This is a genomic window from Imperialibacter sp. (genome assembly GCF_040222815.1).
Taxonomy (GTDB): Bacteria; Bacteroidota; Bacteroidia; order Cytophagales; family Cyclobacteriaceae; genus Imperialibacter.
Genome location: NZ_JAVKCH010000022.1, coordinates 57672 through 173014, shown reverse-complemented (window position 1 = coordinate 173014; position 115343 = coordinate 57672). Strand labels below are relative to the sequence as shown.

Annotated in this window: 98 protein-coding genes and 1 tRNA gene (2 of these 99 cut by a window edge); 60 read left to right on the top strand and 39 right to left on the bottom strand. The window is 46.9% G+C overall.

Annotation, left to right across the window (positions count from 1 at the left end; translation table 11 throughout):
- Both RIF36_RS10575 and RIF36_RS10570 read left to right on the top strand, forming a co-directional pair.
- Positions 1 to 1584 carry the 3' portion of a TonB-dependent receptor domain-containing protein gene (locus RIF36_RS10575; protein ID WP_350128825.1) on the top strand. Its footprint begins 1365 nt before the window's first position, so 1584 of the gene's 2949 nt are visible here — the last part of the coding sequence; its start codon lies beyond the left edge, outside the window; it ends in the stop codon at positions 1582 to 1584.
- A 67-nt stretch (positions 1585 to 1651) separates the two neighbouring features.
- Positions 1652 to 2857: an alpha/beta hydrolase family protein gene (locus RIF36_RS10570; protein ID WP_350128828.1), complete on the top strand. Its 1206-nt coding sequence runs from the start codon at positions 1652 to 1654 to the stop codon at positions 2855 to 2857.
- A 62-nt stretch (positions 2858 to 2919) separates the two neighbouring features.
- Here RIF36_RS10570 and RIF36_RS10565 read toward each other — a convergent pair whose 3' ends face one another.
- On the bottom strand, positions 2920 to 4035 hold the full coding sequence (locus RIF36_RS10565; RefSeq protein WP_152000203.1) for a fasciclin domain-containing protein: 1116 nt from the start codon (positions 4033 to 4035) through the stop codon (positions 2920 to 2922).
- Between the two features lie 267 nt (positions 4036 to 4302).
- Here RIF36_RS10565 and RIF36_RS10560 point away from each other — a divergent pair, with 267 nt between their 5' ends.
- Complete coding sequence (locus RIF36_RS10560) at positions 4303 to 4926, top strand: hypothetical protein (RefSeq protein WP_350128831.1); 624 nt, start codon at positions 4303 to 4305, stop codon at positions 4924 to 4926.
- A 12-nt stretch (positions 4927 to 4938) separates the two neighbouring features.
- Here the strand turns inward: RIF36_RS10560 and RIF36_RS10555 are convergent, their stop codons facing one another.
- The gene (locus RIF36_RS10555; RefSeq protein ID WP_350128834.1) at positions 4939 to 7794 is read right to left on the bottom strand and encodes a CHAT domain-containing protein; all 2856 of its coding nucleotides are present in this window, start codon (positions 7792 to 7794) and stop codon (positions 4939 to 4941) included.
- 175 nt (positions 7795 to 7969) lie between these two features.
- Here RIF36_RS10555 and RIF36_RS10550 point away from each other — a divergent pair, with 175 nt between their 5' ends.
- The 3 genes from RIF36_RS10550 to RIF36_RS10540 are packed head-to-tail and all read left to right on the top strand — an operon-like array spanning position 7970 to position 9811.
- Positions 7970 to 9007 (top strand): dienelactone hydrolase family protein, encoded by a 1038-nt coding sequence (locus RIF36_RS10550; RefSeq protein ID WP_350128837.1) that lies wholly within the window; start codon positions 7970 to 7972, stop codon positions 9005 to 9007.
- 47 nt (positions 9008 to 9054) lie between these two features.
- Positions 9055 to 9387 carry a type II toxin-antitoxin system HigB family toxin gene (locus tag RIF36_RS10545; protein ID WP_350128840.1) on the top strand — a complete coding sequence of 111 codons (333 nt, stop codon included), beginning with the start codon at positions 9055 to 9057 and terminating at the stop codon, positions 9385 to 9387.
- Positions 9388 to 9391: 4 nt separating this feature from the next.
- The gene (locus RIF36_RS10540; protein WP_350128843.1) at positions 9392 to 9811 is read left to right on the top strand and encodes a helix-turn-helix domain-containing protein; all 420 of its coding nucleotides are present in this window, start codon (positions 9392 to 9394) and stop codon (positions 9809 to 9811) included.
- Here RIF36_RS10540 and RIF36_RS10535 read toward each other — a convergent pair.
- The 4 genes from RIF36_RS10535 to RIF36_RS10520 form a co-directional block, all read right to left on the bottom strand.
- Positions 9808 to 10017 (bottom strand): helix-turn-helix domain-containing protein, encoded by a 210-nt coding sequence (locus tag RIF36_RS10535; protein WP_350097874.1) that lies wholly within the window; start codon positions 10015 to 10017, stop codon positions 9808 to 9810. The genes RIF36_RS10540 and RIF36_RS10535 overlap by 4 nt on opposite strands.
- Positions 10017 to 10625 carry a DUF2975 domain-containing protein gene (locus tag RIF36_RS10530; protein WP_350128845.1) on the bottom strand — a complete coding sequence of 203 codons (609 nt, stop codon included), beginning with the start codon at positions 10623 to 10625 and terminating at the stop codon, positions 10017 to 10019. Before RIF36_RS10530 ends, RIF36_RS10535 begins: the two co-directional genes overlap by 1 nt.
- Before the next feature lie 64 nt (positions 10626 to 10689).
- Entirely contained in the window at positions 10690 to 11295 is a 606-nt protein-coding gene (locus tag RIF36_RS10525; protein ID WP_350075287.1) for a DUF2975 domain-containing protein, read from the bottom strand.
- Between the two features lie 191 nt (positions 11296 to 11486).
- Positions 11487 to 12674 (bottom strand): esterase, encoded by a 1188-nt coding sequence (locus RIF36_RS10520; RefSeq protein WP_350128848.1) that lies wholly within the window; start codon positions 12672 to 12674, stop codon positions 11487 to 11489.
- Between the two features lie 218 nt (positions 12675 to 12892).
- On the opposite strand from RIF36_RS10520, the gene RIF36_RS10515 reads away from it, so the two are divergent.
- Positions 12893 to 13108, top strand: coding sequence for a hypothetical protein (locus tag RIF36_RS10515; RefSeq protein WP_350128851.1), 216 nt, complete (start codon positions 12893 to 12895; stop codon positions 13106 to 13108).
- A 45-nt stretch (positions 13109 to 13153) separates the two neighbouring features.
- On the opposite strand, the gene RIF36_RS10510 is transcribed toward RIF36_RS10515, so the two are convergent.
- Together RIF36_RS10510 and RIF36_RS10505 are read right to left on the bottom strand one after the other, a co-directional pair.
- Positions 13154 to 13903, bottom strand: coding sequence for a tetratricopeptide repeat protein (locus tag RIF36_RS10510; protein WP_350128854.1), 750 nt, complete (start codon positions 13901 to 13903; stop codon positions 13154 to 13156).
- Positions 13904 to 14163: 260 nt separating this feature from the next.
- A complete protein-coding gene (locus RIF36_RS10505) occupies positions 14164 to 14382 on the bottom strand; it encodes a DUF4926 domain-containing protein (protein WP_350128856.1) in 219 nt (72 codons plus the stop codon).
- 273 nt (positions 14383 to 14655) lie between these two features.
- On the opposite strand from RIF36_RS10505, the gene RIF36_RS10500 reads away from it, so the two are divergent.
- The 3 genes from RIF36_RS10500 to RIF36_RS10490 all read left to right on the top strand — a co-directional run bounded on the left by RIF36_RS10500 (position 14656) and on the right by RIF36_RS10490 (position 17671).
- Entirely contained in the window at positions 14656 to 15375 is a 720-nt protein-coding gene (locus tag RIF36_RS10500; protein ID WP_350128859.1) for a hypothetical protein, read from the top strand.
- A gap of 242 nt (positions 15376 to 15617) precedes the next feature.
- Positions 15618 to 16538 carry a sugar phosphate isomerase/epimerase family protein gene (locus tag RIF36_RS10495; RefSeq protein ID WP_350128862.1) on the top strand — a complete coding sequence of 307 codons (921 nt, stop codon included), beginning with the start codon at positions 15618 to 15620 and terminating at the stop codon, positions 16536 to 16538.
- Positions 16539 to 16663: 125 nt separating this feature from the next.
- Positions 16664 to 17671 carry a DHH family phosphoesterase gene (locus RIF36_RS10490; RefSeq protein ID WP_350128865.1) on the top strand — a complete coding sequence of 336 codons (1008 nt, stop codon included), beginning with the start codon at positions 16664 to 16666 and terminating at the stop codon, positions 17669 to 17671.
- A 58-nt stretch (positions 17672 to 17729) separates the two neighbouring features.
- Here the strand turns inward: RIF36_RS10490 and RIF36_RS10485 are convergent, their stop codons facing one another.
- From RIF36_RS10485 to RIF36_RS10460, 6 genes are all read right to left on the bottom strand, one after another.
- Positions 17730 to 20774 carry a DUF6797 domain-containing protein gene (locus RIF36_RS10485; RefSeq protein WP_350128868.1) on the bottom strand — a complete coding sequence of 1015 codons (3045 nt, stop codon included), beginning with the start codon at positions 20772 to 20774 and terminating at the stop codon, positions 17730 to 17732.
- 88 nt (positions 20775 to 20862) lie between these two features.
- Positions 20863 to 21990 carry a ThuA domain-containing protein gene (locus RIF36_RS10480; protein WP_350128871.1) on the bottom strand — a complete coding sequence of 376 codons (1128 nt, stop codon included), beginning with the start codon at positions 21988 to 21990 and terminating at the stop codon, positions 20863 to 20865.
- Positions 21991 to 22141: 151 nt separating this feature from the next.
- Complete coding sequence (gene purT / locus RIF36_RS10475; protein WP_350128874.1) at positions 22142 to 23287, bottom strand: formate-dependent phosphoribosylglycinamide formyltransferase; 1146 nt, start codon at positions 23285 to 23287, stop codon at positions 22142 to 22144.
- Between the two features lie 9 nt (positions 23288 to 23296).
- Positions 23297 to 23467, bottom strand: coding sequence for a hypothetical protein (locus RIF36_RS10470; RefSeq protein ID WP_350075307.1), 171 nt, complete (start codon positions 23465 to 23467; stop codon positions 23297 to 23299).
- Positions 23464 to 23658 (bottom strand): hypothetical protein, encoded by a 195-nt coding sequence (locus RIF36_RS10465; protein WP_350075309.1) that lies wholly within the window; start codon positions 23656 to 23658, stop codon positions 23464 to 23466. The genes RIF36_RS10470 and RIF36_RS10465 overlap by 4 nt, the downstream gene beginning before the upstream one ends.
- Positions 23659 to 23844: 186 nt before the next feature.
- A complete protein-coding gene (locus RIF36_RS10460) occupies positions 23845 to 24144 on the bottom strand; it encodes a HigA family addiction module antitoxin (protein WP_350128878.1) in 300 nt (99 codons plus the stop codon).
- 122 nt (positions 24145 to 24266) lie between these two features.
- Here RIF36_RS10460 and RIF36_RS10455 point away from each other — a divergent pair, with 122 nt between their 5' ends.
- The 6 genes from RIF36_RS10455 (at position 24267) to RIF36_RS10430 (ending at position 31217) form a co-directional block, all read left to right on the top strand.
- The gene (locus RIF36_RS10455) at positions 24267 to 24752 is read left to right on the top strand and encodes a DinB family protein (protein ID WP_350128881.1); all 486 of its coding nucleotides are present in this window, start codon (positions 24267 to 24269) and stop codon (positions 24750 to 24752) included.
- Positions 24753 to 24834: 82 nt separating this feature from the next.
- On the top strand, positions 24835 to 25062 hold the full coding sequence (locus tag RIF36_RS10450; protein ID WP_350070855.1) for a UPF0175 family protein: 228 nt from the start codon (positions 24835 to 24837) through the stop codon (positions 25060 to 25062).
- Positions 25055 to 25513, top strand: a complete 459-nt coding sequence (locus tag RIF36_RS10445) for a PIN domain-containing protein (RefSeq protein ID WP_350128884.1) — start codon at positions 25055 to 25057, stop codon at positions 25511 to 25513. Before RIF36_RS10450 ends, RIF36_RS10445 begins: the two co-directional genes overlap by 8 nt.
- A 136-nt stretch (positions 25514 to 25649) precedes the next feature.
- On the top strand, positions 25650 to 26381 hold the full coding sequence (locus RIF36_RS10440; RefSeq protein WP_350128887.1) for an ImuA family protein: 732 nt from the start codon (positions 25650 to 25652) through the stop codon (positions 26379 to 26381).
- 2 nt (positions 26382 to 26383) lie between these two features.
- Positions 26384 to 27883, top strand: coding sequence for a Y-family DNA polymerase (locus tag RIF36_RS10435; protein ID WP_350128890.1), 1500 nt, complete (start codon positions 26384 to 26386; stop codon positions 27881 to 27883).
- Between the two features lie 112 nt (positions 27884 to 27995).
- Positions 27996 to 31217 (top strand): error-prone DNA polymerase, encoded by a 3222-nt coding sequence (locus RIF36_RS10430; protein WP_350128893.1) that lies wholly within the window; start codon positions 27996 to 27998, stop codon positions 31215 to 31217.
- 83 nt (positions 31218 to 31300) lie between these two features.
- Here RIF36_RS10430 and RIF36_RS10425 read toward each other — a convergent pair whose 3' ends face one another.
- Both RIF36_RS10425 and RIF36_RS10420 read right to left on the bottom strand, forming a co-directional pair.
- Positions 31301 to 31648 (bottom strand): type II toxin-antitoxin system RelE/ParE family toxin, encoded by a 348-nt coding sequence (locus RIF36_RS10425; RefSeq protein ID WP_350128895.1) that lies wholly within the window; start codon positions 31646 to 31648, stop codon positions 31301 to 31303.
- Positions 31621 to 31836, bottom strand: coding sequence for a hypothetical protein (locus RIF36_RS10420; RefSeq protein WP_350128898.1), 216 nt, complete (start codon positions 31834 to 31836; stop codon positions 31621 to 31623). Before RIF36_RS10420 ends, RIF36_RS10425 begins: the two co-directional genes overlap by 28 nt.
- 351 nt (positions 31837 to 32187) lie before the next feature.
- Here RIF36_RS10420 and RIF36_RS10415 point away from each other — a divergent pair, with 351 nt between their 5' ends.
- Positions 32188 to 32391: a hypothetical protein gene (locus RIF36_RS10415; protein WP_350128901.1), complete on the top strand. Its 204-nt coding sequence runs from the start codon at positions 32188 to 32190 to the stop codon at positions 32389 to 32391.
- 454 nt (positions 32392 to 32845) lie between these two features.
- Here the strand turns inward: RIF36_RS10415 and RIF36_RS10410 are convergent, their stop codons facing one another.
- Positions 32846 to 33622 (bottom strand): NUDIX hydrolase, encoded by a 777-nt coding sequence (locus tag RIF36_RS10410; protein ID WP_350128904.1) that lies wholly within the window; start codon positions 33620 to 33622, stop codon positions 32846 to 32848.
- Between the two features lie 146 nt (positions 33623 to 33768).
- Between RIF36_RS10410 and RIF36_RS10405 the strand changes: the two genes are divergently transcribed.
- Both RIF36_RS10405 and RIF36_RS10400 read left to right on the top strand, forming a co-directional pair.
- On the top strand, positions 33769 to 37152 hold the full coding sequence (locus tag RIF36_RS10405; RefSeq protein WP_350128907.1) for a ThuA domain-containing protein: 3384 nt from the start codon (positions 33769 to 33771) through the stop codon (positions 37150 to 37152).
- 24 nt (positions 37153 to 37176) lie between these two features.
- Complete coding sequence (locus RIF36_RS10400) at positions 37177 to 38022, top strand: ThuA domain-containing protein (protein ID WP_350128910.1); 846 nt, start codon at positions 37177 to 37179, stop codon at positions 38020 to 38022.
- 67 nt (positions 38023 to 38089) lie between these two features.
- Here the strand turns inward: RIF36_RS10400 and RIF36_RS10395 are convergent.
- Positions 38090 to 38161: transfer RNA gene (locus tag RIF36_RS10395), tRNA-Glu, on the bottom strand.
- A 220-nt stretch (positions 38162 to 38381) separates the two neighbouring features.
- Here RIF36_RS10395 and gap point away from each other — a divergent pair.
- Positions 38382 to 39389, top strand: coding sequence for a type I glyceraldehyde-3-phosphate dehydrogenase (gap, locus tag RIF36_RS10390; protein WP_350128913.1), 1008 nt, complete (start codon positions 38382 to 38384; stop codon positions 39387 to 39389).
- A 53-nt stretch (positions 39390 to 39442) separates the two neighbouring features.
- On the opposite strand, the gene pncA is transcribed toward gap, so the two are convergent.
- The 6 genes from pncA to RIF36_RS10360 all read right to left on the bottom strand — a co-directional run bounded on the left by pncA (position 39443) and on the right by RIF36_RS10360 (position 44489).
- Complete coding sequence (pncA, locus tag RIF36_RS10385) at positions 39443 to 40057, bottom strand: bifunctional nicotinamidase/pyrazinamidase (RefSeq protein WP_350128916.1); 615 nt, start codon at positions 40055 to 40057, stop codon at positions 39443 to 39445.
- A complete protein-coding gene (locus RIF36_RS10380) occupies positions 40050 to 41528 on the bottom strand; it encodes a nicotinate phosphoribosyltransferase (protein WP_350128919.1) in 1479 nt (492 codons plus the stop codon). The genes pncA and RIF36_RS10380 overlap by 8 nt, the downstream gene beginning before the upstream one ends.
- Before the next feature lie 60 nt (positions 41529 to 41588).
- Complete coding sequence (locus RIF36_RS10375) at positions 41589 to 42332, bottom strand: YebC/PmpR family DNA-binding transcriptional regulator (protein WP_350128922.1); 744 nt, start codon at positions 42330 to 42332, stop codon at positions 41589 to 41591.
- A 59-nt stretch (positions 42333 to 42391) separates the two neighbouring features.
- Positions 42392 to 42802 (bottom strand): four helix bundle protein, encoded by a 411-nt coding sequence (locus RIF36_RS10370; RefSeq protein WP_350128925.1) that lies wholly within the window; start codon positions 42800 to 42802, stop codon positions 42392 to 42394.
- A 134-nt stretch (positions 42803 to 42936) separates the two neighbouring features.
- Positions 42937 to 43827, bottom strand: coding sequence for a DMT family transporter (locus RIF36_RS10365; protein WP_350097813.1), 891 nt, complete (start codon positions 43825 to 43827; stop codon positions 42937 to 42939).
- Complete coding sequence (locus tag RIF36_RS10360) at positions 43824 to 44489, bottom strand: ABC transporter ATP-binding protein (RefSeq protein WP_350097811.1); 666 nt, start codon at positions 44487 to 44489, stop codon at positions 43824 to 43826. The genes RIF36_RS10365 and RIF36_RS10360 overlap by 4 nt, the downstream gene beginning before the upstream one ends.
- 136 nt (positions 44490 to 44625) lie before the next feature.
- Between RIF36_RS10360 and sucC the strand changes: the two genes are divergently transcribed.
- Positions 44626 to 45837: an ADP-forming succinate--CoA ligase subunit beta gene (gene sucC / locus RIF36_RS10355; protein ID WP_350070901.1), complete on the top strand. Its 1212-nt coding sequence runs from the start codon at positions 44626 to 44628 to the stop codon at positions 45835 to 45837.
- 71 nt (positions 45838 to 45908) lie between these two features.
- On the opposite strand, the gene RIF36_RS10350 is transcribed toward sucC, so the two are convergent.
- Positions 45909 to 46280, bottom strand: a complete 372-nt coding sequence (locus RIF36_RS10350; RefSeq protein ID WP_151998570.1) for a DUF7793 family protein — start codon at positions 46278 to 46280, stop codon at positions 45909 to 45911.
- A 129-nt stretch (positions 46281 to 46409) separates the two neighbouring features.
- Here RIF36_RS10350 and RIF36_RS10345 point away from each other — a divergent pair, with 129 nt between their 5' ends.
- Positions 46410 to 48842 carry an aminotransferase class I/II-fold pyridoxal phosphate-dependent enzyme gene (locus tag RIF36_RS10345; RefSeq protein ID WP_350128928.1) on the top strand — a complete coding sequence of 811 codons (2433 nt, stop codon included), beginning with the start codon at positions 46410 to 46412 and terminating at the stop codon, positions 48840 to 48842.
- Between the two features lie 4 nt (positions 48843 to 48846).
- Here the strand turns inward: RIF36_RS10345 and RIF36_RS10340 are convergent, their stop codons facing one another.
- A complete protein-coding gene (locus RIF36_RS10340) occupies positions 48847 to 50544 on the bottom strand; it encodes a response regulator (protein WP_350128931.1) in 1698 nt (565 codons plus the stop codon).
- 134 nt (positions 50545 to 50678) lie between these two features.
- Between RIF36_RS10340 and RIF36_RS10335 the strand changes: the two genes are divergently transcribed.
- Entirely contained in the window at positions 50679 to 50873 is a 195-nt protein-coding gene (locus tag RIF36_RS10335) for a hypothetical protein (RefSeq protein ID WP_350070910.1), read from the top strand.
- A 1-nt stretch (position 50874) separates the two neighbouring features.
- Here the strand turns inward: RIF36_RS10335 and RIF36_RS10330 are convergent, their stop codons facing one another.
- Together RIF36_RS10330 and RIF36_RS10325 are read right to left on the bottom strand one after the other, a co-directional pair.
- The gene (locus tag RIF36_RS10330) at positions 50875 to 52590 is read right to left on the bottom strand and encodes a PAS domain-containing hybrid sensor histidine kinase/response regulator (RefSeq protein ID WP_350070913.1); all 1716 of its coding nucleotides are present in this window, start codon (positions 52588 to 52590) and stop codon (positions 50875 to 50877) included.
- Between the two features lie 36 nt (positions 52591 to 52626).
- Entirely contained in the window at positions 52627 to 55053 is a 2427-nt protein-coding gene (locus tag RIF36_RS10325; protein ID WP_350070916.1) for an aminotransferase class I/II-fold pyridoxal phosphate-dependent enzyme, read from the bottom strand.
- 132 nt (positions 55054 to 55185) lie between these two features.
- On the opposite strand from RIF36_RS10325, the gene RIF36_RS10320 reads away from it, so the two are divergent.
- The 5 genes from RIF36_RS10320 to RIF36_RS10300 all read left to right on the top strand — a co-directional run bounded on the left by RIF36_RS10320 (position 55186) and on the right by RIF36_RS10300 (position 60009).
- On the top strand, positions 55186 to 55566 hold the full coding sequence (locus tag RIF36_RS10320; RefSeq protein WP_350070919.1) for a DUF7793 family protein: 381 nt from the start codon (positions 55186 to 55188) through the stop codon (positions 55564 to 55566).
- Between the two features lie 24 nt (positions 55567 to 55590).
- Entirely contained in the window at positions 55591 to 56073 is a 483-nt protein-coding gene (locus RIF36_RS10315) for a YkgJ family cysteine cluster protein (RefSeq protein WP_350070922.1), read from the top strand.
- A gap of 114 nt (positions 56074 to 56187) precedes the next feature.
- Entirely contained in the window at positions 56188 to 57042 is an 855-nt protein-coding gene (locus RIF36_RS10310; protein ID WP_350070925.1) for a DUF6089 family protein, read from the top strand.
- A gap of 172 nt (positions 57043 to 57214) precedes the next feature.
- A complete protein-coding gene (locus RIF36_RS10305) occupies positions 57215 to 59641 on the top strand; it encodes a penicillin acylase family protein (RefSeq protein ID WP_350070927.1) in 2427 nt (808 codons plus the stop codon).
- Positions 59638 to 60009: a hypothetical protein gene (locus RIF36_RS10300; protein WP_350070930.1), complete on the top strand. Its 372-nt coding sequence runs from the start codon at positions 59638 to 59640 to the stop codon at positions 60007 to 60009. The genes RIF36_RS10305 and RIF36_RS10300 overlap by 4 nt, the downstream gene beginning before the upstream one ends.
- Before the next feature lie 54 nt (positions 60010 to 60063).
- On the opposite strand, the gene RIF36_RS10295 is transcribed toward RIF36_RS10300, so the two are convergent.
- Positions 60064 to 60744: an ABC transporter ATP-binding protein gene (locus tag RIF36_RS10295; protein WP_151998560.1), complete on the bottom strand. Its 681-nt coding sequence runs from the start codon at positions 60742 to 60744 to the stop codon at positions 60064 to 60066.
- A gap of 78 nt (positions 60745 to 60822) precedes the next feature.
- Positions 60823 to 62805 carry a CocE/NonD family hydrolase gene (locus tag RIF36_RS10290; protein ID WP_350070933.1) on the bottom strand — a complete coding sequence of 661 codons (1983 nt, stop codon included), beginning with the start codon at positions 62803 to 62805 and terminating at the stop codon, positions 60823 to 60825.
- Between the two features lie 150 nt (positions 62806 to 62955).
- Here RIF36_RS10290 and RIF36_RS10285 point away from each other — a divergent pair, with 150 nt between their 5' ends.
- The 8 genes from RIF36_RS10285 (at position 62956) to RIF36_RS10250 (ending at position 77155) form a co-directional block, all read left to right on the top strand.
- Positions 62956 to 65397 carry an ABC transporter permease gene (locus RIF36_RS10285; RefSeq protein WP_350128934.1) on the top strand — a complete coding sequence of 814 codons (2442 nt, stop codon included), beginning with the start codon at positions 62956 to 62958 and terminating at the stop codon, positions 65395 to 65397.
- Between the two features lie 263 nt (positions 65398 to 65660).
- On the top strand, positions 65661 to 66158 hold the full coding sequence (gene msrB / locus RIF36_RS10280) for a peptide-methionine (R)-S-oxide reductase MsrB (RefSeq protein ID WP_350128937.1): 498 nt from the start codon (positions 65661 to 65663) through the stop codon (positions 66156 to 66158).
- 203 nt (positions 66159 to 66361) lie between these two features.
- On the top strand, positions 66362 to 67237 hold the full coding sequence (locus RIF36_RS10275) for an alpha/beta hydrolase (RefSeq protein WP_350128940.1): 876 nt from the start codon (positions 66362 to 66364) through the stop codon (positions 67235 to 67237).
- 265 nt (positions 67238 to 67502) lie between these two features.
- A complete protein-coding gene (locus RIF36_RS10270) occupies positions 67503 to 69797 on the top strand; it encodes an aminotransferase class III-fold pyridoxal phosphate-dependent enzyme (protein WP_350128943.1) in 2295 nt (764 codons plus the stop codon).
- Positions 69798 to 69941: 144 nt separating this feature from the next.
- Entirely contained in the window at positions 69942 to 70289 is a 348-nt protein-coding gene (locus RIF36_RS10265; protein WP_350070948.1) for a PadR family transcriptional regulator, read from the top strand.
- Complete coding sequence (locus RIF36_RS10260) at positions 70282 to 72909, top strand: ABC transporter permease (RefSeq protein WP_350128946.1); 2628 nt, start codon at positions 70282 to 70284, stop codon at positions 72907 to 72909. Before RIF36_RS10265 ends, RIF36_RS10260 begins: the two co-directional genes overlap by 8 nt.
- A gap of 191 nt (positions 72910 to 73100) precedes the next feature.
- Positions 73101 to 74237 carry a hypothetical protein gene (locus RIF36_RS10255; RefSeq protein ID WP_350070954.1) on the top strand — a complete coding sequence of 379 codons (1137 nt, stop codon included), beginning with the start codon at positions 73101 to 73103 and terminating at the stop codon, positions 74235 to 74237.
- 203 nt (positions 74238 to 74440) lie between these two features.
- Positions 74441 to 77155 (top strand): glycosyl hydrolase, encoded by a 2715-nt coding sequence (locus RIF36_RS10250; RefSeq protein ID WP_350070957.1) that lies wholly within the window; start codon positions 74441 to 74443, stop codon positions 77153 to 77155.
- Between the two features lie 11 nt (positions 77156 to 77166).
- On the opposite strand, the gene RIF36_RS10245 is transcribed toward RIF36_RS10250, so the two are convergent.
- The 4 genes from RIF36_RS10245 to RIF36_RS10230 all read right to left on the bottom strand — a co-directional run bounded on the left by RIF36_RS10245 (position 77167) and on the right by RIF36_RS10230 (position 81157).
- On the bottom strand, positions 77167 to 77577 hold the full coding sequence (locus RIF36_RS10245) for a hypothetical protein (protein WP_350070959.1): 411 nt from the start codon (positions 77575 to 77577) through the stop codon (positions 77167 to 77169).
- Positions 77578 to 77731: 154 nt separating this feature from the next.
- Positions 77732 to 79090 (bottom strand): hypothetical protein, encoded by a 1359-nt coding sequence (locus RIF36_RS10240; protein WP_350070962.1) that lies wholly within the window; start codon positions 79088 to 79090, stop codon positions 77732 to 77734.
- 72 nt (positions 79091 to 79162) lie between these two features.
- On the bottom strand, positions 79163 to 80026 hold the full coding sequence (locus tag RIF36_RS10235) for a sulfurtransferase (protein ID WP_350070965.1): 864 nt from the start codon (positions 80024 to 80026) through the stop codon (positions 79163 to 79165).
- A 114-nt stretch (positions 80027 to 80140) separates the two neighbouring features.
- Positions 80141 to 81157, bottom strand: a complete 1017-nt coding sequence (locus RIF36_RS10230; protein ID WP_151998546.1) for a LacI family DNA-binding transcriptional regulator — start codon at positions 81155 to 81157, stop codon at positions 80141 to 80143.
- 153 nt (positions 81158 to 81310) lie between these two features.
- Here RIF36_RS10230 and RIF36_RS10225 point away from each other — a divergent pair, with 153 nt between their 5' ends.
- The 6 genes from RIF36_RS10225 (at position 81311) to RIF36_RS10200 (ending at position 93515) form a co-directional block, all read left to right on the top strand.
- A complete protein-coding gene (locus RIF36_RS10225) occupies positions 81311 to 81901 on the top strand; it encodes an RNA polymerase sigma-70 factor (protein ID WP_350070968.1) in 591 nt (196 codons plus the stop codon).
- A gap of 176 nt (positions 81902 to 82077) precedes the next feature.
- A complete protein-coding gene (locus RIF36_RS10220; protein WP_350128949.1) occupies positions 82078 to 85143 on the top strand; it encodes a SusC/RagA family TonB-linked outer membrane protein in 3066 nt (1021 codons plus the stop codon).
- A 22-nt stretch (positions 85144 to 85165) separates the two neighbouring features.
- Positions 85166 to 86935, top strand: a complete 1770-nt coding sequence (locus RIF36_RS10215) for a RagB/SusD family nutrient uptake outer membrane protein (protein ID WP_350070974.1) — start codon at positions 85166 to 85168, stop codon at positions 86933 to 86935.
- Between the two features lie 272 nt (positions 86936 to 87207).
- On the top strand, positions 87208 to 90585 hold the full coding sequence (locus RIF36_RS10210) for a VCBS repeat-containing protein (RefSeq protein ID WP_350128953.1): 3378 nt from the start codon (positions 87208 to 87210) through the stop codon (positions 90583 to 90585).
- A 53-nt stretch (positions 90586 to 90638) separates the two neighbouring features.
- The gene (locus RIF36_RS10205; protein ID WP_350128956.1) at positions 90639 to 92744 is read left to right on the top strand and encodes a thioredoxin domain-containing protein; all 2106 of its coding nucleotides are present in this window, start codon (positions 90639 to 90641) and stop codon (positions 92742 to 92744) included.
- A gap of 216 nt (positions 92745 to 92960) precedes the next feature.
- Complete coding sequence (locus RIF36_RS10200; protein ID WP_151998540.1) at positions 92961 to 93515, top strand: FKBP-type peptidyl-prolyl cis-trans isomerase; 555 nt, start codon at positions 92961 to 92963, stop codon at positions 93513 to 93515.
- 43 nt (positions 93516 to 93558) lie between these two features.
- On the opposite strand, the gene RIF36_RS10195 is transcribed toward RIF36_RS10200, so the two are convergent.
- The gene (locus RIF36_RS10195; RefSeq protein WP_350128960.1) at positions 93559 to 94863 is read right to left on the bottom strand and encodes a Gfo/Idh/MocA family protein; all 1305 of its coding nucleotides are present in this window, start codon (positions 94861 to 94863) and stop codon (positions 93559 to 93561) included.
- A gap of 273 nt (positions 94864 to 95136) precedes the next feature.
- Here RIF36_RS10195 and RIF36_RS10190 point away from each other — a divergent pair, with 273 nt between their 5' ends.
- From RIF36_RS10190 to RIF36_RS10175, 4 genes are all read left to right on the top strand, one after another.
- Positions 95137 to 96189, top strand: coding sequence for a DUF6807 domain-containing protein (locus RIF36_RS10190; protein ID WP_350128963.1), 1053 nt, complete (start codon positions 95137 to 95139; stop codon positions 96187 to 96189).
- A gap of 7 nt (positions 96190 to 96196) precedes the next feature.
- Complete coding sequence (locus tag RIF36_RS10185) at positions 96197 to 97024, top strand: SDR family oxidoreductase (protein WP_350128966.1); 828 nt, start codon at positions 96197 to 96199, stop codon at positions 97022 to 97024.
- Positions 97025 to 97105: 81 nt separating this feature from the next.
- Positions 97106 to 98506: a glucuronate isomerase gene (gene uxaC, locus RIF36_RS10180; RefSeq protein ID WP_350128969.1), complete on the top strand. Its 1401-nt coding sequence runs from the start codon at positions 97106 to 97108 to the stop codon at positions 98504 to 98506.
- A gap of 53 nt (positions 98507 to 98559) precedes the next feature.
- Positions 98560 to 99867, top strand: coding sequence for an MFS transporter (locus RIF36_RS10175; protein ID WP_350128972.1), 1308 nt, complete (start codon positions 98560 to 98562; stop codon positions 99865 to 99867).
- An 11-nt stretch (positions 99868 to 99878) separates the two neighbouring features.
- Here the strand turns inward: RIF36_RS10175 and RIF36_RS10170 are convergent, their stop codons facing one another.
- Together RIF36_RS10170 and RIF36_RS10165 are read right to left on the bottom strand one after the other, a co-directional pair.
- Positions 99879 to 100904, bottom strand: a complete 1026-nt coding sequence (locus tag RIF36_RS10170; protein WP_350128975.1) for an LLM class flavin-dependent oxidoreductase — start codon at positions 100902 to 100904, stop codon at positions 99879 to 99881.
- 145 nt (positions 100905 to 101049) lie between these two features.
- On the bottom strand, positions 101050 to 102141 hold the full coding sequence (locus RIF36_RS10165; protein WP_350128978.1) for a DUF1573 domain-containing protein: 1092 nt from the start codon (positions 102139 to 102141) through the stop codon (positions 101050 to 101052).
- A gap of 126 nt (positions 102142 to 102267) precedes the next feature.
- Between RIF36_RS10165 and trpS the strand changes: the two genes are divergently transcribed.
- The 6 genes from trpS to trxA all read left to right on the top strand — a co-directional run bounded on the left by trpS (position 102268) and on the right by trxA (position 104819).
- Positions 102268 to 103239 carry a tryptophan--tRNA ligase gene (trpS, locus tag RIF36_RS10160; RefSeq protein ID WP_350128982.1) on the top strand — a complete coding sequence of 324 codons (972 nt, stop codon included), beginning with the start codon at positions 102268 to 102270 and terminating at the stop codon, positions 103237 to 103239.
- A 122-nt stretch (positions 103240 to 103361) separates the two neighbouring features.
- Entirely contained in the window at positions 103362 to 103562 is a 201-nt protein-coding gene (locus RIF36_RS10155) for a YgaP family membrane protein (protein ID WP_350128985.1), read from the top strand.
- 27 nt (positions 103563 to 103589) lie between these two features.
- The gene (locus tag RIF36_RS10150; protein ID WP_350126227.1) at positions 103590 to 103850 is read left to right on the top strand and encodes a rhodanese-like domain-containing protein; all 261 of its coding nucleotides are present in this window, start codon (positions 103590 to 103592) and stop codon (positions 103848 to 103850) included.
- 4 nt (positions 103851 to 103854) lie between these two features.
- Complete coding sequence (locus RIF36_RS10145; RefSeq protein ID WP_151998529.1) at positions 103855 to 104166, top strand: rhodanese-like domain-containing protein; 312 nt, start codon at positions 103855 to 103857, stop codon at positions 104164 to 104166.
- 94 nt (positions 104167 to 104260) lie between these two features.
- Complete coding sequence (locus RIF36_RS10140) at positions 104261 to 104512, top strand: hypothetical protein (RefSeq protein ID WP_350128988.1); 252 nt, start codon at positions 104261 to 104263, stop codon at positions 104510 to 104512.
- Positions 104513 to 104516: 4 nt separating this feature from the next.
- Positions 104517 to 104819, top strand: coding sequence for a thioredoxin (gene trxA, locus RIF36_RS10135; protein ID WP_350071015.1), 303 nt, complete (start codon positions 104517 to 104519; stop codon positions 104817 to 104819).
- Positions 104820 to 104878: 59 nt separating this feature from the next.
- Here the strand turns inward: trxA and RIF36_RS10130 are convergent, their stop codons facing one another.
- Both RIF36_RS10130 and RIF36_RS10125 read right to left on the bottom strand, forming a co-directional pair.
- Positions 104879 to 105742 carry an alpha/beta hydrolase gene (locus RIF36_RS10130; protein WP_350128991.1) on the bottom strand — a complete coding sequence of 288 codons (864 nt, stop codon included), beginning with the start codon at positions 105740 to 105742 and terminating at the stop codon, positions 104879 to 104881.
- Between the two features lie 163 nt (positions 105743 to 105905).
- Entirely contained in the window at positions 105906 to 106322 is a 417-nt protein-coding gene (locus tag RIF36_RS10125; RefSeq protein WP_350098028.1) for a hypothetical protein, read from the bottom strand.
- Between the two features lie 186 nt (positions 106323 to 106508).
- On the opposite strand from RIF36_RS10125, the gene RIF36_RS10120 reads away from it, so the two are divergent.
- From RIF36_RS10120 to RIF36_RS10085, 8 genes are all read left to right on the top strand, one after another.
- Entirely contained in the window at positions 106509 to 108242 is a 1734-nt protein-coding gene (locus tag RIF36_RS10120; RefSeq protein WP_350128994.1) for a phospho-sugar mutase, read from the top strand.
- Positions 108243 to 108420: 178 nt separating this feature from the next.
- On the top strand, positions 108421 to 109401 hold the full coding sequence (locus RIF36_RS10115) for a calcium/sodium antiporter (RefSeq protein WP_350071022.1): 981 nt from the start codon (positions 108421 to 108423) through the stop codon (positions 109399 to 109401).
- Between the two features lie 78 nt (positions 109402 to 109479).
- Positions 109480 to 110202, top strand: coding sequence for a carboxypeptidase-like regulatory domain-containing protein (locus RIF36_RS10110; protein ID WP_350128997.1), 723 nt, complete (start codon positions 109480 to 109482; stop codon positions 110200 to 110202).
- Between the two features lie 167 nt (positions 110203 to 110369).
- Positions 110370 to 112808, top strand: coding sequence for an ABC transporter permease (locus RIF36_RS10105; RefSeq protein ID WP_350129000.1), 2439 nt, complete (start codon positions 110370 to 110372; stop codon positions 112806 to 112808).
- A 244-nt stretch (positions 112809 to 113052) separates the two neighbouring features.
- Positions 113053 to 113874 (top strand): aldo/keto reductase, encoded by an 822-nt coding sequence (locus RIF36_RS10100; RefSeq protein WP_350149344.1) that lies wholly within the window; start codon positions 113053 to 113055, stop codon positions 113872 to 113874.
- Positions 113871 to 114962 carry a Gfo/Idh/MocA family protein gene (locus tag RIF36_RS10095; protein WP_350129006.1) on the top strand — a complete coding sequence of 364 codons (1092 nt, stop codon included), beginning with the start codon at positions 113871 to 113873 and terminating at the stop codon, positions 114960 to 114962. The genes RIF36_RS10100 and RIF36_RS10095 overlap by 4 nt, the downstream gene beginning before the upstream one ends.
- Position 114963: 1 nt before the next feature.
- Complete coding sequence (locus tag RIF36_RS10090; RefSeq protein ID WP_350129009.1) at positions 114964 to 115194, top strand: DUF4177 domain-containing protein; 231 nt, start codon at positions 114964 to 114966, stop codon at positions 115192 to 115194.
- A gap of 67 nt (positions 115195 to 115261) precedes the next feature.
- Positions 115262 to 115343: the 5' end (the start) of an RNA polymerase alpha subunit C-terminal domain-containing protein gene (locus RIF36_RS10085; RefSeq protein WP_350129012.1), read on the top strand. It continues 212 nt past the right edge of the window; the window shows 82 of its 294 coding nt (coding positions 1–82); it begins with the start codon at positions 115262 to 115264; its stop codon lies off the right edge, out of view.

Here is a 115343-nt window from a genome sequence, read left to right as displayed (position 1 = left end):
GGAGATTCATATATCACGGAGTTTTTGGCCAAAAGGGTCAACGACCTGGCTGCCGCAAGGGTCAACCCCAATTTTGATGTTTCAAGTGCTTTAGGCAATTACGGCATCGAATACCTCAGGTATCTGTACAATTCAGGATACGCTCCGGGCGACGTCAATGCGTTATCTGATGCTGAAAGAATTCAGGTACAGCAGGCTGGTCATGCTTACGCAAGGGGTGTTTTCAATGACCTGTTCGTACTTGACCCCAAGTCAAAGGAATTTCAGGACATAAAGAAAAGGGCTTTGGTCGGTGTGGTTCCAAAAGGGCCGGGATTCAACGACCGCACCAACCTGTATCATGCAGAAGCTCAGTACGACTTCAAAAACGAGATCGATTTCATGGAACTACAGGTCGGTGCCAGCTACAGGTTGTATGAGCTCAATTCTGGCGGAACCATTTTTGATGATGCAGATGCGCCTATTACCATTGCAGAGCAGGGCATTTACACGCAGTTTGGCAAGTGGATAGGTGAACGCAAAGTGAAACTATCAGGCTCTGTTCGCTACGACAAAAACCAGAACTTTAAAGGGCGGGTTAACCCAAGGCTTTCTGCGGTTTGGAAAGTAAAAGAGAATCATAATCTGAGAGCTTCCTTCCAGACTGGGTTTAGAATTCCTACAACCCAGGGGCAGCATATCGACCTTAGCATCATTAGTGCCAGGTTATTGGGAGGACTTCCACAGTACGCCGAGAAGTACAATCTTACCGAACTGTCAAGTACTGGTGTTCCACTGGGTTATGAAGGCTTTTCTGTTCAAAACTACGGGACAGCGGTATTCAATCAGGGGGCGACTTCAGCAGCGATCTTCAACCCTGCCAACATTGCCCTGTTAACGCCGGTAACAACATTCAACCCTGTAAAGCCAGAGCAGGTAAAGTCGTTTGAGATTGGCTACAAAACCCTGATTCAGAATAAGCTGATGATTGATGCGGGCTTCTACTACAATATTTACGATGATTTTATTTCTCAAATACGAGTAAGAAAGGCCACGGCATTTACTGAGGCAACAGCACCTAGTCCAGACCTTGTGGGCACACCCAATTATGCTACAATTCTAAACGGGACTGACCTGAACACTTTCCAGATTTATACCAATATTGATCAAACCGTAACGTCCCAGGGCACTGCTATTGGGCTTACTTACAATCTGAGCCGTGGATACACCATTTCGGCCAATCATAGCTGGAATGTACTGAACGACGTGCCGGAAAATTTTCTGGCGGAGTACAACACGCCAGAGCACAAAGTGAACGTGTCGTTTGCCAACCGCAAGCTTACTGACGTAATTGGCTTCAACGTGGCCATGAGATGGCAAACTGAGTTCGAATGGCAGTCCTCTTTCGTAGCGCCAGCGTTTGGAATGGTGCCTGCTTACACAACAGTAGATGCCCAAATGAGCTTTAAATTGCCCAATATCAAATCAATGCTTAAGGTGGGCGGTTCCAACATTCTCAACACCTACTATATCCAGAGCTTAGGCGGCCCCAATATTGGCGCCATCTACTATGTATCGCTCACTTTTGATGAACTAATGAATTAACGTAACAACAATTTGCCCATGAAGGCTGTCTTTAATTTGACAGCCTTTTTTATTTAAGCCCACGACTATGAAAAAGAATTACCTACTCAGTTTCCTGTTTATTCTGTTGCTCGGCATCACCTCTTGCCAAAAAGACGACGACGGAGGGCCATCGGTAAAGTATACCAATCTAAAGGAGGCAACCCCCTTCTTAAGCAGATCCGCTGGAGAGTTGAAGACTTTTGTTGCCGCCGCTGGTATTGACATCCCAACTGACCGGTTTATTTACAGTGTAGACATCTACAAGATCACATACGAAACAACTTATAAGGGGCAAACGATTACCGCTTCAGGAGTGGTCATTTTGCCTGACACCGAGGAGCAAGTTAGTATGATAAGCTTTCAGCATGGCACCATAGCCTCCAATGCCGAAGCCCCTTCTTCTTCATCTCTTCAAAGCACCTCTCTCATTCTTTACGCCGCCATGGCGAGTCCAGGATTCATTACGGTCGTTCCTGATTTCATTGGCTTCGGAGCATCGAAGGAGGTTCTACACCCATATTATGTAAAAGAAACAACGGCAACGGCGGTTGTAGATGCGCTGAAAGCGGCTCACCAGCTGGCACAACAGGAAGGTATTAAGTTCGACACCCAACTTTTTCTTGCAGGTTACTCTCAGGGAGGATATGCAACTATGGCAGCGCAACAGTCCATTGAAAATAATCCCCTCGACGGATTCGATCTACTGGCATCGTTCCCTTCGTCGGGTGGCTACGACGTCAAAGGCATGCAGGAATATTTCTTCGGTCTTGAAACCTACGACAACCCGTTTTTCCTGGCTTATGTGGCGCTGGCTTACCAAACCTACTACGACTGGACAGAACCTTTGTCCAACTTCTTCAACGAGCCTTATGCTGCCAAAATTCCGGCGGTATTCGATGGAAGCAAAAGCGGCGGACAAATCAACGAAGAATTAAGCTATACTATTTCTGAATTGGTACAGCCTGATTTACTTGAAAACATTGATACCAACCCAGATTACCAATACCTGGTGGATGGCTTTAACGACAATGGTCTCACCGACTGGATACCAACTGTTAAAACTTACATGTTTCACGGCACAGCTGATGTAACCGTACCTTATCAAAACTCCGTGGATAGCTATAATAAGCTGATAGAAAATGGAACGCCAACGTCTGTACTCACTCTGACTCCATTAGAAGGATTTACCCATTACACAGGCGTGGTTCCTTATGTAGAAGCTTTTGTCCCCTTGTTACTGGAATATCAATAAGAGAAAAATAAAAAGGCCGGATGATCCGGCCTTTTCTTTTTGTGCTAATGTTGTTTCCAAAATTATTGCGGTGGAGAAAGTACCCCGGCAATCACATGTACTCGGCCGTTTGAGTTTGTAGCAGCATCCGGTACAACAATCTCAGCATTGAAGCCACTTCCAGTAGCAGGATTGAAATCACTGTTGCTGTCGATGAAAATACCAACTCCTACCTGCTTGTTAGCTGAATTGTAGTAAAAATACAATGGGTTATAATTGACTCCGTCCTTGGTCAAAGCACTATTATATTTTTTCCCTGTCGTAGAAGCAGTTGCATCTGTCAATGCCGCTGGAGTCACATCTGAAAGAACCACATGATTAGCAATAATTCCATACCATTGTTGGCCTGTAAACGTATTGGCAGTAATCTGTCCTGCAGTAAAAGTTTCATTGGTTGGCGCAAAAACTGTGTGAACAGTGCCTCCAGCCAGAATAGATGTAAGAGTAGGTAATTCATTTGCAGCTGCATACACATCAGCAAGGGTAATTCCTGCCGCCAAAGTGCTGAAAGGAGCACCGAGCAGCAAAGTTCCGGCGTTAGTACCCAAAATTGGTGTCAGCGAAGCACCCACAGAAGGTGGAATCAGCACTGTAGCTACCAAATGCACGACACCATTGGTCGCCTTCAGATCCGCCGATACGATCTCAATAGCCTGATTAGTCGAGCCCGTTTTCAGCGTACCATCGGCATTCACAACAATTGCCTCTGTTTCTGCTGTTGTTACTGAGGTTCCCGCAGTCAAATCGGCTTTCAGCTTGGTGCCGGACACAACATGGTAAGACAATACACCTTTTACAATTTCAGGGTTAATGTCTGTGATGTCTTTTGGGAACCCTGGCGTAGCAAGAAGGCTTTTGAAAGCGGTGTTACTTGGCGCAAAAAGCGTGTACTCAGTAGAGCCGCCCAGCAACTCAATCAGATCAGGATATACGCCTAAATATTTGACAAGGGAGTCAAGTGACTCTTCTTCATCGGCTCCAGAGGCCTGCTTGTATTTATCAGAGCTAATCAGCTCTACAATGTCCATTGTTGGCTTCGCTTCTTCATCATCGCCACCGCAACCGGTGAAAACAAGGAGACCAAGCGCCATGGCTGGCAGGCTAAATATCTTCGCCCATTTAAGAATGTTCATTTTCATAACGTGTAGTTTTTTGGTTCAAATCGAGATCGAAATATAGCAAGATTATTCAAACAAACGTTTGAAATGTGATAAAATAGTATGCATGACGAGTAGTTGACTAATGCATTTAGTGTATAACCTCCGTTACAACCATTTGTTTACGGACAAGGTGACTTGAGGGTGTAAAAACGGATCGGCAGGAAGGCCAATCCAATTTCCTCAAAAGTAAGTATTCCGCTGGGGCCGCTAATTCCCTATCTTGAGCAGAAACTAACACTAATCATTATGTCAACTATCAAGCTTTACGCCAAAAAGGATGACTTCACATCGCTGCCCCCCAAGTCAACTGCTATCTCTGTTACGGAAACTGCGGCAGTAATCCCAGCTTACGACATCCATGAGTACAACCTGGCCGGGCTGTCCATTTACGGCTTTTCTTATCAGGTAAACTGTGTCGATTCCAACTTAGCCCTCGCTTCAATGACCATCCCTGCCTACTTTGAAGAGGCTCGTGTTGTCAACGGAAAACGAGTGGACATGCACGGTCTCTTCCTTGTGAACATGGGGGACAGCGCCGGTTACCTGAAAGAATTTTTCGAAGATAAGCGAATATTTGGGCCGTTTGGTTGCCCAAAACGAGTGCTGGCAAAAGCAGGCAATGGGACGGGTGTATCCAAAGAATACTTTACTTTTAATAACATGCGCTTCTATCCATTCATACTACCCGACTTCACAGTTGGCTACTACGTATGCGACGGTGCTGTACCTCCCCGGGGTGGGGAACCAAGGGGTGCCTGGCGCCCCTACTCACCGGATGAAGACGGCGTGGCGCTTGATGCCCCCGTTACTTACGACCCTACGCTTGGACTATACATCACCAGAGCTGCACATATAGAACCACGGCTCTGAGACCTTGCTCAGCTATTGCCCCTGACAAACAAGCCCTGACCAAAAATGCGGATGAGCCATAAGCTCGTCCGCCTCTTTCAGGTATTTTCGTTTGGCAAGTGAAAGGCTTGAAGCGGCACTTTTCCCCTGACTTAGCCCTTCATAAAAACTCCCAACCAAAGTGGAAGTAGTGCCATCGGAAAGGTTCCACAAAGACGCTACGACGTTGGCTACACCAGCCTGTTTAAATGCCCTGGCCAGGCTGTACGTGCCTTCTCCTTCCACCACGGGCCCAAAGGCCGACTGACAGGCCGTGAGCACTACCGTATGTGCTTTCACAGGCAAGGGTGCAATCTCGTAGCCATACAGGGCATCCTGATCAAGGCCTGTGGGAGAATAGCAGTCAATCTTATTCTCCAATTTATCAGCCAAACTGGACGATGCATGTAAACCCAGGTGGAGAATATCGCCTCCCGAAACCAAATCCTCCAGCAATCTTTCCCTGGTCACTTCCTCATTTGTTCTCAACTGAACATCACTCCCTGAAAACACTTTACCGAGCAATGCGACTTCCCGCTTTGTGCCGGGCAGTGCATCAAGCTCACCCAGTGGTTTTGTAAACGAATAGGCAACAACCTCATCTGTAGGAAGTCCTTTTTTACCTTGATTAAGAGCATAAATTTGCAAGCTCGGCGCATAATTCACCTCACAGGTCTTGATCAGATAGGGTGCATCCCGAAATGAAACCGCCACCTCCTTTGCGAGCACTTCAAATGGAAGATAAGCCAACGCACCGTCGGGAATGACCAGAAGAGACTTTTGGATATTGCCCAGCGGCCTTAATAACTTGTTGTACAACAGTGCCGAGGATTCCATAAAGGCTTCTTTTGCTGCCCCACCCTGTCGATTGGGCAGCTTCGCCAGTTGCGTTTCCAACACATTAAGAGCTGTCGTAAAAGGCGCATCCACCTCAACTCGCTCAAATCGGCCCTCGCCGCCGTAACTTAAGGCATACACATAGTCGTCATTCACAAAATACTGCACAAAGGTGGCTTCACGGGCGTCGGCCATGTCGGCATAATGAGTGTAAGAATCCGGGTTTATCTGATATTTGGCTTTGTAGTAGTTCGGGTATTTGTCCTGCATGTCGGCATAGTAGTCGTCGGCCTTTCTTAGCAGTGCAGTCATTTCCCTTGAATCGTAAGCGTAGCTCCTCTTCATGGCGGCTATCTGGGCTTTCAGTTGAAGCTCCGTTGTCCTGAATTCCTCCGGTACTTCCGAAAAATATTCCTGGTTCCTGGCAAGCAAGTCCTGGTAGGTAATCAGTCCTTTGCTCCTTTCCATGTACATATGTGCCTGGTTCAGGTAAGCTGTGTCTTGCGTAAGCTGGTGCAAATGAAAGCTCGCCTCAATAGCCCCGGAATAAACCATCCGGCCAATGCGCAAAAACATCAGCAGCGCATCCTCTTCAACAGCCCTGATTTGTTGGAACATCAGCGAATCGATCAACTGATATATTTCAAATGATCGCCTTAGGCTCTCCTGATCAGAAGACCTGTCTTTATAGCGTTTCAACTCGATTTCCGCCAGTTGCTGATAGTTCACGAAATTAAAACCCCGGTTGGAGACTTCGGGCGATATCACAACCTCCCAGGAGAAAGGGGCATTTTTGTAGGGTGAAAAGTAGACGATGCCTGCAAAAATATTCTTCTCCGCTTTGTCATACTGTCCTAATTGCCGGTACAAGTATGACAGCACCCAAAACGCCTCTGTTGTTTGAACAATATCAGGAAGCTTTTGTCTGGAAAAATGTGCCACAGCCCTCTCATAGGCATCGATACTTGCCTGAGCATCTCCCCTTAGAAAGTGATAAAAGCCGTACAAACGGTCGGTGCTAATCCAGGCATTGCTTGCAAAGTGCGCAGGCAAACTTTCCAGACGCATCATTTGGAGGAGGAACAAAGAGTCGTTATTCACGATCATTTCATGAAGCGCTCTTTCCCTCAAAAGCTTGGCCAGGCTAGCGGTGTCTGCTTGCAATTGGACTTTTTCGTCCGCCAACTGATAGTAGTAAGTGGCCGAATCGAATTTCTCCATTCGTCGCATCAGTGTTGCCTTCAGAATCAGCAACTCATGAAGATCTTTGTTGTGAGGCTTTTGTCTTAAGCCATCTTCTGTGTAGCCAAGGGCTGCTACAAAATCCCTATTGGTAATGGCCACTTCCGAAAGTTGCACGAGAAGTCGTGGAATATGGGGCGACAGCACTTCAAAATCGCCAGCCATATCCAGCGCTCTTTTGTAATAGAAATAAGATGAATCAGTTTCGCCGTGCACCATCTGATGACACCAGGCAAGCTGCTCCAACATGGCAAAATACTCGAAAGTCTCCTTTTTATCGTCAGACCGAAGTAATGCACCGGCTTGGTAAAAGCTCTTGAGGCCAGAGCGGCCATTTCTGGTTTCAAAAATGCCTTGGAGGAGGCTTTCTGATACTCTTTGACTTACAGTGATGGCAAGTGGCAAACGCCCCGGGGAAAGTACGCTAAGCGTGTCATTCCACAAGAAACGGCATAGTTCCCCGTTGATGGAAGCATACACTTTTTCTTCCGGCCCTAATACTTTTGCCAGGCTATCGTACAGTTCATAAGCTTGCTGGTATTCTCCTGCATTTCTTTCTTGATCTGCTAACGAAACGGATGGCGACAAACTGTGGGTTGCCGATAGATTATGGTCAAGATCTCTGTTTTCCTTAGGGCCGCAAGCTGCCATAAGAGTAAAGACCAGCACCGCCAAAGCTTGCTTGCAAAGCAGGCTCAACAAGCTCTTTTTTGCCAAAAAAATAAATACATTGAGCACACCTGTAATGGGCCTGCCGCCGGTGTCCTTCATAGAACCGATCCTCTGAGTTGTTTAGTTGGGTATAATAGCGCAGTTGCTACCGGAAAGTAAAGTTTACTCATCGTGAAAGCAAAAGGTGCCATTGGAAATTGTGAAACAACACCGTTTGCCGCAGATAAAAACGTGTTTAAAAAATGCTTACCTTCCAATAGCAAAAAACAAGCGTATGCTTCATGCCCGAAGAACATTCATTAAGAAATCTGTAGCTGCTTCGTTGGCCGGAATGCTGCCGCTTGATCAATTCGTTCTATCTATGCCCCTTCAAAACACATCTTACGCCGACTACCAGGCTTCTCAGCGCAAAAAACTACTCGGGCTGTTGGGAGACTTGCCCACCCGGCATGCGCCCAAGCCTCCACAACTAATTCGAAAAGAAAAGCACAACGGCTTTACGCTGGAACACCTGGAGTTCGATTTCAATGGACAGGAAAAAGTGCCTGGCATCCTACTTGTGCCGGACAACCTGAAAGGCAAGGCGCCCTGTATGCTCTACTGCCATGCCCACTTTGGCACTTATGAAGTAGGGAAAGAGGAATTGCTTAACGGCCGAACTGTGATGCCGGCCTATGCAGAAGTATATGCACAAAAGGGCATCATGACCCTGGCCGTCGACAGTTGGTGCTTTGGCGAAAGGAACCGATTGAAAAATGGAGCGTTTGGCGAAGCCGACACTTTCAAGGAAATGCTATGGAAAGGGCAAACACTTTTTGGTATGATGCTGTGGGACGAAATGAAAGCCCTCGACTACCTGCTGGCCCGGCCGGAAGCCGACACCAGCCGGGTGGGCGTGTTCGGGCTCTCGATGGGGGCCACCAAAGCCTGGTGGCTGGCGGCGCTCGATACCCGCATCACTACCTGCCTCGACCTTTGCTGCCTCACCGACTTTGACGAGCTGATGAAAATCGGCAATCTCAGTGGCCATGGTATCTACTATTATGTGCCTTCAATACTCAAACATTTTTCTGCCAGCACCATTAACGAGCTGATAGTTCCCCGGCCCCACCTCAGCTTGAATGGACGGTTGGATTTGCTGACGCCGCCTGCCGGTGTGGAGAAAATCAGAGACTATCTGCTGGCGCTGTACAAGCAACATGGCCGGGAAGAAGATTGCCTCATCGAGCTGTTCGACTGCCCGCATGAAGAGCTGCCTGAGATGCGAAAGCTGGTGGTAGGATGGCTGGATAAGTATTTGGTGAAGGGGTGAAAGTTCACAAAATGTGAACTATTTCATTTATCTTTACTGTTGCAGATATGAGGGTTCACCTAATCAAGAAACGGACAATTGAAAACTACGCAGCTGTTCACTCGCAGTTCAGATCTAGTTTTACAAATTGGCTGGAAAAGTTAAAGTTTGCCGATTGGAATGAACCAGGAGACATTAAGAGCACATTCAATACAGCAGATTTGTTAGGCAATGGCAGTTGCAGAGTAATATTTGATATAGTCGGCAACAATTGCAGGATGATATGCAAATATGCTTTTGGAAGTAGCACAACCCACCTGTTTGTATGCTGGATTGGCACTCATGCCGAATATGACAAGCTCTGCAAAAGCAATTTACAATACACTGTTAGCAGCTTTTAACGATATGGAAACTTTAAAATACACGGTAATCAAGAGTGACGGCCAGTACAATAAATACTGTGCACAACTAGAAGATCTTCTGGATTCAAATCAAAATGCCAATGTTGCCGACGAGATAGATTTACTCACACTGTTGATAGAAAAGTATGACGAAGAGAACAACACCTTTGATGATAGTGACCCGGTAAGCCTCCTTCGCTCCTTCATGGAAGAACACGAAATGAAATCAAAAGACCTTGTTGATCTTTTGGGTATAAGTAAAGGCTATGTCTCTGATATTTTAAACTATAAAAAAGGGATGTCGAAAGAAGTGATCCGCAAGCTCTCTACTCATTTCAAAGTAATGCAAGAGGCTTTTAACCGGCCCTATCCTTTGTTCGACGCAAAGGCAAGTGTGCAAAAGCGTGCCAGCCTCGCCAACTAATCCTCCTCCCTGAATTCCAAAATATCCCCCGGCTGGCATTCCAGTATTTTACAAATAGCTTCCAGCGTAGAAAATCGCACTGCTTTGGCCTTCCCTGTCTTCAGTATCGACAGGTTGGCTTCGGTGATGCCCAGCCTGTCGGCCAGGTCTTTGGAACGGATCTTCCGCTTCGCCATCATTACATCAAGGTTGACTATAATCGGCATCAGATAGTGAGTTCGTTTTCCTGCTGAATTTCCTGCCCCTGTTCAAAGGCTACGCCCAGCACCATGATGATGAGGCCCATTAGAAACACGGTAAAGTCAAAAGACGAGTCTGAAACAACCTTTAGCCCATCAAACAGGTAATTGTATTCAAGCCACCATACCATGGCCTTCGCCACCAGCCAATTGGCAAATGGGCCAATAACAATCAGCAAACCGAGCAATTTCACTCTTTGTATATTCTCCTTATTGAACGAGTTGCTTCTTCTCACGTCGTTGATAATGCTTTTGAAAACAAAGAGCACATAGGTCAGGTATCCAACAGACAAATACACAATCGAAAGTAGTAGTGCTTTCAAGCCTCCGTCAATGGGTTGGCTTAATTTCATAGTGTCTACCCTGATTTTGAACGATTCGGGAATGCTGTTTGCCAGGGTTTCGCCAAGGCTTTTGTGTAATACGTCCGACTGCACCCTGAGATGGGGTTCGCTCATCTCGTAATACCTGCCTTCCTTCATAGTCACGAGAGAAACAGTGCCTACAGCCACGCCCAGCCACAGCGACAATATAAGGAAGGTGATGACACCCTGAGCGATATTGAGTTTTTTCATATCATCAATTTTACAACTACAAGCTATTTAAGAATTGAACAGAACCGTCTCGAAAGTGCTCTTCCTAAATTGTCAGTTCGTTTTCCTCCTGTATTTTTTGGCCCTGCTCGAAGGCTACGCCCAGCACCACAATCAACAACCCAAGTATGAACACCGGCCAGCCCAGACTGGCGTCTGTTTCCAGGGTCATTCCTTCGAAATGAAATCGATTATCGATCCAAAACGAGAAAAAGACATTGAGTATCCACTCGCCCAAAGGAGCCAGCACAACCAGCGTGCCGATAAGCTTCACTCTCTTGCTACTGCTCAGGTTGAACGGTGTGCCCTTCATCACATCATGAATGATTGTTGCTATGAGCCAGAGTATCCAGAGCATATAGCCCGACACCATGAACATCATTGCGATCACAATCAACCTTAGATTGAGATGTACCGGTAGTCGCATTTCCAGTGTTTCCACAGAAAGTAACATGGGTTTATCCGGAACAGGCAACTGTGTTCTCAACACTTCCTGTAATTGATCCGATTTGATTACCCAATGCGGCTGTTCGATCTCGATAAACACACCTTCCTTCATCGACGCAAAGAAGATGGTAACGAACACCATCCCTAAAATCAGCAAGCCCATACTGGCTTTAATAATGATGCGAATGATACGAAGCTTATTCATGTTATGCGGAAAATAATTATTGATAAACAATAATAATATACCTTTTATTAATATCAAAAAATATTGAAGAAATTCATTCTTCGCCAAATGTGGTGTAAGGGATTCAAATGAACAACTGCATTCCGGGGAAACAAAAAAAGGCCTGCCCCAAAGAGCAGACCTGAAACCATAAATCGAGTAAAAACCAGTTTCTACTTAAACAGCACCGGCGCAAACTGCGACAGGTAAATACGCCAGTTGGTCCAGGTGTGGCCTCCAGTGCTTTCTACATACTTGTATTTGAAACCATGCTCGTCGAGCGTGTTTCTTAGGTTGACTACGCTGTCGTACAGAAAGTCGTCTTTACCGCAGGCAATCCAGTATACTTTCGGATTGGCCTTTTTCAGTGCGTCAATGTCTTTGCCCCTGCCTTCACCGTTGTTGGGCAGTCCGAAAGGGCTATCCTTCACAAAGCCCATGCTCATCACGCAGATGTAATCGAACATGTCAGGATTGTCGAACGTGGTGTTGAGGGTTTGCCAGCCACCCATACTGAGGCCAGACAAAGCACGGTTTTCTTTACCTTTTTTCACCCTGTAATGGCTTTCGATGTACGGAACCACATCTTTCACCAGGCTCTCCTCAAATTTCTTATTGGCCATACCGAAAGGCCCCGGAACCTCCTGGCCCGGAAGTTTGGCTGGTGCTTCAATGCTGGCCGCTGTTTGATCGGGGTTGCCATTGGTCATTACCACAATCATGGGCTTGGCCTGGCCGGAGTTGATCAGGTTGTCCATGATCGCCGGAGTCAGACCCAGCTCTGTCCAGGCATCCTCGTCGCCACCGCCGCCATGCAGCAGGTAGAAGACAGGATAGGTCTCTTTGCTGTTGTTCTCGTATCCCGGTGGGGTATACACATACATGCGGCGGGTGAGGCCAAGTGTTGGCGACTCGTACCACACCTTGCTCACCATGCCTTTGGCACCGTGCTTGGGTTCGTACAGGTCGGATCCTTTGCCCCTGATCATAAAGAAGCTGATGTTGCGCACGCCGTCCCGCTTTACGAGGGCATTGGAGGCATCGAGGGTGTACACGCCATCGACCGTGAAGCTGTAGCCATACAGCTCAGCCTCCAGCGGGCCGACAGTAACCGCCCACAGTCCGGTATCTCCTTTGACAAGGGGCTCGGTTTTGCCCTGCCCCATCCAATCACCCGACAGGGTAATCTCGTTGGCATTGGGTGCATACACCCTGAAAGTTATTTTATTGTCGGCATGTATTTCCGGCGACACCACCGGATTGCGGCGAAATTGCGCTGAGGCAGTATTGGCCAGGCTCACCGTGACCCCAAGCACCAGCAGAAAGCCAAGGGCCCTCCTATTCAGTAAGTGTTTCTTCATTGGTATGTAGTTTAAGTGTGGGAGGGTTGCTCCCGTTACTTAAAGGTAGTGGTTTCATTGTGTCGATACAACACAATTTGTTTACGGAGTTGCAAATAATTAATTGTGATCAACACTGGCAGCTTTTGGAGCAATTTGCCGAGATTATGTTGCAAAAGTGTTACAGGTCCTGTGATGCTAGTTCCTGGCAAGAATAATCATTGATAAACAACCAGATTATGCCTCAAAAGGCTCGCAGTGAATTCGCTATCTATTATGGATTGGGCTGTATCCTGATAGCCATTGGAGGCATCGGAGTTAGTGGCTATTGGGGCTATCAAATCGCCACTAACCAGGCCGACTTTTCCTGGGGCATCCTGGCCATGCTGCTTGCGATGATCGCTACGACCGAATCTTTGGGCTGGGTACTTATTCGGAGGGGAGATGGTGGGTAATTTGTGCTGTGATAAACTCGGGGATAAAATCGAAATAATTACCATTCAATTACAATACTCGGAAATAAATCCATAAGCTCCATCTGCACCGAGTTCTCCAGCCCTGCTCAAATCTAAACAACCCTCATTGTCCTGCCCGATCTTTACTTTCGCATACCCCCTAATGTGGTAGGCGTGTGCATATTTGTCTGACAAAAGAATAGCATCATCGCAATCTCGAATCGCTCCTTGATAGTCCGACAAACTAGTTTTTGCAAGCGCTCTCGACACTAGCGATTCGGGCAAGGATTTTCCAAAAAACGGATAAACAGAGTTATGTTTTTGTAAGAAGCTAATATATTTTGAATAGTCGATAATTGCACCTCTATTGTCTTTCAAAATCATTTTTGCTTCCGCTCTTTCTATATAATAGAAAATCCGAGTCGAGTCTAATTCAATCGCACGTGTAAAATCCTGTATCGCTCCAATTGCGTCGTTTAGTGCCTCTCTTAATACTCCTCGCTGAAAAAATAAATCTGCGTCAGAATCAATCTCAATAATCTTTTCATAATTTATTAAAACCTCGTCAAAATCCTCCAATTGTCGATAAACTCCGGCCTTACCGTAGTAGGCACGAAGACCAGTTGGATTCAAAGCAATTGCACTGTCATAATAAAGAATTGCCTGGCTAAAATTATCCTCTAAGTTATGATTACTTGCTAACTCACAGTAATTGTCATAGCGTGTTAATTCTTGCCCCACTGCTTGGACGGCACACAAGAGCAAAATGGTCAAAATCTTTAGTTTTCCTTTCATTCAAAAATTTGGTTTTCTGCTTTTTATGTCAAAAAAGTAAATTATCCCCAACCCACTTAAAGAGACTATTAGGCTTAAGAAAAAGGTCTTTCCTTCCTCCAATCTACAATTTTAGGTGTTATATTCATTTTATTCCCAACTCCCGCAAGTTTAGCTCTTGTGTAACTTTTGGGTTGTTGAGTTAAGCTTTCAGCTTACAATCTCAAATTATTGAATAAAAATTATAGGCAAAAGCCACTCGAACCGGCGCAAGCTTACTCCTATTCTATACTATTTGCCACCTCATTGGCTTTAACAGCCTTTACTTGACTTGTGTTGAGGGTTTCAACACTTCGGGTTTTGCCCATCAGCGTGAAAAATTCAACTTCATACCCTTTCTTGTTATCATGAATCATTACGACCGTACCAATATCACCTTTCACCAGGCCACGCTCCGGCAAATCTTCGGTCAAAACTACTCTGTCAAAATTCTCTATCATCGCTAAAAAGGATATGCAGTGACTAATTTAAGAAAATCAGTTTCCTTTTCCTTGAACCAAACACTTGATTCCTCTCCCTGGTCTGTCCCCCGACAGACCTGCACCTGCATTCGTTTCTTTTACACCCCTTCAGAGAACAGGACATGGGCGCCGATGTAACCGTTGTCGCAGAGAAAAAATGTTACCCCTCACCTATCAATAATTCCCCAACTATCTACCATATTCACACCGAAATTTGATCAACTGTTCCTCACTTCTAACCTGAACCTTGTCATGAGAACTTTTCTCACTAAAATCGCAGCAGCGGCCATTACATCAATTGTCTCGCTTTCAGCAGTCAATGCCCAAATGATCATGGAAATTGATCCTTCCCTGAGTGCCAAAGCACAGCCTCAGCAAGTCAAGTATAAAGGAATGAAAGCAGTCCCCTATTACTACTTCGATGAATACAAAATCGTCTATGCCAAGGCTGGCTGGCTTACCACCAACAGCAGAAGCAATATACAGGGCACGATTTCTTCTTCAAGCCAACAGCTAGCTTTCACCATGATCAACGGGGTCGGTGACACGGCCATCGTTAACATGTCGAAAGACGGACTGGTACAAAGCTCACAAAACTCCTGGTTCCCGAACATTACCATGTCGCAGGGTTCGCAGAATGTAACAGCACTCATCACCTCCAGTGCTGACACGCTCACCTGGGGACTGGCGGCTTCGGTAGCCAATGGTGTTTTTACCGGCGCTATCAAAACCGATACGGAGGAATACAAGCTGGTGCCTGTGAAGCGAATGGACAATGGCAGAGTAGCTCCTTTCACCCTCTGGGTAGGCTTCGCTATCTACAGGGGAGACGTTGAAATTGGTGCCGTGCAGGCTACTCCCAAGCGAAATATCTGGATATCGTCTGATTTGCCAGCTGATCAAAAGCTTAAGATGGCTGCATTCTGCCTTGCCATGATCATTGAGGAGCAGAATGAATGGCTGGTGAACTAGCAGTAACAATGAGAGGCTCCCGGGCTGAAATTCTCCTATTTAAATAGTGGCTTTTAGTCGAGGCCACTCCCTCCGCAGATTCCTGCCAATTTGCGGTGTAGTGTTGGGCTGTCTGGGGACAGCCCAAGGGGGTAGAAGATACTGATATTGTCTCCAATCATACTGTGTACAGACTATCCCCTTATTATTCAAAATTTTCCCTGAACTTGCGTAACTTTGACGCATTAAACACTAAACATAGTATGAAACGTTATTTCACCTTAGGCTTTGTCATTTTACTGGCGCTGGTCATCGGCTTTACGGCCTGTAGCACCAAAACCAGCTCAACTGAAGAAACTGCCGACTCAATCGCCACTGTACAGGCTGAGCCCACCTCTTTCGGAGGCCTGGCACTCTACACCGTGCGTGATTCTATGGCCACCGACCCCAAGGCCACTCTGCAAGCCGTCGCCGATGCCGGTTACGCCTATGTAGAAGCTGCCAATTATGAAGAAGGCAAGTTCTACGGCATGGCACCAGCCGATTTCAAAGCTTACCTTGCCAACCTTGGTTTGACAGCAAAAAGCGCTCACATGGGCATGGTGACGATGGAAAATGCAGACCAGCTGATCGCCGACTGCAAAGCCGCTGGCATTGAATACTTCGTGATTCCTGTTCCGCCTATGGGTATGTTTACTTTCAACAGAGAAACCATGACAATGGGTATGAAAGGCACACCTGCTGACATAGCAGAGATCCTGAATACCCTTGGAGAAAAATGTAAGGCAGCAGGCCTGAAGCTGTTGTACCACAACCACAACTTTGAGTTTATGCCAGGAGAAGATGGCACTGTGCTGATCGACTACCTGCTGGAAAATTGCAACGCCGACGTTGTGAACTTCCAAATGGACCTGTTCTGGGTAGCCAAAGCAGGTGCTGACCCGCTTGCTTACTTCGAGAAGTATCCAGGGCGTTTCAAAGCATGGCACGTAAAGGACATGAATGCTGAAGGCAATTTTGCTCCTGTAGGCACAGGAAGCATCGACTTTAAGAAAATACTGGCCGCCAAAGCTCAGTCAGGTATGGAGTTCTACATGGTGGAGCAAGATGCCACCTTCGGTCTGCCTCCCTTTGAGGCTATTAACATCAGCCACAAAGGCCTGGCTGAAATCGGATTCAAATAAAACATGACCAGCTCAGCGTCCTCTTCGAGAGACGCTGAGTGAAAGCCAAATATCAGAAGCGAAAAGCCAGCCGCAAGGTTGGCTTTTCTATTTACCCGAATGCATCCTTAAAAGAGCCTTACCCAATGAACATCTACAAACAAATTGAAGCCGAAATACTTGCCTCTTCTTCTATCGTTATCACCTCCCACAAATCTGCCGATGGCGACTCAGTAGGCTGTTCGCTGGGGCTATTGCACTTTATAGAAAAGCTGGGCAAAAAGGCTACGATTTGCCATCCTGATGCGGCGCCCGACTTTTTATATTGGCTGGACACCTCTCCTATTGTGCTCATGAGCGACGAGCCGGAGAAGGTAACAAATGCCTTTGAAAAATCTGATCTAATCTTTTGTTTAGACTACAATAGCACTGATCGGGTAGGCTCTGACATGCAAATACTGCTGGAGTCCGCTAATTGCCAAAAGATCATGATTGATCACCATCTAAACCCGCAAGGGTTTCCTACAATTACTGTATCGGAGACCTCTGCTTCTTCTACCTCACAATTGATCGTGGAACTGATCGAGCAATCAGGACATGGCGACTTACTCGATGAAAAAATAGGCACTCCGATGTACCTCGGCATTCTGACAGATACGGGAAGTTTTCGGTTTTCGTCCGTACAGCCCCGCACCCATGAAATACTGGCAAAACTATTGGCCGCAGGCGTGCAACATCACCTGGTACATGAGATGCTCAGCGACAACAATACAGCGAGCCGGTTGCGCCTGCAAGGATATGCCATGGCTGAAAAACTGGAAATCATGGAAGACTATCAAGTCTCTGTCATTTCTTTATCAAAAGAAGAGCTTGAGAAATACCATTATAAAAAAGGAGACACAGACAGCCTGGCCAACCTTGCCTTATCTATCAAAGGCATGAAAGCCGCTATTGTATTTACCGAGCGTGATGGGATCATGAAGATATCGTTTCGGTCTAAAGGGAAGGAAAACCCTGTCAACGTAATGGCTTCCGAGCATTTCAATGGCGGTGGCCATGCCAACGCCGCCGGCGGAATGAGTGAGTTGTCGGTTGATGAAACGCTGGCTAAAATCAAAGATTTGATTCCCGGGTATTTCTCACTGGCTCATTAGGTCAACCACAATGGATTCGGAGAGGTTGGCTATTCTGCTGGGCTAATAATCCTCATTGTTACTCCAGCAACAATCCATCGGCTTTTGCTTTTTGCACGGGCTTCAGATGATGGATGGTGTTTTGAAGCTTGCCTTTGAGTTCGTTGCCCTGCACGTCAGTCACCGCATAGGTAATAGTCATGATGTCGACCGGCTTGATCTCCTCCAGGAAAAGTTTGACCGTCTTGCCATCCCTACTTAGCTGCACACCCTGAATAGGCAAGGTTTGCATGTTGTATCGTTTTGAACCGTACTTTCTGCTTCTGACGATGTCCCAGGTTTGCACTTCATAATTGGTCGGCTGCATCGCCTTGTTGCGGTCCATTTCGCTGGCAAAGCTGAGCCTTACTCCATCGTCTTCCACTGCCAGCGCCACAGGAACCGATAGCGGTGCTCCGGTGTAGCGAACCCTGTAGAATTCCCCTCCTCTCATCATCTGCGAAGTGCCCCACGCCGACATGCCACAAGCATACAACTGTCCATCTTCAGAATTAAAGCGCCCTCTCATCACTCCACTCAAAAACTTTACACCCGGCAGGTCGATCACCCCCGCCTGTCGCTGCCCATCCACCTTTTCGGTTAGCACAAGCTGAATTTTCCCATAACCATAAGAAAAGCTGAGCAGGCTGCCGTCGAGCGCCCCCCACTTCTTGCTATCTACCCATAGTAGCTCCGACGGCGACCGGTCAAATTCCATATCTATCCAAACCATTGGAGGCTCCATACCTGCACGACTACTATCTTTTGGGGGATTATAGCCCCACATATTGCCATAGAATTTACCTTTTCCTTCAATCCAGTTCACCCGGTTCATCGGATTCCAATACCCCTGTTGATCGGTGACAATAAAGCTGCCATCGGGATTGATACATACGCCGTTAGCAGCCCTAAACCCTGTGGCAATGATCTCAGTTTTGGATCCATCTTTACTCACTTTCAGTAAGGTGCCATGCTGGGGAATAAGTGATTCCCGGGCATGGCGACCACTCTTGGCATAGTATAAATTCCCTTCCTTATCAGCCTGAAGCCCCATGGCAAACTCATGGAAGTGATCAGTGACCTGATGGTCATGATTAAAGCTTTCATAAAAGTCGGTTTCTTCGTCGCCATTCAAATCCCTAAGCAGAACAAGCTGGTCACGGCAGGTAACGTAAATCTTCTCCTCCAGCACTTTGATGCCAAGCGGCTGAAACAGTCCTGATGCGATCCTTTTCCAAACAAGGGCCCCCTTCTTATCCAGAAGGCCAGTGACTTTCCACACGTCGCCATCGGTAGTACACAAAACGGCCACGTCAGGGTCCCGCATAAAATCAATGCCGCTAAACTTCATTCTCGACTTCCAGAGATTGTCGAAAGGAGGTGTCATATTATCTACCGCAAATTGGCCCTCCTCTCTGCCTTTTGTTACGGTTGTGCGTATCACTTGCGAATAGTGCGCCGGACCTCCGTGGGTGTATTGATCCAATGATTCCGGTGGGCTAGCACTGGCTACATAATCGCCAAGTGCTTTGCTTCCAGTGCCTGCAATAAAAAGCTTGATTTTAGACAGAGTGCCAGGAGCCACGTTGAGGATCACATAACCATCTTCCTCCGCCAGTGAAGCGCCGTTTCCCGACATGGCAACAGCAGTTCCGGCTACGGCCACCCTCAGCTTAAGTGCCTGTTTGGAAGGACTCATGTTCAAGGTTCTGATAAAGATCGTCTGCTCGTCATGCTGTTCCACACCAAGGCTTTCCAGAATATCCGCATTACCAACCGAATAGGAGATCACCACTTTGTCTTCAAAATAATAGAGCCCCTTGTAGTTGGCCCATTTTTTCGGTAGCGGCCCAAATTGCCTCCCATCCCTCGCTGTAAAACGGGGATCTTCAAAAGAGCCAGTCGCCGGATTCGCCCAACCCGGCCCAACCGGTGTTTCAAAGTGGAGTTTCCCAATGGTTCTGGGATAGGTCTCGTGTCGGTCATTCAACAGGATGCCATTCCAGTCAATGAACTCTTCACCTGTCCATCCGCCTGCAACACGCATCACATCGTGGTCAAAAATCATCCAACTGTTGCCCTTCGACACTCCCCCAGCTCCTTCGTCGAGCCTGATCGCAATGCCCTTGTAGGCAAAATTGTTTTTGCTGTAGTCTTCATCGGGAAACGGCGACGGTCCCGGCGAGTGATACCTGGGAACAGCGGTTTTTTCATCTGCCAATTCATAGGTGTTGATGAAAAAATTACCATAATCCATATCGGACCAGGGATGATAAGGCATAGCGGCCGGCCCTCTCGATGTACCCTTTGGTAGACCGGCCAGGTAGCCAGGAGTCACCTTGAAGTACTGATCAGTATTGTTATTTTTTACGAACTCCTCCCTGATGTATGAAATGACATCATACTTTTCCTGTGGTGTGAGTATGAGCTGTGCTGGCATCGCCCCATAGCCCCTGGTGATCGTTTGATACATGGAAAAAGGATCAAACCCTGCCTTAAAAGGCTGCGCCCAAAACTGCAGCGACATAGGGATTGATCCCTCCACATCCTTGTTACCGTGACAATTGATACAATTCGCATTATAGACCCTTCCTCCACGGACATATCCCTCCCTGCTGAAGTCTTCTATTAACCCGGCATGATCGATATTGGACTCCGCATCTGCCACATCGCTTTCAGATAACACGTAGTCTACTTTGGCAGGTTCGTAAGCCCTGGTAGGTTCGGACTGCCTTGTTGCAGTAATCGGGTATTCTTTCTGGTCGAGTGTAACGACGCCTGAAAAACGATCTCCCTCAAATTCCCCGGTTACGGTCGCCTGATCTTCCTGCCACATCAGGATGTTACCCGTTATTCGTTGCCCATCTACCTGCAAATTCCCGATGTCCATCGTGCCGAGATCAAAAGACCTCATCACTCCCTTGTAAGTATCGCCTGCCTGATTCAACTGCAACGTTCCTGTAAGTTCCTCGTCCCCAAACGAAATAGTGAAATCCCATGTACCTGTAAGGGGGTGAGTGCTGCAACTGACAAAACACATCGCTGCTATCACCAGCAGCATCAAATGGGAACGAATCTGTTTCATGACTAAAGTATTGAGGTCAAATGGAAGGATTAATGATCAAACACTGTTGCCCGAACCGACAGATCCCGCTGCGCATGTGTAACCAGACCTATTGTAAAGATTTCACACTCAAGTTTTTGTCCAGCCAATACTGGTCGTCGTGAAAACCGAACTGACTGGGTTGATAAACTCCTACCGTGTCTACATTGGCTTTTTCAGGAACCGGGAGGTCAAGGCTCCAAAAAACACTGTTGACCATCATCCGGCGTGTGCCCTCGGTCAAAAGGTCGGTGGCAGCCCCCATAGTAGTGGCAAATACTTTTCCTGTCCGCCCTCCCGGAATCTGGTAGCTTTTCACCCATGCTACAGGCATCATTGGGGCGTTTTTGGTGATTGTCTTTTCGTTCCCCTCTTTGTCTTTTTCCACCTCAACGCCAGCTACTTCATTGTCGGTAAAGCGCATCCCGTACAGGACATCATCTTCTGCATACTCACCTGCCCTATTGACCACCTGCCCCAGCACAATAGGTTGTGAATCACCCGGCAGAGGCAACCGCACGCCATATACATCGGTTGGCCCCCATACTTCTCCTTCCCCGATGTCACTGAGAATGGGATGCCCCACGGTATCCGAGGCTACCACCCCACGGGTACTTTGATGTTTGTGGTTGCCATGGTGTGAAATCCATTTTTCTCCCAGCACCAGGCGACCAAAGCCACCCTGCCATTCACCTTCGGCATCGTAGTAATTTCCGTAATGCTTCCAGTTCGAGGCAGAATCTGCCGCCGTAAAATTGAATGCATGGGTAGCCGTTCTCATGCCAATCACCGGCTTTCCACTTTTTAAATAGTTGTCGATGTACTGCATTTGCTGATCTGGCAAAGCACGAAAGCGGGTGAAAATGACCATCAGATCGGCGGTATCAAGGGCCGCCATCCCTGGTATGTTGCGCACATAGTTGGGGTTAACTATTCCAGGCATGGCTGGATCCTGTGCGAACAGAACTGTACAGTTGAATCCATGGCGTGAAGAAAGAATTTTCGCCAGTTGAGACAAAGCCTCCTCCGAACGGTACTCTTCATCACCAGAAATTAGCACCACCTTTGGCATGTCGGTTCGGCCTTCATAGGTCAACCACTCTTTCGTTTGTTCAGCCTGGTCAGGCTCGGTATTGGTTTTGCATTTAGCACATAGGAAAAGGATAACAAGCGCAAAAGCATAACGGGAAAATTTCATCTTCAAACAGTTTAGGTATTGCAACAAAGAAAACAGAACGTTCAAAGTAGCACTTTTCTCCGAACACTTCACTGCCGTTCATAGCAGTTTTTGAGATAAAAACCGACCGCATCAAATCACAGGAGGGAGACTACTACCCGGCTTGATACAATCAAATCTCTTTTATAACCACCTTGATCTTTGCGGCAGCTACCCTCGCCCTTCCCACAGCATCTTTGCCAGTAGCCAGCACCACCGCCATGCGTCGATAAGGTCTGGTAGTGGGCTTGCCGAAAATGCGCACATCGATGTCAGGCTCGGCCATGGCTACCTCCACACCTGTATACGTCGGTGCCACTCCATCTTTCGAGGCTAGCACCACCGCACTGGCACCCTCTGTCACTTTGATGTTGGGGATGGGCAAACCCAGAATTGCCCTGGCATGTAAGTCAAACTCACTGAGGTTTTGACTGATGAGCGTTACCATGCCTGTGTCGTGAGGCCTGGGACTGAGCTCACTGAAGATCACCTCGTCTTTGGTAACGAAAAACTCCACGCCAAAGATGCCCACTCCACCCAGGTCGTCGGTCACTGCTTTGGCCATGGCTTCAGCGTCTTTTCGGAATTTATCTGTCATGGGCTGAGGCTGCCAGCTATACTGATAGTCGCCCCGCTCCTGCACATGGCCGATAGGGTCGCAGAATAACGTCGGGCCATTCTTCTGCTTTACCGTAAGCAATGTTATCTCGTAGTCGAACTTGATAAACTCCTCCACAATCACCCGCTGGCGGTCGCCTCGCATGCCAGCGCAGGCATAGTCCCAGCTGTTTTGGATGTCATCAGCGGTTTGAGCTACACTCTGCCCCTTGCCACTGCTGCTCATCACCGGCTTGATCACCACTGGAAATCCAATTGTTTTAGCTTCTTCCATCAGTTGCTCAGCAGACTCCGCATAGGCGAAGTGAGCGGTGCGAATGCCGAGACCTGCTGCCAGGTCACGGATGCGGTCACGGTTCATGGTCATGTTCACTGCACGGGCACTTGGCACAATGTTTCTGCCCTCTTTTTCCATTTCCACCAGCACCTCCGTGCGGATGGCTTCAATTTCCGGCACGATCAGGTCCGGTTGATGACGTTCAACGGCTTCTCTGAGTTTGTCAGCATCCAGCATGCTGAATACTTCGTTTTCATCGGCCACCTGCATGGCTGGCGCTCCTGCATAGCTATCGCAGGCCACCACGTAGCAGCCCAGCCTTTTAGCGCTGATGACGAATTCTTTACCGAGCTCTCCAGAGCCGAGAAGGAGTATTTTTTTCATGGGTTCAGACTAATCAAGATCAGGCTTATATTCCAAAATGTCATATTCAGCAACACCTGAGAGCTTTTGGCAACCATGGAAACCACCCACAATTCCGCCAATCAGCATGTATTCAACACCATGTTTGTTTAGAGCAGAGCAAGTGTGCTGGAGTGACTCTCTGATTTCATTAGAAATCATTTGGCTTCTTTTAGTTCAATCCATAGGATGTCTGAGGAGTCATCTTTCAAGTCTTTATTGGCGGCCTTTAAAGCAGCATAAAAATCCATCAGATCAAGTACTCTTGCCATGGCTTCATCGTCTGATAGAGACTCTAATTTTGATTGAGCCTTCTTCCTGGTAATGTCCCTGTATGTTATCACCTCATCCATATTCAAATATACTGAGAATTCTCTTATACAAGACTTTGGTACTTTCCCCTACCCACTGTTGCAAAATCTTTTTTGATCAGCATCCCAGCCTTTTGGCACTGATCACAAATTCTTTTCCGAGTTCTCCAGAGCCGAGAAGGAGTATTTTTTTCATGAGGGGTGTAGTGTTTATTTGTCCGTGTCTCTCTAAACTTCGTGGAATTCGAACTTCTGAATCTTATCAAACTCCGACTGTTTCTCGGCATGCTCCTTCCTTAAATCATACTCTCGCTGCAAATTCATCCAGAACTCTTCTGTGGTGCCAAAAAATCTACTTAGACGAATGGCAGTGTCTGCGGTAATTGACCTCTTACCACCCATAATCTGGCTAATTCTCGTTTGCTGAACACCTATTTCTTTCGCCAGGCGGTAAGCCGTGAGCCCCATTGGCTCAAGAAATTCCAGTTGCAAGATTTCACCTGGGTGAATATTGTTAATTGTTTTCATACCTGACACTTCTTTGTCAATCAGTTTCAAATTTATTAATAATCTTGAGGCTCCGAACTTTTCACCCCCTCTTCTTCCTTATCATTCATCAACTTTTACTCCGTACAAAACCATACATCCCCATGAACCAACAAGAACTTTTTATCAAAATGGCCCTGGACGCCTGGAATATTCAAATTGAACGCACTAACAAACTTTTTGATAGCCTGAGCGACGAACAAATTGCCTCAGAAGTAGCTCCAGGCAGAAATACCGGCACTTACCTGCTTGGCCACCTCGCAGCCGTGCATGACAATATGCTTCCACTGTTAAGTATCGGAGAAAAGCTCTATCCCGAACTCTATGAGCCCTATGTAAGAACCCCGGATAAGTCAGGTCAGAAGACACCTATTCCAGAATTAAGAGCAGCCTGGAATAAAATAAACTCAGCGCTTTCCACAGCATTTGAAAAGTTTTCAGCCGACGATTGGTTTACCAGACATACGGCTGTGACTGAAGAAGATTTTGCCAAAGAACCACACAGAAACAAGCTAAACCTGGTGATGAACCGGACAGCTCACTTAGCCAACCATTTAGGGCAGCTGGCATTTTTGAAACCGAGAGGATAATCCTTCAACTATTCCTGAGCCCCCCTTGGGAGGCTCTTGGATCAGTCATTGGAAAAGGTGAGGAAAAGATTAAATTTGATATATGAAACAGCTGGTGATCAACATCCCTGACTTTGTTAACCTCGATGAAAAGGAGGTAGCAATGACTCTTGCCTCTAAATTGTACGAAGAAGGAAAGCTTTCTCTAGGTCAAGCAGCTGAATTGGTTGGTATATCAAAAAGAGCTTTTGCCGAAATGTTGGGCAAGTACAATGTTTCTCTTTTCAACTACCCTCCCTCTGACCTGTCAAGGGATGTGAAAAATGCCTAAAGTAGTCGTATCTGATACAAGTTGTTTTATTGCTCTATCAAATATTGGTAAGTTAGAAATCCTCCAAAAGCTTTACGGGCAAATTTATTCCTCTGAAGAAGTAGAAGCTGAGTTTGGCGAGAAGCTTCCTCCCTGGATCAATATATTAGCTGTGTCTGACAAACAAAAGCAACAAATGCTTGAGTTTCAGGTAGACAAGGGTGAAGCCAGCGCTATTACGCTGGCATTAGAAATAGATGCAAACCTTATAATCCTGGATGACTACAAAGGCAGGCTTGCGGCGGAAAAACTAGGACTGGAGATAACGGGAACTCTTGGAGTGATTATTAAAGCAAAGAAAAAAGGCATCATTTCAACTATTAAGCCTTTGTTGGAATTATTGAAAAAGAGTGCCTTTCGGCTTTCTGACAGCCTCATTGAAGAAGCTTTAAAGGAAGCTGGAGAACAGTAACAAAACTCACTTCACTAGCTCTGCAAAACTCCAAACATTAATATACATGGAAACGCATTAGCTAATTGCTAATTATATTGGTTTTTAGTATGTTTGAAAACTAAAATAATTAGCTTTTATAAGCAAATGAGACTCCATGCAACAGAGCAGGGCTGACATACTTTCCTCTTTACAATCCGACATTCTCCGGCTACAGGGGTTCAAGTCGCCGGGGAATACCACCGCCCGACTGAACCTGGGGCTAATGGATGCGGCATTCCCTCATGGTGTCTTCCCTTTGGGAGCTATCCACGAATTTCTTCCTGCAGGTGAAGAAGACATTGCAGCGACCAGCGGTTTTGTAGCTTCTCTCCTGAGCAATGTTACAGGTGCTAATGGAATAGCTTTATGGATTAGCACTTCCCGAGCACTCTTCCCGCCTGCCCTGAAGACCTTCGGAATCTCTCCTGAAAGGTTCATCTTTATTGACCTGAAGAAAGAAAAGGATGTGTGGTGGGCGGTGGAAGAAGGTTTGAAATGTACTTCCGTTGCCGCTGTCGTAGGTGAAATGCCCACCCTTGACTTCACCTCCTCCCGCAGGTTGCAGCTCGCAGTAGAAGAAAGCTGCGTCACTGGTTTTGTGATCCGGCCTTATAGTCAAAAATTAACAACAACAGCTTGTGTATCCCGCTGGAAAATAGCCTCTCTGCCCGGCGAGGTTGTTGACGACCTTCCCGGTGTGGGATACCCACAATGGAGAGTGGAGTTGCAGCGGGTGCGAAATGGCAAGCCGGGTGCCTGGGATGTAAAATGGATGGAAGGCCAGCTAAAAACAGTAACTGAGAAAGTGCTACACCGTTTTGAACTGGAAGAACGAAAAGCAGGGTGACCATGGGCAAGAGATTTGTTTCTATATGGTTCCGTTACCTTTCCACGGACTGGTTCTCCCTCCGTCGGCCAGAGCTGAGAAAGATGCCGTTCGTTTTGCGCACACCTTCCCATGGGAGAATGGTGATTTCAGCTTCGAATCCGATGGCCAGGGCCAAAGGCATCAGTGATGGCATGGTGCTTGCCGATGCCAGAGCCGCAGTACCTTCTGTGGTAGCACTGGATGACCGACCGGAACTTACACTCAAACTACTCAGGCGCCTGGGCGAATGGAGCATTCGCTATGCTCCCATTGTGGCTATTGACCCACCCGACGGGCTTCTGCTTGATGCCTCAGGATGCTCCCATCTTTGGGGAGGTGACGCAAATTATCTAACTGACATTGAGCAGAAGCTTGAAACCCATGGCTACCGGGTGCGGGCGGCCATGGCTGACACCATCGGAGCAGCATGGGGTATCGCCAGGTACAGTCGTGGGCCGGGTATCATAGAAAGTGGGGAACACCATGGAGTACTTATGGACTTACCTCCTGAGGCTCTCCGGCTGGAGCCTGAAGCCCTTGAAAGACTACACAAGCTGGGTTTACATCAGCTGCATCAATTCATAAGCATGCCACGTGCCACTCTGCGAAGGCGTTTTGGGGCACAAATGCTGCTGCGTATCGACCAGGCAACCGGTGCCATAGAGGAAAAGATGGAGCCTATACAGCCTGTAGAGCCCTACCAGGAACGACTGCCATGTATGGAGCCTATCGTTACTGCTAAAGGCATAGAGATCGCACTGGAGCGACTATTGGAAACCCTCTGCCACCGGCTAAGACAGGAGCAGAAAGGGCTAAGAACGGCAGTATTCAAAGGCTACCGGGTAGATGGTAAGGTGGTGCAACTAGATATTGGCACCAGCAGGCCAACCCATCATGTCGATCATCTTTTTAAGCTCTTTGAGGTGAAAATATCGACGCTGGAGCCAGCATTGGGCATTGAGCTATTCATTCTGGAAGCTCCTAAGGTAGAAGAACTTCTGCCTGAACAAGAACAGTTGTGGGAAGAAACTGGTGGGCTGGACGATATGCGGCTGTCGGAGCTGGTGGATAAGCTGGCCGGCAAATTTGGTTCTGCTGCGGTGCGCCGTTATTTACCCGACGAGCATTACTGGCCCGAAAGGTCATTCAGGCCTGCTATCTCCTTGCAGGAAAAAGTCAGCACACTTTGGCGGGTGGATAAGTTACGGCCTCTCCAGCTATTGAGCAGACCGGAAAAAATTGAGGTCAGTGCGCCAATTCCTGATTATCCTCCCATGCTTTTCCGCTATAAAGGCAAAGTGCATGAAGTAGCCCGGGCCGATGGTCCGGAACGCATTGAGCAAGAATGGTGGCTTCAGCAAGGTCAACACCGAGACTACTATAGGGTAGAGGACAAAGAAGGGCACAGGTTTTGGCTGTTTCGATCCGGGCACTATGATGACGAAAGTTTTCAGTGGTATGTGCATGGCTTTTTTGCTTGAAATGAGAGCTGCTGAATCCTCTGTTTAACCCCGATCCTAAAGGGAGCCAGAGGGTTCGGAAGCTTCCCTTAAGATCACGAAAAGTGTTTTGAAAAATATGTAAAATCTTAACGTGCCCTACACCGAGCTACAAGTCACCTCCAATTTCAGTTTTCTACGGGGAGCCTCGCACCCGGAAGAGCTGGTGACACAGGCAGCAGCCTATGGCTATTCTGCTATTGCCATCACCGACCGCAACACCCTGGCTGGCATCGTTCGGGCCCACACCGCCACCAGAGGTCTTGCTATTCGCATCATCCCTGCATGCCGTCTCGACTTAAAGGATGGCCCCAGCTTGCTGGCTTTCCCCACTGATATCGATGCCTATGCCCGCTTGTCAGGCCTGCTTACCAAAGGCAACCTCCGCACAGAAAAGGGTAAGTGCGAGCTGTACAAGGCCGATGTTTACGAACATGCTGATGGAATTGAATTAGTGGCCATCCCTCCTTTACAATTGAACGAGTCGTTTGATTTTGACTCGGTTTTTAAATCACAACTAGAGGAATACAGGGAAATCTTTGGTGCCCGGCTCCACCTTGCCGCCAGCAGGCCCTACGATGGCAACGATCTCAAACTGCTTCACCGCCTCAATCAGCTTTCACAAAGACTTGGCATCTCATTAGTTGCCACTAACGATGTGCATTACCACCACCCCACCAGAAGGGAATTGCAGGATGTGGTGACCTGCACCCGAGAAAAATGCACCATTCAGGAGGCTGGCTTTCGCCTTCACCCCAATGCCGAACGTTACCTGAAACCAGCGGATGAAATGCAGCGGCTGTTCCGGGCCTACCCGGAAGCCATTCAGCAAAGCCAGGCGATTGCCGGGAAGTGTCAGTTTTCCCTGGATCAACTAAAATACAGGTATCCAAAAGAAATCACCAGCGAAGGACGCACTCCCCAGGAAGAGCTTATTTATCTGACATGGAAAGGAGCGCAAAACAGGTACCCCGAGGGTGTACCTGCTGAGGTAAAAGGCAATATTGACTATGAGCTGAAATTCATTGACCAGATGAATTACGCAGAGTATTTCCTCACAGTTTACGATATCGTGCGCTATGCCAGAGAGCAACACATCCTCTGCCAGGGAAGAGGGTCTGCCGCCAACTCCACCGTCTGCTACTGCCTGGGCATTACTTCGGTAGATCCCTCCAAGTTCAACCTGCTTTTCGAGCGATTCATCTCCGCCGCCCGCAATGAGCCGCCAGATATCGATGTAGACTTTGAACACGAACGACGGGAGGAAGTGATGCAGTATATTTACAATAAATACGGCCGGGACAGAGCTGCCGTCGTGGCTACGGTTACCCAGTTGCACCACAAAGGAGCCATTCGTGATGTAGGCAAGGTGATGGGGCTTTCTGTGGACACCATCACACGCCTTTCCAGCCTGATTTGGGACTTCAAAGACGAAGGCTTCGACAAAAACCGCATCATCAGTCAGGGTATCAACCCCGATGACCCGACTATTAGAAAAGTACTCGAGCTTACCCAGCAATATATCAGCTTCCCAAGGCAGCTGGGGCAGCATACGGGTGGATTTGTGATCACGGAAGGCAGACTATCTGACCTTTGTCCGGTGCTTAATGCCCGTATGGAAGACCGCACCAATATTGAGTGGAACAAAGACGATATTGAGGCACTTGGCTTTCTTAAAATCGACGTACTGGCCCTTGGTATGCTTACCTGTATCCGTAAAGCTTTCGACCTGGCAAAAAGACATTATGACAAAGACTTTACCCTGGCCAATATCCCGCAGGATGACCCTAAAGTGTATGATATGATTTGCCATGCCGATACAATCGGTGTGTTTCAGATCGAAAGTCGTGCACAGATGTCGATGTTACCCAGACTCAAACCCAGGTGCTTTTATGACCTGGTGATAGAAGTGGCTATCGTTCGTCCTGGGCCTATTCAGGGTGATATGGTGCACCCTTATCTGCGCAGGCGCAACGGTGAGGAGAAAGTGGACTACCCATCCGAAGAGCTCAAAGAAATCCTTGGACGAACGCTTGGAGTACCCCTCTTTCAGGAGCAGGCAATGAGCATTGCCATTGTAGCCGCTGGCTTTACCCCTGCCGAAGCGGATGAGCTACGGAGAAGTATGGCTACGTTTAAAGCAAAGGGCAAAGTGTCGTATTTCCACGACAAGCTGGTCAATGGAATGACAGCTAAAGGGTATACGAAAGAATATGCTGAACGTGTATTCAAGCAGCTCGAGGGCTTCGGCAGCTATGGCTTCCCTGAAAGTCACGCAGTGAGCTTTGCATTACTGGTTTATGTTTCTTCATGGCTCAAATGCTACTACCCCGATGTGTTTGCCTGCGCCATTCTCAATAGCTTGCCAATGGGGTTTTACCAACCTGCGCAATTAGTCACCGATGCGAGAAATCATGGCGTTAAAGTGAAGCCGCTCGATATTAATCATTCGGAATGGGACTATGCACTGGAAGAAAAAGAAGGTAAATTTTGTGCTTTAAGGCTTGGTTTTCGACAGGTAAAAGGGCTGAAAGAGGAAGACATCCAGCTCCTGGCGGCTGGCCGGGAACAAGCTTACACCAGCGTGCACGAACTACGGGAGCTAGGCCTCTCAGAAAGCGCCCTGGAACGGCTGGCCGATGCCGATGCTTTCCGATCCATTGGGCTGAACCGGCGACACGCATTGTGGGAAGTTTCTACCAAAGATCACCTACACAAAGCTTTGTTCTCCGCACAACAACAAAATGAGCACGAGCAAAAGGTTGACCTTCCTGAAATGCAACTGTCCGAACATGTAATACAGGACTACGCCTCCACTTCTCTTTCCATTAAAGCTCACCCAGTCAGCTTTCTACGGGAACAACTCAAACGATTGGGCATTACCCCCAACCGTGACCTCTCCGGCGCAAAGGACCGTGATTTGGTAAAAGTAGCAGGGTTGGTATTGGTACGTCAGCGACCCGGCACGGCCAGCGGCATTTGCTTTATTACCATTGAGGACGAAACTGGCATAGCCAATCTGGTGGTATTCAAAAAGCTTTTCGATAAGTATAGAAAAGAAATCATTCAATCGAAGTTGCTAATGGTGGAAGGCCAGCTACAGAAAGAAGGTGAAGTAATTCATGTGATTGCCAAACGACTTTTCAATCTTTCAGGAATACTACAGCAGCTAACGGCAAGACAAAAGCAAGAATTGTCGTTGAAGCCGATGTCCCGTTCTGATGAAACGACGGTTCCGTATTCGCAAATAAAGCCAGCGCCAAAGCAAGAAGTGGTGCAGGGGAAAATCTTTCCTGAGGGGAGGAATTTTAGATAGTGGAGAAAGAATAGGCTTGCCTCAGAGTTCCTTTCAGGAGACCATGAGAAAATCAAATTCAAATGCCTGTCAGACAAGTTTACTTATTGATTGTCGATTATCCGCTGTGGATCCATCCTGGTTGGGAAAAAGTCCGTGACATAAACTGTCGACTCTTTCTCTTTGATGTAGTAGATGATCTTTATCTCGAAATACCTGGTTTCCTTATAAAGTATAAATCTAAAATCTTCTTCAGCCCCAAGGAGGTATTTCTCTCTTCGGCCTCTGGCGGGTTTACTGGATAATGTACTGGCAGTCTTTATGATATTTTCATCAATTCTACTAGCCCGCTCAAAAGTAAAGTTATCGTACAAGTAGGATAAAACATGCTCCTGATAACGGATAGTGGCAGGTCTGGCGATGACTATTTTGTATAGTTTTCCTTCGCCCATTCCTTATTTTTCTGGCTAAACTCATCTAAAGACAATACATTTCCTTTGCTTATTGCTTCAAGAGATTCTTGCGCCCTGGTCTCCATCTCTGCTTGTGTGATCAACTGATCCATGCGCTCCAAAGTAGATTTTTTTTGCACTTGCATCACACGTTCAATAAGACCTAATTTAAGCGTTTCTGCTTTCATGATGTGTGGTTCTCTTATGACCTATTGTAAAACTACCATTTTGCATTCAGTTTATCATCGCCATAACCAATAGAACTGTGAATTTCTGAAAAAAGAATGTTGGTGACTCCATTTCGTCATGTCTGGGGATATTTAAAAATCTGATTCTCAGAAACAAAAGCGAGAAATGGTACAAGGGAAGATTTTTCCGGAGGGGAGAAATTTTAAGTGATGGAGAAAGAATAAGGCTCATAATCCGTCTATGGAAGTGACACTTCAACTATTCAGTAAACTTACCCTGTTATACGCCAGTCTGACACATCAATTGAAGCAAGAAGAACCGACCTGATCAATTTTTGGCATTTTTACACTATGCGACACTTTATAGAAATAAACGATTCTTTACCCGGTGCAAGGCAGCTTTTAGAACTCATAAAGACCCTCAAAATTGAGGGGATTTCCTTTATTGACCTGGAAGAACAGGAAGACAAAGTGTTACTTTCAATGATGGAAGAAGACAAGCAAAGTGGACTTGCTGACAAAACCAAAGTTCTTAACAAACTTGGGTTGGAGTGAATCTGGAGTTTAGCAAATCATTTGAAAAGCAGCTTAAAGGAATTCCTGACAATATATCAAAAAAGGAGTTGCTGGTGCCATCAAAGAAATAATGGAAGCAAAGACTATCAGCCAGATACCCAGCGCTAAAAAAATGAAGGGGCATTAAAGCGCTTATAGGATTAGAATAGGTGATTATAGGCTAGGGTTTTCTATTGACAAGAGAGTAGCTCTTATAACAACAATCGCTCATCGAAAGGATATCTACAAAAAGTTTCCATAAAGTGATTTAAAAGCTTTTAAGACGTTTAACCTGATACCTGGTTGTTCCGGATTTGCAACCCAGAACCTCTATCGTAGGATCTATGATCCGGCAAAAAATGTGATGCTTAGTCAGCAGAAATTGAACGCACCAAAGTCAACACTTACCCTCAACTGCATCTGCTCAGCGTCAGAGCATAGAAGTTTTTCTTACCTACACCAACACCACCCCCTCCTCCAGCGCCTTTTCATACACCTCGTCGTTGAAGGTGTAGAAGGTGGGTGAGCGATGAGCCCCGATCTTTAGCTTTTCATCGGTCTTTTTGATCAGGCCGATAGAAATCAGCTTGTTGGGGAAATTGGACGCATTGAGGGTCTTGCCCGACATTACCTCATAAAAAAGCCTGATCTCCTTCAGGGTAAACATTTGCTGCAAAAGGTTTTTTCCTATCGGGAAATGATACAGGTGTATCCGCATGTTGAAGAGCGCCTCCCGCACGATCTCGTTGTGGTCGAAAGCCATGCGGGGCAACTCGTCGATAGAAAACCATTGGCTTTCACTCGAAAATATGTCGGCTTTGGGCTGGGCATGAACAATGTCGGTAATGGCATAAAATCCGATGGTGACAGCCTGTCCAGCCAGCCAGCTGTCTTCGTTCAGCCGGACGCCCGTCATCTCATAGAGCTTCTCTGGGTCAAAACCGTCCAGCCTGTTTCTGTCAGGGTTTCCGAACGCCTTGAACTGCTTCAAAAAAAGATTTTGGATGCCGGTTCTTTCTGCCGTTACCCTGGCGGCAGCTTCATCCAGGTTTTCGGCATGCTTCACATAGCCGCCCGGAAGGCTCCATTGAGACAACAGCTTGTTTTTAAGCAGCAGCACCTGAAGCTTGCCTTCGTGGTAACCGAAAATAGTGCAATCCACCGACACATTAGACCGGTAGTCCTGGTACCCCTTCTCCAAAAAATGTCTTATTTCCTGCAAGCCGTCCATAGTTTTTAGCAGAGCAAAATTTATTTATTAAATTTTAATAAATGTTAACAATAAAGCAGTTATCTTTATTTATTAGATTTTAACAAATGTAACAAAAAAGCTGATCGGGTCTTCATACCTATCGGCTTTAATTATTAGTTTTCATTATGAAAAAACGCTACATCATCCTAATCGCACTGGTCGTGCTTGCCGCCGCCGCTTACTTTTATTTTACCCGGGATACCCGAGACATCAAAGTACTGGTGTTTTCCAAAACCGCCGAGTTTCGACATGAATCCATACCCGCCGGCAAGGCTGCAATAATGGCCCTCGGTAAGGAGCACGGCTTCCTGGTCGACACCACTGAAAACAGCGAAGACTTCAATGAAGCCAACCTGCAGCATTACAATGTGATCGTGTTTTTGCACACCACAGGCGACGTGCTCAACGACGCCCAGCAGCTGGAAATGAACCGCTGGATACAGGCGGGTGGCGGATTTGTAGGCATCCATGCCGCAGCCGACACTGAATATGACTGGCCCTGGTATGGCGAGCTGGTTGGAGCTTATTTCAACGGCCACCCTAACAATCCAAATGTGAGAGATGCAGTGGTAAAGGTGGTGAACAAAACGCACCTTTCCATACAGCACCTGCCCGAAAGCTGGCCCCGCACCGATGAGTGGTATAATTACAAAGAGATCAAGTCAGATATCAACATATTGTTGAACCTCGATGAACTGTCGTACGAAGGAGGCACCAACGGAGAAAGCCACCCCATCACCTGGTACCGTGACTTCGACGGGGGCCGGTCGTGGTACACAGGCCTGGGACATACTGATGAGGCGTGGATCGACAAGGACTTCATTCAAATGCTTTGGGGCGGCATCCAGTATGCAGCCGGCCCAGGCACACCTGTTGATTACAATAATTCGAGAGTAGCTCCGGAGGAAAACAGGTTCCAGAAAAATGTGTTTGCTTTCAACTTAAATGAGCCAATGGAACTCGATATTTTCCCCAATAAAGATATCCTCTTCATAGAGCGAAAAGGGGCTATTAAGCTATTCAAAAAAGGAGCAGATAGTGTGAAGCTTGTCACCATTTTCCCGGTACATAGTGAGCTGGAAGATGGCCTTTTAGGATTTGCCATCGACCCTGACTACGCCAGCAACCATTGGATCTACCTGTTCTACTCTCCGGTGGGTGACGAACCGAAGCAGCACCTTTCCCGCTTTACTTTTGAAGGTGACTCTTTGCATTATGCGTCCGAAAAAGTGCTACTGACAGTTCCTACTCAACGGCAGGAATGTTGCCACTCGGCCGGTTCGGTGGAATTTGGCCCCGACAGGTTGCTTTATGTGTCGCTGGGTGACAATACCAGCCCCCGTGCCACGGGTTACGGCCCAATTGACGAAGGCGAAGGCCGGTCACCATGGGACGCACAGAAGTCGTCGGCCAACACCAACGATCTGAGAGGAAAAATACTACGCATTAAACCTGAAGACGACGGCACCTACTCAATTCCTGATGGCAATCTTTTCACTGATTCTGCAAAAGGAAGACCCGAGATTTATGTAATGGGATTACGGAACCCGTTCAGAATATCAATTGACCCTAAAAATGGCTACCTCTATTGGGGTGACGTGGGGCCCGACGCAGCAAAAGACAGCGCTGGTTTCGGCTCAAGGGGTTATGACGAGCTCAATCAGGCCAAAAAGGCAGGCAACTTTGGCTGGCCCTATTTTGTTGGTAACAACTTTCCTTATAATCACTACGACTACACCAACAACAAGACCGGCCCGCTGTTTGATCCAAAAAAGCCTGCCAACACCTCCCCCAACAATACCGGAGCGAAGGATTTACCGCCTGCCACTCCTCCGTTGTATTACTACCCTTATGCGGAATCCACCGAGTACCCGTTGGTAGGTGAAGGTGGCAGGAACGCCATGGCAGGCCCTGTTTTCTACAAAGACCGATACCCTGAGTCAGACCAGCGACTGCCTGAGTACTACGACAAAAAGCTGTTCACCTACGATTGGATGCGTGGCTGGGTGATGGCGGTAACACTGGATGACAATGGAGACTTTGTGAGAATGGAGCGTTTTCTACCCAATATGTTGTTCAACAACATGGTCGACCTGGTGATTAGTCCCACGGGTGATTTCTACGCCCTGGAGTATGGCACCAACTGGTTCACGCAAAATATGGACGCCAGGTTGATCCACATCACTTACTCATCGGGCAACAGGGTGCCCCTTGCGGTTATTGAAGCTGACAAAATGATAGGGTCTATTCCCTTGACAGTGACGTTCAATGGAGACGCTTCAAAAGACTTCGACGGTGACCAGCTGACCTACTCGTGGGCCTTTGGTGACGGTGGCATGTCAGCAGAAAAGAATCCAAAATACGAATACAAAACACCGGGAGAATACAAGGTACGTCTTGTGGTGACTGACCCTTCGGGTGAAAGTGCCAGTGCCGAAGAGGCAGTGCTTGCAGGTAATGACCTGCCACAAATTGCCATTAACTTCACGGGCAATCAGTCGTTTTACTGGAGCAACTCGACATTCAATTATGAGGTATCCCTTACCGATGCAGAAGACGGCTCCATCAACAAGGGCATCGATCCATCGTCGGTTACGTTCACGGCTGATTACCTCGAAAGAGGTCACGACCTGACAGAAGTGATGCAGGGCCATCAGGCCAATATGGAAGCGTCGGCTCACCTCGTAGGCCAGGCGCTGGTAGAAGCTTCAGACTGCAAGGCCTGCCACCAACTGAAGGACAAGTCAGTGGGCCCAACTTTCACTGACATTGCCAATAAATATGAAGGACAGCAGGGAGCTGTAGAAAACCTCGTGGAGAAGGTAATCAAAGGTGGCTCCGGCGTTTGGGGCGACTTGATGATGTCGCCACACCCACAGTTAAGCAATGCCGACACAGAGAAAATGATTGCCTATATCCTGTCGCTGAACGGAAAATCTGTTAAGGGAGGCCTCCCCTACAAAGGCTCCTATCCACTCAACAAGCATAAGCCGACTGAAAAAGAAGGCACCTATATCTTCACTGCCTCCTATACCGATAAAGGTGCCAACGGCATGAAGCCACTGACGGCTACTAAGGTGCTGTCACTCTCCTATCCCATGATAGGAGGTGATAAGTTCAGCCGCAAAAAGAATGTGATGACTTTCAATGTGACCGCAGGCATGATGCCTGGGATTGAAAAAGATATGACCATGACTTTACCCAGCGATAATGCTGTTCTCCAGTATGATGACGTCGACCTGACGGGCGTAGGCAAGCTGAGGCTAAACCTGGTGGTCGCCCCAACCTATTTCTCAGGCGGCTCAATGAATGTGTTGATTGACGGCGTTGATGGACAAAAGATAGGCTCAGGTACCTTCGAGACAGGTCTGACTGACCTTGGCTTCAAAGAGATGGTGGTAGATATCGACCAGGTTGACGGCTCACACACGCTCGTTTTTACATTCAAATGTGCGGACGCCACGAAGATATTTGCCGGCCTGGCCAGCATAGAATTTATTCAAAAATAAAAGAAAGATCCTAACCCTACACCCATGAAAAAGTTTTTAAAAATAGCCGTTTTGTCGGTGCTTGGAGTAGTTGTCGTGCTATGTGGGCTCATGGCGGGCTTTATATACAAAATAAAGAATGGCTTTCCGGTGTCGTACGAAACTGAAGCACCAAACATCAACATTCCGTCAGACAAAACTACTGTGCTTCTCTTCTCCAAGGCCACTGGCTTCAGGCATGGAGAATCTATTGAAGCTGGCAAGAAGGTGTTCGCTGGATTAGCAATCAAGAACAACTGGTTTGTCTACGACACAGAGGAGGGTGGCGTCTTTAACCCAGACCAGCTAGCACAGTTCGATGCAGTTATCTTCAACAATTCCACAGGCCGTGTGCTGAACGACGAACAGCAGCAGCATTTAGAAGACTATGTTACCAATGGCGGCAGCCTGATAGGCATCCATGGTGCTGGCGACAATTCGCATCACTGGGATTGGTATACTGAAAACCTGATGGGAGCTACTTTCTCCCACCACTCGCTTGACCCTCACTTGCAGGAAACAAAGGTGATACTGGAGGGCGGTGCTGACAGCCTGCTCGCTGCCGGTCTGGCACCTGAGTTTACTCACACAGATGAGTGGTATGTGTTCCTTGATAACCCACGAAAGAAAGGCTTCAATATACTTTACTCCATTGATGGTGAATCGATCAGTCCAAGCGGCAATATGCTATGGATGACCGACAAAGACTTTGGCATGGGACAAGATCACCCCGTGGCCTGGTGGCGTGCCAGTGGCAATGGCCGAACCTTCTATACCTCTATGGGTCACGATGCCACTGCCTGGCAGCAGCCGACGTTTGTGAAGATGCTGGAGAATACGGTTGGGAGATGACATTGCGAACCCATTGTTGACGCAAGTTGTCACAAACGACAAAAGCCGCTTTTCAGCGGCTTTTTTGTAGTCCGTAGGGGAATCGAACCCCTGTTACCAGGATGAAAACCTGGCGTCCTAACCCCTAGACGAACGGACCATTTTGGGGACAATTAAAGAAGAATTAAGCGTGATTCGCTACCCCTTTCCTGAATTGTGGTGCAAAGATATATGGCCTCATTTTAATTGCAAAGCATTGCGGAAAAATTTTCTAAAAATGATTAAAAAACTACTGAACCTTAACGGCTAACTTCTTTGTTTTTAGTGGGTACGGGTGTTAGATTTGCACTCTCTCGTAATAACCATAAACTTTTTTGAAAATGACAAAAGTAAAAGTAGGTATCAATGGTTTCGGTCGTATAGGTCGCCTGGTGTTCAGGGCGGCAATCAACAACCCCTCGATCGAAATCGTAGGAATCAATGACCTGATCGAACCAGATTATATGGCATATATGCTCAAGTACGACTCTACTCATGGCCTGTTCAAGGGTGAGGTGTCGGTAAAGGGCGGTAACCTGGTTGTGAATGGTCAAACGATCCGGGTAACTGCAGAAAGGGATCCTGCCAATTTGAAATGGAATGAAGTAAGCGCTGAGTATGTAGTTGAGTCTACTGGTCTCTTCCTTACCAAAGAAACTGCTGAGAAGCACATTGCTGCAGGTGCCAAGAAGGTGGTAATGTCTGCTCCTTCTAAAGATGATACCCCTATGTTTGTTATGGGTGTAAATCACACTGAATACAAGAGCAATATCAATATCGTTTCAAACGCTTCATGTACCACTAACTGTCTGGCTCCACTTGCTAAAGTGCTTCACGACAAGTTTGGTATCGTGGAAGGTCTGATGACCACAGTACACGCTACCACTGCAACACAGAAAACTGTCGACGGTCCTTCTATGAAAGACTGGAGAGGCGGACGTGGCGCTGGACAGAACATCATCCCATCATCTACTGGCGCTGCAAAAGCCGTAGGCAAAGTAATCCCATCATTGAATGGTAAATTGACCGGTATGTCTTTCCGTGTTCCTACACCTGACGTATCTGTAGTCGACCTTACCTGCCGTCTTGAAAAAGGTGCTTCTTATGAAGACATCAAGAAGGCGATGAAAGATGCTGCTGATGGACCAATGAAAGGCATCATGGGCTACACTGAAGATGCAGTAGTAAGTACTGACTTCGTTGGTGACGCTCGTTCATCTATCTTCGATGCTGACGCAGGTATCATGCTGAACGCTAACTTCGTGAAGGTTGTATCATGGTACGACAACGAGTGGGGCTATAGCAACCGGGTGGTTGATTTGGTGCTTCACATGGCGTCGGTTAAGTAATCAGTGAGTAGTAAATGGTAATCAGTTACTTTTTACTGATTACCATTTACTGATTACTTCTTACCTCCTCTCACCTCCACCCCTGCCCTCTCCAATTCCTCCAGGGCCTTTTCAAAATCATCTTGCTGTAAGTTAACAGCCCTGGTACCTGCCTTTGGTAGCACTACCTCAAAGCCAAACTCCTTCGCATCCAAAGCGGTGAACTTCACGCAGTAGTCGGCGGCAAGACCAACCACCGTGACTTTTTCTACTCCTTCCGCTTTCAGGTATTCGCCAAGACCAGTTGACTTCCTTTTTCCGTTATCAAACAAGCCGCTATAGCTGTCGATGGTGGCGTCAGTGCCTTTTCGAAAAACCTTTTTGAATTTGGAAGTATCCAAATCTGAAGCAAACTCTGCTCCTTTACTCCCCTGCACGCAATGGACTGGCCACATAATCTGAGGCAGCCCGTTCAGGTCAATCACCTCACCGGGTTTCTTCCCTTTGTGGTTGGCAGCAAAGCTGCCGTGGTCAGCCGGGTGCCAGTCCTGAGTAGCTACAACAAGGTCAAAGCTATCCATTAGCTCGTTTACAAATGGGACGATTTCATCACCTTGATTAACTGCCAATGCGCCACCAGGAAGAAAGTCGTTTTGTATGTCTACAACGATCAAGGCCTCTCTATTCATTGTTTGTCAATCTTCTAAGTTTTAGTATTAATTCTGTCTTGGCTTTGTGAAGGCTCTCTTCAAGCCCAACCGGATACACGTGAGGGTTCACAAAGCGTTTTACACTTCTGTCGAGCATAGCAAGCTGCTCAATATGCCGCTGTTTGATGCCCCTTATGTCCGGAAGGTCATATATACACCGTCCATTTTTAAAAACCGGCACCAGCAAGTCTTCACTGCTTAGCTTCTCCTCATTCAACGTTTTTCTCTTTGTAGCATCCATCGGGTCAATGATGAGGCTCTTTTTCTTTAGCTCGGAGTTGACGTCAAAAATCATATCTCCCACGTACTGCTTGCCATCGTTAAACCTCTTAACCTGCTGTATGCCAGGGTTATTCATTTTAACCGTCTGCTCAGAAAGCTTCAGCTTGTACTCCCACTTGCCGTTGTTCTCAATAGCCGACAGCTTGTACACCGCCCCCAGCGCAGGCTGATCATAGGCAGTTACCAGTTTGGTACCGATACCCCAGACATCAATTTTTGCCTCCTGCAGCTTCAAACTCTGGATCAGATTTTCATCCAGATCGTTGCTGGCAACTACTTTTACATGCTTCAGGCCGGCTTCGTCAAGCATCTCTCTGGCCATTTGCGAGAAATAGGCCAGGTCACCGCTGTCTATCCTAATACCCATCAACTGCTGACCTTTGGCCTGCATCACCTTTCCCACAGCGATAGCCTGCCGGATGCCTTCCTCCGTGTCGTAGGTATCGACCAACAGTACCGTATTGTTGGGCATAGCTTCGGCATAGGTTTCAAAAGCCTCCTGCTCACTATCGAACGACATCACCCAGCTATGAGCATGAGTGCCACTTACCGGAATTCCGAAGAGCTTACCAGCCATCACGTTGCTCGTGGAAGTACAGCCTCCGATAAAAGCGGAGCGACTAGCCGCCAGCGCTCCGTCGATACCTTGTGCTCTTCTCAGCCCGAACTCCATGACGGGATCACCGCCGGCAGCCTGGTAGATGCGGGATGCTTTGGTAGCCACCAGTGTCTGGAAATTGATAAGGTTCAAAAGAGGCGTTTCTATGAGCTGGCATTGCAGAATAGAGCCAGTCACCCGCACCATAGGTTCATGCGGAAAAACAATGGTTCCTTCGGGCACCGCTTCGATATCACAGGTAAACTTCAGGTTGGCCAGATACTCGAGAAATGCAGGCTCAAACAGCGGTTGCCCGTCGTTGCCTGTCGTTTCAGCCAGGTAGTTGAGATCCTGCTTTGAAAAATGGAAGTTGTTAAGATAGTCGACGACATATTCCAAGCCGCAGGCGACTGTATAGCCTCCACCGAAAGGGTTGTTTCTGAAAAACAGATTAAAAACGGCATTTTGATCGGCTTTACCAGACTTCCAATAGCCGTAGGCCATCGTTAACTGGTAAAGGTCGGTAAGCAGCGCCATAGAAGCACTGTACAAGTCTTTCGTGATCTTCATAAATAAAAAAGGATTGATTTATTAGTGTCAATCCTTATCCGAAAGTAACATTAAATGAGCTCAAATCAATTCCATTTGTGCCTCAGTAATTTCAAAGTTATGGAATACCTTCTGCACATCGTCATCATCCTCCAGTGCGTCGATGAGCTTCATTACTTTTACAAACTCTTCATCCCCCAAGCTTAGGCGGTTGGCTGGCACTCTCTGTAGCTCTGCATTCTCCACCTGCACATTCATCTCATCAAGCTTCTTCTGCATTTTACCGAAATCTTCGAATGCACAAGTCACCGTCACATACTCCTCCTCCACCTCCAGGTCTTCCGCTCCTCCATCGATCACTTCCAGTGTAAACTCATCCTCGTCAAAGCCTTCCGGTTTCACTACTTGAAAGCTCCCCTTTCTTTCGAACAGAAACTCAAGCGAGCCATTGGTACCCAAACTTCCGCCATGCTTTGTAAAAGCGTGTCTTACATTTTGTACTGTGCGGTTCTGGTTGTCTGTGGTGCACTCCACGTATATAGCAATGCCGTGCGGGCCGTATCCCTCGTAGGTCAGCTCCTGATAGCTGTCAGCATCGTCGCCAGAGGCTTTTTTTATCGCCCTATCGATGTTATCCTTGGGCATATTAGCCCCTTTAGCGTTCTGAATAGCAATCTTCAGCCTGGTATTCGCCTCCTGGTTAGGGCCACCTTCTTTGATAGCGACGGTTATTTCCCTGTTCAGTTTGGTAAATATCTTTCCCCGCTTGGCGTCCAAAGCTCCTTTCTTCCGTTTGATTGTTGACCACTTACTATGTCCTGACATTGATAGTTATCGGTATTTAGTGTTCAGTAATTTAGTGAGTTGTGATCAGTGATTGGTATTCAGTGATCGGTTTCGTTTTGACTGCCACCGCAAAACATTTTTGATTTAGCTATCATAGAGTAGAGCATCTTTCCTACGTAATTGCACTGATCAATCAGAGTATTCCTTTCATCCACAGATATATACTGGCAGTTCAGATCAACTTCTATCCAGTGCTGGGTTTCAAGTTGGTCGGCATCAGCATCTGTAAGTTTACTAATAAAATGCTTTTCATACCTTCTCTTTCCCCAGGCTTCAGCTATCTGTGCTCCGACGGATCTTGAAGGTCTTCTAATTTGATCAGTAAGCGAATAAATTTCTTCTTTTGGAAACCTCTTAGTAATAGCAAAAATATCATCAGAGAGTTTAATTGAAGTCTTGTAAACATCCAAATCCCGGAAGCTTCTAACATACCTTTTATTACTTTCCATTTGGCAAAACTAAAAAAATCACCAATACTAAAGCCACCTATTTGCCTTCCGATAATTTCATCAAGCCATCGATCTTCATCACTCCTCACTGATTACCGATTACTGCTTACAGATCACTGATTACTATTTACTGGTCACTGACTGCTCTTCACTATTGATCTCCTCCTCTTCAACACCTCTCCTTTTTTCTTCCACCAAATATTGCTGACCACCCCCATCACAACACAAGCCATACCGATGTAGGTCAACAGGTTAAAGGTTTCGCCAAATAAAAACCCAAACCCAAGGCCATATACAATACCCAGATAGCTCAGACTGGAAATAACAGACAGCTCGCCGTGCTGGTAGGCTCGGGTCATGAAATACTGAGCAAACTGAGTAAACAGTCCTACCATGATGAGCCAGAACCATTCCCACCCCACAGGCTGCTCCCAAATGAAAATGGAATAAACACCTGCGATGGGGATAGTGACCAAAGGAAAATAAAGAATGATCACCAGTGGATGCTCACTGGTTTTTAGTTTGCGAATAACGTTGTATGCCACGCCAGAACCGAGCGACGACGCCAGACCTATCAGCAAGTGAATAGGCTCTACCCTGATATCGAAACCAGTAACCATCAGCACTCCCAGCATCGACAGAGCAAAAAACACCCACTGCATGGGGAACACTTTTTCCTTGACGAAGTAAATACCCAGAATGGTGGTGAACACAGGGGCAAGGTAAAGAAGTGTGTAGGTGGTGGCGAGAGGTATTTGTTGAATCAGAAGAAAGTAAAGAAGCAAAGAAAATGAACCACAAACACCCCGAAGAATCAACATGGATTTGTTATTGCCCCAGGGCGAAATGCCCGCTGCCTTAATGCCAATAAATGAAATGATGAATGATATAACTGACCGGAAAAGAATGATTTCAACGGAAGGAATTTGCGGGATCATCTTCACGCACACCTTCATCAGGGCGAAGAGCACAGTTGCCAGCAGCATATACCTTACCCCTGCCGGCACGCTCTTCCATTTTCTCATTTTCCCGCATCAGTAAGCACCATGCCGTCCTGAATTTCCAATGTACGATCGGCCATGGCGGCGAATTCTTCGTTGTGGGTAACGATGACAAATGTATGCCCCAACTCTTCCCTTATCTTGAAAAACAGATTGTGAAGCTCATTAGCGTTTTTTGAATCAAGGTTACCGCTTGGTTCATCGCCAAAAACAATGGAAGGACTATTGATCAGCGCCCTGGCAATCGCCGTCCTTTGCTGCTCACCCCCGGAAAGAGCTGAAGGCTTATGGTCGAGCCTGGCACCAAGGCCCAAAAGCTGCAACAATTCTTTTGCTCGCTTTGCCACCTCGTCATCATTTCTGCCGCCTATGTAACCAGGAATGCACACATTCTCCAGCGCTGTAAACTCTGGCAACAGGTTGTGAAACTGGAAGACAAAGCCAATCTCTTTATTACGAAAAGATGCCAGTTGGGTAGAACTCAACTTAAAAACATCTTTACCCGACAGTTCTATCGTGCCTTCGTCTGGATTGTCCAAACTACCAAGTATATGCAAAAGAGTGCTTTTACCGGCTCCGCTTGCTCCCACTATGGAAACTACTTCTCCTTTGGCTATTTCAAGGTCTATGCCTTTCAACACTTCAAGGTTGCCGTATTTTTTCTTTATTCCTGTCGCTTTTAGCATCTAAAAAATTGTTGCCCTGCAAATATAGAAAGATTGCCTTTCCCTCAAGGCTTTATAACTACCGATCTCTTCACCATTAAACTTTAGCTTGTAATTGCACCCCCTATGGCTTAGATTCGCACAAAAAAATTAGAGGATGAACATTCACGAATATCAAGCCAAAGGAATTCTGAAAAGCTACGGAGTTACCATCCAGGAAGGTATCGTTGCCGATACGCCTGAACGGGCTTTGGAAGCTGCAAGAACCCTCAATGCAGACACAGGCACAAGCTGGTATGTTATAAAAGCACAAATCCATGCCGGCGGACGTGGAAAGGGCAAAGTAAGGGAAACCGATTCGAATGGAGTAGTGCTTGCCAAGAGCCTGAATGAAGTAGCACCAAAGGCTGAAAAAATACTGGGAGGCACATTGGTAACCCACCAAACTGGGCCCGAAGGTAAAAAGGTGAATAAAGTGCTCATTGCTCAGGATGTTTACTATCCTGGCGAATCGGAGCCGAAAGAATATTACATGAGTATTTTGCTCGACAGGGCAAAAGCCAGCAATGTTATCATGGCATCTACTGAGGGTGGTATGGACATCGAAGAAGTGGCTGCGCATACACCTGAGAAAATCATTAAAGAGTGGATTGACCCATCTGTTGGTTTGCAGCCCTTCCAGGCACGCAAAGTGGCTTTCAAATTGGGGCTGGAAGGCAACGCACTAAAGGAAATGGTGAAATTTATCCATTCTCTTTACAATGCATTCATTGGAAGTGACTCCACCATGTTTGAGATCAACCCTGTGTTGAAAACTTCTGATAACAAAATTCTGGCTGTTGATGCCAAGGTTAACCTTGACGACAACGCCTTGTTCCGTCACAAAGACCTAGCTGAGCTTCGTGATATTTCGGAGGAAGATCCTTTGGAAGTAGAGGCTGGCGTAGCAGGTCTTAACTATGTGAAGCTCGACGGAAACGTGGGTTGTATGGTAAATGGTGCGGGACTGGCCATGGCTACCATGGACATCATCAAGCTTTCTGGTGGCGAACCTGCCAACTTCCTTGACGTAGGGGGTGGAGCCAACGCAAAAACTGTTGAAGCCGGCTTCAGGATCATCCTAAAAGACCCTAACGTGAAGGCTATCCTTATCAACATCTTTGGGGGTATCGTACGCTGCGACAGAGTAGCTACAGGTGTGGTAGAAGCCTACAAAAACATAGGAGAGATTAAGGTACCAATCATTGTTCGTCTTCAAGGCACCAACGCTGAAGAAGGAGCGAAAATAATTGCTGAGTCGGGACTGAAAGTGTTCCCAGCCATCGTGCTAAAAGATGCCGCCACCAAAGTAAAGGAAGTGCTGGCCTAAGTTAAAAGAAGAAATATCATATAGTGGGAGCCCCTCTTTCCTGAGACGGGCTCCTTTTTTTTGGCACCAGCCTATTTGAATTTTTTGATGTACTCCAGCGCTTCTTCAATCGAGCTGAACATTTTTGTCGGCACATCAGGCTTACTAACCTTCAGATAAAAGTTAGCCATAAACTCGTATGCCGGTGAGTCAACCACCAGGGCCACGGCGTCCACCAGAGAAGATCCCTCTTTCGCAAGAAAGTCTCTGGCAACCTTATCTACATCTTTTAGCCCCCGTATATCACACAAAACGGGGTATGATTTGCCCTTCTGAATAGTTTTTCTATCTTCAACAACCTTCTTGGCTGCATCGAGATTTAACTCAGTATTGGGTTTGTAGATAAAATGCAGAATCCCATCTTTCAAAAAAAAGCTAGCAAACTCATTTTCTATCTTGTCCATTGATCAATCGCAAACTTCTAATAGTCAAATTGTTGAGGAAAAATACATAATTTCTGCACCTCTCATCTTATTAAAATGCAAATATTACAATTAGCTGGTGTAATTTAGCTGGCAATCTAACTAACCCGAATGGCAAAAGTAAAACATAATAACTTAATTGATACACTTAATACCATAGCAGAGGACGCAAAATCCAGAGGCGTCATACAATTGCACACCGAAGATGAAAGTTTTACAGGTAGAACTATCAAAATAAATGGCAAAGATCTTTTCCACTTCGGCACCACAGGATACCTCGGACTTGAGCAAGATCAACGGTTAAAAGATGCGGCCATCGACGCCATTCAAAAATTCGGTACGCAATTTCCCCTATCCAAAAGTTATGTTTCCCATTCGCTGTACCAGGAGCTAGAAGAAAAGTTAAATCTCATGTTTAAAGTTCCCGTGCTTGTTATGAAAAATAGCACGCTTGGCCACATGGGAGTAATTCCATCGATTGTACGAGATGAGGATGCTGTAATTTTAGATCATTATGTCCATTGGAGTGTGCAGAATGCATCCCTGCTGCTAAAAAACAGAGGAGTGACTGTAGATATGATCAGGCATAACAATATGAATATGCTTGAAGAAAAAATTAAAGCACTAAGCCCTGGCAGGGAAAAAATATGGTACTGTGCCGATGGTGTTTATTCCATGTTTGGCGACACCGCACCAATTGAGCACCTAAAGACCCTCTGTGCGAAGTATCCACAGCTATACCTATATTTCGACGACGTGCATGGCATGAGCTGGGTAGGTGAGAACGGAACCGGTTATGTGCTTAACCAATACAAAGAACTGCCAGAGAATGTATTCCTGTTCAGCACACTCAGCAAGTCGTTTGGCGCAAGCGGAGGCATACTGGTTTCTTCCAACCTGCCCTACTTCAATAAGGTAAAAAACTTTGGAGGGCCGCTCACTTTTTCTGCTCAGCTCGAACCGGCATCAGTGGCAGCTGCCATTGCTTCTGCAAAGATTCACCTCAGCCCTGAGATTATTGAGATGCAAGCAGAATTGCGTGGCAAAATAGACTATTGCAATGATTTGCTGGCGCAGACGAATCTACCGCTGGTAGATAGAAATGACTGCCCGGTTTTCTATATCGGAGCAGGCGCACCTGCCGTGGGCTATAATTTTGTCAACAAAATGTATGATGCCGGTTTCTATGGCAACATGGGAATTTTTCCTGCCGTACCTGTAAAGAAAACTGGCATTAGGTTTACAATCTCAAGGCATAACCATCGTGAGGACATTGAGCAGTTGGTGTCTGCGTTGAATGAAAACTTTCCGAAGACATTGGAGGAAGAGCGTTATTCGATGAACAGCATACGAAAGATTTTTGACCTTCCGCTCATTGAAAAAGAAAACAAAGTCGTAGCCAGGAAAACAGAGACACTGACATTAGAAACCTATGGCTCTGCTAGGGAAATTGACGCCAAAACCTGGGACAAGTACTTTGGAGGAGAGGGCGTTTTTAATCATGCCGGGCTTCAGTTTCTTGAGAAGACCTTTACTGATAATGCAGAGAAGGAAAATAACTGGCAGTTCTTTTATCTGCTCGTTCGGGATGAAAATAAAAAAGTGATAGCCGCTACCTTTTTCACTTTGGCTCTTTGGAAAGAAGACATGTTGGCTCCGGCTTCAATTTCTAAGGAATTTGAAGAGAAAAGGAAAACAGAGCCCGACTTCATGGTCTCTACTGCGCTAATTATGGGATCGCTGTTTACTGAAGGCCCTCACCTCTTTCTTGATAAAGGGGACGAGCGGTGGCGAAATGCGATGAATCTTATTATCGAAAAAGTGGAAGAGCTGGATGAGGCCCTGAAGCCCTCTTCTATTGTACTGAGAGACTTTGACGAAAGTGACACGCAAATTGAAGAGTATGTTTTGAAGAAAGGATTTTTCAAAACTACCCTACCTGAGTCGTGCTCTTTGGAAGATCTGTCATGGGCAAACACAGAAGAATATATTTCAACGCTTTCCAGCAAATCCAGGAAGCATTTCAGACAAGACGTGGCTCCCTACGAAGACTACTTTGACATCGAAGTAAAGCAAAAGCTTGCGCCAGAAGAGGTTTCCCAGTTTATGAAACTGTACCAAAACGTCTGGAACAAGAACTTAGATGTCAATACGTTTCCGTTTAACAAAGGCGTTTTCGAACAGATGTCGGAAAATCCCAACTGGGAGTTTATCGTATTGAGGCTTAAAAAAGAAAAACAGGGACAAAATGAAACCGACAACCCCATTGCGGTCATGTTCTGTTTCAACAACAATAATATAACCTACGTGCCTGCATTCATTGGCATGGACTACGACTATGTGCAGAAGTATCAGACCTACAGGCAAATGCTGTATCAGACGATCGTAAGAGCACAGTCGTTGGGCTTTAAGAAAATAAACTTCGGTTACTCCTCTTCTTTTGAGAAAAAGAAACTCGGCGCCACCATTTATCCCAGGGTTGCTTTTATTCAAGCGAAAGACAACTACTCTATCGAAATGATGGGGATTATTCAAAAAAAATAAGTCGCTAAAGCTCTAAAAAACCCTTTGAAGCAACGAAAATCTCCTCCTTTGTAAATGGTTTTTTCACGTGAGCATTCATGCCCGATTGAAGCGACTTTAGCACAGCTTCCTCATATGCATCCGCCGAAAGTGCGATAAGCGGCATATTATATTGCATTTTCCTGATTCTTACTGCCAGTTCGTAGCCGTCCATTTCGGGCATGTGAATGTCTATGAACACCAAATCAAAGTCATGGATATTGATCAGATCTAACGCACTCTGACCACCGTCGGCTACAAGCACTTTGGCACCCAAATTTTCCAGCACCCGTTTGGCAAGCTTCAGGTTGAGATCGTTGTCATCCACCACCAGTATATGATATTGTCGACTGAATTTGAGCTTCATGGTTTGCACTTCCTCTCTTGGCTTCACAATCTGTGAGTCTGCCACCTGGAGCTCCATGTTAAATGTGAATGCGGTGCCTTTTTCGAACCCAAAACTTACTGGCGGGCTTTCTACTCTTATGTCTCCTTCCATAGAGTTGAGTAAATACCTGCAGATGGTAAGTCCCAAACCGGATCCCCCATAGTTACGTGAGGTGGAGTCATCAGCCTGTGTGAAGCTATCAAAAATAACGTTTAGCTTATTGGAGGGGATACCGATACCCGAATCGACAATATCTCCCTGAATAATAGCGTAGCCGGGCCTGGCTGGCAAGCTGGTGAAATTCACATTTATACTACCAGCAACCGTAAACTTAACCGCATTGCTTACAAGGTTTCGGACTACCTGGTTTATCTTTTGAGGGTCTCCTATAAGCACTTTAGGTATAGCAGGATCAATAGTGATAGACAAATCGATCCCTTTTTCCCTGGCCAGATAGCGATAAGGATTCAAGTTTGACTTCATTATTTCTTCAAACTGAAATTCTATTTGTTCAAGCGTAAGCTTGCCTGCCTCAATCTTATTGATATCGAGAATGTTATTAATCAGTTTGGAGAGGTCTTCACCGGAAGCCTTAATAAGCCTTAAAAAATTTTGCTGTTCCTCTGTGGGGGAGGTTTCAAACATCAGGTCGATAAACCCCAAAATAGCGCTAAGGGGAGTTCTTATTTCATGACTCATGTTAGCCAAAAAGCGTGTCTTGGCCTCATTGGACGCCTCAGCCCGTTCCCTTGCCTCTTTAAAAACAGAGACGTCTTTGGCAATTAGCAGGATATTGGAGGGCTGATTCTGGCTATTGAGGAGGTAGGAAAAGGTGGCTGAGTGTGGCTTCGAAAGTTCGCCGTTAAAGGAGAAGTGCAACTCATTAATCCTGCAAATATTTTTATCGCCAAGTTCAGCCCTCACCCTTTCCAGGAGTATCTGTTCATTCTCGTTTAGTAGTTCGGCTAGTGGCCGTTTAAGCAATGCACTTTCGTCACATTTAAATTTCTCCAGTGTGATCTCATTCACTTCTTCAATCCGAAAATTGACGTCAAGAATGAATAGAATATCGACTACGCCTTTGTAAATGCTTTCAAGGTAGTTTTTGGAGACCATGGAGGACTTGAGCTCTTCACCCAACATGTTGATTCCACCGACAAGGCCGTCCAATTCGTCATTGAATCCATAGCGAGGAAGCCTGTATTCGAAATTACCATTGGCTATCTCATATACCAACTGTATAATGTCGTCAATTCTGCCCTTGAGGTGATCTGGAATCTCGTGTTTTGGAAGCATCTGGCGTACGCTTTACATTTTCGACTATTTCAGGAAAAGAGATGATCCATGTTATTTACCTGACACTGGTCTACGGTTAAAGTCCCTCTAATTTACAATTATAGTTCGAAGGCGTTAATATCCATCACAATTTAATGCAAAGGGAGAGAAAACCTTATAGAATCATAAAGTGGTCAACTACCGGACAGAAGTTTGCAGGTGGTAATCAAGACCAAAACAACGCAGCATTGCCAAAAAACCAGCTATTCGGTGCTGTAGACAACCGGGAGGAAATGCCTGCCAACCTGCTTAAAGCATACCATATGACGGAAGATAGGAATAGCGCTTGATCTATTCTAACGCATTTTTCAACGCTCTGAAAATGGATAATTTGGTGAATGGCTTGCCAATGTGATCGTCCATGCCAGCTTGCCTGCTCCTGTCTATATCTTCCTTGAACACATTGGCAGACAGGCCAATGATCGGCAAATTGTATCCCAGTCTCCTGATAATTCGTGTGGCTTGAAGGCCATCCATTACTGGCATCTGAACATCCATTAAAATGGCATCGTAATCGTTCACTTTCAACATTTGTACCGCTTCCTTGCCATGTACAGCGTATTCAACCGTTGCTCCAAACTTGTTCAGCACCCTCCCTGCGAGTATGCGATTCATCTCATTGTCCTCCACCACAAGTAACTTGTACTGCGATGTAAACTCCAGTTTTTCAAACTTTTCGACAGCTTCTTTTGCCGGTGATTCGGCTATATCTACAGAGAAGTTAAAATTGAACTCAGAGCCAGGGTTTTCGGCTGTACCTATGTGAGAGGGGCTGCCAATGCTGATTTCGCCTCCCATTAGGTGAATAAGCTCTTTTACAATCGACAAGCCCAGGCCTGAGCCGCCAAACCTCCTTGTAATCGATGAATCGGACTGCACAAATGCCTTGAAAATATCATTTTTGACGCCCTCTGGAATACCTATCCCTGTATCGGAAACACAACCTCTGATCATTGCTCGTTTGCCATCGCTTATGGGGGAAATGCTTAGACTGACGCTTACTTTTCCTTTACTGGTGAATTTCAGCGCATTTCCTACCAGGTTCACCATTATCTGATTTACACGGGTAGGGTCGCAATACACATGGGAAATCTGATCGAAGTTCTCAAACTGGAGATCAAATGCAACTCCCTTTTCGTTGGCCATATATTTATACGGCTGAAGAGAAGAGGTCATGGTCTCTTTGAAATGAATGGGCACATAGTCAAAACCAAGCTTCCCTTCTTCTATCTTGTTAAGATCCAGAATATCACTTAAAAGCTTCATCAGCGTTTGCCCGGAGCTTTCAATCAGCTGAAGGTATTCCTTTTGCTCATCGGTAATACTCATCCCTATGAGGTATTCTGTAAACCCCAGGATCCCATTGAGAGGCGTCCTTATTTCATGGCTCATGTTGGCCAGAAAACTGCTTTTCATGCGATTGGACAACTCCGCCGCTTCTTTGCTTTTCTTAAGTTCAGCCTCAATTTGCTTTTGAACAGTCATGTCCTTGGCCACGAGCAGTAGCCCGGCAGGCTCGCCTTTTGAATCAATCAAAATCGAGCACGAGGTACTAACCGGCGTTTCTCTTCCAGACTTACCGACTACCATACCTTCAATATTATGAAGACTGCTATCATCTCTCAGGTGCTCAAGAAAACCCAAAGGCTCAGCAGAATCGGACTTAAAAACTTCCGACAAATTCTTCCCTATCAAATCATTCTCCGAGTAGTCGAGCAGCTTCGTGACGGCGCCATTGACTCCCTGAATAAGACCATTTTCTTTGACAATGATGACCATGTCTACGATCCCATCATATATGCTTTTCAGGTAATTGCGGGACACCGTAGAACTCTGAAGCTCTTCGCCTAGCATATTTATGCCTGCAATAATAGCATCGACTTCGTCAAAATCGTCAGAGGGAGTTTCTCTGGCATTCAAGTCCCCGGAAGCAAGCTTAACAATTAAGGTATTGATTTTATCCAGTCGATCATCATCTGTCATTACACCCATTTCTGAAACGGTCATAAAGTATTATAAGAGAGTAAACTAATTTCTTTTAAATCAAGCCTGGCTTACTGCCAACTGCTCAATCTGTTCCATATTGAAGTTGTCCTTGATCTGGACAAACGCCACCTTTGGATGAACATTGGCACCAAATTTCTTCTTCTCAATGGTTGCAGAGATACCTAGTCGCAGCGTCTGATAGCCAAGTGTGTTTGCTTGCTGAAGCGTTCTGTAAATAGTTTGCCTGTATATATTGTACTTTTCGAGGTACTCATAGTCCATTCCTATCAAAAGAAAGGTATATACTCCAGCGTCGTTCCGGTAATTGAAGGCAACGGCCACGGGTTTCTGGTTACTATCGAACTCAGGCTTGAGTCTCAGTACAACAAACTCCCATCCAGCTTCGCCTGGCATCATCTGGAAAAATTTATCAGGATAGTCAAACACATTGATAGCAAAGTTCCTGTTCCTGACATTTCTAAACAGGTTTTGGAAATGCCTCATGTCGTCTTTAGAGGGTGCATTTACTACCTCAACATCAAACATATGCTCATACTTCAGCACATCGTAGCGAATGTGGCGGCGTGAGCGGGTGGAAAGGCCCTCAAGGAATTCGTCTGTGTTTTTCCATCCTAGCTTGTCAATTACACAAGAGTCAGGAACATCGACTTTCACAAAGCCCTGGTCGTGGAACACCTCCTTCAGTTGAGGATCGTTGTCGTCAAAATCTCTCAGGTAGGTGGCGCTTATTTTCTCAGACTCCTGTATTTCACTGACCTTTCCAATCATAATCCTGACAGCTTCTTCCCACTGGCTGTGCTCCTTATTCAGGTAAAAATGGTTGCCTTCGGTCATTAACGAGCCCATCACAAGGGTTTGTGACGTCAGCAGGTAGGGATTGTATTTTCTATCCTCCTCAAGTTGAATGGAAACGCCAGCCTGGGCGAATATATCGTCCTTGCAGAGTGCGCTCGAGAAAAATGTAGTCAAAACGGGCGTTCCATGGCCATCTCGTACCATTAGGTAATGGAATTTCCAGTTTTCCTCAGGAAGGTCGTTGCCAGAAAATGCTTCCTCAATAAATTTCATACCTTTCCAGTCGACCGACATGTTTTTGCTGATAAGCCTGTTCCACTCTTCTTCTGGAAATGCTTCAATGGTGGTGCTCATCTCTGTAGTAAGCTCCGAAGAAGCTTTTGGCTCCACGGCAACCTTCTCACTCAACAGTGGCATTTTGAATGATTTGCGTACTTCGTTCTCTGTTTTGCCCTCGTCTTCCAATGCCTTCGGGTAGTGGTAGTCCATCGCCTCCACAAAACCTTCAATGTCTGCTTCGCTGTTGTGGCAAGAGATGGTAAACCGAACGCCTGTGTTTTTAACGGGCACTGCCGGAAACACACCCAGGTTGACATAGTACCCTTCTTTCATCAGCCGCTCCACAAAATTGTAGCCTGTGGCGGGCATACCGGTGCCTATAAAGAAAATAGGGCATTCATTTTCCACCACCAGTGGGAGGTCAGTTTGCCGAATGAGCTCGTTGCAAAACTCAATCTTACCAGCCAGCCGCTGCTGCATGGTGTATATCTCGTCCGAAAGGTGGATTTTCGCTGAAGCAATGGCTGCCCCAAGCATGGGTGGTTCAATTTGCACTGAGAAAGTGAGTGGACCACCGAATATTTTCACTTTGCGTCGCATTTCCTCTTCGGGAAAAACAATGAGTCCGCCGGTTGCTCCAAAGCACTTGCCCATGGTTGCGCAAAGCACCATTTTGCTATGCATCTTAACCTGGCTCATAATAAAGCCTGTTCCATGCTCACCAGCCCAACTCATTCCATGGGCATCGTCAACATATAAGTAGAGTTGATCATATTTGTCAGCCAGCTTTTGCATTTCCTTTATCGGAGCCACATCGCCGTACATAGAATACACGCCATCGGCCATGTACCAGATGCGGTTGTATTTTGAGCGCAGCTCCTGTATTCTTTCCTCCAGCATTTCGAGGTTGCTATGGCGGATAATCTCAACTCTGACGCCTTTTGGTTTCAGCATTTGAACGGCACTTTGTATACTGGCATGCACTTGCTGATCCAGGATAACAACATCGTCGTCTCTTATGATAGAAGGAATAACAGTGATGTGCCCAAGGGTGCTATTCTTAGTGAGAATAACCGGATAACCATACATTTCTTCTATCAAATTTTCCAGCTCAGCATATAGTGGTGACGACACATAAGTCTTCGACATGGGGAATTGTGTACCATATTTTGTCACGGCATCAATCACACCGGCCTTCAGCCTCGAGTCTTGCTCTAGTCCCAGATAACCACATGTGCCAAAGTGCTTTAATTCTCTGTCATTGATCCTCAGGGTCGAACCTGACAAGGAGTCTCCCTGAGAATGAAGGTGAACAATGCCCTTGTTAGCAGCACTGGTAATAATATCATCGATTGTGTCCAGCAAATGGTTGTGACGTGTTTTAGCCATTGGAAAAATAGTTTACTTTTGAACCTTACTTGAGATTAGTTTTTGTTATTTATGATCCAAAATTACTCCACCATCAATCCTGAATATGGCCTAATGACCTAAGAACCCTACATCCGTAACAGAGTAAATGATATGATAGAAAACCAGTACATAAAGATTTGGGCAGAAGACGGTATCATGTTTGGGTATTACAAGGTGGACGAGGTCAACCTGGAAGTTGCCAACCACATGATTACCTCTCGGGTGGAGGCTTGTGATGGGAAAACATATCCTTTCCTGGGAGATGTTTCAAGTGTAAAAACGATCACAAAAGACGCTCGTTCAGCTTTTGCTGAGGGGGATGGAATCAAAAATATGAACGCTTGTGCGCTGGTTGTGGGGTCGCCAGTCAATCGCCTGCTGGGTAACTTTTTCCTCAGCGTTAGCAAACCCACCATACCTACCAGGCTCTTTACCTCACAGGACGACGCTTTGGCCTGGCTTTCCACATTTAAAAAAGAAAAAGTGGATTAGTGGGTGTTTCCTTACATTCATAAAATGGATTTAGAACGCTTCGCTTCTGACGCAATCAGCAAAAAACCAGGATTTCAGAAGTTTATTTCAAAAATTAAAAGAAAAAGAACCGCCCATTTGGATGATCTTTTTCACTCACTTCATGAAGAAGTGTTTGAAGAAGTGGATTGTTTGACCTGCGCCAATTGCTGCAAGACCACAAGCCCTATTTTTATTGGTGCCGATATCGACAGGATATCCCGGTTTTTGAGAGTTAAGCCATCTGCGTTTACGGAGGAGTATTTAAAAATCGACAATGAGGGCGATTATGTGCTAAAAAGCTCCCCCTGCGCATTTCTCGGTGCGGACAACTATTGTTCCATATATGAAGCCCGCCCCAGAGCTTGCAGAGAGTATCCCCACACAAACAGAAAGAAGATGCACCAAATCCTGGATCTCACTATGAGAAATACCCAGGTTTGTCCGGCCGTGTTGCAAATTGTAGAAAGGCTTGAGAAAGTAATATAAATTCCGAGCACCTGTCAGGGTTAAACCATGTTCACTGGTTTATGAAAATATGGCTTAAAATGAAGGCAGTTGTCCTTAAAATGTAAAACATTTCCTATTTTCGGCCTTAGGCGTATGAAAAAAGCTATCCTCCTTGCCATTTTATTGATCCCTTTTGTGAAGGTGTCAGCCCAGAATTTTTTATCCTGGCAATACAACGACCGTTATTTCAGCCTGACTGCTGGAACCGGGCATACGCTGTATTTGGGAGAACTGAACAACGGAAAGGGGTTTCAGCAGGGGCTTTCCAACCTCAACCTTGGAGTAGAGTGCCGCTTGCTTACCAGATGGGCAGCCAGAGCTGAGTTTGTCTACTACAATATATCGGGTAGCGACACCTATGCTGAAGACAGCAGCTTCAACAAGCAACGCAACCTTTCTTTTCGTTCCAATAATTTTGAAGGACAATTGGGGGCTATGTATTACTTCAAGCCCTATAATAAAATCTATCACCAGAGAAGAAAGTTTGAACCGTACGCACATGTTGCGGTTGGGGTGACAACCGTAAACCCCAAAGCTCAGCTCGACGGGAAATGGGAAGCCCTCCGGCCCCTGGCGACTGAGGGTACGACCTACAAAGGAACTGCCATCGTTATTCCATTTGGCGTGGGAGTAAAAGCCAGGCTTAACGAGTTCATTAACCTGGTTGGCGAAGTGGGGTACCGATATACATTTACCGACAGGCTCGACGATGTGTCAGAAAACTACGGGAGCGGTCTTTCGGGCAAAGCACTCACCCTTTCTAACAGGAAAGATGAAATAGACGTGGTAAATGAAGCTGCCTACGAGGCCATGATCCCGGGAGCAAAACGAGGAGAAGCTGGGAATGATTCTTACCTGCTATTGCAGTGGAAACTGGAATTTTACCTTCCCACACATCTTTTCAAAGGCGGTGAAAGCTGGTTCTCCAAACCTTCTGCCTTTCATTAAAACAATAAAGCTACAAGCGACATCCTTGCTTAGTATTTCGTCGGCAACCGCCCCTGCTGTCGTTGATCAATCCACAACGACCACCTAAAAAAACATCGATCACATTTTTTGACGAATCCCTGAAGACCTTTTTAAAAGTGGCTATATTTCGACGTAGAAACCCAGCCCCAGAATGAAAGTATTTAAGTTTGTCTTTTTCACAATAATAACGATCGTTCTTGTAGTCGTTCTGAATTCCAAAAATGGTGATATCCCACCTCTGGGGAAATTCCTTAACCCAATGAGTGGTTTCTGGGCCAACAGCGAATACACCGCCATCAAAGCACCAGAGCAGCTCACTTTGGAAGGCCTGGAAGAACCTGTAAAAATATACTGGGACAAAGACCTGATTCCACACATCTTCGCTGAAAACGACCACGATCTCTACTTTGCAGAAGGATATACCATCGCCTTCCATCGGCTTTGGCAAATGGAGTTTCAACTCTACAAAACAGCCGGCCGACTATCGGAAATCCTGGGCCCTCTCACCCTGTCGCTTGATCAGCAGCAACGAAGAAAAGGACTGGCCTACAGCGCCAACTGGATGCTTGATGAGGTAAAAAAAGACAAGGCCATATACGAAATGCTTCAGGCCTACAGCGATGGTGTAAATGCTTACATCGCCACGCTGGACTACAAAGATCTCCCGATAGAATACAAATTGCTCGACTATGAGCCGGAGCCATTTAGCCCTTATAAAATATGCTTACTGCTCAAAGAAATGTCTGATCAGCTTTCTTCAGGAGAAGCCGACCTGGAAAACACCAACATGGCGAGGCTTTTGGGCAAAGACACGTTCAACTTTTTGTTTCCTGACAGAGACCCTGGAATTGATCCAATTATTACAGCGGGCACTAAGTTTGACTTCGAGCCCTTAAAAGTTGCTAATCCCAACGACTCTCTGCCCCTGGCAAAAATAAAGCAGGTTATCAACAAGCCCGACCCTAAAAATGGCAGTAACAGCTTTGCTGTGGCTGGCAGCAAAACGGCAAGCGGCAATGTGTTGCTGGCCAACGAACCAGATCTTGGCCTCAACTTACCCTCCATTTGGTATGCGGCGCATCTGCACAGCCCATCAGTAAATGTGATGGGTGCTGTTTTCCCCGGATCACCCGGCATCACCATTGGGTTTACAGATTCTATCGCTTTTGGATTTACCAACGCCAAGAGAGACGTGGCAGATTGGTTCTACATCCAATTCAGAAATGACGACCGTGACGAATACCTCTACGAGGGCAAATGGTTGAAAACACAAAAGGTGATAGAAGAAATTATTGTGCGAGGAGAGGACACAAAGTACGACACGGTGATTTACACCCACTTTGGGCCAGTTACGTATGACCGAAACTTTAAGGGCAACGGCGAACAGGTGAATTTTGCTTTTCGGTGGACGGCCCACGACACCTCCAACGACTTCCGTCTGTTCTATCATTTCAACCGGGGCAAAAACTATAACGACTACCTGGAGGGGCTCAAGTACTACTCAGGGCCTCCTCAAAACATTGTCTACGGAGATGTGCACGGCAATATTGCCATGTGGGTGCAGGGTAAGTTCCCTGTAAAATACCCCGAGCAGGGAAAATTCTTGATGGACGGGCGTTACAGTAAATACGACTGGGGGCCTTTCATTCCTCAGCAGCAAAACATCCACGAACTCAATCCAGCCCGAAATTTCGTAAGCTCAGCTAACCAGCACCCGGCAGATGCCACCTACCCCTATTATGTTTACGACTATAATTACGAGCACTATAGAAACCGGCGAATTAACGACCGATTGAAAATCATGCAGGGCATTAAGCCCGAAGACATGATGAAGTTGCAAAACGACAACTATAACTTCCTCGCCTACGAGAATCTCACATTCATGCTCGACAGCCTTGACACAGGGAAAATGGTTGCAAGCACCAGGGAGGTTTATCAATTGTTACGCAAGTGGGACTATTTCAACGACCCCGAAAGAGTAGCGCCGATCTACTTCGAAGAGTGGTGGGATCAGTTTTACGAGTTGCTGTGGGATGAGTTTGACACAATGACTGTAGCGGTCTACAAGCCGCACAACTACCACACCAGCGTGCTCATGAAAAACAATCCTGCTCTCGCTTTCGCCGATGTGCTTGGCACCTCCCGAAAAGAAACGATAAAGGACGTTTTGTCAATGACATTTGCCTCCGCCCTTGATAGCGTTGAAAGCTGGAAAAGCAACCACAGCGTTGACCTCACCTGGGCCAACTTCAAGAACACGACCATTCAGCATCTCATGCGGCTGGAACCATTCAGTGTAAGCAATGTGCAGATTGGTGGCAATCATGGCATTGTTAATGCCGCCAGCAGAAGGCATGGGCCTTCCTGGAGAATGGTGGTGGAGCTGGACAAAGCTGGCGTAAAAGCCTGGGGAGTTTATCCCGGCAGCCAAACGGGCAACCCGGGTAACCCGACTTATGCGGATATGGTCACGCCCTGGGCAACCGGCAAATACCTCAGCCTGCAATTCACATCTCAGCAGGCTGATCTTGCTGCCGATGCGACGCTTGTTCAAACGCTTAACCCTTCCAAAAAATGAAACTAATCATAAAAGTGATGCTCATTGCCGGATTGGCCTACCTGTCGGGCCTGTACCTTCCCTGGTGGGGAATGGTAGTGGTGGCTGCAGGGGTGTCGCTGGCAATTCCAACCAGCAGCTTTGGTGCATTTGTAAGTGGCTTTATTGGCGTTGGCTTGCTGTGGATGGTCATTTCATGGAAAATAGATATTGAATCACACAGCATACTTACTGCCAAGGTAGCTGCACTGTTCAACGTGGACGACCCTATTTACCTGGTAATTGGCTCCGGCTTCATAGGTGCCATTGCTGGCGGGTTAGGGTCGCTGTCGGGCAACAGCTTCCGCCAAATATTCATCAAGAAAAAGAAAGCCAGCTTCTATAGTTAAAAAATAGCCAGCTGCTGAACAACTGGCTACAATAGATTGCGTCTTTTTGGGCTTCTATTTTTTGTTTTGAACGTCGCTGACGATCATGCCATCTTCCAGTTTCACAATGCGAGTACCGTACTCGGCATAAGCCTCGTTGTGAGTTACCTGAATAATGGTCATTCCTTCTTCGTTCAGCTTCTTGAAAAGCTCCATAATATCTTTTCCCTGCTCCGAATGCAGGTTACCTGTGGGCTCGTCCGCCAGAAGCAACTTCGGTTCTCCTACAATAGCTCTGGCAATACCTACCAACTGCTGCTGCCCGCCTGAAAGCTGCTCAGGGAAGAGGTCTTTTTTTGCCACCATCGAAAAGCGGTCGAGCATTTCCGCCACCATGCTGGAGCGCTCCTTACCCTTCACTCCACGGTACAACAAAGGTGTTTCAATGTTTTCATAAACTGTCAGCTCATCAATCAGGTGATAAGCCTGAAAAACGAACCCAATATGGTTTTTATGCAGCTCAGAGGTCTTTCGTTCACTGAATTTATGAACTGGCTCATCAAGGAAATAGTACTCGCCAGCGTTTGGCTTGTCGAGCATACCGATGATGTTCAAAACGGTCGATTTACCCGAGCCTGATGGGCCCATGATGCTGACAAATTCTCCTTGTTTTACCTCCAGGTCAATCCCCTTAAGTATAAATACCCTCTGAAATTTAGAATCGACGTACTTGTCGATGTTTTGCAGTTTGATCATTATTAGTCCTTTTATTTTGAATGGTTGAGTATACGGAAATTCATATCAAAATGACGAACAATTTATGCAAAAGCTGCATCAGTCCGCAAACGGAATGACAGGTAGCACAATGTGCGAAGGCTGTTCCCTGGTCATATAAACCGTGTTTGTGGCCACTTTCTTAGCGGAAGCCATTCCTTCCGGCTCGCCTGTGTTGAAGTTAAGGTCAAAGTGCGGAAAGTTACTGCTGGAGATGTCCAGTCTTATGCTGTGCCCCTTTTTGAAGAGGTTGCTGCTGGGAAATGGTTCTATGGAAATGGGATATACCTCCCCTGGCGTCATAAGCGAAGGCCTTTCCCATGAATCTCTGTACCTGCATCGCAAAATTCCGTCCGTAAGATTCATCGCAAAGCCGTTTGGATAGTCTTCTGACGGCGGATAAACATCGATGAGCTTCATGGTAAAATCCGTGTCCACACAGTCGGACGATACCCAAAGATTGGCGAGTATATGCCCCGTTACCTCCATGTCCTGCTCCAGTGGCTCTGTTTGAAAGCTGAGCACGTCCGACCGATCCGACAGCCTTCTACCTTCACTTTCTGAACCAAAGAACCTTTCCCCCTCCACCTGATCAAAGGCCCCGCCTTCCATAATGGGCGCACCCGACGTAATGTTTCCTCCGACGCTCGGCACGGGATGGTCGGGGTCGTACATAAATGAAAGAGACTTTCCATCTGTGGCCAGCTGGCGTTTTAATCCTCCCTCGCTGCTCAAATACAATTTCAACTCCTGCGCTTCAGGTATTGGCCATTGCCTAGCAAACCTCCACTTACCGCCATGGTCAAGCCTTCCCTCAGCGTTCTTCCTTCCGCTGCCCCCTCCCATCACAAACACTGCTACCTCTGGCTCTTCTTTGGTACCGTTGTTCTCTCCCTTCATCCATTGATCGAACCAACGCAGCCTGGCTGTGAGGTAGTCGGGCGACAGGTTTGTATCGAGGGTGGCTTGGGGCCCAAAATCAACATCACCAGCGTAAGTGAACGATCTCCTGCCATGCATCCACGGCCCAATGATGAGTTTCAAAGGCCCCTTGCCGAGCTTCTTCATGCCCATATAGTTATCAATAGCCGTTCGGGGATAGGGATCGTACCAGCCACTCATATGCACCTGTGCGGCGTTGGGGAATTTATCGTAATACCCCTGCGCATAAATGCCGGGTTGCTTCCAATAATCGTCGAAGTTGCCATGCTGCCATTGTTCAAACACGTAGTCCTCGTATTCAGGCACCGCAGTTAAGGGAGAATTACCCGGTTGCCATGGCATCTTTTTAAACCACCCCTTGACGTCCATGTTTTTATAAATCTCCTGCACTACCGAATCTTGCAATGCTTCCGGGTCTTTCGGGCCATTTCGAATCGCCCAGGTGACCTGCTTGAGTTCGAAGGCTCCTCCCTGCCGAATGCCCCCCTGATAACTATTAGAAAAGCCACCCGAGTCGAGCCACATCGCCACCACGCCGGGCGCACCGGCACTGGCCAGTGATGCCTGATTATGAGCGGCATACGACAAACCCATTGTGCCAATTTTCCCGTTGCACCATGGCTGCTTCAAAATCCACTCACATGTATCGAAACCATCGTTTGGGTCGGACAAGTACTTCACATACTCACCTTCGGAATTATAGCGACCACGGCAGTCCTGATAGACTACAATGTAGCCTTCGCTGACAAAGAATTCAGCAACCTCCACTCTGTTCTTATAGGTTTTTGTATCTGCGGCTGTCACTTCAGAAACGACTGGCAAATGCTTGCCGTAAGGTGTGCGTTCCAGAATCACCGGAAGGGCCTTATCAACTCTCTTTTTGCCTTTTGCAGGAAAATAAACGTCGGTGGCAAGTCGTACCCCATCCCGCATGGTCACCATGATATCATTCTCGACAATCGCATCGAAAGGGGTGTCACTTTCCGCTTTGCAGCTCGTCAGCACCCCGCCGCCATACACCATGAGGCCCAGCAACCCGGATGTGCGGACAAACTCCCTGCGGCTCAATTCTTTATCAGTAAGCACTCTGTGTATGGGCATTTGCTTTCTATTTTGGAGTAATCGTTCCTTCCACGGCCGTCAACCGATATAAAAATAGTGACGCAAGGAAATTGATTTCCACCATTAGCGTAATAAAAGCAACCTTTTTCACATTAATTCGCTCATACAGTATCTCAAACCTCAAAGGACATGCTTAAGAACTACTTCAAAGTGGCGATAAGGAATCTTCTGCGTCACAAGGCCTATTCTCTCATCAATATTCTTGGGCTGTCCATCGGCCTTACCTGCTGCCTGCTCCTCTTCATATATGTGCAGGATGAGTTGAGCTATGATAAGTTTCACACCAAGAGTGATCGCATTTACAGGCTCAAATATGAAATCAATGGATTCAATCTCGCACGAAGTCCTTTGCCTATTGCTCCTCACCTGACAGAATTCTTCCCGGAAATAGAGAACGCAGCCAGGCTTTATAACAGGGATGCTAGCGTAGAGGTCAGGGATGAGGCAGGGAACAAAAAACAGTTCGAAGAAAACAGAGTCTTTTTTGCGGACAGTACAATTCAGGATATTTTTTCCTTCATCTATGTGGCGGGCAACCCAAAAACGATGCTGAAAAGCCCCTACTCGGTTGTGCTCGTAGAGGAAGCCGCCACAAAGTACTTTGGAGATGAAAACCCTATTGGAAAGACCATTTACCTTGCCGGCAACCATCCCTTCAATGTAACTGGCGTGATCAAAGACTTTCCGAGTGCTTCTCACGTAAGGTTCAATATGATCGCTCCCTTTGACAACTTGTTTGACATAGAGCAGGGGGATGGGCAGCAGCTAAGAGAGCGACTGAACCAAAACTGGGTGGCTTCTCACCTCTACACTTACGTACTACTCAAGGAAGCAGAATCGGCAGCAACTGCCAATGCAAGATTCCCGGAGTTCTATGACAAGTTTGTACCAGAGCCCATCAAAATTGGTCAAAAATGGTCTCTATTTCCCATGACCGATACCCGGCTGTATGCCAATCTCTCTGCTGAGCCAGAGGCAGTGTCGGACGTTACATTTGTTTATATTTTCTCTGCCATTGCCATTCTAACTTTGCTCATTGCCTGCATTAACTTCATTAACCTATCCACGGCAAGGTCACTGCAGCGGACGAAAGAAATAGGCATGAGAAAAGTACTGGGTGCCTGGAAAACGCAACTAGTGATGCAGTTCCTGGGAGAGTCATTCGTTGTTAGTCTGGCTGCGGCATTCATTGCCGCCGGGCTGTCTTTCTATCTATTGCCCTCTCTCAATACCCTCACGGACAAAGAGCTGGTGTACTCCGATTTTCTAACTATCACTAATGTATTAATCTTCCTGGGGCTGGTGTTGATCACCGCTGTGGCTGCTGGTATCTACCCCGCTTTCTTCGTGACCAAAATAGATCCCGCCAATTCGCTCAAAGGCATCCTCTCAAACAAAGGAAGGTCAGGTTTGTCATTCAGAAAAACCCTGGTTATTGTCCAGTTCACCGTTTCCATCATCTTAATCTCAGGTGGCATCATAGTATACCAACAGGTCAACTTCATGCGCAACCGACCTATGGGTTTTGAAAAAGACTTCATTATTAACGTGCCGCTTTTTAGCAATAATTTCAATAATGCTTTTGGAGGCGTTGAAGGCAACATGAGGCAACGAATGAATACGTTCGAAGACGAAATGATGAGGAGCCCCAATGTGTTGGCGTCCACCCTTTCCGATAACCCACTGGGCTTGGGGTCTGTCTATCGGCCTGTTGTTCCCGATGGACATACAAGAGAAGAAAACATCATTGCACCCGTTCTGTCAGTAGACTATGACTTTATCGACACCTACGGGCTGAGCATTGTTGCTGGCAGAGACTTTGACAAGTCGTTTGGCACTGACCACCTCAACGCTGTGCTCGTTAATGAGTCAGCTGTGAAAGATTACGGCTTTGGTTCGAATGAAGAGGCCATTGGCAAAAAATTCACGGTGGAAGGAAATGACTGCCAGGTGGTTGGAGTAATCAAAGACTTCCATTTCATGACGTTGCAACAGCCTATAGGTCCTCTGGCGTTCAGGGTATCCGTGGCCAACTTCACTATGTTCTCTATAAAAATTCATCCTGAAAACTTGCCAGCAACCCTCGCTGGCGTTGAACAGGTTTGGATCAAACATTTCCCTGAAAAGGCATTTGAGTATACCTTCCTGGATGAAACTCTTGCCGCTTCCTACCGAAATGAAGAGCGATTGGGTACCATTGTTGGCTATTTTGCAGGAATTGCCATTCTTATTTCCTGCCTTGGTTCCTACGGGCTGATCATGTTTCTGGCGCAGCAAAAAATGAAGGAAATCAGCATACGCAAGGTGCTGGGTGCAACTATTGGCAACATTGTCGTTCTACTTTCCAAAGGCTTTGCGCTGCTGATTCTGTTCTCGCTGCTCATTGCGGTGCCTGTGGTATACTACTTTATGGATGGCTGGCTTGATGACTTCAGTTTCCGAATCAATATTGGGCCGGGAAGCTTCTTGCTGGCAGGGGGGCTTACTTTGATGATTGTTGGCTTGACCATCAGCTACCAGGCGATCAAAGCGGCCTATTCGAATCCGGTAAGTACGCTAAGGAATGAATAGCAGGGTAAAGGCTCAAATAGCAAAAGGCAAAAAAACAAATAAGCGCCAAATTCGAAATTGAACTGTAACGCCACTTGTCGGTAATTTGGCACTAGGCTTAAGTTCAGAGCTTTGGATTTGCTATTAGTTTGCCTTTTGGATTTTGAGCTTTGTTATTTCTTTCTTCATGTGTTCAGTCTTCTTGATGACGTTTGGATCGAATAAACTGAACCAGGTAAACCAACATTCTTGTTAACTTCGTAGTTATACCAAAAAAGAAAGCCATGAAGAACTTATTGATAAAAATGACCGGCCTTGGTATGTTGGTATTCGTTACCAGCTGCCAGGCACAGGGACAAAAAGAAGTTGCTGCCAATACGGGCACAGGAGAGTTTAAGCTAACAGAAGCGCAATGGAAAGAAAAGCTGACAGCCGACCAATACTATGTGCTGAGAGAAAAGGGCACTGAAAGAGCTTTCACAGGCAAATACTGGGACAACCACGATAAAGGAGAATATGTGTGTGCAGCATGCGCACTTCCATTGTTTAGCTCGCAGACCAAATTTGAGTCTGGCACCGGATGGCCAAGTTTCTACCAGCCGCTGGAAAAGAAGAATATCCTCGTTGGGACTGATAAATCGCTCGGCATGGTAAGAGACGAAGTGCTGTGCGCCCGTTGTGGTGGCCACCTGGGCCACGTATTTCCTGACGGGCCCAAGCCAACCGGACTGAGGTATTGCCTGAATTCTGTTTCACTCGAGTTTGTAGCGGAGAAGAAGTAGCATTTACATGGGTTCTTGTACCCAAATTAAAGTTCAGGCGTGTGTATCCATACGCCTGATTCTCTCCTTTCTTACAATTTCCCTCGCTGTGGCCATCCCAATATAATCGCCAACTCCTGCTAACTCTTCTCGGCTCCCTTTTTCAACTTCTTATTTGCTATTTCATATCAACACCGTAATTTCCTTTTCAAAAAAAAGGAAGTATGAAATACCTACTCTTACTCGGAATCATTTGCATATCGTTGAACAGCTTCGCTCAGGAAAAAATATACCTCTGGCCTGACGGTGCTCCCATGGCCAAAAGTAAAGAAGATGCCGACCAGCCTTATATGATGGCTTACTATCCGGCTGCGAAAAACGCACAGAAATCGGCTGTCGTTATCTGTCCCGGCGGTGGCTACGGCCATTTGGCTGATGACCACGAAGGCAAACAGGTAGCCAAATGGTACAACGACCGTGGTGTGACCGCCTTCGTCCTCTATTATCGACTGGGCTTTCACAAAAGCGGCTATACCCATCCAGTTCCACTAATGGATGCAGACAGGGCGCTGAAAACCGTTCGCAGTAATGCCGCCAAGTGGAACCTCGACCCTAACAAAATAGGCATCATGGGCTTCTCCGCCGGTGGGCACCTGGCGTCCAGTCTTGGCACACATTTCACTGATGGTGACAAAAGCAGCAAAGACGCTGTAGAGAAAGTCAGTTCCAGACCGAACTACATGGTGCTGGGCTATCCGGTAATCAATATGGACGATAGCTTCACACACCGGGGCTCTATGTTCAACCTGCTGGGCGACTCGCCTAACAAGGAGGAGCAAACCTTGATGTCGAACGAAAAACAGGTAACCAACCTCACTCCGCCTACTTTCTTGGTGCACACTACTGAAGACTCGGCAGTGCCAGTGGAAAACAGTCTTTACTTTTATCTGGCCTTGAAGAAGGCAGGAGTGCCCGCAGAAATGCACATCTATGAAAAAGGCGCTCATGGGTTAGGGATGGTCAACACCAAAAACGAAATATTCAACTCCTGGGCGGATCGACTGGCCGATTGGCTAGAAGTGCATCAGGTGATTGATTAACCAGTTTACTAGATTTGTCGGGCCACCAGCTACGGCTGTGGGCACGACAAATATCCCCAAATTTCTAAATCTAAAAAGGTGAAGTTTCCTCCCAAATAAAGCTCTCGATCTTAGTTGCCCCCGACACGGCGGGCGGGAGAAAAATGGTGGAGGGGTGCGGGACAAATGGCCCGTGCGTTAATTTTTCGATGATTTTTGGTTACTTTTCATCCTAGGAAAAGTAACAGCCCGTCCGGCTTGAGGACAAAAGCACAAATCATACCTGATGACCGATAAGTTTGACGTTCTTTTATTGATCAAGGAACACTACCACCACACCTGCACCGACTTCAAAAGTCTGGAAGGCTACGACAGTACCAACTTCAAAGTCACAACTGATAAGGGCACCTTCCTACTCAAAATTTATCAGGAAGAGCCTGGCCTTGAAGAACTGCTGGATTCCGAGAATAAAATTCTATTGCTGCTCAACAACGAGCTGCCCAGCTACTTTTCCAACCCCATTGCCAATATCCGGCAGGAGCTAACCACAGCCATCCAAACTAACAGTGGCGAAACCATATTTCTGCGCCTGCTCACCTTTCTTGAAGGCTCCTTCTTTGCCGAATCAACCCCAAGTACTGCCCTCTATTACTCTTTAGGTCAAATTCTTGGTAAAATGGACAAGGCATTGCTAGGGCAATATTACTCAGCAGTTGCCGCCAAAGACTTCGATTGGGATTTGAAGCTGTACCAACGCAATCTTCGGTATGTCCCTGATATCAAAGATCCAAAGCAGCGCAAATGGGCAGAGTATTTTTACCTACAGCAAAAAGAGGTCGTAGATCCGTTGATGCCTGCCCTGAGAAAATCCATCATTCATGGCGATGCCAACGACTGGAACTTACTGGTGAGTGACGACAAAGTCACCGGCCTGATCGACTTTGGCGACATGTGCTACAGCCCGATGATCAATGAATTGGCTATAGCGCTTACCTACGTGATGTTTGGGAAGGACGAACCACTCCAATGGGCCATTCCGGTACTTACCGGCTTCAACGAAGTCATGCCCCTGCTTCCGCCAGAGGTCGACCTACTATTTTACCTCATCGGTACCCGGCTGGCGGTGAGCGTGAGCAAATCGGCTTACACCAAAACCCTCAAGCCCAACAGCGACTATATCACGATTAGTGAAAAGCCTGCCTGGGAGCTACTGGAAAAGTGGGTGCGGATGAATCCCCGGCGGGTCAGCCATGAGTTTCGCACAGCGCTGGGCATGCCACCTACTATTGTCGACAACACCGACATGTTGCTTAGCAAAAGACTGAAAGTGGCCAGTAAGGCTTTGTCCATCAGCTTCGATAAGCCCATCCACATGGCAAGTGCCGCCTTTCAGTACATGCACGACGACCTGGGTAATACCTACCTCGATGCTTATAACAATATCCCGCATGTAGGGCACTGCCACCCCAGAGTGGTGCAGGCCGGCCAACAGCAGATGGCCCGGCTCAACACCAACACCCGCTACCTGAGCGAGGTGTACAACAACTATGCGGAAAAGCTACTGAGTAAGTTTCCAGCCAAATTTTCCAAAGTCTTTTTCGTCAACTCTGGCAGTGCTGCCAGCGACCTGGCCCTGCGACTGGCGCAAACACATAGTCGCAAGAAAGGCATTGTAGTGATGGAGCATGGCTACCATGGCAACACCCGGCAGGTGATCGACATCAGCCATTACAAATACAACCGACAAGGCGGACAAGGCAAAGCCGAGCATATCCTTGAAGCCACCCTGCCCAACACTTACAAAGGCCGATACACCCAAAACGATGGTACGGCTGGCAAACAATACGCAGCCGACTTGATTGCCCGCATAAAAGTAAGTGATCTGGACATCGGTACTTTCATCGCTGAACCCATCGTGGGCTGTGGTGGACAGGTTCCACTGGCCAAAGGCTACCTGAAAGAAATGTATTCCTTTATTCGGGCCAATGGGGGTGTTTGTATCAACGACGAAGTGCAAACAGGCTTTGGCAGACTTGGCGACTACTTCTGGGGCTTCGAAATGCAGCAAGTAGTACCGGATATCGTTATCCTTGGCAAGCCGATTGCCAATGGCCACCCCATGGGGGCTGTTGTGACTACCGAGGATATCGCTGCTTCTTTTGAAACAGGCATGGAGTTCTTCAGCTCCTTTGGCGGCAATCCAGTGTCCTGCGCCATAGCTCATGCAGTGCTCGACGTGCTGGAGGAAGAAGAACTGCCGCAGCATGCACAGCAGTTGGGCTCCTATATACTCAACGGCTTTGAGAACCTGACCAAAAAATATGAATGGGCAGGCAATGCCCGGGGGCAGGGACTCTTTCTTGGGCTGGAGTTAGTAAAAGACAAAGCAAGGAAAGACCCCTTCACCGACCTGGCTGCCTTTGTGAAAAACAAACTCAAAAAGCAGAACATCCTCATAGGTACCGACGGGCCTTTCGACAATACACTGAAGATCAAGCCACCCATGTGCTTCACGCAAGCCAATGCAGATGAGTTGCTACAGGCGATTGATGAGGCGTTGGGCAGCTGGATCGACGCCTAACTCCCTCTCCCAGTGGCACTCCCCACGAAAACCCAGCTTCGAAGCGAGTAAATCATGAAACAGCCGCAAACGGACTTTTCCATGGGGCTTGACTTGCTTTTCTATTATACATTGATTATCTATGTATAAAGACTTCTTAAGTATATGGACTTTTCCAAATCATTGATTGCTGCTTCTTCCAAACCTCTCATCCTGGGTATCCTACAGCAGGGCCCCAACTACGGGTATGATATTATCCAACAAATCAAGACCCTCTCGGGCGGACAACTGGAATGGGCCGACGGCATGCTGTACCCCGTTCTCCACAGGCTGGAGAAAGAAAGGCTGGTCACCTCGCAGTGGAACCAATCGGACAACGGCCGTCACCGCAAGTACTACGCCATTACCGAGCTTGGCAAGGCGGCCATTCATCAGGAGCAGGAACATTGGCTGGCCATGCACCATGTACTCCAGAAGCTTTGGTCACTCAACTCAAAAACTTTCCATGGATAATCAACAACTCATCGAACGCCACATCACTCAATGGCGCCAACAGCTCCGAAAGCAGAAGAACCTGGAAGATGGCGTAATCGCCGAACTGGAAGACCACCTGCGACAAAGCATTGAACGGCTGCAAACGCAGGGCTGCTCTTCAGAAGAGGCCTGCAAAAAAGCCATTCAGGAGATGGGCATCCCGGCCGACATCAGCGAAGAAGAGCATTCAGTACAATTCAGATACAACGGCTCCTACTGGCCATTGCTTGGGAGTTATTTCCTGATTGCGCTGCGCAACATCCGCCACCGAAAGTTCATTGCTTCCATCAATGTGCTCGGCCTTACCCTGGGTGTGGCTGTAAGTCTGCTGCTGGGTGTTTATGCTTACGACATCATCACCTATGACCAGTTTCACCAAAATGCTGACGACATTTACTTTTTGTATCGTACCAGGCCTACGCCGGAAGGAGGGCAAATTGACGTGAGCGATACCTGGCCACCCCTCGCCGAAGAAGTACAAAAAGCTATTCCGGGTATCAAAAACATCTCACGCATTATTTTTGGCGGGCAAACGACAATCAGGTACAGTGGACAGGATTTCAGCGAAAGAATGGCCTTCGGCGAGCAAGGCTTGTTTAACATGTTTTCTTTTCCTTTGGTGCGTGGACAAAAGGAACAGGTTTTCGCCAACCCAAGATCCGTCGTCATAAGTCAAAACATGGCAGAGCGGCTTTTTGGTGATGCCGACCCAATTGGTAAAACAATAGAGCTGCAGCTTGCTACGCCAGTAAGTTATGAGGTGACAGGCGTTTTTGGAGAATTTCCCTTTAACTCCAGTTTCAACTTCAACATGCTGGTAAACATGGAGTCGAGACGGCAGCAGTGGATTGCAGACGGAGATTACGGATGGGTATCGTCGTTTGTTCTCAGCTTCCTTCAGTTGGAAAACGGAAAAGACCCAGCTACCCTGAAGACACAATTCCCTCAACTAGTGGAAAAGTTCGTTGTTCCCTCTGAACGAGGCACACTGGAGCTGATGCCTCTCGCCGACTACTACGACTTCAACACCGGACAGCAGCAATACGGCTATTTCCTTGGCTATATTTCTGTCGGGCTGCTGCTGATTGCCTTTTTCAACTTCGCCAACCTTAACGCTGCACAGTCGCTTGGGAGGTTCAAAGAGGTGGCAGTGCGCAAAACGTTTGGTGCCGGGCGCAAAGACCTGGTTCTCCAGTTTACGGGAGAAACTACGTTTCTTTTTGCCGTCGGCAGTATCCTGGGCATAGCATTGGCTTTTATTCTGCTACCCTATTTCATAGACCTTTTTGGGCAACAAATGTCACTTGCATTTCTGTTTGAGCCCATGCCATTGGTCAGCCTCCTGGCAGGCATTATCGGCCTGGGGTTGGTGGCCGGTATTTACCCTACCCTCACCCTTTCGAAGTTGAAAGCCGGAGAAGTGATGCACGGCAGCACATCTCTAAAGAGGAGCGGCTTTGACCCAAAAAATATTCTTGTCACCTGCCAATTCGCAATTGCTGTGATGCTTGTCAGCGCTGTACTGATCATGTATCAGCAAATCAACTTCATGAAGACGGCAGACATGAATTTCGATCCCGACAATGTACTGATCATCAATGCACGGTCAGGTGAGGGTGAAGAAAACGAACAGCGGTGGGCAGCTTTCCGCAATTCGCTTGAAGCAGTGCCGGGGGTGAAGTCGGTGAGCGCTTCCAACTCCGCACCAGGCAGGTACAGCGGGAGTTTCGTACTGGTGCAGTCGGAAGATGCCAGAGACAGGGCTCCGCTCGACTGGCGCTTCGTGAGCGTCGACGACAAGTACTTCACCACAATGGATATTGACTTTTTGGAAGGCAGAGATTTTGATATCGACATGCGATCAGATCAACGCAAGTCAGTGATCAACCAGGCTGCCATGGAGCAACTTGGCTGGACTTCGGTAGAAGGTCATAAGCTCATGTTCCCTGATTCTGACGAAGGTTTTGAGGTGATTGGGGTAGTAAAAGATTTCAACTTCCGGTCATTGGCCAATGCTGTAGAACCTGTCATCCACGTTTTCCGGGGTAGAAATAGCAATCGCTACAACATGCTGCTCGTGCGCCTCAATGCCGCCGGACTCGGCGAAACCATGGCTCAAATTGAGAACGCCTGGAAAGGTTTTGACACCAATCATCCGATTGACTACACCTTTGTCGATCAGCAGTTCCAAAACCTTTACGAAACAGAAGAGCGGATAGGATCTATGACACTCTATGCTACTTTTATGGCCATCCTGGTTGCCGTGCTGGGTATTCTTGGCCTGGCAAGCTTCACCGTGGTGCAGCGGATGAAAGAGATGGCCATAAGAAAGGTGCTGGGTGCCTCGGTGCCGCAACTGCTTATGATCCTTTTAAAGCAATCAACGACCTTGTTTCTTATAAGCTTGCTCATTGCCGTGCCACTCAACTACTATGTGATGAACGACTGGCTGGAAGGATTCGCTTTCAGGATCAATCTCGGACCATTTGCCTACCTGCTTGCAGCTGGCATTGTGATGGTTACCTCCTGGGTAGTATTGGGTAGCTATGCGCTAAAATCACTGAAGGCCAACCCGGCCAGTACATTGAGGAGTGAGTAGGTTGTATGGTGATCGCACTTGCCTACCATATTTCGCTACATCAACTCTGCCTGGAAAATGGTCAACATAGTATGGAATCAAACTTTTTTGATGAGTCACGCTACACTAAGGAGCAATAGCCCTTAAATGGCGACAGGTTTTTGTTGGCATTATTTCTGGTATCCCTATCTTAGCACCAAAGCCAACTAACCATGAAGAAATATTATCACCTGCTTATCATTTCAGGCACTATTGCCCTGTTATCGGGCTGTGCCAGTGGAAAAAAGGCGCTTCAGAAGGGCGACTATGAAAAAGCGGTTACGCAGGCTATCAATCGGCTTCGTTCCAACGACGGTCAAAAGAAAGCGAAGGCAACATTGGCCAATGCCTACAAATATGCGCTTGAATCGCATTTGGGGAATATAAAAACAGCAAGAGCTTCGAACGACATCATGAAGTGGGAGGTGATTGCGAGAAACTATCAATACATCAATTTTCTGGCCGACGAAATCCAAAGATGCCCTGGCTGCCGACAGGTAGTACCAAAGCCTGCCCGCTACGATGCAGAGCTGACAGACGCAAAAAACAAGGCTGCTGAAGTTCACTATAACCTGGGCGTAGAAGCATTGAGAAAAAAAGACCAAAGAATAAAGGCCATTGAAGCCCATCAGCATTTTCAGGCAGCTCAGGCGTTGGCCCCCCGGTTCAAAGATGTGGAACAGAAACTTGGAGAGTCGCTTTATTTTGCCACGCTTCGTGTAGTAGTAGAACCCATTCCTTCCCCTTCAAGGATGTTTGAAATCAGGCATGAATTTTTTGTAAACAAAATCAACGAATACCTGCACAACAATATGATCAACCAATATGTGCGGTTTTTTACTCCTGGTGAAGTCAACTCGCAGAAATTGGACTATGTGGATCATATCATTACCATGGAATTTGACCGGTTCAACCTGGGCAATATATACAGCAACAAAACAACCACTGATGTAAGCCGTGACAGTGTGGTTATCGCTACAAGAAACAATGAGAAAATCTATGGAACGGTCAAGGCCAAACTTACAACCAATGAAAAAGCCATTACGGGCACCGGGGTGCTGGACTTCAAAGTATTCGACAATGGCCTGAAGAAAGTGCTTACACAAGAAAAGTTTCCCAGCGAGTACACCTGGGCCATCAGGTGGGCGTCGTTCAATGGTGATGAACGGGCACTGAGCGATGAAGAGCTCAAGATGGTAAATACAGTGGAAGCATCAGCCCCAAGTCCACAGTTTATGTTCGAGGAATTTACGGCACCACTTTACAATCAGGCTATCAATAAGATCAGAGATTATTACCGCAATTATTGATGGTTTTCCGCACCAGTTAACCCTCATATTGATGCAAGCTCAAAGACGTGATAGTAGCCGCCGGGCTTTGCTAAACATGATGCCTCTACAATCATAAAGTCGAATTTCTAACCCGTCCTAATGACGGCATATCCAGGCTGCTAATTTCTCTCTCCTTAAAAAATTCAATTATATTCATCCCCTATTCCAATATACAATCCCTTATGCGTTACCTGCTCATTCTTTTGCCTTTTGCTCTCCTCCTCTCCTGCCAAACCACACCTCAGCAAGACTGGCCCGCTGAATCGGTTACAACCAAACCCTGGACCCGCTGGTGGTGGATGGGCAATGCCGTGGACGATGCCAATATCCGAAAGCAGCTGATCGCCTACCACGAGGCCGGGCTGGGTGGCGTGGAGATCACCCCTATTTATGGAGCCATGGGCTTCGAAGACCTATACATCGACTACCTGTCGGAAGAGTGGATGCAAAGACTACAAACGGTCATACGTGTGGCCGACTCCCTCGGTATGGGCGTGGATATGAACCTGGGCACGGGCTGGCCTTACGGTGGCCCGCAGATCACGCCGGAATATGCTGCCTCCAAAATGATCGTTCAGCAGTACAGCCTGAATGCCGGGCAGGCACTGAAAGAGAAAATTACCGTCAGCGATGAGAAGCAGGCAGCCATGCAACCCCGGCTGGTGACATTGATGGCTTACGGGCCTGAAACAACCATTGACCTGACTGATTCGTTGAGCGACGACGGGCTTTTGCCATGGACACCCGACGCCAATTATGAGCTTTACGCCATCTTTGCCGGCAAAACCGGGCAAATGGTGAAACGGGCCGCCCCTGGTGGTGCCGGTCTGGTGATGGATCATCTCAATAAAGAATCTTTCCCCGTTTACACTGCCCGATTCGAAGAAGCCTTTGGCACGCCCGGCCCCAATATCCGAAGCTTTTTCAACGACAGCTATGAGGTGTACGGTGCCAATTTCACGGCTACACTATTCGATGTCTTTGAACGTAATCGTGGCTACGACCTCAAACCGCACCTGCCTACCCTCCTCAGCGGCGACAGCTCAGCAACCGTCCGCAGGCTCAAGGCCGACTACCGCCAAACAATGGGCGAAATGCTGCTGACCAACTTCAGTGAGCCCTGGAAAAACTGGATCAACAACCACGGTGCTTTGTCACGCAACCAGGCACATGGCTCCCCGGCCAATCTGCTGGATGTGTACGCCGCTACGGACATTCCGGAGTGCGAAACCTTTGGCTATTCTGGGTTCGATATTCCCGGTGCCAAGAACTACACTCACTCCAGCCGTCATTTGCCACCGGATCTTTATATGCTCAAGTTTGCCTCCTCGGCAGCCCATGTGGCTGGGAAGCCATTGGTGTCGTCCGAGACCTTCACCTGGCTGGGTGAGCATTTCAAAACGCCCCTTTCACAAACCAAACCCGAGCTCGACCAGGCATTTCTGGCGGGAGTGAACCATGTGTTCTTCCACGGCACTACCTATAGTCCGGCGGAAGCGGAATGGCCTGGCTGGCTCTTCTATGCTTCTACCAACTTTGCCCCTTCCAATAGCTGGTGGTCTCATATCGATGGGCTCACCGGCTACATCAACAGAAGCCAGTCGGTGCTGCAAACCGGGCAGGCCGATGGCGACGTGCTGCTCTACTTCCCCTACGACGACGCTGCGTACTTCTCAGGCAAGAAAAGCCTCGAATACCTGTTTACAGTACACAATATCGATGAATGGCTGCACCCGACCAACTTTTATGCGACGGCCAAAAGGCTGACAGAAAAAGGATACCTGGTCGACTATATCTCTGAGAGCTGGCTGGAGAAGCTGGCCGTTCCCAACGGGCAGCTAAGCACTGGCCCCAACGGCACATCATACAAGGCGCTGGTCATTCCTAAAATGACTTTTATGTCTACCAAAGCACTCCAGACACTGCTTAAGCTGAAAAAACAGGGAGCGACCATCATTCTCCAGGGGTTGCCGGAAGACGTGCCTGGCCTCCACAATCTGGAGCAGCGAAGGGCAATTCTCGACTCACTGGTGATGGGGCTGGGCACCTCCACGAGCCCTGCCGGCAACGTACAGGCATCGTTAACAGCTGCCATGATTCAGCCGGAAAGGCTGGCGGCTCTCGGCCTGAAGTTTGTACGCAGGGTGGATGGCAACAATACCTATTATTTTATTGTCAACCAGCGACCCGAAGCTTTCGATGGGTGGGTGCCATTTAACAAAGCTTTTGAGCAAGCTGTAATACTGGATGCTATGACAGGCCGGGCTGGCAATGCAGAAACAAAGACCGAAAACGGGCTAACACAAGTCCGCATGCAGATCAAATCTGGCGAGTCTCTTTTCCTTAAGGTGGGTAACGAAACCTCGGCAACAGACTGGAGCTATGCTAACGAAACCGGTGGAACCGTTGCGCTCAATGGTCCATGGACGCTTGACTTCAAAGCTGGCGGCCCTAGCCTGCCCGGCAATAAAACTATGGACAAACTCCAGCCCTGGACAACCCTGGGAGATTCACTAGCAGACCAGTTTTCCGGCACCGCTACCTACGCTACCCACTTCACCCTGGCTTCGAAAAAGGATGACTACCTTCTACAGCTGGGCGATGTGCGGGAAAGTGCCAAAGTATGGGTGAACGGGCAGTATGCAGGTAATAGCTGGGCTGTGCCCCACGAGTTAAGGATTGGGGAATATCTAAAAGAAGGCGACAATACCATAGAAATAGAAGTAGCCAACCTGATGGCCAACCGCATTCGCTACATGGACAGGGCGGGGATAGAATGGCGCAAGTACCACGAAATTAACTTCGTGAATATCGACTATCAGTCGTTCGATGCCAGCGGCTGGGAGGTGCAGCCGTCGGGATTGATAGGGCCAGTGAAGCTGGTAGAAGTGGATTAAGAAGTCGTTAGCTATTCCTTTGCAAACCGATACCGGATTCCCCAGCTCCCCCTCAATAGAGGGTCGTTGCCGCCAACAATAGCAGCCAATTCCATTTGAAAGCCAAAATTATCCGTGGCGAAAGGATATATATTCATTCCCAACGGAACAACAACGCCATCCAGTATCTGCACCCTCGCTCCGAGTCCAGTGTAAACATCAACATTCTCGTCTTTTTTGAAAATGTAGTTGAATGTTAGCTCTAGGCTGGTGTTGTCAAAGTAATTGTCGGTTCCAATCCTCAACTCAGGCAAAAATCTCTCTTTGAATTGGTAATTGATCCCCACAAAGGGGAGGTTGGACTGGTGAATGCTGGCCCCGAACTGGGCATTTGCAAATTGGCTCAAAAGACAAAATGCAGCAACAAACAGAACATTTCTCATGTTGTAAGTATTAGAGTAGCGTAATAGTAATACATAACTTGTAGCAAAAATATCTCCAAAAATTACTCATATAGAGTTTTTGTTGCTTTATAAACAAATAAATAGTACAATATTAGGCGGCTTTACTTTGGAACCATAGCTATACCTGCCGACTTCACCTGGGCAGTCCTGGCTTCACCTGAAAATAGCCATCATCTTCTTCCTGAGCGGAATTAGTACTTTTCCTTTCAATTGCATCCAGCTCCCTGAAAAACGGAATAGACGCCCAGCGATTTTTGTACATGGAAGGTGGCCCCCCAACTTCCAGTGTGTGCATGCCCTGCGGCAAGTGCGCAATATCGATATAAGCCAGGTAGCCAGGCTGACTTGTCTTAATCCTATAATGATAAAGAAGCGGGTATCCGCTTACGAGACTGTCATCCAGATAGACATGATAAAACTTTTTTATAGCAGGCATATCCCTCGCATCTCTGGTCATGCCCTTGCTGGCAACAACCAGAGAATCATAATTCACATATGCCCTGATGGAGTCCTCTTTGACAACCCCAGCTGGTATAAAGAGTCTAAGGACATTCCCGTCGATAATGTCAGAAGGTATCTGCGCCTGGTAGGAAAAAAGCTCTTCATTTTGATCCTCGTAATAACCAGTGAACACCCTTAGCCTTTGATCATCACCGTGCCACAAGCTCAAGCGGGAGAATGAACTTCCATCATACGCATCATTGGTAACTTCATCCAGCCCAAATAAGCTCCCAACTGCAAACACAGTAAGAAGCAAGAAGACCACCCACCGGTTGGAGTTGCTTACAAAAGCGAAATAAATGGGTCTGTAATAGCGCCCCAATGTAAACGTGCTAATGATTTGGTGAAAAGGCCAGTAGATTTTGCTGATCCAGGAAAAGCGCCGGAAAAACCCGAGGGTTAGAAAGTCAATAAGACCCATGAAGGCGATAACCAGCAGCACAACAACATATATTTCAAAGGCCCGTGTGTCGGTAAAGTTTAAACTCCCCTGGAAAGCGATTCCTATAAAAAACGGGACAACCAAAAGGATGAAAAAGTATAGATAGGCCCCTACAATACTCATGAAGAGCATGAACGAGAGCGAAAACAAGGAGCTGCAAAGTTTCTCCAGATTAATAATAATGCGCTGAAAGGGTGGGATTTTCTCCACTCTTTCCTTAAAGTGGTGCTTGTATTTGAGTCGCTCTGTGTTGACTCCATTCGGAAAGGTATAGCTTAGCCCCACCATTCCCACCCATATACCCCGGCAAATCAAGTGGAGAATAAGGCCTAGAATGAGCCAATAGATGCCAAGCTTTAATATACCCACAAGGTTATCAATATCAGTGGTTGAACTAAATACCTGAGACTTGAAAAATGCCAACGCTTTGTCCAGCAATGGTGGCACCTTGAACATGCCAAACAACACAATTCCTGAAAGCAGCACTTCCGGTTCCCAGCTTCTTTGCTGAAGGTCTTCAAGCCATTTGGGAGTTTCCTCTTTTTCCATAAAAGTTAGGTTCGTTCCGTAAAATACAGCTACCGAATGGCTTCGGAAAACTGCCCGACGCATTTTACGTTTTTAATTCCCGGCAGTGTCGGCAGTCACCATCTCCTTATTATTCCTGGACCACTCACTCCATGAGCCCACATACAGTTTAGGAATTTCAAGGCCAGCGTAGTCGGCGGCCAGCAGCAAATGGCACGCAGTAACGCCCGATCCGCAGTGTACAATTACCCGGTGGGCTGGTGTATTGCCAAACACTGCCTGATATTTATCTTTTAGTTCATTTGGGGATTTAAAAAGTCCCTCATTGGTAAGGTTATCACTGAAGGGGACATTGACAGCACCAGGAATATGCCCGGCAATTAAGTCGATGGGCTCTGTAAGACCTGCATACCTTTTGGCATCCCGAACGTCGATAACAATGTGATTCTTGTCTTTGGCTACCTTTTCCACCTCCTGCATATCGGCCTGAGGCAACTGCCACATACCAACAGGATAGGGAGCTACTTTTCCGGGAATTTCCATTTTCGACGACGTGACCAACCCTGCCTTCTCGGCTACCAAAAGCCCGCCGTCGAGCACCTGGACTTTGGAGTGTCCAATTGCCCTCAGCATCCACCACAAGCGAGCGGCGGCATTGGCACCGCCCATATCATCATACACCACCACGTGGCTCCCGGGCGTGATCCCCAATCGCCCCAGCGCCTGCGAAAATTGCTCAGCAGTAGGCAGTGGATGCCTCCCCCCTTCTGCTGCATTGGGCTTTACGTTAGCAAGCTCTTTATTGATGTCAGCAAATAAAGCTTTATCAAGGTGCTTCGTACTATAGTTTTCTCTGGCTTTCGGGCCACCGCTTGCATCCACAATTACCAGATTATCATTCTGATAGATAGCTAGAAGTTCTTTGGCACTTATAATAGGAGACAATTTGATGTTCATTTGGTCTTTAAGATTCCGGGTAAAGTAATTAGCAAAGGGTGTGGAAGCAATATAAGGAAACTTCTTCCAACTAGGTGACGATCCCTGCCAACAGTCGGCTTTTTCAGTGCACCGCTAGTACCGCCTCGACGACTCACGGATAACAAGTCTGCTTTTTATCAGTTCTTTCTGCTGGGTGATTTCCTTAGATGAGATTTGTTTCAGCAAAATCCTTGTTGCAGCTACCCCCATATCAAACGCAGGATGTTCGATGCTACTCAGCGTTGGCTCAACAAAATCACAGATAACTTCGTTGTTGAAACCCAACACCGCCACGTCTCTGGGAATCTGCAAGCCCCGCATTTTTAAGATATGCATCATTTCAAGAGCAGATATGTCGTTGATGGCAAAAATGCCATCTGGCGCCTCCCCGGCGTCGAAGAGGTGCCTGGTGTACTGCTGCACATGCCCAGCCTGGTAGTTGGCTTGAACTATCAGCGACTCCAGCACTGGAATATTGTTAGCTTTAAGTGCCTCCAGGTAGCCGTTCAGCCGGTTGCGGCTATTGAAAAGGTGCAATGGCCCAGCCACAAAGGCAATTCTTTTGCAGCCCTGTTGGATCAGGTGTTCGGTACCTTGAAAACTAATATCAAAATTATCCGAGTAGACCTGAGGCACCGCCAACTCTTCTAATATTCGGTCGAAAAAAACCAACGGTATGTCCTTGTTGATCGCATACTGAAAGTGGTCGCTCCGGTCGGTTTGTCTTGACACCGATACCAGCAATCCATCCACCTTGCTCGACATCAGCGTTTGCAAATTATTCTGTTCAAGCGTTAGCGTTTCGTTCGACTGGCAAATCATCACATTGTACCCGGCACTATTGGCCACCTCCTGTATCCCGCCAACAGCCTTAGCAAAAAACCGGTTAATAGTTTCCGGAATAATAACCCCAAGAGTATTGGTGCGCTGGAGCTTTAACTGCCTGGCTAAAACATTAGGTTGGTAGTCCATTTTTAGCGCCAATTCCTTCACCTTCCTGGCTGTCTCCTGGCTTACGTCATAATGGTTGTTCAAGGCCCGTGATACGGTGGATTTTGATATCCCCAATGTGCGTGCAATGTCCCGTATGGTTGAGTCAGATTTGCTCATTATTAGATTTTGATAGCTCAATGTAAAGCTAAAAAAAATTTCGGTACCGTTCCCGGGACAGATACCGTTAAAAAAAAATTCCCAAATCTGTTTTGTTCAGATTTTGAGAGTAAATTTATTTCAATCGATTGAAATCGGCTACTTACTTAAACAATGCTTATAACCAAAAGAGCTTCAATTACCGGGACAAGATTGGCTCCGTCAAAATCTGTTGACAGCATAGACTATTTGCTGTTGAGAGTACTTCGTGATGACGACGCTCAGGCATTTGAAAAATTGTTTGTTGTAGGCTATCATCCGCTTCGCAGCTTCTGCGAGAAATTGGTCGAAAATAATGAAGTCGCTGAAGAGTTAGTCAGCGAAGTCTTTCTTAAAATCTGGATCAATCGAAATGTGATTGTTATTTCCAGCTCCCCCAAGTCATACCTTTATACAGCGGTAAGAAATATCTCTTTCGATTATCTTAGAAAGGAGAAGAAATACAGCTTTACAAATATTGAAAACGAAATAGCTATTCCATGCGATCACTTCGACCCACAGAAACGGTCGGAGTATGCTGAATTGCAGGAAAGTATAGAAAACGCTGTAGCCAGGTTACCTAAACAGTGTCGCCTGGTATTTCAGCTAAGTCGTGACCAGGGTCTTCGCTACGTTGAGATTGCCGATAGGCTTCATCTCAGTGTTAAGACCATTGAAACACAAATGAGCCGTGCTTTAAAATCATTAAGAAAATCAATAGTCTAATTTTTCACCAATAAACTGTCTTCCAGGATAAAGAAGAATTCTTATATGTGGACAAAAACAGAAGAAAAGTAGCTCGATTTTAGTAACTTACTAAGTGGCGCAAAGCCAAACATGCGATAATGGCATTGGGTCTAAACAGTTTAAATTCATTACATTATTTATAAACCCTACTTACTATGAATGAAATTTTATCAAAATGTAAGCGAATCCTGTGGTGCTTTCCGGTAGGATTAGCACTCGTTGTGATTTGCTCCAGCCAGGCGTTTGCCAGGCAGGATTCGACGGTATCAGGTACGATCACATCTGTGGAAGATGGCTCGGCTCTACCTGGTGTCAACGTGATTGTTAAAGGAACGACCACGGGAACAGTGACAGATATTGATGGAAAATACTCTCTAAGAGTTCCTTCAAGAGACGCTGTCTTGGTGTTTAGTGCCATCGGCTTTTCTACAACAGAAGTGACCGTGGGCTCGCAGTCTCAAATAAGTGTTGGGATGGAAGTGGATGTCAGGTCCCTTAGCGAAGTTGTGGTGGTTGGATACGGAACCCAGGACAAGCGGGACGTAACTGCCTCTATCGCATCTATTGACGGCGAATCGCTTACCAGAATACCAACAGGCAATGCAATGGAGGCTATGAAAGGGCAGGTAGCTGGAGTTGACGTACTTCAAAGTGGCGGGCGTCCTGGACAAAGCTCTAATATCACCATCCGTGGTAGAAGATCCCTGACAGCCTCAAATGATCCTCTTTTCGTGGTAGATGGAATTCCAATGACATCTGGAACTAATTCAATTCAGGACTTTAACCCATCAGACATCGAGTCCATGGAAGTTCTGAAAGATGCCGCTGCAACAGCTATTTACGGATCAAGAGGTTCTAACGGTGTAATTCTTATTACAACCAAAAGAGGTCGTCCCGGAAAAACACAAGTGACTTACACCAGCACTTATGCCGCAACTGCTCCGTTTAAGACTATTCCAATGATGAATGGGCAGGAGTTTGCCGACCTAAAGCGTGAAGCCAACAGAGTAGATGCCAACGGTGCTTCAGGAAGAGGTGCCTGGGGAGACGCCGGGTCTTCTATTCCTGCTGACGATGCAGTGTTCGTTGACCCGGTCGAATTGAGCTCTGCTCAGCAAGGTCTATCAACCGACTGGCAGGATTTGATCTACCAAAATGGTTCTCAAATGAACCAACAGATTAGCGTGAACGGTGGTACCGAGAAAACGCAGGTAAGTTTGTCTCTCAGCTACTTCAAGGAGAATGGATTAGTGGAAGGAACTGACTATGGAAGATATACTGCACGTGTAAATGTTGACCATCAGATAAACAAAATCTTCAAGGTGGGCATGTCTACTCTTTATTCGCATTCGGTTCAAAACTGGGGGTCAGGATCAACCATTTCCGAGGCAGTTAACCAGACGCCACTAGGTTTGCCTTACGATAGCAATGGCGATCTTATCTTCCTTCCTATTTCAGACGGTATTCGTACGAATCCTTTGAATGAATTGGTGCCTGGTAAATACATAGACGAAAGAACAGTAAATAGACTGTTCTCATCTATTTACGCTGAGGTTGAAATTTTAGACGGTCTGAAATACAAGTTCCTGATTGGTCAGGACTTCCAGGCTTGGGAAAGAGGTCGTTTTGAAGGTCAATTTACCCAGGCTCGTAAAAATGGCACACCTTCCGCAGGACTTTTCAACCAACAAAGCTTTGGTTACACACAGGAAAACCTGTTGACTTACAATAAATCATTCGGAGATCACAGCCTTGGTTTGACAGCGCTACAAAGCTCTGCCCAACAAGACTCAACCAGGGCAGGTCTAATTGCAATAAACTTGCCCTATGAATCAGCTGAGTGGTACAACCTTGGTCTCGGCACTATTTCCGACTATGGTTCTCGCCTTGAGCGTTACCGATTACTGTCCTACATGGGAAGGGTAAATTACTCATTCAAAGGCAAGTACCTTTTCCAGGCCAGTATGCGTTGGGATGGTTCTTCTCGTTTGGCCGATGGCAACAAGTGGAATGCCTTCCCAGGCATCTCAGTAGGCTGGAGAATGAAAGATGAGGCGTTTCTTTCAGGTGTCAACCTTATCAGTGATTTGAAATTAAGAGCTTCCTACGGAAAGGTTGGAAACACTGCCGTATCACCCTACCAGACACAAGGTGCACTAAACCAGTCCGTTTATAGCTGGAACGAAGCCGATGCAAGAGGATTTGCACTCGGTGGCATCCCTAACCCTGAGCTGAGTTGGGAGTATTCGGCAACTACCGACGTAGGTTTCGATTTTGGGTTGTTCAACAACAGGTTGACCGGTACATTTGACTACTATCACACCACAACTGGTGTCTCTTTACTTCTAAGAAGAGCACTACCTCCTACATCTGGCTATACCTCCATTCTGCAGAACATTGGTGGAACGGAAACCAACGGATACGAAATCACTTTGGGAGCTACTATCCTCGACATGTCAAATGGACTGAAGTGGAATGCAGACTTCAACATGGGACACTACTCAGAGAAAATTGTTGACCTTGCCCAAAGAGATGCGGATGGTAACAAGATAGACGACGTAGGCAGTGGCTGGTTCATTGGCCAACCAATTCGTTCATTCTACGACTACGAGAAAATAGGTATCTGGCAGGTATCCGAAAAAGATGAAGCTGCTGCATTTATGGGTGCCGTACCTGGCGAGATTAAGGTAAAAGATCAGGATGGCGATGGCAAGTTCACTCCGGCTGATCGGAAGATACTCGGAAATGATGTGCCTGCGGCTTACGGCGGATTAACCAACACCGTAAGTTTCAAAGGTTTTGACTTATCATTCTTTTTCTACTATCGCCTTGGCTTTATGATCAACTGTCAGTTTTGCCAGGGTCAGGCAAGTATGCAGGCCCGCTACAATAACCTGAAAGTTGATTATTGGACCATTGACAACCCTACCAATGACTACCCAAGACCGAATAAAAATCAAGAGGGTATTACCAATGGTAGCACACTTAGGTACAGGGAAGGTGGTTATGTGAAGCTTAGAAACATCACTTTAGGCTACAGATTGCCTTCAAGTGTGCTTGAAAAGTTGAGGTTTACGAATGTCAGAATTTATGCGACTGCTCAGAACCCGCTCGTTTGGTCGAAATTCAAACTATTTGATCCTGAGAGAGGTGGTAATCTTGGTTCGGGTGAGATGCCTTCCAATCAACTAATTCTGGGTGGACTTAGTGTAACATTTTAAGGGAATCAAAACCGAGAAAATAATGAAGAATAATAAAAATATAAAATCGATAGTACTGGCGCTGGCGCTGATAGCGTTCACGGCCCAGTCTTGTTCTGACTTCCTCGATGAAAAACTGGTTTCAGATGTTTCGGCTGGAAGTTACTACACCACAGCTGCCGGTTTGGAAGATGCTGTAGATGCCACTTACTCATTCTTGCGTGAAATTCACAGTAATGAGCGTGCCTACATGCTAACCATTTTTGGTACGGATACACATACAAACGGTGCTGATGGGAGTTACAAATCCTTTAACTTCTATGATAATGGTCTGAACCCTACCGTTAACATTCTTGACCAGCAATGGACTTTCCTTTATCAGGGAATCAACCAGGCCAATGCAGTTTTGAACCGTTCGGAAGCTGTAGCCGATATGAGTGCCGCACTAAAAACGCAGCGCCAGGCGGAGGCCCGCTTTCTAAGGGCCTACTACTATTTCTACCTGGTGCAAACCTGGGGTGATGTTTACCTTACCCTCGAGGAGACCATAGGTGCAGAAGTAGAGGCGGATCCTTCACCTCAGTCGGCTGTTTACGCAGATGGGATCATTCCAGATTTGGAGTTTGCCATTGCGAATCTGCCAGATGCACAAAGCGACTATGGCCGTGCCACAAAGGGTGCAGCTCAGTTTTTACTGGCTAAAGCGTACCTAACAAGAGGACAGCAGTCTTTCGGTTCACCTGCCGATTTTGCAAGTGCCAACACTTTGTTTTCAAATGTGATCAATGACCACGGTTATGCTTTGGTTGAATCTCATGATGCCCTTTGGGATCAGGACAATCAGATCAATTCAGAAATCATTTGGGCGGTACAGTACGCTACTGACCTAATCCTGAACGGTGGTAATGGCGGCGTAGGCAACAGAGGTCACCTTTATTTCTTGATGGAGTATGACATCCGTGCAGGTATGATTCGTGATATTGAAGGTGGTCGTCCGTTTAAGAGGTTTAGACCTACTGACTATATGGGCACAGTTTGGGCAGAAACCCGTGACATAGATGCAAGGTATGATCAGACATACAAGCATGCTTACATCAGCAACAACCCGAACAACATTCCTAAGTGGGAGCAGGTGCACGTGACCAACGGTGCCAAAAAGGCCGACGGATCAACCGTTACTGCCAGCGATATAGGAACAAACAGATTCACGGTTGGAGACACTGCGATGTATGTACCAGGGCCCGGTAAAGACGCTGAGTGGATGACTGGAAAGAAATTCCAGGTTCGCTACAACGTAATCACCCAGAACCCAGCTTTTGACGGTGATCAATATTTCTATACAGAAAGGCTGTTCCCTACATTGAAAAAGTTCATCGATCCCCGCAGACCAACGATCCAGTGGGAGCGTGGCTCAAGGGACTGGTTCGTGATGAGATTGGCTGACGCCCATCTGCTTCGTGCTGAAGCTCGCTTCCTGGCTGGAAATAACGCCGGGGCAGCTGAAGATATTAACGTGGTAAGAACAAGAGCAGCCAAAGAAGGCATGGAGGCAGCCATGCAGATAACTGCAGCCGATGTCGACATAGACTTTATCCTTAAAGAGCGTGCCCTTGAAATGGATGGCGAGCAGTGTCGCTGGTTTGACCTGGCAAGAACAGGCAAATTGGTAGAGTATGTTCGGGCCTACAACCCGCTTGGGGCAGGCAATATTCAGGACTACCATACCAAACGTCCAATACCACAGACACAAATAGATAGAACTGTGGGCGGATACCCTCAGAACTGTGGTTATCCGGGAGCAGATTGTAATTAAACTTCAGTAATAATTAAATAGCAGTTTTTGATGGGCCGGGCATATTGCCTGGCCCTTCTTATTTTATTACAGGCAAGAACAATACTCAAATCAGCCTCCTGGCGACCGCCACCTGAGAGCTACTTTTTCCTTGTTGTAAACAAATAGAAGCGCCGGTGAATATCCTTTAGTCTTGCAAAGCCTTTAACTTTGACCTAATTTTAAAAGAGCTGGTAAATCAGTCAGCAACCATTAAATTTTAGCTGACTATCTATCTAAATCATACTGCCACTATGCTGTTTAAACTACAAATACATCTAAATTCCATTTTCGGAGCACTTCTACTCTTCTCGGTACTGACAGCCTGCGAAACTAAACCGGAGGTCATCTCGGCGCCCGAAGAGAAGAAGGAAGATCCTGTTTTTAAAAGGCTCCCCGGATCCAGCAGCGGTGTTACTTTCCGCAACGACGTGGATGAGAACTACAACAACTACTTTGATAATTTCGCTTATGTGTACAATGGCGGCGGCGTTGGCATTGGAGACATCAACAACGACGGACTTTCCGATATATATTTTACAGGCAATGAAGTACCCAACAAGCTTTACCTCAATGAGGGCAACCTGAAATTCAAAGACATTTCTCAGTCAGCTGGAGTAGAAGGCAACGGCCGGTGGAACAATGGCGTGACCATGGTTGACATCAATGGCGATGGCTTGCTTGATATATACGTCTGCAAGGGTGGCTATCACGATAGCGAAGAAGAAAGAACCAACCTACTATATATCAATCAGGGAGACCTGACCTTCAAAGAACAGGCAAAGGACTTCGGACTTGACGAGTCTGGCTACTCCATACATGCGTCATTTTTTGATATGGACAATGACAACGATCTGGATGTTTACCTGACTAACAGACCAGATTCGTTTGACCTGCCACTCACTGAAATGATCCGGCAAAAGAAGCTGTCCCCCTCCTTCAGCAGAGATAAGCTTTACAAAAACGAAAATGGTAAGTTTCGTGAAATCGGTGCCCAGGCGGGCATCAAAAACAATTTTGGCTATGCGCTCAGCGTAGTTACCGCCGACTTTAACGGAGATGGCTATGCCGACATTTTTGTTGCCAATGATTTTGCCGAAGGTGACTATATGTACATCAACCAGAAAAACGGCACTTTCAAAGAACAGATAAAAGAAACCACCAACCACATTTCGATGTACTCGATGGGTACTGACGTGGCAGACATCAACAACGATGGGCTGGAAGACATAATGGTTACCGAAATGCTACCTGAAGATTACAAGCGGTCAAAGGTATCGATGCCATCGATGGACGTTGAAGGCTTCTACAATATCGTGAACGGAGGCATGCATAAGCAGTACATGCACAATGCGCTCCACCTAAATCAAGGGAATTCATTCTTCGGCGACATTTCGCAAATGGCCGGAGTGTCCAAAACAGAATGGAGCTGGTCAGTACTGATGTCGGATTTCGACAACGACGGGTACAGAGATGTTTTCGTTGCCAACGGCTATCGCCGTGATGTGTTTGATGGAGATCTTGATAAGAAATTGCGGGATTTTGTTTTAAAAAACAAAAGCAAATACACGTCGATGAACGACATGCTTAAAAATGGTTACAAGGATTTTATTGATGTGTATGATCCCATCAAGGTGAAAAACTACCTTTTCAGAAACACCGGTAACCTGCACTTCGAAAATGCCATAGACTCATGGGGCTTTGATGAAACCAGCTTCTCCAATGGTGCTGCGGTAGGCGACCTGGACAATGATGGAGACCTGGAACTCGTAGTCAACAACCTCGATGACGAAGCGTTCATTTACGAAAACACCTCTTCTGACCGAAACAACTACCTGAAAGTAAAACTCGAAGGGCCTGCCACGAACGCAAATGGCATGGGGGCCAAAGTCACGATTTACTACGACGGTAAAATTCAGTTTTTCGAGAACAAAACCGTAAGGGGCTATCTTTCGTCAAATGACCCGGTAGTCCATTTCGGTCTGGGGCAAGTTGCTGGTATTGACAGCCTTAATGTTTCATGGCCTGATGGCATGCAGAATACTATGTCTGTTGCTGGTGTCAATCAAACAGTAGTTGTCGCCCACGAGAAAGCGATAAAGCCAAAGAGACTTCCCGCTTCAAAGGAGTTATTATTTCAAGCCTCGCCAGGAGTATTGGCGGAAGCTTTTGTGCACAAGGAAAACGAAGTGAATGAGTACAAAGACCAAACTTTGCTGCCACATAATTTCTCAAAGAGCGGGCCTTTCATGTCAACTGGAGATGTTAACGGAGATGGAGAAGATGATTTATTCATTGGAGGTGCTTCTGGTCAGGCCGGGCAACTTTATGTACAGTCAAAAGGCAAGCTGGTTAAGAAATCTTCAGCTGCCTTTGTAGCAGATAAAAGCTATGAAGACATGGGATCTACGCTGTTCGATGCTGATGGCGATGGAGACCTCGATCTCTATGTTGTGAGCGGAGGAAGCGAGTTCCCTGATAAAGCCGAGCAATACAAAGACAGGCTTTATTTGAATGATGGGAAAGGGAACTTTGCCAAGTCAGCAACCATCAATACGCAAAGCAGTGGATCCTGCGTAGTGCCCTACGATATTGACGGCGATGGCGACCTCGATCTTTTCCGTGGTGGGCAAGTTATCACCGGGGCCTACCCCTACTCTCCCAGAAGCTATGTGCTGATCAATGAGTCCGGGCAATTTATCGATCAAACCAAGGCAATCGCACCGGATCTTACCGATGTGGGCATGGTAACCTCTGCCACCTGGGCCGACTTAAATGGCGACAAAACAGCCGAACTGGTGATTGTTGGCGAATGGATGCCTGTGATGGTATTTGCCAACGTTAACGGGAAGCTGAAAAACGCCACCGTGATCTACGGACTTGACAAAACGGAGGGCTGGTGGAACAAAGTGGTGGCCAACGATATTGACGGCGATGGAGACCAGGATTTGATTGTCGGAAACCTGGGCGAGAACTACAAGTTCAAAACCAACTTAGAAAAGCCATTTCAGGTGTTTGCCAAAGACTTCGACAACAACGGAACCAATGATATTTTTCTGGCCCGTTACTACAACGACTCTGTTTTAGTGCCCGTTCGTGGTATCGAATGCAGTTCAGGCCAGGTGCCATCCATTCGACAAAAATTCCCCAGCTACCTCTCCTTCGCAAGCTCGGATCTTCAATCGATCCTCGGGCCAGGAATGAACTCAGCATTGAATAAAAAGGTCTATACTTTTTCAAACGCCATTCTGGTGAACAATGAGGGAAAGTTTGAAGCTAAAAAACTGCCTATCGAAGCGCAGCTGTCAGCGGTCAACGGTATACTGGTAGAAGACTTTGATGGCGATGGGATCAAAGACCTTCTCGTGGCGGGCAACAAGTTCGACACAGAAGTAGAAACCACTCCCAATGATGCCTCGCCCGGAGCGTTTTTGAAAGGACTTGGTAACTTCGAATTTAAGGCAGAGGATAGCCTTCAAAGCGGCTTTTTTGTGCCTTATAATGTCAAAGATGTGCAAATGATCAAGTCGGGGAAAAACTGGCTGGTGCTGGTTTCATCCAATAATGACAAACTAAGGGTTTTTTCCACCTCGGAACCCACCCTTGATGACAAAGTAGCGCTGAACAAATAATCAAGGAGCAGTTTTAAACAGCCTTGCAGAAACCTGTAAACAAGTAGTTGGATATGAGTGTAGTGAGTAAAGGTTTGGGTTGGGTTGTTCTCGCAGTCTTGGTTTGTGCAGGATGCAGTTCGCCGGCGACAGAAAACACCGAATCGCTCAATCGCCTGGCGAAAGCGAGCAGCCCCTACCTGCGTGAACACGCCGACAACCCCGTGGACTGGTACGAATGGGGAGATGAGGCCCTGGCAAAAGCGACTAGTGAGGGCAAGCCGCTGATCATAAGCATTGGCTATGCCTCGTGCCACTGGTGCCATGTGATGGAGGAAGAGTCTTTTATGGACACCACGGTGGCTCGTATCATGAACGAGAATTTTGTAGCGATAAAAATCGACAGAGAAGAGCGGCCCGACGTCGATCAGGTGTACATCGACGCTGCCCAACTCATTTCGGGCCGTGCTGGTTGGCCACTGAATGCCTTTGCTCTACCGAACGGAAAGCCATTTTATGCCGGCACCTATTACCCGAAAGATCAATGGATCAACTTATTATCTCAGATAACAACAGCCTACAAAGAGGATATTACCAACGTTCGAAAACAGGGTGATGCCGTAACAGACGGGATTGTGCTGAACGATATGATAAGCCCCCAAGGAACGGAGGAACAAGCGGATATCTTATCTGTCTACAATACCATATTCCCGGGTTGGGAGCCTGAGCTAGATTACCTCTCTGGCGGCCTGGCGGGTGCTCCCAAGTTCCCAATGCCTGTGGTTTGGGAATTTTTGCTACAAGAGCACAAGCAAAATAATAATGAGCGTGCCCTGAAAGTGGTCAGCACTACCCTCGATGCTATGGCTGCCGGCGGGATTTATGATCACCTTGCGGGAGGATTTGCCCGGTACTCGACGGATGCGGAATGGAGAGTACCTCACTTTGAAAAAATGCTGTACGACAATGGCCAACTGGTTAGCCTGTATGCCCATGCGTATCAGTTAACGAAAAATGAGGCTTATGCTCGTGTAGTGGAAGAAACACTTTCGTTCGTGGGCGACGAACTTACCTCGCCGCAGTCTGGCTTTTACTCCTCGCTGAATGCCGATAGCGAAGGTGAAGAAGGTACATTTTATGTTTGGACAAAAGCTGGGATAGAAGCAACCCTTGACACAGAGTCGGCTGAGCTTTTCTGCGACTATTTCGGTGTTACCGAAGAGGGCAATTGGGAGCACGGGAAAAACGTCTTATACAAACAAACGCAGCTCGAAGAATTGGCCGCAAAACATGCAGTGACCGCAGATGCGGCAATATTGGCACTTGAGAAATCGAGAAAAAAGCTTTTGGAAGCCAGAAACAAGCGCATCCGCCCATCGCTGGATGACAAGATACTCACCTCCTGGAACGCCCTGATGCTGTCGGGCTATTTAGATGCCTATTGGGCGCTGGGTAAACCAGAATATCTGGATGTCGCACTTAAGAATGCTGAATTTTTGAAGAAAAACATGATAAGAAATGACAGCGGACTGTGGCGAAGCTACAGCAATGGCAAACCATCCATCGAGGCCTTTCTCGATGACTACGCTTTCCTGTCGCTAGCATTCATACAGCTTTATCAGGCTACATTCGATATTCGCTGGCTTGAGCAGGCCCGCAGCCTCGCAGATTATGCTATCTCTCACTTTCACGACTCGTCCACTGGTTTTTTCTACTACACTTCCAACACGTCGGAGCAGCTGGTAGCAAGGAAATTCGAAATCGCCGATCAGGTAATCCCTTCTTCCAATGCGACAATGGCCGAAGTGCTTTTCAAACTTGGCCACTACTATGAGTCTGCTAGCTATCTGGACATGAGCAAAAAAATGGTAGGCTCACTATCAAAAGACTTCACCCAAAGTGGCCCTTACTTTGCCAAATGGGCGAGCTTGATGGGCTTGCTGGTGAACGAACCGTTTGAAGTGGCAGTAATGGGGCCAGATGCACTGGAAAAAAGCCAACTTTTGATGAGGGAGTATCACCCGGGAGTGCTCCTTATGGGAGGAGAAAATGAAAACCTTCCGCTTCTTGAAAATAAGCTTGTAGAGGGTGAAACCATCATTTACGTTTGCCAAAACAAAGTATGCAAGCTTCCCGTAAAGAGCGTAGAATTGGCTTTGAAGCAGCTTAGCAACAATTAGGGCTTTCATTTTAGAGTCAGCTTCGCCCAGCTTTGCCATCTTTTTTGAGACATGCCTGATGTTTTTGGTGTTTTACTCATGTAAAACCGGCTAATAAAAGTTCCTTTTCTTCTAACTTTGAGCCTAACAAATCCCAAAGGCCTTTAAACCATTTGAGTCTATGTGGGTCTTATCAACTATTATGAGTTCGTTAACTTTAAACAGAAACCTTTACTAATGAGGATTGTACTAAACAGAACCTTTGCCTTGAAAGCAAATATTTTCCTGACAGCATTCATTTTTCTCTTTTCAGGATGCAACAAAGATGTAGCCGAACCGCTGACTGCCCAAGATGTTTTGGACAGCACACTTAAAAATGTAGATCAGACTCAGCTGGAAACAGATACAAAGATCATTGACGATTCGCTGGCAGTTTGGGGCCTCAAAGATATTGTTTTGACAGAACCAAATGGCGTTCGTTACAAAATTGACGCATTGGGCAATGGGGAAAAGCCCATATTGGAAAGCGTTGTGTGGATTAAGTACTCAGGCAAGCTGCTTAGCACAGGCGAGGAATTTGACGCCGGCGATAAACTGGAAACCTATCTTTACAGACTCATAGCCGGCTTCCAAACAACACTACCCCTTATTCCAAACGGGTCTACCATCACATTATATATTCCTTCAGGACTTGGCTATGGGGCAAATGATGTTCTTGACAATTCCGGCAAGGTGGCCATCCCAAAAAACTCCAATCTCATTTTTGATATTGAGTTGTTTGGGGTTTTTTAAGGACAGCCCTTCAAACTGAAAATACACCGGGGTCTCCTGTGCCTTAGATTTTTTTTGGAATAGCGTAAGGCGCCCGGTACTCTCTTTTCGTCATGGCATTGGCCTCATCGTCACCCGGGAATGTTTCCGTTTTTGGGTCGAAGGTCAAAACACGACCAGTGTGATAGGCAATATTCCCCAGGTGAGCCAAGCCTGACGACAAGTGGGCCGTCTCAACGGGCGCATTGCACAGAGCCGGGTTTTTGGCCAGCACTGCATCGACAAAGTTTTGGTAGTGGCTGCCGCCCTCTTTTCTTGTTGGCCCAGGTGTTTTATCCCTTCCCAAAAAGGTTTGGTACTCGTTGTAGCCATTCACCACCATGTACCCCTCACTACCGTAAAAGATGTTTCCAATGCCGACGCCATCTTCCTTGTTGGTCATCCATGGGCGAACCTCGAACTGAATCATCTTCTTTTGATCCGGATAGTGGTAGGTAGAAGTCAACACTTCAGGGGTTTCTTTGTAATCATCCCACAGGAACTTCCCTCCCATTGAGGTGATCTTTGTTGGCAGCCCCACATCCAGCCCCCACATGCACAGGTCGGTTTCGTGAATCCCCTGGTTGCCCACGTCGCCGTTGCCATAGTTCCAGCTCCAGTGCCAGTTGTAGTGCACGTAGTTTCTGGAGAAGTCCCGCATCTCGGCAGGGCCAGTCCAAAGATCATAATCCAGTCCTGCTGGCACTGCCTCCGTTCCTTTGTCTCCAATGTCGGGCCTCCACTTAAACACAAGCCCTCTGGCCATATAAACATTGCCAATGAGCCCGTCACGCAGGTGCTGTATCGCCTCTTGTATCGCCACAGAGCTCCGAAGCTGAACGCCGTGCTGAACCACACGATTGTACTTCTTGGCGGCTTCAATCAATTTCTTACCCTCGTAAAGGTTATGAGTCCCTGGCTTTTCCACGTAAACATCCTTACCTGCCTGCATGGCCCAAATGGCGGCCAGCGTGTGCCAGTGATTTGGCGTGGCAATGCTCACTGCGTCAATGTTTTTGTCGTTAAACACCTTTCTCAGGTCCTGCTCCATTTTTACTTTAGAGCCGTATGTTGCTTCAAATTCTCCGGCCCTGGTGGTCAGGATGTTTTTATCAGGGTCACACAGTGTCGCCACCTGAGCGTTTTCAAGGCCCTGAAAGCCCTTGATGTGATCTTTCCCCCGGCCATTTACTCCAAGTACAGCCACCTGCACCTTGTCGTTGGCTCCAAAGGCACTTGATGGGATAATGGTTGGAAAACTCAGCACAATGGCAGCTCCCGTAGTGTTTTTAATAAATTTTCTTCGGGTGAATGGTTCTGGCTTTTTCATGATAGTAAAGTAGGTTTTTATAATATTGTGAACCGCTTTTTATTCGCTATGTAACAGCGATATGAAAAGCTTAGAATGGTATGAACGAATTGAGAATGCCCGGTAAAAAAAAGCACTTTATTACTCTAAGACGGATTTTTCTTTTACCACCCTTAGTTTACTCCTGGGCACCAGAAAAAAGCGGGAGACATGTAAGGATTGACCATGAAAATTTCGTCATAACTATGACAATTTGTAAACTCATCCAAAATCAAAATATAAATTACATCATTAATGGATCTACTAGGTAAAATTGCAAAAACAGGTGCTGTGTTATTCCTGTTTACACTGATCGCCCATGTTGGGTATGCGCAAATGAAGGGTGTGAAGTTTGTAACTGACGAAAAGAACAAAAAGGTAGATGTGATGATAGATGGAAAACTCTTCACATCTTATATCTATCCCGAAGATCTGGACAAACCAGTACTATATCCGATATATACCTCAAACGGCACGGTGATTACCAGAGGCTTTCCGAGAGATCCAAGGGGAGGAGAGCGGGTAGACCACCCTCATCACGTAGGTCTATGGTTCAATTATGGAGATGTGAATAATCTTGACTTTTGGAACAACTCGTATGCTATTCCTGCCGATCAAAAGAAGGACTATGGCAGCATCCGCCATCAAAAAGTTGTAAAAGCGGAAGGAGGCAAGAGCAAAGGCACATTGGTGGTTCAGTCCAATTGGGTAGACAGCTCGGGCAAGGTGCTCATGGTTGAAGAAACAACGTTCACCTTTTCAGGAACAGACGACCTGCGCACTATCGATCGCACAACGAAGCTCACTGCCCAGAAAGACAAAGTGGTTTTTGAGGAGTCGAAGGAAGGCATGATGGGCATCAGATTAGATCGTGCATTTGAAGAGCCCAGCAACAAGCCCGAAGTATTTACCGACGCAGCAGGAAACCCAACCACCGTTGCCGCCCTTAACAACGAAGGCGTGAACGGTGTATACAGAAACAGCGCTGGACTTGAAAAAGGTGATGTATGGGGCAAGCGTGCCGACTGGGTCAGCCTTTCTGCTACCAAAGGAAACGAAGATATTACCATTGCCATGGTAGACAACAAGAAAAACATGGGCTATCCGGCGCACTGGCATGCTCGTGGCTACGGGTTGTTTGCTGTCAACAATCTCGCATCTAAATCATACGTTCCCACCGATCCTGAGTTTACTACCACACTGAACCCAGGTGAGTCGATCGTTTTCAACCACAGGGTGCTGCTCAGCTCCGGTAAGTTTTTGAATGACGAAGAAATGAACAAACAGTTCAAAGAGTTTAACAAGTAGGCAATTCATGAATCAATCCCCCAACCAACTATTTTCGGTAGAAGGCAAAACAATTGTAATCACCGGTGGCACCGGCATATTGGGCTCAGTGATGGCGAAAAATATGGCCGCTGCAGGTGCGCATGTGGTCGTTCTCGGCAGAAGAGAAGATGCAGGTAAAAACCTTGTCAATGACATTGAAAAAGCCGGCGGTAAAGCCAGCTTTTTCAAGACCGATGTACTGGACAAAGACAACCTGTTAGATGTAAAAAAAGGTATTCTGAAGACGACCGGGCAAATCGACATTTTGGTCAATGTAGCTGGCGGCAACATGCCGGGAGCTACTATCTCTCCCGACAAAACATTCTTCGACCTTGACACGAAGGCTTTTCAGCAAGTGGTAGATTTAAACCTGCTGGGCACGGTACTACCCTCGCAAATATTCGGCGAGGTAATGGCCGCCAACAAAAAAGGGATTATCATCAACATTTCGTCCATGTCGGCTTTCCGGCCTATCACCAGGGTGGTGGGTTATTCAGCTGCAAAAGCCGCTATCGACAATTTTACGCTATGGCTCGCAGTAGAAATGGCTAAAAAAGTGGGCGAGGGCATACGTGTAAATGCCATTGCTCCAGGCTTTTTCCTCACAGAGCAAAATCGGGCGCTGTTAACTAACCCCGATGGCACACTAACAGCCCGGGGAAATGCTGTGATCAACCAAACACCATTCGGGCGATTTGGCGACGCCGAAGAGCTCATTGGCACGCTACTTTGGCTGTGCTCCGATGCCTCCAAATTTGTTACCGGGGTGGTGGTACCAGTTGACGGCGGATTTAATGCCTATTGTGGAGTTTAGTTAGCAATTGCCTCAATATTTTAATCACATGCCTATAGGATGCATGCAACCAACAAGACTTCTTACGATTAACACCTAAACATGAACCCAACCTTTTTAACCGAGGACTTCCTTTTACAATCGGAAGAAGCAAAACAACTATATCACAAGCATGCTAAAAATGCTTCCATCGTAGACTACCACAATCACCTTTCTCCAAAAGATATTGCTGAGAACCGTCAGTTTTCAGATCTTACTGAAATCTGGTTGGAGGGTGACCACTACAAATGGAGGGCAATGCGAATCAACGGCATTGATGAATGGTACTGCACCGGAAACGCTTCCCCTGAAGAAAAATTTATCAAATGGGCGGAGACAGTGCCAAAAACCATGCGCAATCCGCTTTATCACTGGACTCACCTGGAGCTTCAAAGGTATTTTGGCGTGACAGAGCTTCTCAATGGTAAAAGTGCCCAGAAGATCTATGAAGATTGTTCCAACATGCTGCAAAGGGAAGATTTCAGAGTGCAGGGCTTACTAGCAAAAATGAAAGCAGAGGTAGTTTGCACCACAGATGATCCCTGCGACGACTTGCACTACCATGAGGCAATGAAGTCTTCAAAAACGATCAAAATGCTGCCAGCCTTCCGGCCGGACAAAGCATATACATTTGCTGGTTCCGCATCGTATGCTGCCTATGTGCAAAAATTAGCAGAAGCCTCTTCCGTCACCATCAGCTCTCTTCAGGGCTTATTCACAGCCCTTGAAAACAGAGTAAATTACTTCCATGACCACGGCTGCCGTGCGGCAGATCATGGGCTGGAGACTCTCCCTTTTAGCAACATCACCGAAAAAGAAGCCGAGAAACTCTTCATTCAAGCCCTGGAAGGGCACCCATTGACTACCTCTGAGGCAGTTGGTCTGCGTTTTATTATCCTAAGCCACCTCAGCACACTTTACCACAGCAAAGGCTGGGTACAGCAATTTCACCTTGGAGCCTTAAGAAATAACAACGACAGGATGCTACGGGAGCTTGGCCCCGACACTGGCTTTGATTCTATTGGCGACTTCCCACAGGCTCAAACCATGGCCAGGTACTTCAATCACCTTGATAGCAGCAATCAGCTGGCTAAAACCATCCTTTACAACCTCAATCCGGCCGATAACGAGCTGTTCGCCACCATGACTGGCAATTTCAACGACGGAACAACTGCCGGGAAAATGCAATGGGGAAGCGGCTGGTGGTACCTCGACCAGAAAGATGGCATGGCGAAGCAAATGAATACACTTTCCAACATGGGCCTTCTCTCTGTTTTTGTGGGGATGGTCACCGATTCCAGAAGCTTCCTGTCCTTTCCCAGGCACGAATACTTCAGAAGAATACTTTGTAACCTTATCGGCGAAGATGTGAAAAACGGTGAGCTTCCAAATGATATGGCGCTGCTCGGTCAAATGGTAGAGGATGTTTGCTACAACAACGCTAAAACCTATTTTGGTTTTTGATTCGTAGCTACATTGTGACGGATCCGATGCACCTTCGAAATTAGCCAACGCACATGCCAGCCGACTCTTCTCATTCGCTCAAATCAAGCGTAATAAAGAACTATCGCTGGTACGTTTGTGCCTTATTGTTTTATGCTACCACCCTACGGTATGTGGATAGGCAGGTTATAGGCATACTTAAGCCTACACTGGAACAGTACTTTGGCTGGAGTGAAATCGATTACAGCCAGGTGGTGATGGCTTTCACAGCCTCTTATGCTTTGGGCTTGCTCAGCTTTGGCGGGCTCATTGACAGAATCGGAACCAAATTGGGCTACTCCCTTTCGTTGATCATTTGGAGCCTTGCTTCCATGGCACACGCAATAACAACGAGAACTATTGGCTTTGCCTCAGCAAGAGCCGTTCTGGGCCTCAGCGAGGCCATGAATTTACCCACAGCCATCAAAACCGTGGCCGAATGGTTTCCGAAGAAAGAACGAGCGTTGGCTACCGGCATTTTCATTAGCGGCACCAACGTGGGGGCCATTGTGGCGCCAATCCTCGTACCCATTATCGTCTCCCTTTGGGGCTGGGAAGAAGCCTTTATCCTCACTGGAGCTATGGGGTTTATATGGCTCGTATTGTGGTGGAGATTCTACGACATCCCGGTGTCGCAAAAAAGGCTAAGCAAGGAGGAATACGACTACATCCACAGCGATGATGAAGAAAAGGATGAAAGTACCGTTAGGGTTTCGTGGCTCAAACTGCTTTCCTTCCGTCAAACCTGGGCATTTATTGTTGGTAAATTCCTTTCAGATCCCATTTGGTGGTTCTTCCTGTTTTGGCTTCCCTCCTACTTTGTCAATGCCTTTCAGGTCGACTTCACCAAGCCTAGCCTGCTGCTGGCGATTATTTACACTGCCACCACCCTGGGTAGCATCGGGGGTGGCTACCTGTCGAGCTGGCTGATCAAAAAGGGTTGGCCCATATTTAAAGCCAGAAGAGTGTCTATGCTGGTGTTTGCTCTTTGTGTAGTGCCGATTATGCTGGCGCAGTTTTTAGACAGCCTGTGGATCGCCGTCGCATTAGTCAGCCTGGCTGCGGCATCGCATCAGGGTTGGAGCGCCAATATTCTCACAACCATAGGAGATGAATTCCCAAAAAAGGTCATCAGCAGCCTCATCGGTATTGGCACGCTCGCAGGTGCCCTTGGGGGCGTGCTGTTTCCTATTGTTGTGGGGCGGTTACTCGACTACTACAAGGCCCTTGGAGATATAAATACTGGCTACACCGTCCTTTTTATCCTTTGTGGCTGCGCATACGTTACAGCATTGTTGCTTATGCACCTGATCTCCCCAAGGCCAGTAACTATAAAGATCTAGACAGGAAACTACTACCCTTGAATCAACGGTTTTATTCTGGCACCAATCAACTCATAAGCCTGCATGGTTTTTTCATGGGGAAGGTTGGCATTGTCCATTTGGAAAGTCACCCGATCTATGCCTCCTAATGCCTCGCTGTGCCGTAAAATTTTCTCTGCCACCTCCTCGGGGCTTCCCAAAAGCAACGAACCCAGGGGTGCCCGTGCCATTTCAAATCGCTCTCTGGTCATTGGCGGCCACCCACGCTCTTTCCCCAGTCTCGTCATGTTGGCAGAAAAACCAGGGAAGTAGTCTGCTATGGCTTCGTCTGTCGTGTTTGCCACATAGCCCAGGGAGTGCAACCCTACTTTCATTTCGTTTTCAGGGTGGCCAGCCTCCAGCCATGCCTTCCTGTACAAATCTACCAGTGGCCGAAACCGGTGTGTGTCGCCGCCGATGATGGCCACCATGAGTGGCAACCCAAGCATCCCTGCCCTGGCAAATGACTGCGGCGTGCCTCCCACTCCCAGCCAAATAGGCAATGGGGTTTGAACTGGTCTGGGGTAGATAGGTTGATCCACGAGCCTCGGCCGGAACTTACCTGACCAGTTCGCAATTTCGTTGTCACGGATATGCAGCAGAAGCCCCAGCTTCTCAGCAAAAAGCTGATCATAGTCCTTCAGGTCAAACCCAAAAAGTGGAAACGCTTCGATGGAAGAACCCCTCCCCACCACCATTTCCGCTCTGCCTTTGGAAATGAGGTCGAGCGTCGCATGGCTTTGGAACACCCTCACCGGATCGGCCGCACTGAGCACTGCCACGGCGCTTGTTAGCCTTATGGTTTTAGTACGAGCGGCGGCTGCGGCCAGGATGGTTACCGTAGAGGAATCGAGGAACTCCCTGCGATGATGTTCACCAATGCCAAACACATCCAACCCAGATTTATCCGCATGTTCAATGCGTACAAGCAAATTGGCCATCGCCTGCATGCTGTCCGCCTCAACACCGGATTCACTATCCGACACAATCGAAGCAAAGCTGTCTATTCCTATTTCCATATGACAATTACTGTTTTTGACACAAAAACACTTCGGATGAACACAGACTCGTTAAAGTAAATTCCCGTCATTTAGAAGCGGGTCTCTTAAATGCAAAAAGCCGCTCAAAAGCAGCTTTTATCTTTTCAAAATTTCAAAATATCTTTTACTCCACGTAAGCCTTCACCGTCAGTGTCTGCGCTGAGGCCGTTGGGTCATTGGAAAAAATCGTAATGGTTTTCTGCTGAGTTCCCTTTCTTCCCTTGGGGTCGAAGGTAACTGACAGTTTTCCGGTTTCGCCCGGCTTTAAGTCCTCTTTACTTACAGCAGATACAGTGCAACCACAGTTGGTTCGGGTGTCTCTGATATTGAGCGGAGATTTGCCTGTGTTTGTGTAGGCAAAGTCGAACGAAACGCTGGCACTTTGCTGAATCCTTCCAAAATCATGCGTTACTTCCTGAAACGATAACCTTGCTGCCTTCGCTTTTTCGGCATCTGTCATTGGTGGGAAATATTCTTCTATTGTAGCCAGCACATAAAGCAGCTTCTCACCACTCTCTGACTCATCTGTAAAAAGCTTCACATTGTCAGAATTATAGCCAAATCTGGCTTTTTGCTTTGCATCATAAGTAACCACCACCTTGCCTACCTTCTTAGGCTCCAAAATCAATGGATCATACGACACCTTAATGTGAGCCGGCGCTTCTGTGTTCTCTTTGAACGTGATAGCAGCGTCGCTGTCGTTATATACTTCAAATTCCTTGGTTACAGGCTTTTCAGTTGTAATCACACCAAAGTTCATCGACCGGTACTTGAACCGGGTGTTTCCCAATTTGCTCGGATAGTCATCGGCAGGTGTTCGTGGCTTGGGCGTCACATTGCCCTTTATGTACAAATAGCTGGTAGCCCCAGCGGATGAGTTGCTGGTAACGGTAAGCGACTTCCTAAACGAACCCGGGCGGTTAGCTGGGTTGTACTGCGCTTTGACAAAACCTTTTTCTCCGGGCAACACAGGCTCCTGACTCCAGCCAGGGGTAGTACAGCCACACGAGGCTTTCACACTGGATATCACCATAGGCGCATTGCCTTTGTTCACAAACTCAAAAGTGTGGGTAATGGGGCCCTCCTCTTCTCTTACATCTCCAAAATCGTGTTCTGTTTCGGTAAACTCGGCGACGGCACCACTTTGCGCTACTGCACTACTTGCAGCAAAAAACAGCAAACTGCCCATCAAAAATGTAAATACCAGCCTTTTCATTGTCTCCATATTTTTCATCCTAAACTTGTTACGAAATAACGCAGTCGGTAGTTAACGATCAACACTTATCACTATTACTGAAGTATCAACGTAAGATTTTTATTTACTTTGCCCAAAATTTGATCAATGGCAAGAATACTTACAGGCATACAGAGTTCAGGGAAACCACATTTAGGTAATTTGATGGGAGCCATCATTCCGGCCATTGAACTTTCAAGGCAGGAAAAGAACGATTCCCTCTTCTTTATCGCTGACCTGCATTCGTTAACAAGCATCAAAGATGCCAATGTAAGAAGAGAAAACACCAAAGCAGTTGCCGCTGCCTGGCTTGCCTGTGGATTCGATACCGACAAAAATGTATTCTATCGTCAGTCGAGGGTAACAGAGGTAACGGAGCTGGCCTGGCACCTGAGCTGCTTCACGCCGTTTCCTATGTTGCAGAACGCCCATTCGTTCAAGGACAAATCGGACAGGCTGGCTGATGTCAATGCTGGGCTTTTCGTGTATCCTGTGCTGATGGCAGCTGATATCTTGCTCTATGATGCCAATGTGGTGCCGGTAGGAAAAGACCAGCTGCAGCACCTGGAAATGGCCAGAGACATCGCAGGGGCTTTCAACAGCCGCTATGGCGAGGTGTTTGTTATGCCGGAAGCCCGGATTGACCAGCAGCTTATGACAATACCGGGTATCGATGGTCAGAAAATGAGCAAGTCTTACGGCAACACAATCGATATTTTTACTTCTGAAAAGGACCTCAAAAAACAGGTGATGTCTATCGTAACAGACGCTACTCCTCTGGAAGAGCCGAAGGATCCTGATACAAATAATGTATTCAAACTTTACAGCCTGCTGGCATCACCTTCTGACGTCGAAGCCATGCGGGGTAAATTCCTGGGAGGCAATTACGGCTACGGACATGCCAAAAAAGAGCTACTTGAGCTGATCCTTTCGCATTTCGCCAAAGAAAGAGCCATATTCGATTACTTCATGACTCACCACGACGAACTGGAAGCCAAACTACAGGAAGGAGAGGCAAAAGCCAGAGTGATTGCCCGAAAGGTGTTAGATAGGGTGAGGGACACTCTTGGGTTCAGCTAACTACAGGACTGAAGGCTTCTTTTCAAAAAAAATTCCAACGTAACCAAAGTCACATACTTCGCCCGATTGCTGTCGGATATTTGTATCGTATTAGAACATAAACCTCTAATTATACGACTATCATGAAAGCAAATATGGGTTCAATCGACAAGGCGATCAGAATTGTTTTGGCACTGGTCATCGGCGCACTTTACTACTTTGGGCAGTTGTCCGGTATGGCCGCCACTATTTTATTGATACTTGCGGGCGTTTTTATTCTCACAAGCTTCATTGGAGTTTGCCCGCTTTATCTACCGTTTGGCATTAGTACAAAGAAAAAATAATCTTATTAAATAAACTTTATATCTAAAATGAGTAAGAACGCAACAGTAATAGACGTGCGTACTCCAGGAGAATTCATGGGTGGACACGTACGGGGATCAATCAACATTCCATTACAAGACATCACTTCAAAAGTTCAGGAGATCAAGAAAATGGCTCAGCCCATCATTCTTTGCTGCGCTAGTGGCAACAGAAGTGGCCAGGCAACTGGTTTCTTAAAAGCCCAGGGGATCGACTGCTCTAACGGCGGTTCGTGGCTTGAGGTAAATATGGAAATGGTCAACAGCTAATCATATGATTCAAGCAATAAAAAACATGCTAGGCATGGGGCCATCTGTTGATTTAAAGCAGTTGGTGAAGGACGGCGCCATCATAGTGGACGTTCGCACAAAAGGGGAATATACTGGCGGTCATGTAAAGGGTGCTATCAACATCCCTCTTCAGGTGCTGGGAAATAACCTTGGAAAGTTGAAGAAAGAAAAGACCATTATTACCTGCTGCGCATCGGGCATGCGAAGCGGATCAGCCAAAAGCCTTCTTAAATCGAAAGGCTACACCGTGCACAATGGCGGTGGCTGGATGAGCCTTCAAAATAAATTAAGATAACTACCCAGTTAGACAAGTAAGCTTGCAGTTCGAGAAAGCAGTCGTTTAAACACTTCAGTCATACGCCTGCAAGCCTTGTTTTTTTCCAGACCTTATGACAAAGATCTACGAATTAATGGCCACAGGCTGGCATTTTGCGAGGTGGCTTAGGCTTGGATTTGGAATTTTCCTGGCAGTCCAGGCTATTCAGCTAAGCGATGTGTTGTCAGGCGTTCTGGCTGCGCTTTTCCTGTTTCAGGCTGTCACCAATACCGGGTGTTGTGGAGCCGGCGGCTGCTCGGTGCCAACAACTTCAAAAAAAGAGAACTTACCTGATCAGGAAACGGTTTATGAGGAAGTGAAATAACATTATGAGCAAGCAATCATTTTCTGAATTGATAAAAAGTGAGCAACCTGTATTGGTTGACTTCACCGCCAGCTGGTGTGGGCCATGCAAAGCAATGGCACCGGTGCTGGACGATGTGAAACGCAAATTGGGGGACAGGGCCAGAATCATCAAAATTGATGTGGACAAAAATCCTAAGGCAGCGCAGAGCTATAAAGTAACAGGAGTACCCACCTTTATCCTTTTCAAAGGCGGGCAAATCAAATGGCGGCAGTCAGGTGCAGTGCCTGGCTATCAGCTTGAGAAGCTCTTTCGGGAGCACGCATAAGGTTTTCAGGTAAACAACATAAAAAATAAAAGGGCGGTTTTTCAACCGCCCTTTTATTTTTACTTCTGGTGAAAGGTGTCTGACACAAAAGACAACACCGTTGGCAATGCTGTCCGCCAGTAGGTCCAGTTGTGGTCACCGTCTCTTATTCTGAACTCATGAGGCACCTCTTTCTTGCGCAGGGCTATATGAACCAGCGAATTGCCTTCGTATAGAAAGTCATCGTCGCCACAATCGATGTACCACTTAACAGACTTTAGCTTTTCAGCCTCCATTCCGTCAATGATCTTATTCACACCAAACTTGTTGTAGTAATCTTCCAACTGAGCTTGCGTAGGGTTTTCAGTGCCACTTCGTTCCAGCCACCGGCGGCCATCCTCAGGAGTGAGGGGGCCTGTGCTGGCGCTCAATGGACATGCCGAAGAGAATAGCTCAGGATGGTGCAGCGCATAAATAAACGTGCCCCCACCTCCCATAGACAGGCCAGCTACTGCTCTGTAGCGTTTGTCTGCTTTGATCCGATAGGTCTTTTCAACGTGTGGCATCAACTCCTGAAAAAAGAAGTCTTCATAGTTCCACTTGCCGTCGATGGTATTGAAGTAGCCCCTCACACCGGTGTCAGCATCGGGCATCACAATGATCATGGCTGTGGCCGTACCATCGAGAATGGCCTTGTCGGCGATCCGCAGCACCTCGCCAACCTGCACCCAGCCGGTTTGATCATCGCCAGCGCCATGCAACAAATAAAGCACCGGATAGCTGCGTTGCGACGTCTCATAGTCTGGTGGGAGATAGATTGCGAACTTGCGTTCGCTCTTCAGTATTTTACTTGTAACAGTAAGGTTGTCGAAAACTTTGCCTGTTTGAGCCAGCAGGTTTCCTGCAAAGCACACAAAGGTGGCAAGAATAAGGTGTTTTTTCATTATTAAGTAGGTTTACAAATGATCTGACAAAGCCGGGCACGTGTGTGCCTCGTCAGATAATGATAGCTATTTTCAAGCGAATGACCTACAAATAATATACTACACCCTTCTCACAGAAGGAAACGGTTATTTTGATGTTTGAAAGAATATAGGTTAACCCTGGTTACTCAGCTTTCCAAACAACCTGCTGATTTTGGGCATCAACAATAAGCACCAGGCGTGTGGGAGCAGGAATAAGAACAATTCTTGTTTTTTTATCAGGAAAGTCATCCATATCCACCGGCACACCCTGATTGGTCAGAGTAGTGTAAGTAACCTTCCCGTCAGCCTCCTTCTTGATGTATTCATTTGCCAGATAGGCTATTGGCAGCAACACCTCACTGTCGGGGCAGAATTCATCATGCACATCTCGTAGCGCCTCCTCAATATAGTCGCCGTAATTGTCAACAAACTCGTCTTCCTGGTCGTGCAGTAACTCCTCCAGGTCATCGTACTTTGGGTCGTCGTAGCTAAGTCCGCTTAAGGCAATCTTTGTTTCTACCAAGTCAATGAGAGCCTTGTCAAGTTTATTGATATCCATATTCGAAGCTTTCTTAAGAGATTATTCAATAGGTTTAAAGCGCACAAACTTTGGAATACTTACTTTAAGATTCAAGCAAGCCTTCAGATTTTTAGCATTGCCTTCATTTTTATTGAAGAAATCCGAAGACCCTTTTGTCTTGAAAACATATCTGCTAAATTCCCCTCTCAAAATAACTGAACATTTATGGAACAGCAAGCCCTGATAAAAGCGAAACAATGGCTATCGAGCAAAAACCTTGACGACGCAGCCAGAAAAGAAGTAGAGGCCATGGTCGCTTCTACCGACAAATCCCAGTTGATAGAATGCTTTTATAGAGACCTTGAGTTTGGGACAGGCGGCCTCAGGGGCATCATGGGCACTGGATCTAACAGGATCAATAAATACACCATAGGCATGGCCACCCAGGGGCTGACCAACTACTTAAAAAAAACCTACCCCGGCAAGCAAGTAAAAGTGGCCATTGCTCACGACAGTCGTAACAACAGCCCATTCTTTGCTCAAACAACGGCCGATGTCTTTTCTGCCAATGGGTTCAAAGTGTATTTTTTTGACGCACTTCGTCCCACTCCTGAGCTTTCCTTTGCCATCCGTCACCTTGGCTGCCAAAGCGGTGTAGTCATCACAGCTTCGCACAACCCGAAAGAATACAACGGTTACAAAGCCTATTGGAACGACGGCGCACAGATGATTGCACCACACGACAAGAACACCATAACCGAAGTTGGCAATATCAAGAGCATCGACGACGTAAAGTTCACGCCAAACAACTCGCTCATTGAAAAGATAAGCAAAGAAGTAGACGAGCCTTACCTGGAAGCGATCAAAGCAGGAAGCCTTTCGCCTGATATCATCAAAAGGCAAAAGAATCTGAAAATAGTCTTCTCGCCCATCCATGGCACGGGCATTACATTGGTACCTGAAATCCTGAAAAGAATGGGATTTGAAAACGTGACCATTGTAGACGAACAAGCTACGCCCGATGGCAACTTCCCCACAGTGGTGTATCCCAACCCTGAAGAAGCTGAGGCTATGAGCATAGCTTTGAAAAAAGCGAAGGCCATTGACGCTGACCTCGTAATGGCGACCGACCCCGATGCAGACAGAGTGGGCATTGCGGTAAAAAATGACAAAGGCCAATTTCAGCTCCTCAATGGCAACCAAACGGGAGCCCTGCTGGTATACTACCTGCTGGAGCAGTGGAAAAACAACGGCAAACTCGACGGTAAACAGTTTGTGGTAAAAACCATCGTCACCACCGACCTCATTGCCAAAATCGCCGACGGCTACAAAGTAAAATGCTACGAAACACTCACCGGCTTTAAGTTTATTGCTGCTTTGATCAGAGAGCTCGAAGGCAAGGAAACCTTTATTGGTGGTGGCGAAGAAAGCTACGGCTACCTGATAGGCGATGCTGTGAGGGACAAAGACGCCATTGCCTCGTGTGCTTTCATTGCGGAAATGACGGCCTTTGCCAAAGACAAGGGAATGAGCCTGTTCCAGATGCTGAACGAGATGTACCTCAAATTTGGCTACTACAAGGAGCACCTCATCTCGCTCACAAAGAAGGGAATCAAAGGGCAGGAAGAGATCAAACAAATGATGGACGACCTGAGAGCCAACCCACCCAAAACGATCAACGGTAGTAAACTGCTCAAACTAGCAGACTACACATTGCTGGAGGAAAGGGACTTTGTGACAGGCAAAACTTCCAAATTGGATTATCCTAAGTCCGACGTGATGCAGTTTTTCACAGAAGATGGCAGCAAAATCTCCGCAAGGCCCTCAGGCACAGAGCCAAAAATAAAATTCTACTTTAGCGTAACCACACCAGTGAAAAATGCTGAAGAGCTCAAAAATGCCGAAGGCCTTCTGATGAAAAGAATCGATGGCATCATCGCTGATATGAAACTGAAATAGCAGATTTGCCGCTTTTTCTTGAAAGGCCCATGCACCCATGGGCCTTTCTTATGTACGCTTTTTGCATTTTTGAATATAATCCTGGTCAATTCATCCCTGATTTCGTGCTGTATTATATAACTAAATCTAAAAATATTTATATTAGTATACCTTATTTGAACTATCGACCTAATTGACCGTGGAAATACTAATCAATATCGTTTTAGTTATTGTAGGATTCGTCCTCCTTATCAAGGGGGCAGACTTTCTGGTAAGCGGGGCCTCGTCCCTTGCCAAACGATTTCATGTTTCAGACATCGCAATTGGATTAACCATAGTTGCCATGGGCACCTCCGCCCCAGAGTTGGTGGTGAATATCATATCGGGAACGGAGGGCTACGATGGAGCGGTGTTTGGCAACATCATTGGGTCAAACATCTTCAACATGTTCCTGATTCTGGGAATTGCAGCTGTTATCTACCCCATCTCTGTTCAAAAGAGCTCCCTTTGGAAAGAAATCCCCTACTCCCTTCTCGCAACACTGGTTTTCTTTGTATTAGTAAACGATGTACTATTCTTCGGAGCAAAAGAAAACATACTCAGTATAGTTGACTCTGTCATTCTGCTGGTCATGTTTTCCATGTTCCTGCTCTATATCTTCTTCAATCTCAAAAAAGGAGGAAGTTCGGAAGAGGAAGAAGATATTGTGGTCTTTACCAGCGTAAAGACCACGCTGATGGTTATTGGCGGGCTGGCTGGCCTTACTTTTGGCGGAAAGCTGATCGTGGACAATGCGGTGGCGATGGCCCGTTTTTTTGAAGTCAGCGAAAGATTGATCGGTTTGACTATTCTCGCAGCGGGCACGTCCCTGCCCGAGTTAGCCACTACCGTGGTGGCTGCCCTGCACAAGAAGTCTGACCTGGCCATAGGCAACATCATAGGCTCCAACGTTTTCAATTTATTGCTGGTGCTAGGAACCTCAGGCCTTGTGAGCTCTGGATATAGCCCGTTGACTTTCGACACAGTGCTTAACACCGACCTTTATGTAATCATGGGCGGCACCATGATGCTCTTCGTTTTCATGTACACTTTCGGAAAATACAAGTTGGACAGGGCTGAGGGCTTTCTGTATCTCCTTTGCTTCTTTTCGTACACCTACTACCTGTTTATCCGTTTATAATTAGCGTCGTTACAACTATTTCACCTGTTTTGGCATTCTTATAGAGAACCGTAATTTCGTGCTCTCAAAAAACCTGCAATGCGCCAATCGGGAAACCTGATTCTTACTCTTCTTTTTTCAGTTTTATTTTATGGCAATAGCTATGCACAATCGAGCCCAGCCGATTCAGTGTTGGTAATTGGACAGGTACTGGAAGACGAGGGTTATACAGGACTTCCTTTTGCTCACATAACGGTGAAGGAGCGAGCTACTACTACCGACTTCAAAGGCATTTTTAAGGTGCGGGTGGGCAAAAGTGACACGGTGAGTGTTTCGTACGTTGGCTACAAAACGCAGCAACTGACTATTCCAAAGGGATTGAATTCGCCCGTTTTTGAAACCAAGCTAATGCTCCAAAAAGACACCATCATGATGGAGAACGCCAATGTTATGGTGCTTCCCGCTTCCATCGAAAAGTTTAAGCAAGCCATTCTGACGCTCGAACTCTCGGACCAGGAATATCGAAACGTTGAAAAGAACATGGCGGCACTTACGCAGCAGGTGCTCATTTACGACTACCGCAAATACAGCATGGATGCAGCTGAGAACCAGCGTGCCGCCATGGCCGGGCCTCAATCATTCAACTTTCTGAATGTTTTAAGAAAGGTGAAGGAGGCGTTGGTTGACCCAAATAAAAATAAAGACGAGCTCCCCACCCCTCCTCCAGTGTACTACGACGCTCCCCTGCTACCCGACACCACTCCCTCCGACTCCCTGCTGATCCAAAAAGCCGATACCACGCAGCGGATAATTAACAATTAACCACCCGACGCAACCCTTCGTCACTATTTTGCATCTGCCATGTAACCATGGCAAAAGCAATGTTGTCAAATAGATGCAAAACAATTTAATGGTAAAGAAAGGTACCTTGCAATACAACCTACCGTCGCCTTTTCCGTTGATGTTATCAAACTCAAAATAGGACTACTATGCTAACCAACTACTTACTTATTGCTTTTCGCTCGTTGCGAAGAAGCAAGTTTTTCTCTCTCATCAACATACTGGGGCTGGCCATTGGCATATGCTCCTTTCTGCTAATCATCTTCTTTGTGCAGGACGAGCTCAGTTTCGACAAGCACCTGCCACATGCGGAAAGGATGTACCGGATGGACATGACTGGCCGGTTTGGCGGTAATGAATTCAATATCGCAGTCATTAGCGCTGCTCAGGGGCCGCAAATGAAGGAAGACTTCCCCGAAGTGGAGGACTATGTGAGGTTCAGAACCAGGGGCTACTTTCTGGTTAAATATGGTGAGGATGTGTACAAAGAAGAAAGTGTGGCATACGTTGACGCCAATGTATTCGATTTCTTCGGCATCAACATGATATCAGGCGACCCAGCCACCGCACTGAAAGAACCGAAAACGCTGGTTATTACAGAAGCCCTTGCCAAAAAGCTTTTTGGCGACGATGAGGCCGTGGGTAAAGTGCTAAAGATATCGAACGACCAGGATTATAAAGTCACCGGCGTGATGGCACCTTTGCCTCAAAACACTCATTTCCACTTTGATATTCTTGCGAGTATGGAAACGCTTGACGAGGCCAAAAACGCTATTTGGCTGAGCCAAAACTTCCAGACCTATTTCCGTCTGGCGGAAGGTGCTTCGGTGGAAAACCTCGAAGCCAAGTTCCCTGAGATGGTAGAGAAATACATTGGCCCGGAACTGGAGCGCTTTATGGGTGCCTCTATGGAAGACTTCGCAGAGGCCGGTAATAACATTGGCTATTATATGACCCCCGTCACCGACATCCACCTTCATTCACAGGTAGATGTCCAATTGGGCCCTCCGGGCGACATCAAATATGTCTACATCTTTTCGGCGGTTGCCGCTTTCATTCTGATCATTGCCTGTGTCAACTTTATGAACCTGGCCACCGCCCGCTCAGCCAACAGAGCCAAGGAGGTGGGGGTAAGAAAGGTAATGGGCGCTTACAGACATAACCTTATCAGCCAGTTTCTTCTGGAGTCATTAATTATCACGGCTATTTCGTTTGTAGTAGCCATTGGGCTGCTGGCAGTTGCTTTGCCCTACTTCAATGAGCTGACCGGGAAAGTATTCAGCTTAAGCATTCTTGCAACGCCCACATTAGCAGTATCGTTGGTCGCTATCCTGATAGTAGTGGGCTTATTAGCTGGCAGCTATCCAGCATTCTTTCTCAGCGCCTTCCAGCCAGCCAGTGTTTTGAAGGGAAAACTAAACATTGGCATGAAGAGCGGCTCGCTTCGCAGTGTGCTGGTGGTGCTACAATTCTCCATTTCTATCTTCCTGGTGGTTGGTACACTTATCGTTTTCGATCAGCTCGATTATATCCAAAAGAAAAAACTAGGCTATGATCGTGAGCAGCTGATCGTGCTGCAAAACACATACGTACTCGATAAGTCAATAGAGTCTTTCAAAAATGAAGTTGTTGCCAATAACTATTTCAAGAGTGGGTCAATTAGTGGCTTTTTGCCAATTAGGTCCAACAGCAACAATAGTGCGATGTTCCCGGGAAGAAACCCGAAGAGTAACAGCACTACGTCCCTTGCGATGTTCTACGTAGACTACGACTACATCCCAACCCTGGGTATGGAGTTGATAGAGGGGCGTAACTTCTCAAAGGATTTTGGCGCAGATTCTTTAGGAGTTATTATCAATGAAGCTACTGCCAAACAATTTGGAATAGCCGACGACCCTATTGGACAGGAATTGGGCACCTTCGACGGCGACGACAGCGACCCGGAAGACCTGAGAATCAAGGTATTCAAAGTGATTGGAGTGGTGAAGGATTTTCACTTTGAATCACTAAAAACTGACATAAGACCGGCTGTCATCTTCCTGGGCGAAAGCACCAGTAGAATTACTTTCAAGCTGAATACCATTGAATATGCAGAGGCCATTAGCTTCCTTCACAGTAAATGGGATGAGTTTGCCCCAGGCCAGCCATTTGAATACGCCTTTTACGATGAGGAATTCAATGCTGAATACAAGGCAGAAGAAAAAATCGGGGAGATATTCGGGATTTTTGCAGGACTGGCCATCTTCATTGCCTGCCTCGGCTTGTTTGGACTTGCGGCCTTTACCGCCGAACAGCGCACCAAAGAAGTGGGCATCAGAAAAGTGCTGGGCGCATCCATTAGCTCCATTATTTTACTGCTCAGCAAGGAATTCATGAAGCTGGTGTTGATTGCCTTCGTGATCACTGTGCCCCTGGCCTGGTTTGCCATGGACGCCTGGCTACAGGACTTCGCCTATCGCACCACCATTGGCGTGGGTGTGTTTGCCTTCGCTGGCGGCCTGTCTTTCGTTATCGCCTGGCTGACCATGAGCGTTCATTCTTATAAAGCTGCTGCCATGAACCCTTCCAGTTCTTTGAGAACTGAATAGCGAACTTACAGGAACTTTGTTGACGAACACCCTGATTGGTTGAGTGCCAGTCAGGGTGTTTTTGTTTCAAAGCCTCTAAATCAGTAAATTAGTTTCTCTTCTCTACTTGTACAGTTAGTTATTCGATTACCGCATCATTTTTAAACTAATGACAAGAGAATCATTTTTGAAGACAAGCCTGTTAACAGCAGTCGGCCTCTATCTCACTCCTGGCCTCGTTTCCGCTTTGGGTAACCAGATGTTAATGAAAACAATTCCATCAAGCGGAGAACAAATCCCTGCGATAGGAATGGGCTCCTGGCTGACCTTTAATGTAGGCCAATCGGAGAGCGAAAGGGCCCCTATGAGAAATGTGTTGAAAGAATTCATCAGCCAGGGAGGCCGGGTGATTGACAGTTCTCCTATGTACGGCAGGTCAGAACAAGTAATTGGAGAGCTTGCAGCAGAGCTGGAAGTAACGGATAAGCTTTGGGTAGCCACCAAAGTTTGGACACAGGGGAAGGCTGCTGGCAAAGGACAGATCGAAAACTCGTTGGGCTACTTTCGGAAATGGCCCTCGGTGCTTCAGGTGCATAACCTCGTAGACCTGAACACTCACTTGGAAACGCTTCGGTCTTTGAAAGAAGAAGGCAAACTCAAATATGTCGGCGTTACTCATTACCTCGACCATGCCCACAAACAATTGGCCGAAATTATCAAAAAGGAAAAGCTGGATTTCATTCAAATCAACCTTTCCATTCGCAGCAATGCAGCCGAAGACTACCTGCTTCCACTTGCCGCTGATCATGGTGTTGCCGTCATTATCAATCAGCCCTTTGAAACTGGTGGCCTTTTTAACTATATTCAGGGAGTTTCTTTGCCTGACTGGGCAAAGAAATATGGTATTAATAGCTGGGCCGAATATTTTTTAAAGTATATCATATCAAACCCTGCCGTTACTTGTACCATTCCCGCCACCACACAGGTGGCACATGTAAAAGAGAATATGGCTGCTTGCTATGGTGAGTTACCTGATCAGGCTACAAGAATTAAAATGAAAGACTATTTCAAAAAGAATGCCCTATGAGTAACAGAAGAAAATTTATCGGACAATCGCTGGTCGGCCTGTCAGGCCTGGCTTTGAGCTCTCATGCTTTTGCCAACATCATCGTTCCCCGCCAAAAAGATAAGCTGGGCGTAGCCCTTGTTGGGCTTGGCTACTACAGCCGTGACCTGCTGGCTCCAGCCCTACAGCTCACCCAAAACTGCTACCTGGCTGGCATTGTCACAGGCACGCCGTCCAAAATCCCCGAATGGCAGCAGAAGTACAGCATCAAAGACAAAAACGTTTACAACTACGACAACTACGATCAACTGGCCAACAATCCGGACATAGATGTGATTTACGTTGTTCTCCCCCCTTCTATGCACGCCGAATACAGCATTAGAGCAGCCAACGCTGGCAAGCATGTGTGGTGTGAAAAACCCATGGCGATGAGTGAAGCCGAATGCCAGAGTATGATTGATGCCGCCAGTAAAAACAAAGTGAAGCTGAGCATAGGCTACCGCATGCAACATGAGCCCAATACAATTCAAATCATGAGGTTCCAAAAAGACCAAACCTACGGCAAAGTGCAAAAGGTGACCGTTGCTGCCGGCTACAGGGAAGGACGCACCGACCACTGGAAGCAGATCAAAGCAATGGGAGGTGGAGTCATGTACGACATGGGTGTTTACCCTCTCAACGCTGCCCGATATGCTACCGGACTGGAACCAATAGCCGTCACAGCCAAAGCCTCCACAACCAGGCCCGAGATTTACCATGAAGTAGAGGAAACCATTGTATTCGATCTTGAATTTCCAGGCGGAGCCACAGCAGCCTGCGAGGCCAGCTTTGGCAGGGGCATGAATGCTATGCAGGTCGACTGTAGTAATGGTTGGTACAAGCTAGAGCCCTTCTCTGCCTACAGCGGCATTGATGGAGTAACAAGCGACGGCATTAAGCTGAACAAGCCGATCAACAACGAGCAAGCCAAACAAATGGACGACGATGCCATGGCCATTATGAAAAAGCAGTCCGTGATGGTACCTGGAGAAGAAGGACTTAAAGATATTCGGGTAGTGGAGGCTATTTACCGATCGGCAAAAGACGGAGGAAGAGTGTCGATAGGATGATATGCAGAAATTTGAATATAAGATCGTAACCATAAGCGTTGCCCACCTGAAAAAGAAGAACTTCCAGTCGGAGCTGAGTCGCAACTTTGACGAGTGGGGAGCTGAAGGCTGGAATCTGGTGAAGTTTGAGCCCGTAACTGAAAGCTGGTTTTTATTTGATCGTGGAAGTACTACCGAGTTCATTGTGATCTTCAAAAGAGAGAAGAGCAGTGGGCTTCCCCACGTGCTTTAACCAGTTCGATGAAGATCCGGCCAGGTAAATCCTTTTTCATAATTTCAGAACACGCATTCCTTCTCTCATGACTCCTCCCGAAAAAACACTCAGAACTTGTAAAAAGGGCCATCAATACTACAAGAGCAGCGACTGCCCCGTGTGTCCCA

What these genes read in the sequence shown, in the direction of transcription:
- RIF36_RS10440 (WP_350128887.1), top strand. Translation starts at nt 25,650, where the DNA reads ATGCAACAGAGCAGGGCTGACATACTTTCCTCTTTACAATCCGACATT.
- RIF36_RS10090 (WP_350129009.1), top strand. Translation starts at nt 114,964, where the DNA reads ATGCAGAAATTTGAATATAAGATCGTAACCATAAGCGTTGCCCACCTG.
- RIF36_RS10290 (WP_350070933.1), bottom strand. Translation starts at nt 62,805, where the DNA reads ATGCCCATACACAGAGTGCTTACTGATAAAGAATTGAGCCGCAGGGAG.
- RIF36_RS10190 (WP_350128963.1), top strand. Translation starts at nt 95,137, where the DNA reads ATGGATCTACTAGGTAAAATTGCAAAAACAGGTGCTGTGTTATTCCTG.
- RIF36_RS10125 (WP_350098028.1), bottom strand. Translation starts at nt 106,322, where the DNA reads ATGGATATCAATAAACTTGACAAGGCTCTCATTGACTTGGTAGAAACA.
- RIF36_RS10255 (WP_350070954.1), top strand. Translation starts at nt 73,101, where the DNA reads ATGAAGAAATATTATCACCTGCTTATCATTTCAGGCACTATTGCCCTG.
- RIF36_RS10470 (WP_350075307.1), bottom strand. Translation starts at nt 23,467, where the DNA reads ATGATTTCTAATGAAATCAGAGAGTCACTCCAGCACACTTGCTCTGCT.
- RIF36_RS10500 (WP_350128859.1), top strand. Translation starts at nt 14,656, where the DNA reads ATGAGAACTTTTCTCACTAAAATCGCAGCAGCGGCCATTACATCAATT.
- RIF36_RS10305 (WP_350070927.1), top strand. Translation starts at nt 57,215, where the DNA reads ATGAAAGTATTTAAGTTTGTCTTTTTCACAATAATAACGATCGTTCTT.
- RIF36_RS10140 (WP_350128988.1), top strand. Translation starts at nt 104,261, where the DNA reads ATGACAAAGATCTACGAATTAATGGCCACAGGCTGGCATTTTGCGAGG.
- RIF36_RS10225 (WP_350070968.1), top strand. Translation starts at nt 81,311, where the DNA reads ATGCTTATAACCAAAAGAGCTTCAATTACCGGGACAAGATTGGCTCCG.
- RIF36_RS10485 (WP_350128868.1), bottom strand. Translation starts at nt 20,774, where the DNA reads ATGAAACAGATTCGTTCCCATTTGATGCTGCTGGTGATAGCAGCGATG.
- RIF36_RS10560 (WP_350128831.1), top strand. Translation starts at nt 4,303, where the DNA reads ATGTCAACTATCAAGCTTTACGCCAAAAAGGATGACTTCACATCGCTG.
- RIF36_RS10110 (WP_350128997.1), top strand. Translation starts at nt 109,480, where the DNA reads ATGCGCCAATCGGGAAACCTGATTCTTACTCTTCTTTTTTCAGTTTTA.
- RIF36_RS10405 (WP_350128907.1), top strand. Translation starts at nt 33,769, where the DNA reads ATGAAAAAACGCTACATCATCCTAATCGCACTGGTCGTGCTTGCCGCC.
- RIF36_RS10240 (WP_350070962.1), bottom strand. Translation starts at nt 79,090, where the DNA reads ATGGAAAAAGAGGAAACTCCCAAATGGCTTGAAGACCTTCAGCAAAGA.
- RIF36_RS10200 (WP_151998540.1), top strand. Translation starts at nt 92,961, where the DNA reads ATGAGGATTGTACTAAACAGAACCTTTGCCTTGAAAGCAAATATTTTC.
- RIF36_RS10210 (WP_350128953.1), top strand. Translation starts at nt 87,208, where the DNA reads ATGCTGTTTAAACTACAAATACATCTAAATTCCATTTTCGGAGCACTT.
- RIF36_RS10270 (WP_350128943.1), top strand. Translation starts at nt 67,503, where the DNA reads ATGACCGATAAGTTTGACGTTCTTTTATTGATCAAGGAACACTACCAC.
- trxA (WP_350071015.1), top strand. Translation starts at nt 104,517, where the DNA reads ATGAGCAAGCAATCATTTTCTGAATTGATAAAAAGTGAGCAACCTGTA.
- RIF36_RS10145 (WP_151998529.1), top strand. Translation starts at nt 103,855, where the DNA reads ATGATTCAAGCAATAAAAAACATGCTAGGCATGGGGCCATCTGTTGAT.
- RIF36_RS10510 (WP_350128854.1), bottom strand. Translation starts at nt 13,903, where the DNA reads ATGAAAGGAAAACTAAAGATTTTGACCATTTTGCTCTTGTGTGCCGTC.
- RIF36_RS10325 (WP_350070916.1), bottom strand. Translation starts at nt 55,053, where the DNA reads ATGGCTAAAACACGTCACAACCATTTGCTGGACACAATCGATGATATT.
- RIF36_RS10345 (WP_350128928.1), top strand. Translation starts at nt 46,410, where the DNA reads ATGGCAAAAGTAAAACATAATAACTTAATTGATACACTTAATACCATA.
- RIF36_RS10480 (WP_350128871.1), bottom strand. Translation starts at nt 21,990, where the DNA reads ATGAAATTTTCCCGTTATGCTTTTGCGCTTGTTATCCTTTTCCTATGT.
- RIF36_RS10415 (WP_350128901.1), top strand. Translation starts at nt 32,188, where the DNA reads ATGCGACACTTTATAGAAATAAACGATTCTTTACCCGGTGCAAGGCAG.
- RIF36_RS10250 (WP_350070957.1), top strand. Translation starts at nt 74,441, where the DNA reads ATGCGTTACCTGCTCATTCTTTTGCCTTTTGCTCTCCTCCTCTCCTGC.
- RIF36_RS10490 (WP_350128865.1), top strand. Translation starts at nt 16,664, where the DNA reads ATGAACATCTACAAACAAATTGAAGCCGAAATACTTGCCTCTTCTTCT.
- msrB (WP_350128937.1), top strand. Translation starts at nt 65,661, where the DNA reads ATGAAGAACTTATTGATAAAAATGACCGGCCTTGGTATGTTGGTATTC.
- RIF36_RS10375 (WP_350128922.1), bottom strand. Translation starts at nt 42,332, where the DNA reads ATGTCAGGACATAGTAAGTGGTCAACAATCAAACGGAAGAAAGGAGCT.
- RIF36_RS10340 (WP_350128931.1), bottom strand. Translation starts at nt 50,544, where the DNA reads ATGCTTCCAAAACACGAGATTCCAGATCACCTCAAGGGCAGAATTGAC.
- pncA (WP_350128916.1), bottom strand. Translation starts at nt 40,057, where the DNA reads ATGAATAGAGAGGCCTTGATCGTTGTAGACATACAAAACGACTTTCTT.
- RIF36_RS10120 (WP_350128994.1), top strand. Translation starts at nt 106,509, where the DNA reads ATGGAACAGCAAGCCCTGATAAAAGCGAAACAATGGCTATCGAGCAAA.
- trpS (WP_350128982.1), top strand. Translation starts at nt 102,268, where the DNA reads ATGGCAAGAATACTTACAGGCATACAGAGTTCAGGGAAACCACATTTA.
- RIF36_RS10235 (WP_350070965.1), bottom strand. Translation starts at nt 80,026, where the DNA reads ATGAACATCAAATTGTCTCCTATTATAAGTGCCAAAGAACTTCTAGCT.
- RIF36_RS10205 (WP_350128956.1), top strand. Translation starts at nt 90,639, where the DNA reads ATGAGTGTAGTGAGTAAAGGTTTGGGTTGGGTTGTTCTCGCAGTCTTG.
- RIF36_RS10350 (WP_151998570.1), bottom strand. Translation starts at nt 46,280, where the DNA reads ATGGACAAGATAGAAAATGAGTTTGCTAGCTTTTTTTTGAAAGATGGG.
- RIF36_RS10420 (WP_350128898.1), bottom strand. Translation starts at nt 31,836, where the DNA reads ATGAAAGCAGAAACGCTTAAATTAGGTCTTATTGAACGTGTGATGCAA.
- RIF36_RS10495 (WP_350128862.1), top strand. Translation starts at nt 15,618, where the DNA reads ATGAAACGTTATTTCACCTTAGGCTTTGTCATTTTACTGGCGCTGGTC.
- RIF36_RS10555 (WP_350128834.1), bottom strand. Translation starts at nt 7,794, where the DNA reads ATGAAGGACACCGGCGGCAGGCCCATTACAGGTGTGCTCAATGTATTT.
- RIF36_RS10100 (WP_350149344.1), top strand. Translation starts at nt 113,053, where the DNA reads ATGAAAACAATTCCATCAAGCGGAGAACAAATCCCTGCGATAGGAATG.
- RIF36_RS10175 (WP_350128972.1), top strand. Translation starts at nt 98,560, where the DNA reads ATGCCAGCCGACTCTTCTCATTCGCTCAAATCAAGCGTAATAAAGAAC.
- RIF36_RS10400 (WP_350128910.1), top strand. Translation starts at nt 37,177, where the DNA reads ATGAAAAAGTTTTTAAAAATAGCCGTTTTGTCGGTGCTTGGAGTAGTT.
- sucC (WP_350070901.1), top strand. Translation starts at nt 44,626, where the DNA reads ATGAACATTCACGAATATCAAGCCAAAGGAATTCTGAAAAGCTACGGA.
- RIF36_RS10150 (WP_350126227.1), top strand. Translation starts at nt 103,590, where the DNA reads ATGAGTAAGAACGCAACAGTAATAGACGTGCGTACTCCAGGAGAATTC.
- RIF36_RS10335 (WP_350070910.1), top strand. Translation starts at nt 50,679, where the DNA reads ATGCAAAGGGAGAGAAAACCTTATAGAATCATAAAGTGGTCAACTACC.
- RIF36_RS10530 (WP_350128845.1), bottom strand. Translation starts at nt 10,625, where the DNA reads ATGAAAAAACTCAATATCGCTCAGGGTGTCATCACCTTCCTTATATTG.
- RIF36_RS10155 (WP_350128985.1), top strand. Translation starts at nt 103,362, where the DNA reads ATGAAAGCAAATATGGGTTCAATCGACAAGGCGATCAGAATTGTTTTG.
- RIF36_RS10320 (WP_350070919.1), top strand. Translation starts at nt 55,186, where the DNA reads ATGATAGAAAACCAGTACATAAAGATTTGGGCAGAAGACGGTATCATG.
- RIF36_RS10380 (WP_350128919.1), bottom strand. Translation starts at nt 41,528, where the DNA reads ATGAAGATCACGAAAGACTTGTACAGTGCTTCTATGGCGCTGCTTACC.
- RIF36_RS10370 (WP_350128925.1), bottom strand. Translation starts at nt 42,802, where the DNA reads ATGGAAAGTAATAAAAGGTATGTTAGAAGCTTCCGGGATTTGGATGTT.
- RIF36_RS10565 (WP_152000203.1), bottom strand. Translation starts at nt 4,035, where the DNA reads ATGAAAATGAACATTCTTAAATGGGCGAAGATATTTAGCCTGCCAGCC.
- purT (WP_350128874.1), bottom strand. Translation starts at nt 23,287, where the DNA reads ATGAAAAAAATACTCCTTCTCGGCTCTGGAGAGCTCGGTAAAGAATTC.
- RIF36_RS10130 (WP_350128991.1), bottom strand. Translation starts at nt 105,742, where the DNA reads ATGAAAAAACACCTTATTCTTGCCACCTTTGTGTGCTTTGCAGGAAAC.
- RIF36_RS10535 (WP_350097874.1), bottom strand. Translation starts at nt 10,017, where the DNA reads ATGCCGATTATAGTCAACCTTGATGTAATGATGGCGAAGCGGAAGATC.
- RIF36_RS10230 (WP_151998546.1), bottom strand. Translation starts at nt 81,157, where the DNA reads ATGAGCAAATCTGACTCAACCATACGGGACATTGCACGCACATTGGGG.
- RIF36_RS10315 (WP_350070922.1), top strand. Translation starts at nt 55,591, where the DNA reads ATGGATTTAGAACGCTTCGCTTCTGACGCAATCAGCAAAAAACCAGGA.
- RIF36_RS10165 (WP_350128978.1), bottom strand. Translation starts at nt 102,141, where the DNA reads ATGAAAAGGCTGGTATTTACATTTTTGATGGGCAGTTTGCTGTTTTTT.
- RIF36_RS10460 (WP_350128878.1), bottom strand. Translation starts at nt 24,144, where the DNA reads ATGAAAACAATTAACAATATTCACCCAGGTGAAATCTTGCAACTGGAA.
- RIF36_RS10195 (WP_350128960.1), bottom strand. Translation starts at nt 94,863, where the DNA reads ATGAAAAAGCCAGAACCATTCACCCGAAGAAAATTTATTAAAAACACT.
- RIF36_RS10285 (WP_350128934.1), top strand. Translation starts at nt 62,956, where the DNA reads ATGCTTAAGAACTACTTCAAAGTGGCGATAAGGAATCTTCTGCGTCAC.
- RIF36_RS10300 (WP_350070930.1), top strand. Translation starts at nt 59,638, where the DNA reads ATGAAACTAATCATAAAAGTGATGCTCATTGCCGGATTGGCCTACCTG.
- RIF36_RS10540 (WP_350128843.1), top strand. Translation starts at nt 9,392, where the DNA reads ATGGAAACTTTAAAATACACGGTAATCAAGAGTGACGGCCAGTACAAT.
- RIF36_RS10450 (WP_350070855.1), top strand. Translation starts at nt 24,835, where the DNA reads ATGAAACAGCTGGTGATCAACATCCCTGACTTTGTTAACCTCGATGAA.
- RIF36_RS10260 (WP_350128946.1), top strand. Translation starts at nt 70,282, where the DNA reads ATGGATAATCAACAACTCATCGAACGCCACATCACTCAATGGCGCCAA.
- RIF36_RS10310 (WP_350070925.1), top strand. Translation starts at nt 56,188, where the DNA reads ATGAAAAAAGCTATCCTCCTTGCCATTTTATTGATCCCTTTTGTGAAG.
- RIF36_RS10275 (WP_350128940.1), top strand. Translation starts at nt 66,362, where the DNA reads ATGAAATACCTACTCTTACTCGGAATCATTTGCATATCGTTGAACAGC.
- RIF36_RS10095 (WP_350129006.1), top strand. Translation starts at nt 113,871, where the DNA reads ATGAGTAACAGAAGAAAATTTATCGGACAATCGCTGGTCGGCCTGTCA.
- RIF36_RS10360 (WP_350097811.1), bottom strand. Translation starts at nt 44,489, where the DNA reads ATGCTAAAAGCGACAGGAATAAAGAAAAAATACGGCAACCTTGAAGTG.
- RIF36_RS10570 (WP_350128828.1), top strand. Translation starts at nt 1,652, where the DNA reads ATGAAAAAGAATTACCTACTCAGTTTCCTGTTTATTCTGTTGCTCGGC.
- RIF36_RS10455 (WP_350128881.1), top strand. Translation starts at nt 24,267, where the DNA reads ATGAACCAACAAGAACTTTTTATCAAAATGGCCCTGGACGCCTGGAAT.
- RIF36_RS10220 (WP_350128949.1), top strand. Translation starts at nt 82,078, where the DNA reads ATGAATGAAATTTTATCAAAATGTAAGCGAATCCTGTGGTGCTTTCCG.
- RIF36_RS10215 (WP_350070974.1), top strand. Translation starts at nt 85,166, where the DNA reads ATGAAGAATAATAAAAATATAAAATCGATAGTACTGGCGCTGGCGCTG.
- RIF36_RS10515 (WP_350128851.1), top strand. Translation starts at nt 12,893, where the DNA reads ATGCCTCAAAAGGCTCGCAGTGAATTCGCTATCTATTATGGATTGGGC.
- RIF36_RS10465 (WP_350075309.1), bottom strand. Translation starts at nt 23,658, where the DNA reads ATGGATGAGGTGATAACATACAGGGACATTACCAGGAAGAAGGCTCAA.
- RIF36_RS10105 (WP_350129000.1), top strand. Translation starts at nt 110,370, where the DNA reads ATGCTAACCAACTACTTACTTATTGCTTTTCGCTCGTTGCGAAGAAGC.
- RIF36_RS10330 (WP_350070913.1), bottom strand. Translation starts at nt 52,590, where the DNA reads ATGACCGTTTCAGAAATGGGTGTAATGACAGATGATGATCGACTGGAT.
- RIF36_RS10525 (WP_350075287.1), bottom strand. Translation starts at nt 11,295, where the DNA reads ATGAATAAGCTTCGTATCATTCGCATCATTATTAAAGCCAGTATGGGC.
- RIF36_RS10295 (WP_151998560.1), bottom strand. Translation starts at nt 60,744, where the DNA reads ATGATCAAACTGCAAAACATCGACAAGTACGTCGATTCTAAATTTCAG.
- uxaC (WP_350128969.1), top strand. Translation starts at nt 97,106, where the DNA reads ATGAACCCAACCTTTTTAACCGAGGACTTCCTTTTACAATCGGAAGAA.
- RIF36_RS10520 (WP_350128848.1), bottom strand. Translation starts at nt 12,674, where the DNA reads ATGAAGAAACACTTACTGAATAGGAGGGCCCTTGGCTTTCTGCTGGTG.
- RIF36_RS10545 (WP_350128840.1), top strand. Translation starts at nt 9,055, where the DNA reads ATGAGGGTTCACCTAATCAAGAAACGGACAATTGAAAACTACGCAGCT.
- RIF36_RS10435 (WP_350128890.1), top strand. Translation starts at nt 26,384, where the DNA reads ATGGGCAAGAGATTTGTTTCTATATGGTTCCGTTACCTTTCCACGGAC.
- RIF36_RS10170 (WP_350128975.1), bottom strand. Translation starts at nt 100,904, where the DNA reads ATGGAAATAGGAATAGACAGCTTTGCTTCGATTGTGTCGGATAGTGAA.
- RIF36_RS10505 (WP_350128856.1), bottom strand. Translation starts at nt 14,382, where the DNA reads ATGATAGAGAATTTTGACAGAGTAGTTTTGACCGAAGATTTGCCGGAG.
- RIF36_RS10245 (WP_350070959.1), bottom strand. Translation starts at nt 77,577, where the DNA reads ATGAGAAATGTTCTGTTTGTTGCTGCATTTTGTCTTTTGAGCCAATTT.
- gap (WP_350128913.1), top strand. Translation starts at nt 38,382, where the DNA reads ATGACAAAAGTAAAAGTAGGTATCAATGGTTTCGGTCGTATAGGTCGC.
- RIF36_RS10410 (WP_350128904.1), bottom strand. Translation starts at nt 33,622, where the DNA reads ATGGACGGCTTGCAGGAAATAAGACATTTTTTGGAGAAGGGGTACCAG.
- RIF36_RS10550 (WP_350128837.1), top strand. Translation starts at nt 7,970, where the DNA reads ATGCTTCATGCCCGAAGAACATTCATTAAGAAATCTGTAGCTGCTTCG.
- RIF36_RS10265 (WP_350070948.1), top strand. Translation starts at nt 69,942, where the DNA reads ATGGACTTTTCCAAATCATTGATTGCTGCTTCTTCCAAACCTCTCATC.
- RIF36_RS10365 (WP_350097813.1), bottom strand. Translation starts at nt 43,827, where the DNA reads ATGAGAAAATGGAAGAGCGTGCCGGCAGGGGTAAGGTATATGCTGCTG.
- RIF36_RS10425 (WP_350128895.1), bottom strand. Translation starts at nt 31,648, where the DNA reads ATGGGCGAAGGAAAACTATACAAAATAGTCATCGCCAGACCTGCCACT.
- RIF36_RS10445 (WP_350128884.1), top strand. Translation starts at nt 25,055, where the DNA reads ATGCCTAAAGTAGTCGTATCTGATACAAGTTGTTTTATTGCTCTATCA.
- RIF36_RS10185 (WP_350128966.1), top strand. Translation starts at nt 96,197, where the DNA reads ATGAATCAATCCCCCAACCAACTATTTTCGGTAGAAGGCAAAACAATT.